Consider the following 90437-nt stretch of genomic DNA (forward strand, 5'->3'; position numbering starts at 1 on the left):
ACCACCGGCACACCCAACCGCTCACGCGCGAACCGCGACGCCACCTCCGACACCTCAACCCCCGACGCGTCGACACCCGCCCGACGCGCAGCCTCCACAAAGAACCCACCCGCCGAACCCGCCTCCAGCAGGGACAGTCGCGCGCCGGAGGGCCGCACCTGCGGCAGCAGCCAGCGCACGCGCCGCCCCGCCTCGAAGCGCCGCGGCCCGGGCAGGAAGTAGTCCTCGTAACCGCCGCCGTGGTAGTACCCGTCGTCGTACAGCTCGGCCGGGGCGGGGAAGGTCCGCTGCGTCCAGGCGAACCCGCAGGACGCACAGCGGCGCACCCCACCGTCGAGCACGGTGGTCTGCCGCGTCCTCGGGCCGCACACGAGGCAGTTCGTCAGGTCCGCGCGGGTCGTCGTCACCGCCCACCCCCGGCCATCTCGGCGGCGGGCGGGAGGCCGGGCGGTGCGATGGGTGGCGCGACAGCGGGCGGCGGGATGGTGGGCGGCGCGATGGTGGGCGGCGCGATGGCCGGCGATGCGACAGTGGGCTGCGCGGCGGCCGGGGCGACGCGGCGCACCAGGCCGCGCAGCCGGCGCCAGTCTCCCCTGCCGACACAGCCCGAGGCCACCAGCAGCGCGCCGGCGACGGCCAGGATGAGCCCGCCCCGGCACAGCACGGCGGCCGCGGCGCCCCACCGGTCCGGCCCGTCGGGCAGGAACCGGGCGGCGACGGCGCCGACCGTACCGGCGATCGCGGCGACCATCACCGGCGGCCACACCACGCGCACCAGCGGCGGAATGGGCCGCCCGCTGGTCCGGTGGAAGTGCAGCATGAAGTACCCGGTGCTGGCGACCACGCCGATCGCGGTGGCCAGCGGTACGCCGAGCGGACCGACCAGCCGTGCCAGCGGGTACGTCAGCGCGAAGTTGATCGCCACGGACAGCAGCACGTACCGGGTTTCCCGCCCCGGGCGTCCCTCGGCCCGGGTGACCACCGTGGCGGCGCCGGCCGCCAGGTTCACCGCGTACGCCGGCACCAGCACGGCCAGGTTCGCCGCGCCCCAGGACACCTGGTGCCCCAGCCACAGCCGCACGAGCGGATCGGCGCACACCATCAGCGCCGCCGCGGCGGGTGCCAGGCACACTGTGAGGTACCGGGTGGCCAGCAGGTGGAACCGGTCCAGCCAGCTGGGCCCGCCCGTGGCGGCGCCGGCCACCGCGGCCGGGAACAGTGCGACGAGCACCAGTCCGGGTGGCAGCCGCAGGAGATTGAGCAGCCGGCACCCGACGTCGAAACCGCCGGCGGTCGCGGGCCCGAACAGCCCGCCGAGGAAGAACCTGTCCATCTCGGTGTTGGCGGCGGCGGAGGCGCTGCTGATCTGGACCCGCATCCCGTAGCCGCGCATCGAGCGCAGGTCGTCGGCCTCGATGCCGCGCACCCTGGGTGCCATGGCGGGCTCGTACCGGCGGGCCAACCCGGCGATCAGGCCGGTGCGCAGCGCGCTGGCCGCCGCCGAGGAGGCCGACAGTTCAACCAGCCCGCCGCCCCGGCGCAGCACGAACACGGCCAGCGCCGCACCGGCCAGCGCGGTGCCGCCGGAGACGCAGGCGAGGGCGCCGTAGCGCTGGGTCCCCTCCAGCACCGCGCGCCAGGGCACCTCGACGCCGTTGAACAGCAGCCCGAGCGCCAGCCACAGGGCCGCGTGCCATGCCTGCGTCGACAGGTCACCGAGGTGCATCAGGCTCACCAGCCACGACCAGCCCAGCGCGATGCCGACCAGGGCGAGCACCCCGGCGCACACCCCCCACACCAGGCCCAGCCCGAGCATGGCGCCGAGCCGGCCGCGCCGCTCGCCGGATGCGGCGCGGGCCACCTCGCGTACCAGGGCGGAGCCGAGCCCGAGGTCGGCCAGCGCCATGATGGCCATCAGCCCGCCGAGCAGCACCCAGACGCCGTACGCCCGTTCGCCGAGCCGCGTGTACGCCACGGGCAGCGAGGCCAGGCTCGCCGCGGCCATGACGACGCGGGCGGCCAGCATGCTCACCGTGTTCTGGGCGACACGGCCACCGGCCGTGATCCGGCTAGCCACGGGGAAACCCGCGCAGCGCGTCGAGCATGGTCATCGCCAGCAGGCTGAGGTCCAGGCGCAGCGACCGGCAGTTGACGTACAGCAGGTCGCAGCGCAGCTTCTCCTCGACTGTGGCGGCGTAGCCGCCGGTCAGCTGAGCGATGCCGGTCAGACCGGGCCGGGTCAGGTGGCGCAGGTCGTAGTGCGGCAGCGCGCGGCGGAACTCGGCGATGAACTCGGGCCGCTCCGGCCTCGGGCCGACCAGGCTCATGTCGCCGCGCAGCACATTCCACAGCTGCGGCAGTTCGTCCATCCGGGAGCGGCGTAGCAGGCGCCCGACGCCGGTCACCCGCGGATCGTCGCGGCCGATCAGTACCGGGCCGGTGTCCCGCTCGGCGTCGACGGGAAGGGTGCGGAACTTGACCAGCCGGAACGGCCGGCCGCCGGCCCCTACCCGGTTCTGTACGAACAGCGGAGGCCCGCCCACGCTGACCGCCGCGGCGATCAGCACCATCAGCGGTACCGACAGCGGCGCGGTCAGCACGGTCAGCGCGATGTCGATGCACCGCTTGACGCGCAACCCCCCGGGGCGCCGGCCCGCGTACCTCAGCCGCAGCCACGGCAGCCCGCCGAAGCGGCGCATGCGTACCGGCCGGACCAGCCCGTAGACCGGCCGGGCCAGCACCATGACCTCCACATTGGACGCTCGGCAAACCGCTATCAGCCGGTCATCGGCCTCGTCCAGGGAGTGTTTGAGCAGCAGCAGCCGGGGACGCACCTGGGCGAGCACCAGGCGCAGCCGCTCGGGCTCGATCGGCGCGGCCAGACGGACGGTCTCGAACTCGTCGGCCAGCCGATCGGCGGGGCCGCCCGCGACCGGCGGCTCGATGACCACGACCCGTACCCTGCCGGGCACGGCCGCCCGCGCCCTCGCGGTAACCCGCGGGTCCTGACCGACCGGCGGCGCCTGACCCGCCGGCTGGATCACTGGCGCCTGGATCACCGGCGCCTGGATCACCGGTCTCTGGATCACCGGCGCCTGGATCACCGGTGCCTGACCGGCCGGCGGCGACGGCACGAACGGCGGCGCCCCTACGGCCGGCAGGGTCTGTCCGAACGGCGGGGTCTGGACGAACGTCTGGGCCGGCGCGAACGCCGGCGCCGGTGCGAACGGCGCGGTCTGTTCGAACGGCGGGGCCGGCGCGAACGGTGGAGTCCGCACGGCCGGTGGTGCCGCGACGGCCGGCGGTGCCTGCACGGCCGGCGAGACGGGCGAGACCGGGCTCGGCGGTCCGTGCGGGGCAGGGGGTGCCTGCGCGCCCGCCGGAACCGGCGGGGCCGGCCGCCTGCGGGTGATCCCGAGGTCGCCGGCCGGCGGCACGGCCGCACGCAACGCAACGGTCGGTAGCCCAACGGTCCGCGACTCGACAGCGCGCGGATCGACGGTGCGCGTGGGAACGGTGCGCGTGGGAACGGTGCGCGTGGGAACGGTGCGCGTGGGAACGGTGCGCGCCGGGACCGTGGGCACCTCGACCGTAGCCGTGTCAATGGTGCGCACCTCGACTGTGGGCGCCTCGACTGTGGGCGCCTCGACTGTGGGCGCCTCGACTGTGGGCGCCTCGACTGTGGGCGCCTCGACTGTGGGCACCTCGACTGTGGGCGCCGCGATCGAGGGCGCACCGCATCGCGCCAGACCGGGCGGGGTCGCGTCCGGCGGTGAGCCGGCCGCCGAGTCCGGCTGGCCGGCCCCGAGGGGCGCGGAATCGGGCAGCACAACGTCCAGCGGCACAACGTCCAGCGGCGGCGCGTCCGGCAGCGCAACGTCCAGCGGCGGCGCGCCGCCATCGACACGCGCCGAGGCCGTGCGGATCTCGGCCGCACCCCCCGGAGTCAGGAACAGCTTCAAGGACGGCCTCCTCTCGACGGGACCTCGCCGTCCACCCCGGACGCCGAGCCATGCCTAAAATGCCCCATGTAGCCTTAAAAGCGGCATAGACGTGTCTCGCACGCATAACCGCCTAAGTGGAGCTATCAGGGCGAGACAGGCTGAGATTAGCCTTTAAATGACGAGTTCGGATATTAATCCCAAACAACAGCATTCTAGGGGCGGGCCTCCGCTTCCCGCCCCGCCCCGACCGCCCGTACCGGCTCAGGCGTCGCGCGCCACGGCCACCCGCTGACCCGCGAGCGCGGCGGCCCGCCGGGAACTTCCCGCCACCCGGGCCCCGCCGAGCGGCGCCGCCGGCACAGCCTCGCCGCGCGGTCCGACCGCCCCGCTATCCGGCACCGCCGCCCCGCCACCGGGCACCGCCGGCACGGCATTCGTCGCCGCCGGCACGCCACCCGGCACCGCCGATCCGGCGGCCGGCGTGGAGCTCGAGAGCGGCGCGGGCCGCTCTGCGCGGCCCAGAATCCAGGCAATGGCCTGCTCCGCGCGGGCCGCGGCCCGCCCGTCCCCGAACGGGTTGGTCCGGCACCCGGTCGCGGCCGGCGAGCCGCCCCGGGCGAGCAACAGGTCGGCGGCGCGCACGATGCGGTCGGTGTCCGTACCGGTCAGCTGCGCGTACCCGGCGTCGATCGCCTCCGCCCGCTCGGTCACGTCGCGCAGCACCAGGGCCGGGGTGTCCAGGGTGACCGCCTCCTCGAGGATGCCACCGGAGTCCGAGAGCACGAGTTCGGCGCGCTCCAGCAGGCGCAGGAGCTCGGGGTAGTCCAGCGGATCGGTGACCCGGACGCGCTCCTGGCCGTCCAGCGCGGCGTGGATGTCGTGGTGCAGCGCCCCGTTGGGGTGCACCGGAAACACCACCTCGACGTCGGCGTGGGTGCGCGCCAGCGTCCGTACCGCGGTCACGATCCGGCGCATCGGCTCACCCCACGACTCGCGCCGGTGCGTGGTGACCAGGATCAGCCGGCGCCGGCCGGCCAGCGGCGCCGGATCGGCACCGGCTGGCGAACGGCGCACGATCAGGTGGACCGCGTCGACGATGGTGTTGCCGGTGACCAGCACTCGCGGGCCGGTGATGCCCTCGGCGGCGAGGTTTGCCGCGGCCAACGGGGTCGGCGCGAGGTGTAGTTGGGCGACCTGGGCGACGAGCCTGCGGTTTGCCTCCTCGGGGAAGGGCCGGGTCAGGTCGCCGGAGCGCAGCCCGGCCTCCAGATGGACGAGCGTGGTCCGGCGCCAGAACGCGACGAGCGCGCCGATCAGTGCGGTGGCGGTGTCCCCCTGCACCACGACGGCGGCCGGCGGCGCGCCGACCAGCTCACCGTCCAGCCGTGGGATCAGTCGGGCGGCCAACTCGGCCTGGCTCCCCTCGGACCGGTCGAGCGCGATCTCGACGTCGGCCGCGAGCCCGAAGGCGGCCAGGGCCTGGCGCACCGGCGTGACGTGCTGCCCCGTGCTCACCACGACCGGGCGCAGCCTGCCCTCCTGGCGCATCCGTACCACCAGTGGCGCCAGTTTGATCGCCTCGGGCCGGGTGCCGAGCACTATCCACACCGCAGGCGCGGACCCGGACGCCATCGCGGTGGCAGTCGTCGCCGTCAGCGTTGACGCCGGAAGGGCTGACGGCGGAAGGGCTGACGGCGGAAGGGTCGTCGCGGTACCGGTCGTGGCCGTGGCAGTCATCGTGGTGCTGTCCCTCGTGTCTCATCCGTGTGCCGGGCCGCCACGCGGCCCGGCACACGGTCGTACGGTTCTTTGGTCGTACGGTCCTTCGGTCGTGCCTATCGCCGGCTCGCCCGCACCGAGGTGAGGCGGGTCAGCAGGAGACCGAGGACGATCAGTGCGATCGCGGCGGCGATCCACAGCGTCGTTCGCGCACCGGTGACCGGGAGCATGCCGCATCCGGCCGCCGCCACGCCGGCTCCCTTAGGGCAGTGGTGGTGGTACACGACGCTCCTCTCAGACCGTCAGGTGAGCCCGGCGACGCCAGAGCCCGATCAGGCCGACGCCGTACAGGCCGACCATGCCCAGGCCGAGCTTGAGGCCAGGACCGGAGGCCATCGGCACCGGTGCCTCCCACGGCCCGCAGGAGGCCGACGAGAGGTAGATGTCGCCGCTGGACAGCGGCAGCGTGAGATGGATGTGAATCGCGTTGACCGTGAGGCTGCCGTCCGGGTTGTTCACCTGCTCGTTGAGCGTGACAGTGATCAGCGGAGTGACGTTGATGACGGTGTTGGCTGACGGGTTGACCGCCAGTTGCGAGCCTGCCAGGAAGGCGTTGACCAGCGTCGTGGTGCCGGTGATGCCCGAGCTGGTGGCCGTGCAGTCGGCCGTGATCGCGTCGGCGGTCAGCGTCGTGGCCAGGCCCAGGTTGAGGCCGGCGATCGAGGCCTCGCTGGCCAGGTCGCCGGTGGTGTTGTCCATGGTGGCCGAGGTGGTGATCACTCCGGTGGACAGCACGCCCGGGATGTTGAGGCTCGCTATGTTGTTCGGCGAGCTGCCGACGGTGGACACCGGCGTGGGACCGACGTTGACCCCTATCCCGGCGACAGTGACGTTCACCAGCGCGCCGTAGGACGATGCCGGTCCCGGGGCCGCCGCGGCCGGATCGGCCACGACGACCAGCATGAGTAGCGACGCGACGCCGGTCAGCAGCGCGCGCCCTCGGAACGTACGAGTTTTCATGTGCTCCCCTCGCAGAATTCGGCTGGCGCCCGGACCCGGCAGGCCCGGTCACGCCAGTTTTGGGCGGTCTCACGCCAACGGCGGCTCACATCCGTTTTTTAGCCATATTGGCGCAACTTTCCGTCTCGCCCGAGCTTAGTATGAGATGACCGTTTTGAGGCAATAGTCGTAAACGAGGCTCACCACATGTCCGAGCATGATCAGGAATGGCTTCACCAGCCGGGATCCCCTGCCGCGTCGGCCGCCTGGCGGATGCCCATGCGCCCCGGTGTGCACCGGCGCGAGGGGCGTCTGCCGCGCGGCCGGACCGCCGTTCTGGTCGCCCTGCTGGTCGCCGCGGCGGCCGGGATGATGTTCGGCTACCGGTACGTCAGCGGCATCGAGGCCGACCTGGCCGGCAGGCTCGTCGCGGCCACGCTGCACCAGCACACGCTCGGGCTGCGGGACCAGGCGGTGGTGGTGCTGCACGCGGGCAACCCGAAGTCGATCGGGCTGCAGATCACCCCGCAGTGCACCTCGGCCTTCCTGATAGCACCGATGGTGCTGACCGGAGCGGCGCTGCTGTGGCTGCGGCCGCGCCAGTACAAGCGGGTACTCATCGGGCTCGCGGTCACCGTGGTTCTGCTGTTCGCCACCAACCAGCTGCGCATCGTGGGGCTGGCCGCGCTCATCGACGGCGTCGGCTTCAAGACCGGCTACTACTGGGGCCACACCATTCTGGGCTCGATGGTCTCCGTGGTCGGTGGCGGCGCGAGCCTGCTGACCTTCGTGTACTGGACGATGGTCCACGGCCAGAAGGCGCCCACGACGCCCGGTCCCGAGTGGACGGACGGTGCGCGGTGAACACCGAGGTACTGCTGGGCGTGACGCAGGGCCTGGCGCTGACCATGAGCATCGGCTTCCTCACCTACGTGGGCTTCATCCTGGTGCCCTACCTGCGTGAGCGCCCGCGGCCGGGGGGCGACCCGGCGGACTTCGACTGGCACTTCCTGATCCCCTGCTGCGATGAGGAGTACGTCATCGCGGACACCATCGCGTACCTGCGCGCCACCTTCCCGAGCACGAACATCTGGGTGATCGACGACGCGTCGCGGGACGGAACCGCCGCCATCGTCGCGCGGGTCGCCCGCAACGATCCGGCCGTGCACCTGGTCCGCCGCAGCGAGCCGAACGCCCGGGTCGGCAAGGGGGAGGCGCTCAACGCCGGGTACCGGGCGCTGACCGGCAGGCTCGGCGACGGAGTCGACGCGACCCGGACCATCGTCGTGGTCGTCGACGCCGACGGCCGGCCGGCACCGGGCTGCCTGGCCACGTGCGCCGCCGACCACCTGTTCGGCGACCCGCAGATGGGCGGCGTGCAGATCGGCGTGTGGATGTCCAACCGCTACGAGGACGAGCCCTTCCCCGGGCGCGGCCGCTGGGCCAACGCCTTCGGGCGCACCCTGGTCCGGCTGCAGGATCTGGAGTTCCGCGCGCCGATCTCGGCGATGCAGATCGGGCGGCGCACGACCGGCACCGTGGGGCTGGGCGGCAACGGCCAGTTCACCCGGCTCTCCGCGCTGCGCAAGGTCGCCGGCGACAGTGGCGCGCCGTGGCGCGGCTCCCTGCTGGAGGACTTCGAGATCGGTCTGCACCTGTTGATGGCCGGTTACCGGGTCGAATACACCCGGGAGGCGTACGTCTTCCAGGAGGGGCTGCCGAACCTGCGCCGGCTGCTCACCCAGCGCACCCGATGGGGGCAGGGCACCATGCAGTGCATCCGGTACCTGCCCCGGATCTGGCGGTCGCCGTACATCTCGACGCTGGGCGCAGCCGAGGTGCTCTACTACCTGGTGCAGCCGTGGCTGCAGCTGCTGGGCAGCCTGGTGTACCCGCTGCCCTGGATACTGCTCGGAGCCGAGACGTTCCGGCAGCCGGCGGTCGTGTCCGACTGGTTCTTCGACGGCCCGGGCTGGATCCTGTTCGCCATCTACGGCACGTTCGGGCTGCTGCCGTTCGTCATGTGGGGGCCGGTCTACCGGATGGTGTGCGAGCCCAACACCAGCCGCCGCGGCGCGGCCGGTCTCGGCCTGGCGTTCGCGTTGTACATCTACATCTTCTACATCACCTCGTGGCGGGCGGTGATCCGTCTCGTGCTGCGCCGCAACAGCTGGTCGAAGACTCGCCGCAACGCGGAGGAGCCCGGCACGGTGGTCCCGGCGGGCGCGCCCGTGCCGCGGCCGGAGCGGCCGGTGCCGACGCCGGCCCACGTCGGCAGGCACCGCCTCGACGCCCGGTCCATGCCAGCCTCCCGATGAGCCGTCCGGCCGGCCGGAGAGAAGACGCGCCTCTCGATGAACGACAGGCAGCATCCGGTACCCGCGGTCGGGGCGCCCGCCGATTCGGCGGCCGGCACGCACTCACCCGCCGAACCCGCGGGCGGCCTTCACCCACCCACCGCCCCGGCGCGCGGCGCCCGCACCGGCCGTCCCGAGCGCACCGGCCGTCCCGAACACACGGCCCGTCCTGAACGCGCCGGCGGCCGGGCCGCGGTCCGGTCGACCCGACCGCCGGTCGACGCGGGCACCTCGACGCCGGGCCGCGACGCGTACCTGGACCTGTGGCGGGCGGTCGCGCTGTCCCGGGTCGTCATGTATCACGTCACCGGCTGGATCTGGCTGGAGGTGCTGTTCCCGGCCATGGGGCTGATGTTCGGTCTGGCCGGCTCGCTGATGGCCGCGTCGGTGGACCGGGCCGGCCCCGTCGCCGTCCGCCACCGGCTGCGCCGGCTGCTGCTGCCGCTGTGGGCGTTCGGCGCGGTGACCATCGCCGTGCTGCTGTCCACCGGCTGGCGAACCCGGCCGCCGGGCGGCCTGGGCTGGGGCGCGCTGGTGTGGTGGCTGGTTCCGGCGCGGGTACCGCCGGTGGGCGGTCCGCCATGGTCCTGGGCCTTCAGCATCGGCCTCTGGTACATCGTCACGTACCTGTGGCTCATGGCGCTGTCCCCCCTGGTGCTGGCCGCCTTCCGCCGGTGGCCCTGGTACAGCCTCGCGGTCGCGACCGCGCTGCCGGTCGTGTTCGTCACCGGCTCGGTACACGTCGGGTACTTCGTCGCCACCTACGCCGCCTGCTGGCTGCTCGGCTTCGCTCACCACGACGGGTTCCTGCGGCGCATACCGGCCAGGGCGTACGCGTGGGGCGTGGCCGCGCTCACGGCCGTCGGCGCGGTGTGGCTGCTGCGCGCCGCGCTGACGGACCGCGCCTTCGACCTCAACCACACGCCAGTCGGCAACACGCTGTGGTCGGTGGCGTTCGTGGCGGTGGCGCTACGCGCGCGTCCGCGCCTGCGCTGGCTCGATCGCCTCCCGCCGCTGGCACGGGCGGTACGCCTGATCAACGCCCGGGCCGTGACCATCTACCTGTGGCACCTGCCGGCCGCCGTGCTCGCCAGCCATCTGATAGTCACCGTGATGCCGCACGGCTCGACCGCGACCGAGGTGCCGCTGCGCCTGATCGGCGCGTGCCTGCTCACCGCCGTACCGATCGTGCTGCTCGGCTGGATCGAGGACATCGCGGCCCGTCGCCCGCCCGCCCTGATCCCCCGGATGGCCCGGCCGGCGCCCGCCACCGTGCGCTGACGCGTGGCCCGGCCGGTCAGAGGTTCATCAACTCCGGATGGTCGGCCATCGCCCGGAACCGCTCACCCGGGTCGGCGACCAGCCGACGCTCGCCGAGGTCGAGCAGGCCACCGACGCCGGAGAGCGAGGCGACCGGGGAGCCGTCGACGCGCCGGAACTCCTGCGCTATCCGGAAGGTCTTACCCTCGCCCCACTCGAACGCGCAGGAGACGTCGACCTCGTCGCCTCCGCGCAGTTCGCGCAAATACCGCAGGGTCACCTCGAGCGCCACCGGCCCGACCCCGCCGGCGATCAGCCGCTGCTGCGAGATGCCCGCCGCGCGCAGGCACTCCCACCGCGCGTGCTCGGCATACTGCAGGTAGACCGCCTGGTTCAGGTGGCCCTGGGTGTCCAGCTCGTACCCGCGAACCCCGATGCGTACCTGGAACGGATCCCCCATGGCCAACAGCGTATTACCCCGCACCGCTCCCCGCCGACCGCCACCGCCGGACGCCGCTGTCGGGCGCCACCGCCGCGACCCGCAAGGTTCACCGCGCCGGGGTTGACCCGCCACCGGCCGCGATGACATAGATAGAGCCAACCTCGCCCCGACCCCGCACCCCGGTTGGAGATGTCATGGAAGCGTTGCGTCCGGTGCGCCGCAGGCGGCTCAGGGCGGCGGCGGTCGCGCTGCTGGCCACCGCGGCCGTGCTGGCCGCCGGCCCGGGCACCGCCCAGGCCGCGACGGCTCACGCCACGACCGCACCCGCCACGACGGCTCGTGCCGGCGCGGCCGATTCCGCGGCGGCGCGGGCGGCGCTTCCCGGCGACAACCTGCCGTTCGCCTCGGCCGTTTTCCGGGCCACGCACAACAGCTACTCCGGAAACCTGGACGGCACCAAGGGCTCCATCGAAAGCCAGCTCGACAGCGGCGTGCGCTTCCTGGAGTTCGACGTCCAGGACAACGGGTACGCCACCAACCACGACTACTCGATCGGCCACGACTCGCCAGGCGACCTGGTCGACCACGCCGGCAATCCGGCCTCCAACCTGCTGCGCGACTGGCTGCGGACCGTGGCCACCTGGTCGGCGGCGCACCCGGACGCCGCTCCGCTGCTGGTGATGCTCGACCTCAAGGACGACCTGACGGACAACACCTCGTTCGCGGCCGGCAACCTGGCGGCCCTGAACCAGGAGCTGACCGACGCGTTCGGGTCGCGGCTGCTGATGGCCAGGGACGTGCCGGGCGCGCTGGGCACCATCGGCTCGCTGCGCGGCCGGGTGCTGACCCTGCTCTCCGGCGACGCGGGCGACCGCACCTCGTACCGGCGGGACATCGGGTACGACCCGGCGGTGGCGATCAACTCGCACGGCCAGGTGGTCGAGGTACACGACTCCGGCTCCGGGGCGCTCTGGTACTGGACCGGCACGTACGGCGCCGACGGCCGGGTCACCTGGCTGCGGCACGGCCAGTACGACACCGGAACCACCCCGGCCGTCGCGCTCAACGACAGCGGCCAGCTGGTGGAGGTGCACAAGTCGGCCAGCGCCGACACCCTCTGGTACCACGTGGGTCAGTTGGGCGCCGACGGCGAGATCACCTGGTCGCCGAGCCGGCAGTACGACAGCGGGGTGACCCCGACGGTCAGCTTCGTCAGCGGTAGCGGCACGGCGGTGCACGAGATCCATCGCAGCCAGAGCAACGCCCAGAACTGGGCCTGGGACGGCACGCTGAACGCCTCCGCGGCCACGGTCTCCTGGAACGCCGCCACGCACGGGAAGACCTCCGATCCGCTGTACGGCAAGACGGTCGGGACGGCCGGCGGCATGCGGGTGGCGGTGCGCACCGGCGCCGACGGCGCCGCGCCCGCGCAGACCCTGCTGTACTCGACCGACCGGGTGGCGGGCGACCGGATCCGGTACCAGCAGACCGCGTTCGACGAGTACCAGGACGGCGACCCGGCGTTCCTGCAGGAGGGCGCGCTGTTCTACGCCGCCACCGCGACCGACACCGGGTTCATCACCTCGGCCCGCCAGGCCGGCCAGATCGTGCGCGGCTGGGACTTCGACAGCGCCGGCGACGCGACCAGCCCGCTGGCCAACTACCCGGCCACGAACAATCCGTCGGCCGCCTGGTACGTGAGCCTGGTGACCCAGGCCGGCGCGGTCAGCTGATCCCTGCCGGTCCGGGGCCCGCCGGAGGGGTCGGGCGGGCACCCCGCCGCCGGTGGGAAAGGGCGCTGTCTCACATTCCCGTCGGAGGTCGTGGGACAGGCGGTAGAGTCGCTCTCGTGGAGAAGTGCGGCCGGCGACCGACCGACCGCGGGGCGGCCGGCGGCGTCCGGACGGGCCGATGACCTCCTTCCTGGACCGGCTGCTGGACCTGCACGGCACCGTCATCTACCTGATCGTCGGGGCGCTGGTCTTCGTGGAAGACGCCTTGTTCGTCGGGTTCGTGATCCCCGGTGAGACCGCCGCCATCCTCGGCGGGGTGGCCGCCAGCCGGGGCAATACCAGCGTCGTGCTCATGTGCGCCATCGTGGTGGTCGCGGCCATCGTCGGGGACACCGTGGGGTATGAGATCGGTGCCCGCTACGGCCACCGGCTGCTGTCCCTGCGGGTGCTGCGCCACCGCGCGGGCGGCATCGAGTCGGCGCGTCGCACGCTGGCCCGCCGGGGCGGCCCGGCCGTCTTCCTCGGCCGGTTCGTGGCCTTCTTCCGCGCGGTGATGCCCTTCCTCGCCGGTACCACCCGGATGCGGTACCGGCGGTTCCTGGCCTACAACGCCGCCGGGGGCCTGGTCTGGGGTACCGCCGCGGTGCTGCTCGGCTTCCTGGCGGGCAACTCCTACGCGGCGGTCGAGAAGACCTTCGGTCGGGTGGCCGCACTGGTGGTCGCCGCGGTCGTGGTCGCCGCGCTGATCGCGTGGAGCATCCGGCGGCGCAGGCGGGAGCACCGCGCCGAGTCGGACGGCGACGCGTAACCCTCGCCGGGCCGCACGGTCCGCCGCACGCTCCGCCCGGGTCCACACTGGACGGACACCCCACCGGGTCGCGGCGCCGGGGCCCGACTCCACCACCGGCGCCCGGGGCCGGTGCGGGCCGGACCGTCTACCACACGCCGTCCACCTGGTTCCGGCGGAGAATGGGACGAAGCATTCCACCTGGGCAGGAACCAGTACCCGATCCGACCGCGCGCAATTCCGTCATGTGTCATGAATGACAGAACGTGGCGGCGCGCTCGCCGCCGGGCCATCCGCGTGTCACCATCGTCAGACCTTTGGCCCCGGATGAACTGACCGTGTCGGACCGAGCGAGGCAACGAAGCCATGTACCAAAGCCTGGCCCCACTGACCGACTATGGCCTGTGGGCTCGCAGCAGCGGGCTGGAGATCGTACTGTTCGTCACCGGCGCCGTGCTGATGACCCGGTTCGTGACCTGGATCGGCAAGCGCGTCACCGGCCGCATCGACGCGCAGGCCACCGGCTCCGGCTCGGGTTCCGGCACGGACAGCGTGGTCAAGTCCGAGGAGGCCAAGCACCGGCACGCGGTGGCCCAGGTGGTCACCTGGGCCTTCCTGGTCCTGGTGTATTCGGTGACCTCGGTACTGGTGATGCAGCGGCTGGGAATCCCGCTGTCGGGCATCGTGGCGCCGGCGACGGTGGTGGGCGTGGCACTCGGCTTCGGCGCCCAGCGCATCGTGCAGGACATCCTCGCCGGGTTCTTCGTGGTGACCGAGCGGCAGTACGGCTTCGGTGACCTGATCCGGCTCAACGTCCCCGGTACGATCGCCCCGCTCACCGGCACGGTGGAAGAGGTCACGCTGCGGATGACCCGGATACGCACCGCCAACGGTGAGGTGGTCACGACGCCGAACGGCCAGATCATCCAGGTGTTCAACCTGTCCCGGGACTGGGCGCGGGCGGTCGTCGACGTACCGATCCCCGCCTCGGCGGACGTGACCTCGGTCAACGCGCTGCTGGTGCGGGTGGGCAACGAGATGTACCGCGAGGATGAGCGGCACAACCTGCTCCTGGATCCGCCAGCCGTGATGGGGGTGGAGAGCCTGGACATCGACCAGTTGAAGGTGCGCGTGGTCGCCCGCACCCTGCCCGGCAAGCAGTTCGACGTCGGGCTGGCGCTGCGCGCCCGGATCACCAGCGCGCTGCGGCACGAGGGGATCAACGTGCCGGCCGACGTGGACACCGTACCGGCGACGGGCACCTCGTGATGCCCGGATTCCGCATGCGCCGATCGACGTTGATCCTCCTGGTGTTCTTCGTGCTGACCCTCGCCCTGTACCTGCTGGTCCGGCCGTCGCCCCCCGCGCCGCGGGCGTCGATCCAGCCGCCACCGTCACCGGCGGCCACCACCGTCGCGCCGCACCGGTCACCCAGTCCGCCGGCCCCGCGGCACACCGCCGCGACCGTGGCACCCAGCCCCACGCCGTCGCCGACGCGGTCGACCGGATCGCCGACCCCGCCGCCGCCGAGCCGTCCACCCGCCTCACCGACCCCGTCCAGGACGACCGCCTCACCGAGCCCGTCGCCCACGCCGTCCGCGTCCGCCTCCCCGTCCCCCGCCAGCGAGGACCTGATCACGCCTTAGCGGGGAAGCCGGGGCCCGGTGGAGGAGACCGGACCCCGGCCGGCACGGTTCAGACCGTGCCTCGCCTGGCCTCGCGCGTCGTGCCGACGGCTTCGCTACGCGACCGAGGCCGACTGTGCGGCGCTACCCGCGTAGGGCCGACAGGACCGCCCCTGACATGCCCTGTTCGCCGACCGCGTTCGGGTGGAACGGCGCGGCCGACGTGCCCGGGATCAGCCCCTCGGTCCACCGGGTGCCGCCGCCCCTGCAGGCGTCGTGGCCGATGGACGGCGTGTACACGTCGACATAGGTCGCGTTGTTGGCGGCGGCGGTGCTCGCCAGCATGGAATTCAACCCCTTCTCGACGCCGCGCAGGTAGCTCACGTCGCCGTACGCGATCGGGACGACGGGCCAGCAGCCGAGCCCGCTGTCGGGCAGGATCGCCGTGTACCCGACGACCAGCACCCTGGCGTCCGGCGCGGCGGCGTGGATCGCGCCCAGTACCGCGGCCACCTTGGGCGCGGTCGCCGCGATCCGGGCGGCCAGTTGGTCGGTCCCGCCGGCCGTGTACTCGTTCTTGCACGGGCTGCCCAGCGGGTTGGACAGGCTGTCCTCGGCGCAGGTGGTGATGATTCCGGTGAATCCGATGTCGTTGCCGCCGATGCCCACGCTGACCAGCGTGGCGTCGGCGGTCACGGCGCTGATCTGGGCCGGCACGCTCTGGCCGAGCTCACCGGTGCCCGGGTTGAGGATGTCTGCGGTCGTGGCGCCGCCGCAGCTGACGTCGGTGAACGACGAGGAGTGGATCGACGCGGTCACCAGCGACGGGTAGTTGTGGTTGGACCGGGTACAGTTGAGATCCACCTGGCTGGGGATGAGCGGCCCCGACGTGTACGAGTCGCCGAGTGCCACGTAGCGACCGGTCGGGGCGGCGGCACCGGCCGGCGCGGCGACGACCAGGGTCGTGGCGAGCGCGGCGGCGACCGCGACGAGACAACTGGCGGTGCGGGGACGGAAGGACCTCCAGTTTTCCATTGCGCTCCCTGGGACACGGGGATCGATAGTGATCAAAATTTTGCGCCGCACCAAGGTCGCTGTCAATGCGGCCGCGCGCCCGGGCGCCCGCGCAGGTACGCCTCGGTGGAGGCGCGCAGCGCGGCGACGCAGGCGGCCACCGCGGGGTGCGTGCCGGAGCCCCGCCGGTACGCGATCCGGGTGCGCCGGCGGGCCGGCAGCGGCAGGAGCCGCACCCCGGACGGGGGCTGCGCGGCGCCCAGCCGCGGCACGATCGCCACCCCCTGCCCGGCCGCGACCAGCGCCAGTACGGCGGTGAAGTCGTCGGCGTGGTGGCGCACCCGGGGCGTGAAGCCGGCCGCCCGGCAGGCCCGTACGGCGACGGTGTGGCACAGCGTGCCGGGGCTGCCCACGATCCACGCGGCGTCTCGGGCACCGCGAATCGGGTCGCCCTCGCCGCCGCCCTCGTCCTCGCCGCCACCGCCGTCGGCGGGCACGGCGAGAAACACCGTCTCCTCCAGCAGCGGCACCGAGTCCACGGCATCCTCCGGCTGGCCGGGCACCACGTCGTAGTCGTGCGTCAGCGCCACGTCGAGCCGCTGGTCGCGCAGGGCGGCGGGCATGGCCACCGGATCGAGTTCGGTGACCATGAGGTCCAGCGCCGGGTGTTCGCGGCCCAGCGCCACCAACGCCGGCGGCAGCAGGGTGCGTACGGCGCTGGGGAACGCGCCGATGCGCACGGTCCCCGACAGCCCGGCGCGCGCGGCGGCCAGCGACGCGTCCGCGGCCTCCAGCGCGGCCAGTACCGCCTCGGCGTGCGCCACCAGGGCCGCCCCGGCACTGGTGAGCCCCACCCGCCGCCCGGTGTGCTCCAGCAGCGGCACGCCCGCCTCCCGCTGCAGCGCGGCGAGTTGTTGGGACACGGCGGACGGGGTGTACGCGTGGGCCCGGGCGACCGCGGCGATGGTGCCGAGGTGCGCCAGGTCCCGCAGCAGTCGCAGGCGCCGGACGTCGAGCATCAGCTCAGCTTACGGTCATGTCAAGGAACGTGAACTGGTGCTTCACAATCCGGCCGGGCAGCCTGGAGTCATGACGCTCACCGGCCTGTACGTTCCGCTGATCACCCCCTTCGACTCCACCGGGGCGGTGGCCCCGACCGCGCTGGAACCCCTCGCCCACCGGCTGCTGGACGACGGGGCCACCGGACTGGTGGCCCTCGGCACCACGGGAGAGCCGGGTGCCCTCGACGGCCCGGAGCGGCGCCTGGTGGTGGACCTGGCGGCGCGGGTCTGCCGCGAGCGCGGCGCACCGCTGCTGGTCGGCGCGAACACCCCGGAGGAGCTGGCGGCGCTGGCCGGGCGGCCCGAGGTGGCGGCGGCACTGTGCGTGGTGCCGCCGTTCACCCGTCCCGGGCAGGACGCGGTGCTCGCCCACTTCGCCCGGCTCGCCTCGGCCAGCCCGGTGCCGCTGGTCGCGTACGACGTCCCGTACCGCACCGGCCAGTACCTGTCCGCCGGTACGCTGCGCCGGCTGGCGGCCGTACCGGGCGTGGTGGGGCTGAAGTACGCGCCGGGCGGGATCAACGCCGACACCGTCGCGCTGTTCGCCGACCCGCCGGCCGGATTCGCCCTGCTCGGCGGCGACGACCCGTTCATCGCGCCGCTGCTCGCCCTGGGCGCCCAGGGCGGCATCCTCGCCTCAGCGCATTTGGCCACCACCGAGTTCGCCGCGCTGATCCGGGCCTGGCACGAGGGTGACGTGGCCACGGCGCGGCCGCTGGGGCGCCGGCTCGCCACCCTGTCGACCGCGCTGTTCGCGGAGCCCAACCCAACGGTGATCAAGGCCGTCCTGCACGCCCGGGGCCACCTCCCGACCGCCGCGGTCCGGCCACCCCTGCTACCGGCCGCGGCCGGCACGGTCGAGGAGGCCCTCCACCGCCTCGACGAGCTGTCCGCCTTGACGAATTGTCCGGCGCGCACCCGCCGGTCGGCGCCGGCGCGGATCGGCGGGCAGGATGAGCTTGACCATGACACGGTGTGAGACGCCAGGGTGGGACCTGCCATGTTCAGTATCGGAGACTTCGCCAGGCTGGGCCGGGTATCGGTCCGCATGCTGCGCCACTACGACGCGATCGGGCTGCTGGTCCCGGTGGTGGTCGATCCCGTCAACGGGTATCGGCGCTACGACGCCGACCAGTTGCGCCGGCTCAACCGCGTCATCGCGCTGAAGGATCTCGGCTTCACGCTGCAGCAGGTCCAGGCGATCCTGGACGACCGGGTCGACGTAGCCGAGCTACGGGGCATGCTGCGGCTGCGCCGGGCTCAGCTCGAGGCCCAGCTGGAGGCCGACGCGGCCAGGCTGGTCGGGGTGGAGGCGAGGCTCCGGATGATCGAGAGAGAGGGGCGCATGAACACCGAGGACGTCGTACTCAAGCAGGTCCCCCCGGTCCGCGTCGCGGAGCTGTCCGCCACCGCCGCCGGGTACGGCCCCGAACACATCGGGCCGGTCATCACGCCGATGTACCCGGAACTGCACCAGCGCCTGGCGGCGGCCGGCGTGGCGCCGACCGGCCCGGCGATCGCCTACTACGAGCCGGCTCCGGGCGGGACCGGGGACGGCGAGCCGGTCACCGTGCACGCCGGGATTCCGGTGACGTCCGGCCCGGGCACCGGCACCGGCTTCACGGTCGTCGACCTGCCGGCGATCCCGGCCGCGGCGACCATCGTGCATCACGGCCCGATGGACGACGTGATGGCCAGCATCCAGACCCTGGCCCGGTGGATCGAGGACAACGGGTACCGCCCGGTCGGCTACCACCGGGAGGTCTACCTGGAGTACTCCCCGGACCAGGCCGACCAGGGCGTGACCGAACTCCAGATCGAGATCGTCAAGGACTGACGCGCCGCCCCCGCGGCGAATAGGTCACCAGCCGCGCCAACGCGGCGAATGGGTCACCGCCGATCAATCGCCGGCGGTGACCCATCCGCGTCCGGCGGGCTGCTCCGTGACGGGGAGGCCGGGCAGCCCCGGCGTCAACGCCGGTGTCCGGTCGAGGATGGCCAGCGTCTGCTTCGCCTGCGGCACCTCGACCCAGTGGACATCAAGCTTGTAGGCGTCGGCCGCGGCCCGCATCGCCAGCGCCAGGCTGCGGCCGCGACGGTTGGCGGTCAGCGCGTCCAGCGCCTCGACGGTGAGCCGGCCGGCCGTGTGGGCGCAGACCGTGCCCCACCCCCGGCCGATCCGCCGCTCCGCGCGGGCCACCCCGAACCCGCCGGCGCGCTCCCCCGGGCCCGTGCAGATCAACCGGCCGCCGGCGGCGAGCAGGCCGGCCAGCCGCATGGCGGCGACCGCCGGCCGGGCCTGGGCGTACACGAAGTTCACCGCGACCACCAGGTCGACGCTGCGCTCCAGCAGCGGCAGGTCCTCGATCTCCCCGCCCAGCCAGGTGATCGCCCGCCGGGCCCCCACCCGGCGGGCCGTCACCGGCCGCGACGCCGCGGGACCCGGCGTCGCGGCCGAAGGCGGCTGCGGACCCAGCGCCACGACCCGATGGCCGGCCTCGGCCAGCGCGTCGGCCAGCGCCGGCAGCGCCGCGCCCGCCAGCAGCACCCGGCGGCCGGCCGGCCCGGAAAGCTCGACGATCTTCTCGGCCAGCCGCGCGCTCAGCGGCTCGGTCCAGAAGCGGTCGTACAGCGGCGCGGAGGCGGCCGCCCACCACCGGCGGTCGCTGCGGCAGGCGACCCGCCGCGACCCACCCTGCCAGACCTCGGAGTGCTCCATGTGGACAAGTCTCGTGGGCGGCGGCGTCCGGGTCATGACCCCCAAACGGTGTCACGTTGACCGGCGCGAATCCGCCGGAGTCGGCTGCCCGACAAAAACGGTGCTGCGCAACGGGTCGCCGGCCCGACGCGGCGGGCCGGGCACGCGCGGATCAGGCCGCGGCCGCCGGTGACGGATCTGGATCGATGCGCACGCTCGCCTGAACCCACAGGCGGTCGCCGTCCCGGAAGGACTCGACCTCGGCCGCCCCGTCCGCGGGTGCCACGGCGCCCGCCTCGGGAATCGCGTCGAATTCCAGCTGAGTGTCGGCCACCACCCCGACCGCCACCAGGCCACCGCCCACGGTCACCGTGATCCGGGCCTCGCTGCGGGCCGCGGCCAGCACCGCGATGGGCGCCTCGGTCAGCGCGCGGCGCACCTGCACCGGCAGCGCCGGCACCCGACCGGCGGTGGCGAGGTCGACGATCACGCCCTTGCGCTCGGCGATGTCCGCGCAGGCGCGCAGCTCGTGGGTGAGCGGGTCGGAGATGTCGTCGGTCTCCACCACCAGCCGGCGCAGCCGGGCCGCCTCCGCCGCGCAGCGGTGCTGCATGCGCAGGTTCGTCGGGTCGGCACCGTAACCGAGTTCGGCCAACACGTCGGCCGCGCCCTGGCGCAGCACCTCGTACCGCTGGCGGCGGGCCAGGTGCAGCTCGTCGGCGGCCGCTCGCCGGGTCACGGTGGCGGCCTGGGCGGCCGAGGCGCGGGCGGCCCACCCGGCGGCGGTGCGCAGCGCCCGTACGGCGCCGGACAGGCCCAGCTGCAGCGCGCCGGTACCGACCACGATCATCATCCACCGGGACACCCCTACCCGGCCGAACTCCCCGTCGGGTACCAGCACCGCCAGCGTCATCGCGGCGTTGAGCGCGAGAAAGCCCGCCATTCCCCGGATCGGGCGCCGCCAGTACACGATGAGCACCAGCCAGCCCACCGCTCCCCACGCCCAGTTGGACTGGACCAGGACCTGGCCGGGGTTGCACAGGTCGACCGCCAGCGAGTCGGCCAGCAGGATGCCCAGCACCAGCCAGCGCAGCGGGATGCGCGCGTCGCGGCGCAGCAGATACCAGGCGCAGACGACGATCAGCGCGGCGAAGACCAGCCAGCAGCCGGCGACCAGGTACGGCCACCGGTAGCTCGACCAGTTGGCCAGGGTGGTGAACAGGTCGTTGCCGCTGTGCCACAGCCCGACGATCACCACCACGGCGATCGCGGTGCCCCGGGTGTAGCCCCGGTCGACGAGTTCCGCGGGTTCGTCAGCCATCCGAGCCACCGTCCGGCTCCGCCATCGAGGGCGCCGTGTGCCACCCCACCGTGTTCCAGGGCGCCGTGGTCCAACTCAACGCCACGCTGGTGCCGCGGCCGGGAGCCGAGACTATCGCCGCGTCCCCGCCCACCGCCCGCATCCGGCCTTGGATCGCCTCCCGCACGCCGTACCGGTGGGCCGGCACCCGGTCCGGGTCGAACCCGCGCCCGGCGTCGGTGACCTCGACCAGGATCTCGTCGCCGCGATAGGACAGTCGCACCGCCGCCGTGCTCACCCCGGCGTGCCGCGCGACGTTGGCCAGCGCCTGACCGGCGGCCCCGGCGAACGCCTCGGCGACGTCTCCGGGCACCACGCAGGGCCGCAGGCTCAGCTCCACGTCGAGCCCGGCCGGCGCCCGCGCGGCGACCTCGCGCAGCCGCTGATCGAGCCGGCCGTGTTCGGCCTCGGCCTGCGCCGCCCGGCCGAGCGCGTCGATCACGGCCAGGTCGGCGATGGCCCGTTCGCGCAGCGTCGCCGAGCCCCGGTCGATGGCGCCCGTGCCCACGATGGTCAGCGTGGCCAGCACGGTGTCGTGCAGCCGGCGGTTCTCCTCGCGCTCGTGGGCACGCCGCGTGGAGGCCACCTCGGCGGCCCGGCGCACCCGCTCGTACCCGGCCAGCGCCCGGTCCGCCTGCCCGGTGGCCCGCCGGATGAGTGCCATCAGCACCCCGGCGAGGGCCACCTGCACCAGCAGGATGGCCGCCTGCACCAGGCCGTGGTCGGGCAGGTTGGCCAGGTCCGCGCCGACCAGGTAGCCGGCCACCACGAACAGGCCCGCGGGGATGGCGGCCGGCAGCGGCCACGCGAAGTTCGTCACCATGACGGTCATCGTGGCGAGCACCGTCACCCAACCGGCGCCGGCCGGCAGCGCCGCCTCGGCGGTCAGCCGGCCGTGCAGCACACACAGCGCCGTGGTCAGCAGCACCTCGATGACGATCAGCCACACCCGCAGCCCGCGGGTCAGCGCGACCCAGGTGAACAGGCCGGCCCAGCAGAGGTTGACCGCCACCGCCGGCACCACCCAGGTCAGCGACCCCGGCCGGGCCACGCCCACCAACGCGGCGACGCCGCCCACCACGGCGACGGCGTCGCGCAGCGCGCAGGCGAACCAGGCCGCGATCCGGCGCATCGCGTAGCTGGCCGGGCTCTCCGCGTCGGGGCCGGGCGCGGGGTCCCCGCCGGTATCCGGCATCCCGGGCACCTGGGCACCGGGCAGCAACGCGGTCGGCAGCAGGCCGCTGGGCAGCACGGAGGTGGGCAGCAGCCCGCTCCCGGGCCACCGGCGCGGTCGGGGAGGACTGGTCCGGGTCGTCGCGCGGCGCCAGACGCGCCGAGCCGGACCGGTCGTGATCGGGGCGGCGGGACTGGCCGAGGTCAACCCGGTCGCCATCGACAGCCTCCTGGTACGCGTCGGCGGTTCGCCCGCACTTGACACTGACACTATGGCCCAAACCGGGGCGTCTCGACAATCGTCAATCCGGTCGAACCGCCCGGACGGATACCGTACGCCATCGGGTCGGTCCAGAATGGACCTGAGGCATGGAAGGGGCGATGAGGTGACCGCGAGTCAGGCGCCAACAGTACGGGTGACGGTAATCGACGACCATCCCGTGGTGCTGGAAGGGATCCAGTCCTGGATCGCCAGCGATCCGCTGGGCCGCGTCGAGGTGATCGCCGCCGGCGGCAGCATCGAGGAGGCGCTCGACGGGCCGGGTGCCTCGTGCGACGTGGTGCTGCTCGACCTCAACCTCGGACAGGGACTGGTCATCGACCGGATCGAGGGGCTGACCGCGGCCGGGCGCCGGATAGTGGTCTTCTCCCAGAACAGCGATCCGGACACCATCCTCGCCGTGCTGGACGCCGGCGCGTGCGCCTATCTGGCCAAGCACGAGGGCCGGGAGCACTGCGTGGAGACGCTGGTGGCGGTCGCCGCGGACCGGCCGTACGTGACCCCCAGCGTGGCCGGCGCCATGGTCACCGACCAGCGGCCGGCCAGCCCCAAGCTGTCCGGCCAGGAGCAGGAGGCGCTGCGCCTGTGGTTCCAGGGCATGTCCAAGGCGTCGGTGGCCCGCCGGATGAGCATCGGGGAGAACACCGTCAAGCAGTACATCGACCGGGCCCGAATGAAATACATCAAGGCCGGCCGGGCGGCACCGACCACGTTCGCGCTGCTCGCCCGGGCCATCGAGGACGGCCTGATCGACTCCCGCGAGGTGGGTGGTTACCGGTCGTTCGCGGCCGCGCCGGAGGAATGAGCTTCTGAAACTCGGCGTGGCCGGCCCGCCGGCTGTGCGAGAATGTGACAGTTCGCTCCCGTTCGCCCGATACCCGGTGCGCTGATCGATGACCGAGACCACCGCGCCGGCCCTCACGCGTACGCCCGGCGGCCCCCAGCGGGCCACCCTGCTGGAGCTGTTCTTCGACCTTGTCTTCGTCGCGGCGCTCGCGCTGACCTCCATCGACCTCGCCCGGAAGCTGTCCTGGGCGGGGGTCGTCGAGGGACTGCTGCCGCTGCTGGCCGTGTGGTGGGTCTGGCAGATCACCACGCTGGTGACGGACTACTACGACCCGGAGCGGTGGCCGATCCAGGCCATTCTCGGCGGCACCATGTTGGGCAGCATCCTGCTGGCCGCCACGCTCCCCGCTGCGTTCGGACCGCACGGGCTGTTCTTCGCCATCGTCTACGTCACCATCCACCTCGGCCGGGGGCTGCCGCTGGTCACGTTCCAGCGCGGTGGCCCGCAGATCCGGGCCGCCCGATTCATGATCTGGTTCGGCGTCTCGACCCCGGCGTGGATCCTCGGCGCGCTGTCGCCGCACCCCACCACCCGCGGCGCACTGTGGGCGCTCGCCCTGGCCCTGGAGTACCTGATCGGCGCGCTCCGGTACCCGGTGCCGCGGCTCGGCCGGGTGCCCCTGTCCCAGTACGAGACGGCCGGCCGGCACCTCGGCGAGCGGTACCAGCAATTCATGATCCTGACCCTCGGCGACCTGATCGTGGTGCCGGCCCTGAAGTTCGGCCAGACCGGCTTCTCCGGGCTCCGCACCGCCGCCCTCCTCGCGGCGTTCGCCGCCACGGCGCTGTTGTGGCAGATCTACGTGTTCCGGATCGGGCTGCGTTTCGAGACGGTGATCGACCAGAACCCGGGACGGGTCGAGCGTTGGGCGCCGTACACACAGGTGCTCACGGTGGCCGGCGTGGTGGCCCTGGGTACCGGCTTCGAGCTCGTGATCGGGCAGCCCGGCGGGACGACGCCGGCCGCCTGGGCGGTGGTGCTGTTCGCCGGGCCGGCCCTGTTCCTGGTCGGCCGGATCACCTTCGAGTACCAGATGTTCCGCCGGTACTCCCGCTCCCGGGTCGCCTGGGCGGTAGTGCTGATCCCGATGGCGGTCGTCGCGTGCGCGGTGCCGCCGCTACTGGCGACGGTCCTGGTCGCCATCAACCTGCTGGGCGTCGCGGTCACCGACGCCATCCGCGGCCGGCGCGGCTCCGGCAGGCTGTCGGGCGACCCCTGAACACGACTCGTCGAGGGTCGCCCGGGACCTCAGCGGCCGGCGGTGGACTGCAGGACTATGCCGTTGCCGTCGGGATCGTCGAAGGTGACGAAGCGTCCCCACGGCGCCTGCTGGATGCCGCCCTCGATGATCACTCCCCGCGCCACGAGGGTCTGGACGTCGCCGTCCAGGTCGTCGGACTCGATGACCAGACCCTTGGCGCTGCCGGCCGACATCGTGTCGAACCAGGTCACCAGCGTGATCGAGGTCTGCCCACCGCTCGGCCGGACCTGAACCCACCGCTGGCCCGGCATCGTGGCGTCGTCGTTGACAAGGTCGAACCCGAGGGTGTCGACGTAGAAGTCCCTGGCCCGATCCTGATCCGTGACCGGGAGGGAGAGCAGTTGGATGTGGGTGAGACTCATGCCGCCGATAATAGGTAGTCCGACCAGTTACCAGTCAACGACGCGCCCGCGTCCCGCCGTGGGTGTCCCCCGGTCGGATGGTTCTCGGCGACCCGGGCCCGCGACGGCAGCGGCACGAAAGTCCACACTGGACATTCGGGCCGCCGGCTCACGCGGATCGGACGCGCTCCCGCTCGGGCGCCCGCCGAACCACGGCGGACGCCCGAAAACGGTAGGTGCGTCTTACGGTTGGCGCGTCCTACGGTTGGTGCGTCCTACGGTTGTGCGTCTTACGGTTGTGCGTCTTCCGCACTGCCCGGTAGCGCCTCAGAACGCCAGCCGCTCGCCGGGAAGGATGAAGTTCGGGTCGCCACCGATGACGCCCTCATTCTTCTGGTACAGCGTCCGCCAGCCGCCCTCGATCCCGTGCTGCTGCGCGATCTCGGACAGCGTGTCGCCGGACTGGACGGTGTAGTCCCCGCCCGCCGACGAACCGCCCGCCGACGAATCCCGGGAGGTCGAACCGCCCGAGGACGAAGAGCCCGACGACGAGTGGTGCGTCGACGAACCACCCGAAGACGAACCACCCGAAGACGAACCACCCGACGACGAAGAGCCCGAGGACGAACCACCCGAGGACGCGGTGGTCGACGAAGCGGAGCTCGACCCCGAACTCGACGAACCGCCCCGCGCGCCGCAGACCGGCCATGCGCCGATCCCCTGTCCGGCCAACACCTTCTCCGCGATGGCGATCTGCTGCTCACGGCTGGCCAGGTCCGCGCGGGCCGCGTACTGCGTGCCGCCGTACCCGGCCCAGGTGCCCTGCGAGAACTGCAGACCCCCGTAGAAGCCGTTTCCGGTGTTGATGCTCCAGTTCCCACCGGACTCGCACTTCGCGATCGCGTCCCAGTTCACGCTCGGCGAGGCGCTGGCCGCCGTACCGGGGCCGAGCAGGGCGAGGGCACCGGCCGCACCGGAAACCGCCAGCGCGGCGATGACGCCGCCACGACGTCCCCGGGGCCCGCGATCGTTGTGCTTGGAAAATGCCATGGCAAACTCCTCCACGCCTCCGAGGTGAGCTGTCGGGTTCGGGCCGAGGTATGCCCGGCCGCCGTGTCCGTTGACTCCGGCACCAGCCCGCTTCACGGGCTCAATAACTACTAGGAGTAACGAGGCGGCTTCACCCCAAGACGCGCGACGCGCGCCGGAGAACCTGGTTCCCCCGCTCCTGCCGTTGGATTCGGTTGCGTCGGCCGGCGGCAGGATTCGGCGTACCGGGCGACGTGGTCCACGGTTGCGGACCGCCCGAAGCTAGGCCGATGGATCGCCGTGCGACAAACCAAACGACGATTATCGTGAGACTGCTCACCGCGAAACCCGGTCGGTTACGGCCGGGACGCGCGAGCCCGTTATTTGCGACATGAGGGAAGCACGAGGTATGGCCGCGCGACCGGCGCACGGGAGCCCGCCCGGTCCAACCGTGACGCTCACATGCCTGCCGGTTACGACTCGTCGAGTACCCGGTCGACGGCCTCCAGATACCGACGGTCACCATCGCGACTCCGAGCGAGCCAGTACTCGGCCCCCCAGAACAGGTACGCCGACAGCACCGCGCCGGCCCCGCGGCTCCAGCGCACGCACTGGTTGAAGTTGGCTATCACGTGCTCGGGCAGGCAGCTGTACATTCCCTCACCGTGCGGGCGGGGCGGCTCGGTCACTGTCTCCCACGGCTCCGCCTGCCCCTCCGCGACCATCAGCCGTTTGCCGGTAGCGGCGGCCCACTCGAACAGTTTCCGCCGCCTGCGCTGCTGCCACGGGGTGCGGCTGCCGTCCAGATACACCGTCCGCCCGGCGGCACCGATCAGGGCGTGCCGGGGGTAGAAGTCGATGCCCACGATGTCGGCCAACCGCTGCGCCACCGACAGCGAGTCGCCCTGGTCGCGAGTGCGCCATCCCTGGTGCAGCGCGACGGGGAGCGAGGTGGGCAGGAAGCCGTTCATCAGGATCGGACGGCCCGGGTCCGCCGCGCGGACGGCATCGACCTCGCTGGCGACGAAGTCCGCCGACAGCCGCCACGAGTGTTCCATGCCGAGCGGGTCCACGGCCTCGTGCTCGACCTGCCACGCGACGATCGCCGACCGGTCGCGGTAGCGCCGCACGATCCGCGTGATGAACTCGGTCGCCGCGTCCAGCAACGCGCGATGCGGTCCGGGCTCGACGAGCCTGCCCTCCCGCAGCGGCTCGTCCAAGCGGTGGTCGGGTACGAAGAATTCGGGGTATCCGAACGCCTTCACCGCTCCGACGCACAGGATGATGTCCTTGCCAGCGCGCTCGGCCGCGTCCAGATGCCGGTCGAGTTCGTCCGGGTGGAATTCACCCGGTGCCGGCTCGATCCGGTTCCAGTACGCCCCGAACCGGATGACCTCGAACGGGCGGGCCAGCAGTTCCCGAAGGCTCGCCTCCGGATCGAGCCCCATCGCCTCGGCCTGCCGGGGCCGGAAACTGAGGCCCAGCCTCGTCTCGGCTCGACGCTCGACCGGCAGCCGCAACCACCGGTCGGTCAGCGGCCGTACGGGCCGGCGGATGCGCACCTGCGCCGCCACCGGCACCACCAACCCGGCCGCGAGCGCCGCCGCCACCGGACCATTCCTCACCGCTCGCCCGACGCGCACGGCTCCTCCTCGCCTCGCTCGCGCGCACCCCGGCGCTGCCTGGTTCCGGTCCGGCTGGTTCCGGTCCGGCTGGTTCCGGTCCGGCCGGCCGCGGCCGGGATTTCGACGTGTGCCAGCCCGGCGAGCAGCGCGGCGATGTCGGCCGCGGCGCCGGGCCGGCCGAGGCCGGCGGCCGCGACCCGCATCGCGTCGATGGCCGCGGGATCCCGGCGCAGCACGTCGAGGTCGCGCACCAGCCGCCGTACCGTCGGCACGTACCGGCCCGCGCCGGCGCCCACCACGACCTCGATGTTTCCGCTCTCCTGACCGGGCAGATGCGAGGTCAGCAGCATCGGCGTGCCGCAACAGGCGGCCTCCGCGATGGTCCCCGGTCCCGCCTTACCGACCACCACGTCGGCGCAGCGCAGCCACTGCGCCATGTTCTCGACGAACCCGCGCACGATCAGCCGCCCCGCCGACCGGGCCGCGAGCGCGGCGAGGTTGTCGCGCAGCCCGCGATTGCGGCCGCACAGCGCGACCACACCCACGTCGTCGCACTGCCGCAGGATCGCGGCCACGCGCCGCCCGATGCCCCCGGCTCCCTCGCCGCCACCGGTGAGCAGGACAAGGAATCTGTGCTCGTCCAGGCCCAGCGCCCGGCGCAGGGCTCGGCGCTCGTGGGGCAGCGGCGGGCCGGCGGCGAACTCGGCCGCCACGGGGAGCCCGATGTCCACGCGCCGGGGCGACGACTTCCCGGGCGGCCACGGTAGCCGGCTCGCGGTCGGCGGCACGACAATCCGGTCGGCGCCCGCGCCCCTATCCGCCATGGCCTCACAACCCAACCCGGTATCGCAACCCGACCCGGCCCCACAACCCAACGCCGCATCGCGACCCAACGTCGCATCGCGACCCGATGCGGGATCGCACCGCGCGGGATGGTCGCCGCTTGTGCCCCGGACCGCGCGGGCGCCGAGTGCGTGCGTCGCGAGCGCGGGTCGCCAGGACGCGTGAATGTTGACCAGATCGGTGACGACCGTGACGACCGGCACGCGCGGCGCCGCGACATCGCGGGCCCGCGCCGCCGCCGGGCCGGTGAGCGGGTGGAACGACACGACGGCCGCCGGCCTGTGCCGGGCGACGGCGTCCACGACCGGACGGTCCGCCAACGCCAGCAGCGTCGCGCGCAGCAACCGGACCGCCGGGCGCGAATCGCAGCCATGGTAGATCACTCCCCACAGCCAGGGCGCGCAGCGGATCGCCGGGCCGTAGAGTCCCGCGACGCGCCGCAGCAGCGCCGGGGCGCGAGGTCCGCCGAGCGGGTCGCACAGCACCGGCGCGAACGCTCCCGGATAGTCGCGATGCAGCGCCTGCGCGACCGCCCGCGCGGCGGCCCGGTGACCGCCGCCCGTGTCGGCGACGAGAAACAACAACGGCACGGGCACCCGGCCGCCGTGGTCGGGCTCGCCGACCGGCCCCGGCTCGCCAGCCGGGTCCGACGCGCAGACAGGATCCGCTGTGCCCGCAGGGCTCGATGCGCCCGCGAAATCCGGCGCGTCGGGGCGAGGGAGCGCGAGCGGCCCGGTGAGGGCGGCGGTCATCGGGTGCGCTCCCGGTACTCGAAGGCCAGTGCCCCGACCACCAGCAGCACCACGAACAGTCCACCGACCACCGCGGCGTCCAGTACCGGATCGCCGGGCACGGCAGCCGCGTACCCCGAACGGCCGGAGTAGAGGGCGGCCCGGTTCAGGTCCACCGCGTACCGCAGCGGCATCGCCCGCGCGAGCGCGTCGAGGTACCCGGACAGCCCGCGCAGCGGCACCAGCACCCCGCCCAGCACGTACTGCGGGATGATGAGGAACTGGAAGACCTGCATCGCCGAGCGCTGGTTGGGCAGCAGCGCGACGGTGGCCAACCCGAACGCGCCGCCGAGCAGGCAGCAGGCGAGGCAGGCCGGTGCCATCCGGGCCACCTGATCGGCGCCGAACCGCACCCCGAACGCGAGGGCGAACGCCACGACGCACCCGCCCTGCACCAACGCCACCGCGGTCTCGCCCACGATCTTTCCGCCGACTAGCGCCAGCCGCGCCACGGGCGCGATGAACAGCTCACGGGAGAAGTCGTTCTCCCGGTCCTCGACTATCGAAATCATGCCGGCCGAGGCGGACTGGAAGAGCGTCGCCGCCAGCACGCCGCTGAACGCGAGCGTCACGGAGTCCAGCCCGGTGACCGTGCCCACGGTGGACTGCAACACGCTGCCGAGCCCGCCGATCAGCAGGATCGGGAAGGCGAGGTTCACGGCCATCCGCGGGCGGTCGCGGATCAGCTTGACGAGATCGCGCTGGGCGATGGCCGCGACCGCGGTCAGCGTGCCACCGACCGGTGCCGGCCTCACGACGCCGCCCGATCGACCAGCAGCAGGTAGGTGTCCTCCAGCGTCGGCGTCACGACGCGCAGCTGGGTCAGCTCGGACTCCAGGCCACGCACGATGCTGGCCGCGCTGCGCCCGACGAGCGGGACCCGCACCGGCTCGTCCGGGCCGGCCGAGCCGACCGGTACGCCCATCCGCATCAGTTCGTGGCGCAGCGCGCCCCGGTCGACCGCGTCGAGCACGAGTTCGGGCCGGGCATGGCGGGCCTTGAGGTCGGCGGGGCGGCCCCGCTCGATGACCCGGCCGGCGCTCAGCACGCACACCGCGTCGGCGGCCTCCGCCTCCTGCAGGTAATGGGTGGTGAGAAAGATGGTCGTACCATCCTGCCGGCGAACCCGCTCGAGGTAGGACCACAGGTCGCGGCGGCCGTCGGGGTCGAGGCCCGCGGTCGGCTCGTCGAGGAACAGCACCCGCGGCCGGTGTGTCAGCGCTCGGGCGATCTCCAGCCTGCGCCGCGTACCGCCGGAGAGGGTGCGCACCCGCCGGCCGAGAACGTCGGCCACGCCAAGGATTCCGGCCAGTTCCTGTACCTGCCGGCGGTAGGCCGCGGGCATCATCCGGTACGCCGGACGCCACGGGTACAGGCCGTAGAGCACGGCGTGCAGCCGGACGTTCTCCTCGGCGGTCAGGTTCAGGTCGAGCGACGGCTGCTGGAACACCACCCCGATGTCCCGGCGCACCGCGGCCTGGCGGGTCGCCAGGTCGTTGCCGGCCACCAGGGCCCGGCCGCCGCTGGCCCGCAGCGTCGTGGTGAGGATCGACACCGTGGTGGTCTTTCCCGCGCCGTTGCGGCCGAGCAGGCAGAAGAACTCGCCGTACGGCACGTCGAACGACACGCCGTCCAGCGCGTTGCCCCGCGCTCCCCGGTACCGCTTCACCAGGTCGCGAACCTCGATCGCGTTCACCGGGGCCGCAGCCGGCGGTAGCGCGAATCCCGGCCGAGCGCCCCGGCCAGCCGGGCGAGCGTGCGCATGACCAGCCGCACCGGCGCGACCGGCAGGTACGGCGCCCGGACCTCGCGCTCGAAGTCACACATGAACAGGGCGAGGTCGAGCACGCGCGGCAGCGCGCGGCCGGCGGCGTGCTGCTCCCGCGCCATCGCCGCCGCCGTCTCCAGCAGCGCCGCCATCTCCAGCGCCGGGTCGGTGGTGACCAGTACCCGGGCCGGGTCGGGGCCGGCGTTGGCGAAGCTGTGCACGGTTCCGGGCGGCACCACCACCGTGGTGCCGGCTCCGGCGACGATTGGCCGGAGGCCCACCCGGAACCGCATCCGGCCCTCGATCACGGTGAAGCGCTCCTCCTGGGCGGGGTGCGCGTGGCTGCTCGGCACCCGGCCGCCGGGGGCGAGCACGAGTTCCCACGCCAGCCGGCCGGGGCCGGACACGTTCTCATGGATCACGATCCGCTCACCGCTGATCGGATTGTCGATGACTTGAGTATCGAGAGATATGACTGCCTCCCGCTGGTGTGGATGCCGCCGCGACCGGCGCGGTGGCCGGTCGCGCACCGCCCGTGACCTGGCCACGGTGTCGTCCGGCGTGGCCAGCGTATTGAGTCGGACGGATCGGCTCATCCCTCGGCGGGCGTAACGTCGTTTACTCCCCCGGTCGACCGCCGGTCCGTCCAGCTACGCCCCCCGGCGTAGCTGGACGTGCGGACCTTCCGCGTCCGCCCAGGAATGACGCGTGTGGGCGGGCCGGGGCGAGTACCAGGCCTGCTCACCACGGCGGCGGCCTCCGGGGACGTACCGACGTTCAGGTGGCGGCGCAGGACACCGTGGCACCGGTGCCGGACCCGCTGCCCTGGAACCGGTTGGCGGCCGACAGCGCGCCCGGGATGGCCGCGTCGAGGAAATCGGTGTCCCAGGCGGCCGTGTTGACGCCCAGGGGCTGCCGCGGACCGGAGAGAGTGGCGCTGGACGAGCCCTGGCTCGGCCCCGAGCAGGTGATGGTCGGGACGGGGTTGGTGGTGCCGTTGTAGGTGGCGTGGAAGCCCCACGTGGTGCTCGCACCGGGCGCCTCGAAGGGCAGGCCGGCACGAAGCTCAGGAGGCACCGGCCGCGGCGGTCAGCGCCGAGGCGAGCTCGGGCAGCCGACCGAAGGCGCGGGCGGCGGCCACGTGGTCGGCGTAGTCGCGGGACTCGACGATGACGCCGTCCCGGACCCGCACGACGAACACGCACGGCAGCGTGAAGTCGCGGCCGTCCGCCGAACCGACGTAGCCGAACTCGAAGACGACCACCTCGGGGTCGTCGGTCTGGTGCAACCCGGTCTCGACCGGCTCGAACCGCTCGACGCCCTGGGTGCCGCCGGGCCCGTGCGCGAAGTGCTGCCGCAGCTCGGCCCGGGTGCGCAGCGGCACGTCCCCGCCCGGCGAGAACGGATGGCGCACGTCGGTCTGTTCGGCGTACAGGTTCGCCAGCCGGTCGAGCTGGACCTGCCTCTCCTGCTCGTCGAGATTGCCGGCGACCAGCCGGCTTACCCCGGCGGCGACGGCACGGACCACCTCGGCCGGCGTGGTTGGTTCGGTCACGGGTCCTCCATCAAACGAAGTGATGACTTCGGTTAGCGTAGCGAAGTCGCGACTTCGGATAAAGTGGCATCGGCATCGGCATCGGCATCGACGCGAGAAACGGGAGGATCGGGTGCGGCAGGACGCGCGGCTCAACCGCGAGCGCATCCTGGTGGCGGCCGAGGCGGTCTTCGGCGAGCACGGGGCCGCCGGGTCGACCGAGGACGTCGCCCGGCGCGCCGGGGTCGGCATCGCCACGGTTTTCCGGCACTTTCCCACCAAGGAGGCGCTGATCGAGGCGGCCCTGCTGCGGCACTTCGCCGAACTCACCACCCAGGCGCGGGCACTGGCCGAGGACCCGGATCCGGCCACGGCACTCGGGACCCTGGTACGCACGATGATCGAGACCGGCAGCACGAAGCTGACCCTGGCCTCGCTGCTCGGCGAGCGCGGCGAGTTCCCGGAAAGCGCCAGCGCGGCCTCCGAGCTGCTGCGCACCGAGGTCAGGCGGGTGCTGCGCCGCGCGCAGGACAGCGGGGTCGCGCGGCGTTCGGTCACGGTCGACGAGGTCTATCTCCTCGTCCGCGGGCTCGCCCAGGCGTCGGCCACGATGCCCACCAAGGCGAGCACGCTGCACCGCGCGGTCGACGTCGTACTCGCCGGCCTGGCCCTACCGGCTGGCCCGGCCCGGCCCTGACGGCGCCGCACCCGTCGTTCGCGGCGCTACAGCGGCGTCGAGCTTGCCGCGCCCGCTGTCACCGGCGCCCCGTCCGATCGTGGCCACAGCGTGATGGCGGCCGGGTCGAGGTGGATGCGGCAGCCGTCGCCGACGGTGAGCGCGAGGTCGGCGGTGCTACGGGCGGTGAGCGCCGGCCCGCCGGCCAGCTCCACGGACAGCACCACGCTGGTACCGACGTCGGCGTGGTCGACGACCGTGGCCGGGTACCCGCCGGAGGCGTTCACCGCGACGTGCTCGGGGCGTACGCACCACAGCACGTCGGTGCCGACCGGCAGCTCGCCGGCGTCGACCTCGATGACGGCCTCCCCCACCGACAGCGTCGACGGCCCGGCGACCGTGCCGCGGTGCAGGTTGGGTATCCCGAGCAGCCGGGCGACCTGTGGCGAGGCCGGCCGGGCGTACACCTCGGCCCGCGGCCCGGCCTGCAGCAGCCGCCCGTCGTCGATGACCAGGATCTCGTCGGCCAGCAGCGCCGCCTCCTCCGGGTCGTGGGTGACCAGCACTGTGGACAGTCCCATGTCGCGCTGCAGCCGCCGCAGCTCCCGGCGCAGCTCCTCGCGCACCGGGGCGTCGAGCGCGGAGAACGGCTCGTCCAGCAGCACCAGCCGGGGTTCCCGGGTCAGCGCCTGCGCCAGGCTCACCCGCTGGCGCTGGCCGCCCGACAGCTGATGCGGCAGCCGGTTGTCCAGGCCGTCCAGGCGCAGGGTACGCAGCCACCACGCGGCCAGCCTCGGGTCGGCGTCGGTGCCGAACAGCAGCTGCTGCCACACCGTGCGGCCGGGCAGCAGGCTGAGACTCTGCGGCACGAACCCGATGTGCCGCGCCTCGGTGGGCACGCCGGTGACCGGCTCGTCGCCGTAGCGCACCGTGCCCGCGCCGGGGCCGAGCAGGCCGGCGGCGGCGCGCAGCGTCATCGACTTGCCCGATCCCGAGGGGCCGAGGATCGCCACGCGGTGGCTGGCGGCGCGGTGGCTCAGCCGCAGCCGGAAGCTGCCGGCGGTGAGGTCGAGGTCGAGGTCGAGGGTGGTGGGGGTGGCCGGGCGCGGGGCCCGCGGCTCCGGCAGTAGGTGCTGGCGGCGCAGCCGCGCCGGCCACCGCACCGCGTTCAGCGCCAGGAGAACCGCGGCGATGCCCAGCGCCAGCGCGGTAGGTGCCTGGGTGTCGGGGATGCCGGTGTCGGAGAAGCGCACGTAGGTGAAGACCGGCAGCGAGTACGGGTGGTAGGCCAGCAGCACGGTCGCCCCGTACTCGCCGATGGCACGCAGCCAGGTCAACAACAGGCCGGCCCGGATGCCGGGGCCGGCGACGCGCAGGCTGATCAGAAAGAACCGGGCGAGCGGCCGGTGTCCCAGGGTGGCCGCGATCTCATCGAGCGCGGGGTCGATGGTGGCGAACGCCTCCCGGGCACCGATGACCAGGAACGGCGCGGAGACGAACGTCTGCGCGATGACCACGCCGGCGACCGAGTCGGTCAGCCGGCCGCCGAAGAACTGGCCCAGGGTGGTGTACGGGCCGACCAGGTAGATGAGCACGATGCCGGCCATCACCGGCGGGATCGCCAACGGCAACTGGACGAGCACGCCGATCGCCTTCGCCACCGGCCCACGCGAGCGGGCCAGCCAGCTCGCCAGCGGTATGCCGAAGGCCGCGATCAGGGCGGCGGAGATGGTGGCGCTCTCCAGCGACACCCGCAGCGCGTCCCACAGCCCGGGCACGTGGAAGCCGCGCTCGTCGGAGCCGGCGAACCGGGCGACGAACGCGACGATCGGGACCAGCAGGTACAGCGCCAGCAGCCCGCCCAACCAGGTGAGCGGGCTGCGCGACGCGCGATGAGTCACTGGCTGGACAGAACGCTGCTCAGGCTGGTGGGCACTCCGCTACCGGTGACGGTCGGCGGGGTGACCAGGTCGAACCCGTCCTGCTTGAGCACGTTGATCCCGTCGGTCCCGAGCAGGTACTGGACGAACGCCTCCGCGCCCGCCTCGTCCGGGGCCTGGTTGAGCACGGTCACCGTGTACGTGGCCTTGAGGTCCTGGCCGGTCACCGGCACCGTCGGGATCTTCGCCGCGACCGCCTCGCTGGAGTAGAAGAACCCGGCGTCGAGCTGGCCGGACTGCAGCCGGCCGACCAGGGTCTCCTCCGGGAAGACGGCCGACTTGTCGGTGGACAGCGCCTTGAGCGCCGGCAGGCTCTGGCTCGTCGCGGTCGCGGTCAGCGCCTGGGCCGCGAGCTTGCCCTTCGGGTCGGTCGCCGGGTCGGTGGTGCCCAGCTTGAACCCGGACTCGGTGATGACCTGGTACCACGGCTTGGACTTCAGGTCAGCGGCGAACTTGCTGTTCGGGTTGTAGCCGATCACCAGCGGGGACGAGGCGTACGTGGCGTACCAGGACACCCAGTTGCCGTTGGACGCGCCCTCCAGCGAATCGTTGACGGCCGGGCTGGCGCTGATGAAGACGTCGCCCGGATGAACCTTGCCCTTGATCTGGGTGGCCAGCGCGGTCGAGCCGGCCGAGAATCCCGTGAACGTGTATCCGGTCGCGCTCTTGAACGCGGGACCGATCTGCTTCTCCATCAGGTCGACCAGCGAGCCCGCGTACAGCACGTTGACCGGCCCCGAACCCTTCGGGATGCCGGCGGACGACGGTGCGCCCGACGGCGTCGATGCCGACGAACTCGATGAGTCCGACGAATTGGACGAGCAGCCGGCGACCGCGACTACCCCCGCCAGCAGCGTCGCCGCCGCGGCACCGCGGAACCGGCCAGAGACAAAAAAGCCCCGATGATTGCGAGACAACGGCGTCATGAGGGGAAGGTACCGTAGTAGTCACATGCTGACTACCGGCCGCGTCGTCGCTGTGAAATGGAGCCCGGTTGGTCAGATCGTTGAACCGATTTCGGCGAGCAGCGTGTAGACGAATTCCAGTGCCGCCCGGCAGGACGCGGCGCGCCACATGGCCAGCGTCCGGTCGAACCCCTCGCTGCGTTCGCGCTGTCCGTCCAGCCACACCAACTGCGGCTCCAGCCGCCGCCGCTGGGCGAGCAGCAGTTCGCGGGCGTCAGTGCCGGCCCGCGCGTGCAGCGCGAGCTTGAGCATGAACAGCGACCGGACGTCGCGCACGTGCTCCACCGGCTCGGCCAGCCATCGCGCGACCGCGCGGCGCCCGGCCGCGCTCGCCTCGACGATGGTGCGGGCCGGGCCGCGACCGCCCCGCTCGGTGGCCCGCTGATCGACCAGTCCCCGCTCGATCAGCTTGCCGAGCTCCCGGTAGACCAGTGGCCGGGGAACTGTCCAGATCCGGCCCAGCGGACCGTCCACGGCCAGCAACTGCGCCACCGCGAACCCGTGGGTCGGCCCCTCGGCGATCGCGCCGAGTACCGCCCAGGCCGTCGGCGACAGGTCAGAGGACTGGCTCTCGGGCTGACCATCGCGCGGGCTCGCCGGTCGGTTGGATGTCACGCGCACCTCCCGGCCGTACGCCCCACCGGCCATGATGGAGAGCCTCGCTGCGCAGCGTACCGTCGGCTCCGCCGGTCGGTGCGGGGTCGGCGTGCTCAGTCCTCGACCAGGTCGGCCCAGTCCACCCCGTTGCGCGTCAGGAAGTACTCGACGGTCCCGATCACCAGCTGGTCCTGATAAATCCGGTTCACATGCCACAGCCGGTACCAGTGCCTGCCCCGGTCCCGGATCGCCTCCACCCGCCACAGGCCGTCGGGAGTGCTGAAGCTCCCCTGGATCCGCTCGGCCACGGCGCCGACGCTACGGTCGTTACCGGCTCCTTGGCGAACCCACCAAACACCCTGTGACCTGCATAAATAGCGATCGGAACGCGGTTTGCCGGTGAGCCGGCACGCTTCGCGGCCCCGGCGACCCACACCGGCGGAGCCGGTCGCGGCGCCCCACCCCGCGCCCCGAGCGTCGCCCGACGCGCAAAAGCCGGCCAGATCAGGGGTGGTGCCGAGGGCCCAGCGATAGTACGCGGTAGTAACCTGAAGGGAGGCTCAACATCAACTGAGGTAGGCGAAACGTGATCATTTGGGATGCCAGCGGTGAGTGACCAGATAGTCATCACCGGGATCGGGGCGCTCACCCCGGTGGGCAACGACCGCGAGAGCACCTGGCAGTCCCTTCTGGCCGGTCGCTCCGGCGTGCGGGAGATCACCGCCTTCGACGCGTCGGACTCGCCGACGCGCATCGCCGCCGAGGTCAAGGACTTCGACCCGGCCACCGTGGTGCAGGGCAAGCGGCTGCGCCGCTCGGCACGCTTCACCCAGCTGGCCATAGCCGCGGCGCGGGAGGCCGTCGCCGACGCCCGCCTGACGCTCGGCGACGGTCCGGGCGAGGCCGCGCCCGACCGTGTCGGCGTCGTGATCAACGCCGCGGTCGCCGGCTTCGACACGGTCGAGCGGGCCACCCGCCAGCTGGTGAGCGGGGACGGGGCCCGGCTCAACCCGTACTTCGTCTCCTCGTCGCTGACCAACATGCCGGCCTGCGAGGTGGCGATCGACCTCGGAGCGCACGGACCGGTCACCGCGAGCGCCCTGGCCTGCGCCAGCGGCATCTACGCCCTGGTCGAGGCGCGCCGGCTGATCCTGTCCGGCGAGGCGGACGTGGTGCTCTGCGGCGGGACCGACGCGGCGATCACACCGGTGATGTTCGCGGGGCTCGCGTCGATGGGCGCGCTGTCCAAGAACAACGACGATCCGACCGGCGCGAGCCGGCCCTTCGACGCCGAGCGGGATGGCTTCGTGTTCGGCGAGGGCGCCGTGGTCGTGGTCCTGGAATCCGCCGCCCACGCGGCCCGCCGGGGCGCGCGGGGCTACGCCGCGCTGCTGGGCGGGGCGCTGACCTCCGACGCGTTCCACGTCAGCGCGCCCGAGCCGCAGGGCGCCTTCGCGTCGGCGGCCATCGCCAAGGCGCTGGACAACGCGGCGATCAAGCCTGCGCAGATCGACTACGTCTGCGCGCACGGCACGGGTACGAAGGCCAACGACCGCACCGAGACCATGGCCATCCGGTCGGTGTTCGGCCGGTCCGCCGAGGACGTCGCCATCAGCAGCCCCAAGTCGATGGTCGGCCACCTGATCGGCGCGGCCGGGGCGCTGGGCGCGATGGTCTGCGCGCTGGCGATCCGCGACGGTATCGTTCCCCCCACCATCAACCTGCGGCACCCGGACCCCGAGTGCGACCTGGACTACGTGCCGAACACGGCGCGCCGCCTGCCGGTGCGGGTCGCGACCACGAACGCCTTCGGGTTCGGCGGCCAGAACTGCGTCGCCGTGTTCTCGGCCATCGACTGAGCGCGGCCGACCGCCGCACCTGACAGCAGCGCAGCCACTGGGCGTTCACCGCCAGGAGGACCAATGAGTTACCGGTACGACCCGACCGCGTTCCGCGACGTGTTCGAGCGCCATTTGACGTTCCTGGGCGGGTTCTGGCGCAACACCCACCGCTACGCCGAGCGCCTGGCGCTGTACGACACGCAGCACGGCCGGGGCTGGACCTACGCCGAACTCGGCGCGGATGTCGCTCGGGCGGCCGAGGGGCTGGCCGCCCGCGGCGTGCGGCCCGGTGACGTAGTGACCTTCCAGCTGTTCAACGGGTATGAGTTCGCCCTGCTCTACCTCGCCGCGCAGCACCTGGGCGCGATCGCCTCCCCGATCAACTTCCGGTTCTCCCCCGGCGAGACGGCGCACGTCCTGAACGACAGCCTGCCCCGGGTCTACGTCTACGACGAGTCGCTGGCCGCGATGGCCGGTGAGGCGCTCACGCTGGCCGGGCACCGGCCCGACGCGGTGGTCGTGGTGCCGGCCGACCCGGCCGCCGGCACCGGCGGCGGCGTCGGCATCGGCGTCGCGGCGGATGCCACGCCGTTCGGCGCGCTGCTTTCGGCCGGTTCGCGGCCCGAGCCGTACCAGGGCGCGACCACCTGGGACGAGACGGTGCGCCTCTACACCTCCGGCACCACGGGCATGCCCAAGGGCGTCTCGCTGCCCAGCCTCGCCGAGGTGCTCACCGCGCACGACGTGATCATGCACTTCCCGCTGGAGCCGCAGGACAAGACGCTGAACATGACGCCCTGGTTCCACCGGGGCGGCATCTCCCCCGGCGGCCCGAACGCCGTGTTCTACGCGGGCGCGGCCGCGGTGACGATGCGCGGCTTCGACGCCGAGCGCTGCCTGGACATGGTCGCCGAGCACGGGCTGACGTTCCTGATCGGCGCGCCCACCAACCTCGCCATGCTCACCGCCGCCCAGGAGCACGCCGGCCGTGATCTGTCCAGCCTGCGCGGCATCGTCACGATGGGCGCCCCGCTGGAGCGCTCGGCGTGCCTGCGGTACCAGAGCGTGCTGACCCCGCGCATCTTCAACGGGTACGGCACGACGGAGGCGTTCTGGAACACCTTCCTGCGCCCCGCCGACCTGCCGGAGCACGCCGGCAGCGCCGGGCGGGCGTGCACCGACGACGACGTCGCGGTGGTGCGCGTGTACGAGGACCGGCTCGCCGACCCGGCCGACACGGTCGCGAAGGACGGCACGGAGACCGGCGAGGTCATCATGCGGTCGGTGAAGTCGGGCTACTCCTACGTCAACGCGGCCGGGGAGCAGGCCGCCCGGTTCAAGGACGGCTGGCTCTACAGCGGCGACCTGGCGACCTGGGACGCGCAGGAGTACGTGACGATCGTCGGCCGCAAGGACGACATGATCATCTCCGGCGGCGAGAACGTGCACCCGGTACAGGTCGAGGAGGTGCTCAACGAGCACCCGCTGGTGGCCGACTCGATAGTCGTCGGGCTGACCGACGAGCGGTGGGGCGAGGTCGTCGTCGCGTACGTGGTGCCCGCGGGCGCCGGCCTGACGGCCGCTGAGTGCGACAAGCACTGCCTGGCCCACCCCATGCTCGCCGACTTCAAGCGCCCCCGCCGGTACCGCTTCGTCGACGAACTGCCGCGCACCGCGACGGGAAAGAAGATGCACTACCGGATCCGCCAGCGGCTGGCCGACCCGGCCGAGGTGGCCCTGCTCGATCGCCCCTGACCCGGGCGGGCAGTTTCAGAGGCCCGCACCGCGGCGGCGCCCGGATCCCGCCGGGCCACGTCCTGCAGGCAGTCCTCGGCCAGCCGCAGCCGCTCGTGGAACACCTGGAACTGTCGCTGGCTGACGTACTCGGCCTGCAAGCGGGTACGCGCCTCCCAGGCCCACGCGATGGCCCGCGCCCCGTGCGGCGACGCGACGGGTGAACAAACGTGCTTAGCGCTACGAGCTGACCTTCGCCCGGGCGTCGTGGCGGGCCAGCCGGTCCAGCAGGTAGTCCACCTCCGCGATCGCGGCGCTCGACAGTCGGGCGGCGGGGGTCCGTTGCGTGTCGGTGGCCAGCACCCCGCGCCGGGCCAACACGTACTTGCGCACCGCGAGCCCGATTCCGGGCTGCTGCTCGTACCGCAGCAGCGGCAGGTGCGCGTCGAACAGGTCGTGCGCCTCGTCCCGCCGCCCGGCCGCCGACGCCTTCACGACGTCGACGAGCATCTCGGGGAAGCAGTACCCCGTCATCGCGCCGTCGGCGCCGCGCTCGGTCTCGAAGTCGAGGAACAGCCCGCCGTTGCCGCACAGTACGGACAGCCGCGGCATCGCCTCACGCTCTTCGAAGGCGCGCAGCGCCGAGATCTTCTCCAGGCCCGGCCAGTCCTCGTGCTTGAGCATCACGCAGTTCGGGTTGTCGGTGGCGATCCGCCGGATCACCTCGGGGGTCATCACGACCGTGAACGTCAGCGGGTAGTCCTGGATGACGAACGGAGTGTCCGCGCCGATCGCGGCCGCGGCACCGGCGTAGTAGTTCACTATCTGGTCGTCGGTGCGCAGCGACGAGGGCGGCGCGATCATCACGCCGGCGGCGCCGAGGTCCATCGCGGCGACCGACAGCGACCGCATGGCCGCGAACCCGGGGGCGGAGACGCCGACCACGACCGGGAACGCCGCCCGGTCCACCACCCGGCGCACCACCGCCAGCGCCTCGGCGTGGTCCAGCTTCGGGGCCTCGCCCAGCTGGCCCAGGACGGTCAGGCCGTCCACGCCCGCCGCCGCGTAGAAATCCACCATCCGGTCCACCGACTCCAGGTCCAGCGCGCCGTCGGCGGCGAACGGCGTGGGCGCGATGGCGTAGACGCCCCGGGCGTGGCGGGACAGCGTCATGGTCTGGCTCCTTCTCGGTGGGCTCGGGTCGCCCCGGCGGCGGGGCCGGTGACCGGGTTGGTCAGCACCAGCATCGCGCCGATCCTGGCCTCGGCCACATCGCCGGGGCGGATGACCCCGGCGCCCGGTGTGCCGGTGGAGATGATGTCGCCGGGGAACAGCGGCATCATCGCGCTGTGGAAGCTGATCAGCCGGCGCAGGCCGTGCGTCATGTTCGCCACGGTGTTGGCGCGGACCGTGGTGCCGTTGACCACGGTCGCGATGTTCAGCCGTTCCAGGTCCGGACCGTACCCGGCCAACTCGTCGAGGGTGACCACCTCGGGGCCGAAGGAGAAGAACGTCGGGAAGTTCTTCGACCGGGTCAGATACCTCGGGTTCTCGGCGAGGATGTCCTCGGCGGTCTGGTCGAGGATCGCGCAGACGCCGAACACGTGGTCGAGCGCCTCCCGTTCCGGCACGTCGCGCGCGGTCCGGCCGATGACGATGCCGACCTCGGCCTCGGCAGTCACCCGCCGGCTCTGCGGCGGAAGCACGATGTCGTCGCCGGGGCCGACGATGGTGTGCTCGGCCTTCAGGAACGAGGCGGGCTGATCGGGGTGCGGCGCGTCGAGGTCGGCGGCGTGCTCGCGGTAGTTCAGGCCGATGCCCCAGATCTTCCGGGGCCGGCGGTACGGCGGCCGGTAGACGGCGGCGTCCGCGCCGATCAGCTCACTGTCGGGCATCTGGGCCGCCCGACGCGCCAGGTCGGCGAGGAATCCGGGGTCGGGGACCCGCTCGATGAGCCCGAGCAGGTCCCCGGCGAGCCCGTCCGCCAGCCGGCACAGCGGCGCCCACCGGCCGCCGGCCACACCGAGGGCGGCCTGCTGGACGCCGTCCACCATCAGGGTCGCAAAGCGCATGGGTGCCCTTTCGCAGGACGGATATCGGGGAACGGGCCGCCACGCGCTTCGCGCGCGCCGCGGCTACGGCAGCGTCGGCACCAGCCCGCCGTCGACCAGGATGGACTGCCCGGTGATGTAGGACGCGGCGGGCGAGGCCAGGTAGGCCACGCACGAGCCCAGCTCCTCCGGGCTGCCGTAGCGCCCCATCGGGATGGTCGCCTCGGAGCCGCGCCGGATCTCCTCGGGGCTCACGCCCTGCCGCTTCGCCGCGCCGGCGTCCAGCTCGCGCACGCGGTCGGTGTCGATCCGGCCAGCGTTGACCATGTTGACGGTGATGCCCATCGGGGCCAGCGTCACGGCGAGGTCCTTGACCAGCCCGTCGAGGGCCGGCCGGAAGACGTTGGACAGCAGGATGCCCGGGATCGGCCGGCGGACGCTGGACGAGCCGATGACGACTATCCGGCCGCGACCGGCGGCGCGCATCTCGGGCACCACCGCCCGCACCGCCCGCACCACGCTCATCAGCGTCAGCTGGTACGCCACGTCCCAGTGCTCGGGCGTCACGCTGAAGAAGTCGCCGGCCGGCGGCCCGCCGGCGTTGGCGACCAGGACACCGACGGGTCCGAGCCGGTCCCGCACCGCCGCCACGGCGTCGGCCAGCGCGGCCGCGTCGCTGACGTCGGCGACCACGCCGAAGGCGGGTCCGTGCCGCTCCAGCAGGGCCACGGCGCTGCGCACGGCCTCCGGCGTCCGGGCGCAGACCGCGACCGGATGTCCCCGCTCGGCGAGCGCCACCGCCGAGGCCAGTCCCAGGCCACGGGTGCCGGCCATGACGAACGCGACGTCGGGCTTGCCTACTGCTTCCACCACTTCGCTGCCTCCAACGATCATGCCGAGCAGTATGCGGATCTTGCACGCCCGGCCGCGACCCCGCGCCAGGGTGGGCGAGGCTCGGTCGGCAGTATGCAATACTACAGTATGCAAACATCGTGGTCGGCCGGAGCGCCCGGCGGGTACGAGGTCGAGGAGCGGGACGTCGAGTTCCTGCGCCACGACACCGGCGCGCTCCTGGCCCGGATGTACGTTCCGCTGGGCGAGGGCCCCTTCCCCGCCGTCCTCAGCGTGCACGGCGGCGCCTGGACCTCGGGCGACCGGTTCAACAACGAGCCGGCCAACCGGGCCCTGGCCGGCACCGGCGCCGTGGTCATGTCGGTGGACTTCCGCATGCCGCCGGTGGCCGGCTACCCCGAGCCCGTCGCGGACGTCCACCTCGCCATCCGGTGGCTGCGCGCGCACGCCGAGCGGTACCGGATCGACCCCGCCCGGATCGGCGGCATCGGCTTCTCCAGCGGCGGCCACCAGCTCACCCTGGCCGTGCTGCGCCCCGAGGACGACCGGTACGCGCGGCTGCCCCTGGAACCGCGGACGCCCGGCGGCTCGCCGCAGGCGCGGCTCGCGTTCCTCATCCTGTGCTACGCCGTGCTCGACCCGGTGACCCGATGGCAGATGGTGCAGGCGGAGCACAGGCAGAAGCTCATCGACAGCCACGTCGCGTACTGGGGCGACGAGGCCACCATGACCGAGGGCAACCCGATGCGCATCCTGGCCTCGGGCGAGGCGGCCACCCTCCCACCCGCGCTGGTCATCCAGGGAGTGGTGGACAACAACCTGACGCCGGACATGGCCGACCGGTTCGGCGCCGCGTACCGCGAGGCCGGCGGCGCCGCCGAGGTGCTGCGCTACGAGGACGCGCCGCACGGCTTCCTCACCAGGGACGTGAGCACCCCGGCGGCGGTGACCGCGATGGAGCGCATCGTGCGCTTCACGCACGAGGCGAGGAGCCACTGATGGTGATTCTGGGCAGCGGACAGTTCCGGTACCGGGTCGAGACGCAGTGGGCTCAACTGCCCGAGGGCTGGACGCTCGGCGACGTGCCCGGCGTCGGGGTGGACAGCCGGGACCGGGTGTACGTGTTCAGCCGCGGCCCGAACCCGGTGGCGGTGTTCGACCGCGACGGCGCCTTCCACGGCTCCTGGGGCGGTGACGTCTTCACCCACCCGCACGGCGTCCACATCACCCCGGACGATCTGCTCTACCTCACCGACGACGGCGACCACACGGTCCGCAGGTGCACCGCGGACGGCCGGGTGCTGCTCCAGATCGGCGACGCCGGCAACCCGGCGCCCTTCATGAGCGGCCGGCCGTTCCGGCGCTGTACCCACACCGCGCTCGCGCCCGATGGCGACATCTGGGTCTCGGACGGCTACCAGAACGCCCGCGTGCACCGCTACTCCCCCGACGGCGAGCTGCGCTGGTCCTTCGGCGACTGCGGCGCCGGACCCGGCGAGTTCAATCTGCCGCACGCGCTGCACTGCGACGCCGACGGCATGGTCTACGTCGCGGACCGCGAGAACCACCGGGTGCAGATCTTCGACGACGCCGGCATGTTCGTCACGGAGTGGCGCAACCTGCACCGGCCGAGTTCCATCGTGCCGCTGCCGGGCGAGCCAAAGGCGTGGCTGATAGGCGAGATCGGGCCGGTGATGCGCTTCAACCGGGGCGCGCACAACCTCGGCCCACGCCTATCCATTGTGGACGAACATGGGCGGCTCATCACCCGGTTGTGCATCTCGCCCTCGGCCGGGCTGGAACCGGGCCAGTTCCTCTCACCGCACGGCATCGCGGTGGACTCGCACGGTGACATCTACGTGGCCCAGGTGGGCGCGACCGCGTGGCCGCAGCTGTTCCCGGGTCAGGACGCACCCGCGCACTTCCCCAGCCTGCAGAAGCTGGTCCGGATCGATTGAGACCCGGGGCGCGGGTTCCGCTCACGAACCCCCGAAGGTGGCGGTCGTCCAGGTCCGCCCGCCGTCGGTCGTGGTGAGCACCTGCGCCCCGCCGGGCACCCACCGGCCCGTGCCGGCGTTCTGGAACCCGAACACGCCCGGCTGGACCTCCCCTTCGGACGGGAACGGCGCCCGGGCCACCTGGGTCCACGAGACGCCGGAGTCGGTGCTGCGGTAGGCGTTTCCGCCGGACGACACCAGCAGCACCGTCGCGCTCGCGGCACCGACCGCCTGGACCGGCCCGTCCGGGAACCGGTGCGCCGGCCCGAAGCTGGCGCCGCCGTCGGTGGACGTGGCCACGAATCCGACGCCGGTCTGGCGCACCCGGCACAGCACGGTCAGCGAACCGTCCGGTCCGGCGGCCAGTTGCGTGGTGTCCGCCTCCTGGCCGCCCTGGCTGCCGCACGGGTCGGAGTGCAGGGTCCAGTGGCCGCCGTCGTCGGCGGAGGTGACCAGGGTGCTGTGGGCGTCCTCGGCGCCACCGGCGGTGTTGCGGTACACCGCCAGGAACGCGCGGTGCCCGACCCGCAGCAACTGCACCGCGTTGCCGGTCAGCGTGCCGGGCAGGCTGACCGTCTGCCACTGGGTGCCGCCCACCGGCGCGGTGGACACCTGGTACCCGCAGCCCGGCGGGCAGCCCTCGGTGCCGTGACCGACCCGTAGCGCGGTGCCGTCACCCACCTCGACGGCGTCGGCCTGCCCCGGCTGCCGGGACCAGGTGGCCCCACCGTCCCGGGTCAGGTACAGCCCCGTGGAGCCGTACGCGTAGCCGGTGCGGGTGTCGGCGAACCGCAGGCCGCGTACGCACGCCTGATCCGCGTCGCAGCCGTTCTGCCCGTTGAACTCGAGGTCGGCGCGCGGGGCCGGGATTCCCACCCAGCTCCGGCCGCCATCGGTGGTCCGCACGATCGAGGTGCACGGCGCCGACGAGCACGGCGCGGTACCCAGCAACCAGCCCTGATCCGGGCTGACGAAGGTGAAGTCCCGGGCGAGGAACCCGGCCGGTACCGGGCCGCCGGGCGGGCGCGCACCGGCCCCGGTACCGCCCGCCGGCGCGGACCCGTGCGGCCCGGACGTCGACGAGCCGGAGGTCGACGCCACCGGCGGCGCCGAGCCGGGCTGTGCCGATCCGGCCGGGGCGGTACCGGTCCGGGACGAGCAGCCGGCCAGGGCCGCGACCAGCGCGGCGCTCACCAGCCACCCGAGCGTTATCCGCCGCTCACTGATCCGCATGGCGTCTGCTCCTCCCCGGCGCGTACCTGACGGCAGTTTCTCCGTTCCCGGGGGCGTTCGCGACCAAACGGACGTCACTGTCCAGTTTCCGGCTGTCCGACCGGCGCCATCCGACCCTCGCCATCCGACCGGCGCCATCCGACCGGGCGTAGGCGAGTCGGGCCGGGTCGCGGCTGTCCGACCGGCGCCCATTCGGGGGCAGACCCCACCCCCCATGCTGATGCCCGCCGGATCGATTCCCGCCCCCGGCGGCCACACCATCGATCCATGGATATCGACCACACGGATGCCGCCGCAGCCGGGCGCACCGCTGTCCTCCGGACCGGCACGCGGCTCCTCGGCGGATCCGACCGCACGCACCGCACGCGGGCGCTCACCGCCGCCACCGCCCTGCTGCTCACCGGCGCACTGACCGCCACACTGACCGCCACACTGATCCCGGCACCGTCCCCGGCGTCGGCCGCGAGCCCCGCCAACGCCGCGAGCCCCGCCAACGCCGCGAGCCCCGCCAACGCCGCGAGCCAGGGCAACGCCGCGGGGCCCGGCAACGCCGCGCGCGCCGGCGCCGCGGCGATCGGGGTCGCCGGCCCGGCCACCGAGGCCACTCGGGGCACGCTGCTGTCCGTCACCCCGCTCGAGCACCTGTCCGTGCCCGAACTCGTCGCGATCCTCGCCTCGGTGCCGATCGACACCAGCCACGTGCGGTACGGGGTGACCGCGTACCGCCTGACGTACCGCACCATCGACCCCGACGGCCGGCCGACAACCGCCAGCGGACTGGCCGTCCTTCCGGACGGGGGGCCGCGCCGCCTACCGTCCATCATGTGGGGGCACGGCACCAGGCCCGACCGGAACGGGGTCGGATCCATCACCGCCGGCAACGGGGACCGGGAGGTGACCGAGCTGTTCGCCGCCGCCGGGTACGCCGGGGTCGCGCCCGACTACCTCGGCCTGGGTACCGGGCCCGGCGACCATCCGTACCTGGACGTCGCGACCGAGGTCAGTGCCAGCCTCGACCTGCTGCGCGCGGCGGCGACCCTGGCGGCCGCGCAGGGGCGCGACCTCGACCGGTCGGTCCGGGTCACCGGCCTGTCGCAGGGGGGCCAGGCCACCATGGCGGTCGGGCGCGCGCTGCAGGACGGCCAGTCCCCCGGCTGGCGGCTCGTCGCGCTCGCGCCGATCAGCGGCCCCTACGACCTGCGGAACACGGAGCTGCCGGCGCTGCTCGACCACCCCGGGGACGGCCCCGGCCAGATCGATCCGGCCCACGGCACGTTCTACATCGCGTACTGGACCGTGGCGATGAACCGGCTCCACCACCTGTACGACCGGCCGTCGGAGGTGTTCCTGGCGCCGTACGACGCGACGGTCGAGGGACTGTTCGACGGGTACCACGACGAGGAGACCATCGCCGCGAACCTGCCCGCCACCCCGACCGAACTGCTCACGCCGGAGTACCTGCGCCGGCTGCGCCAGCCGCGCGGCGGGCTGCTGCGGGCGATCCGCGCCGACGACGGTACCTGCCAGTGGCAGCCGCGCGTGCCGGTGCGCCTGTACGCGGCCGACGGCGACCGTGACGTGACGATCGCCAACTCCGAGGTGTGCCAGGCCCAGTTGCGCACCCGGGGTGTCAACGCGCCGCTGATCGACGTCGGGCCGGTCGATCACAGCGGGTCGGGCATCCTCGCCGTCCCCCAGGTCCTCGACTGGTTCACCGCCCTGAGTTGAGCCTCACCGCCCCGGGCCGAGCGCCCCGTTGGCCTCCGGCCCGCGGGACCACCACGCGCTGCGCCGCCGCACCGTCACCCCTACGGTGCGGCGGCGCCGCGGTCCCGTTGCCCGCCGGCTGACGGGCTCACCGGGAGTCGCCGCCCGAAGGCAGCACGAGATACGTCACGGTGTGCGCGGCCCCGCCCCGGTGGCGCATCCGCGCGACCACCGCGTTCAGGTCGGCCAGGCTGGCACAGGACAGCCGCACGACGGCGTCGATGTCGGCCGCGACCCGCCACACCTCGGCCACCGCGAGCTCGGTGCGAAGGTACGCGGCGAACTGCTCGGGGTCGGTGGTGTCGGCGGTCCGCACGCACACCAGCGCCTCGATCGCCGGGGCGAGCACCCGCCCGTTCCCCGCCGTGGTCGCCGGGCCCGAGGTCGCCGGGCCCGAACGCACCGGGAGCACCGTCCGCAGCAGCCGCGCCTCGTCGTCCTCGCTGTGTCGTCGCCCCCGGTGGACGGCGGATTTCCCGCCAGTTCCAGGAGTCACCTCGCCATGCTGATACCCCGGCGATCCACCCGCCAAGGTACGTTGACACGATAACCACGCCCCGGCCCAGAATTCTGACGCCGTCTTGACGCCGCGCCCGCTGTCTTGACGCCGCGCCCGCACGCGCGTCGACCCGCCTCGCCGCGGCCGCCCTGTCGCGGCGGGCGGCAGGCACCAGTCGGCACATAAAATCCGTATAGCGATTGCCCGCGCGGGGTTGTGCGCCCGCCCGCCACCTCGTTCACTTGGTCCATGACAGGCCCCGCCTGCCCGGTCCGCGACCACGGCACCGATGCCCGGCCGGCGACCCGGTCGCCTGGCGCCACCCGATTCCTCGTGGACTGAACATGCTCAGCACCGAACACACCGACCAGGTGGCCCTGATCACCGGCGCCACCCACGGGATCGGCTTCCGGATCGCCCAGGCGCTGACCGCCTCGGGCGCGACGGTGATCGTGCATGCCCGCACCTCCGAGGAGGGAGCCCGGGCGGTGACCGCCCTGCTCGACGAGGGCGCCGACCCGCTGGCGCTGCACACCGTCGTCGCCGACTTCAGCCGGCTCGACGAGGTGCGGGCGCTGGCCGGGCGGGTCGCCGCCGAGCACGGGCGGCTCGACCTGCTGGTGAACAACGCGGCCACCGTCGGCGGTGTCCGCCGGCACATCACCGCCGACGGGCACGAGCTGACCTTCCAGGTCAATTACCTGGCCCACTACCTGCTCACCAGGCTGCTGTGGGAGCCGCTGTCCGGCGCCTCGCACGGACGGGTGGTGAACCTGTCCTCGGCGACGCACCGCGGCGCCCACCTGAGCTGGAGCGACATGGACCGAACCACCCGCTACGCCCCGGTCGCGGCGTACGCGCAGTCCAAGCTGGCGCTCACCATGCTGTCGCAGGCGCTGGCGGTCCGACGCGGCGACGACACCGGCACCGTCAGCGCGGTCAGCGTGCACCCCGGCGTCGTGGCCACCGGCACCATGTGCAGCGTCTACGGGAGGTACGGCGCTCCGGTGGACCGGGGCGCCGAGGCGGTGCTGCGCCTGTGCGACGCCCGCAACGGCGTCCGCAACGGCGGGTACTACGAGGGCCAGGTGCCCGCGATACCGGCCGCCCTCGTTCACGATCAGGGCTCCGTGGACCGCCTGTGGCGCCTGTCCGCCCGGCTGACCGGCATGGCCCTGGACGCGGACGGGCTCGTCGCGAGCTAGGAATTGGATGCCTCATGGTTGCCGAACAACCACCACAACGCGGCGGCGGAACGCCCCGGGCGGATGAGCCGGGCGAGGCCCTGCTGTCGCTCATCCGCGAGCCCTACGTGTCCGAGATCCTGGCCGTCCTCGACGATCAGCCACACAGCCTGACCGGCCTGCGCCGGGCCACGGGATCGCCACGCCGGCTGGCCATCGCCGCGCTGCGCGCGCTGGCCGCACATCGGGCGGTCGCCCAGGAGCCGGCCGGCGGCAGTTGGGACACGATCGACGACGAACGGGTGCGGTTCCGGCTCACCCCCACCGGCCGCAAGCTCATCGAGCACGTGTTCCAGCTCGACTCGTGGTGGTCCACCTACGCGATGTACCCGCCGTTCTTCGAATGAATTCCGCCCTGCGAGAGCGGTGACGCCCTGCGAGAGCGGTGACGGCTCACCGGCTCCGGCCGCATCCCCGGACAAACGTGGGGAGTGCTCGCCCGCGCCACAGATCGGCTCCGGCCGCACTCCCTGAACACAAACTTTCGCGCCCTCGCGGGACCGCCAACCCGCTGGCGGGCCCCGGGCCGGTCGATCCGACCGCCCGGGGCCGCGCGCCGGTCAGCTGGCCAGGCGCTTCACCGGGCGGACCCGCCCGGCGTTGCTACGTGGCACAGCGGGGATAATCGCGCGGTCCATCGACCGCTCCGAGCGCCGCTCCGCCCGCCGGCCCATCGGCCGGCCCTGGGCCTCGCCGGCGATGCGCACCGCGGCGAGGTCCGGGTCCCGGGCCAGCAGGTCGTCGATCGTTTCGCGACGGATCATGACCCGGGTCTGCCCGTCCCGCACGGACACCACCGGCGGCCGCGTCACCAGGTTGTAGTTCGACGCCATCGAGTGGTGGTACGCGCCGCAGTCGGCGACCGCCAGCAGGTCCCCGGGGTGCAGGTCCCCCGGCAGCGGCACGTCACGGGCGATCACGTCGCCGGATTCGCCGTGCCGCCCCACGACTGTGGTCGGTCGGTCCGCGACGGTCGGGTACCGGCCGATCAGGGCGGGCGTGTACCGCGCCCCGTACAGCGCCGGCCGGGGGTTGTCGGACAGCCCGCCGTCGACCGCGACCAGTTGGTGCCCTGCCGTGTCGTGCCTGATGCCCAGCACCCGGTACAGCGCCACGCCCGCGCGGGCGACGAGGGCCCGGCCCGGCGTCGCGGTCAGCCGGGGCATCGGGATGCCGAGCCGCTCGCACTCCACCCGCACGACGCCCGGCCAGCGGGAGGCGAACGCCTCGACCGCGAACCCGTCCTCGCCGTACCGGTACGGCACGGCGAACCCGCCGCCCAGGTTCAGCTCGGACAGCGTGCACCCGAACCGGTGCGACAGGTCGGCCATCACCGCCAGCATGCGGCGCAGCGCCTGCTCGTAGCCGCCGAAGCGGGCCGCCTGGGAACCCAGGAAGTAGTCCAGGCCGACCAGCTCCAGGCCCGGCTGCGCGGTCACCCGCCGCACCGCCTCGTCGAGTTCCTCGGTACCGGCGGACAGGCCGAACCGCTCCTCGTCGGGGGCGGCGGGCAGCCCGGTCGCGCCGGGCATGGCCGGGCCGAGCAGCACCCGCAGCAGCACCTTCTGCCGCCGGCCGCGCCCCTCGGTCGCCAGCCGGGAGATCTCCTGCAGGGACGTCACCACCACCCGGCCGACGCGGCACTCCGTCGCCGCCCGCAGGTCCACCGGCGTCTTCGCGTCACCGTGCATCGTCAGGCGCTCGGCCGGGAACCCGACCCCGCGCGCCACCGCCAACTCGCCCGCCGAGCACACGCTCAGGCCCAGGCCCTCCTCGGCCATCCACCGCACCAGGCGGCCGCTGGTGAAGGCTCGCGCGGCATAGGACACCGCACCCTCACCGAAGGCGGCGCGGTACTCGCCGCAGCGCCGCCGCACGTCCTTTTCGTCCAATACGTAACACGGGGTGCCATACCGCTGGGCGAGGGCGCTCAGCGACACCTCGCCCACGTACAGCTCTGGCCCTACCCGCCGAGCGGTGTAGGGCCACAGATCCGGCTCGAGCCGCTGCGGCAGCGATGTTCGCAGCGACGGGAGCACATCCACCAAGGTCACGTCTTCCTCCAGACCCGACACTTCCCGGCTTCCGGGCACGCGTGCCCGCGCCGGGCCCCTTGCGTGTCGGGGCTTTCTGCCATCTCCGGGACTCACGAGACCAATGCTGGAAGCGGTCAGGGCGGTTGCCAAGGTTCACAGACGAAATAACCACGCCCCACGCACGGATCATGACGTTTCCCTGACGATGCTTCACGTACGTTCGAAGATGGGTGTTTGCGCTCCACCGGCGGGAGTGCCGCCTCGGACGGTGCCGAAGGCCCGGCGGGTGCCCCGGTGGGTACCCGGGCGGTCGGCGCACCGGCCGACCGCGAGGTGACCGCCGCCGTGATGGCGGCGACCCAGAGTCTGCCACGCCGCGGCCGGCCCACCGGGGGTCCATCCCCCGCCCCGGCCGGCCCGGGGGCCGTGGCGGAGGGCCGTGGCGGCCCTGACGGGGAGCCCTTGGACGGGCCCGGATCGGGATCAGCCGCCGGACGCCTGGCCGCCGTCGGTCGCCCGCCGGGCGTTCACCGAGTGGACCGTCATCGGTACGCCGGACCGGGGGCGCAGGGTCACCAACGGTTGGGGCGACACCGGCGCGTCCGACGCGGGCGTGAAGCGCCAGTGCCGGCACAGCGTGGCCAGGGCCAGCGCCCCCTCCGCCTCGGCGAAGGCGTTGCCGATGCACTGGCGGGGGCCACCGCCGAACGGGAAGTAGGCGTAGCGCGGCCGGCCGGAGGGCCCTTCGAGCCAGCGCTCCGGCCGGAAGCGCTCCGGCTCCGGCCACCACCGCGCGTCGCGGTGCATCACCCAGGAACTGAACACGAGCACGGAGCCGGCCCGCAGCCGGTGCCCGCAGACCTCCTGGGCGGTGAGCAACCGGCGGGCGACCACCCAGGCGGGCGGGTACAGGCGCATCGCCTCGCGGAGCACGGCCGTGGCGTACGGCAGCCGGGGCAGGTCGGCCGCCCCGGGCCGCCGGCCGGCGAGCACCTCGTCGAGTTCGGCGCGCAGCCGCTCCTGCGCGGGCGGGTGCGTACCCAGCAGGTGCAGGCTCCAGGCCAGCGCGTTGGCGGTGGTCTCGTGCCCGGCCAGCAGCAGGGTCACCGCCTCGTCCCGGACCTGGCCGTCCGGCATCGCCTCGCCGGTATCCGCGTCCCTGGCCTCGAGTAGCAGCCCGAGCAGGTCGTTTCCCGACCCGGCGGCGGCCCTGCGGTTGGCGATCAGCTCATGGATCATCGCGTCGAGCGCGCGGCGGTCGGCGTTCCAGCGCCGGGTGGACGGCAGCGGCAGCAGGTCGAGGTAGCGCATCAGCGGCAGGTTGGCGCCCCGCCGGGCGGTGGCCATGTTGGCGCCCAGCCACTGCTGGATCTGCGCCACGATGGCGGCATCGAGGTCGATGTCGAAGACGGTGCGCGCGACGATCGCGAGGGTCAGCTCGGTCATGTCGGCATGTACGTCGCGCACCTCGCCGTCGCGCCACCCCGCGCCGGTGCGCTCGGCGAGGTCGGCGAACACCTCGCAGTACTGCGCGATGCGCGCGTGGTGGAACATCGGCTGGATGAGCCGGCGCTGGCGACGCCACAGCGGGCCGGCGCTGGTCAGCAGCCCCTGGCCGAGGATGCGCTGCAGCGGCTGGAAGCCGGCGCGGTCCGGGTCCCTGGAGCGGCCCTGTCCCTTGGCGTAGTCGCGGCCCGTGGCGGTCAGCCCCCGGTGGATGGCGTCCGGGTCGCTGACCAGGTAGAGCCGGCCGGGCACCGGCAGCCGGGCGATCACGCCGCACTCCCGCCGGGCCCTGGTGAAGAACCCCAACGGGTCGCCTCGCATCTGGCGCAGCGCGGCCAGCCGCCCGCCCTGGACCCGAGGTACCGTCATCCCCTCATGATGCCGCTACCAGCCGCCTCCGGCCCATCGAGCCGCGCCGAAATCTCCTCGCGCGTCCGCGCGTCCGCGCGACGGGGCGCGTTCGCCGGATCGACACCCGTCGGCCCGGCGCGGGTCGATGTCGCGCCACCGGGAGCCGGTACGGTCCGCTGCCGCGGCTGACCTCCTCGCCGAACGTGAACGGCGGGCGCCGCTTCCTCTGTGGACGGTCGGCGGGATCCGCGCCGTTGATCCGCGCGTCGACTGATAGGCCGGGCTAAATCACCTATGTCCACTCTGGACGTAATTACTGACCCGTGGTGAATCAGTTCGGGGAGGTCACCCGGGGTGGGGCATCCCCTCGCGGGGGTGCCGTAATCGCTCGCGTACTGTGCCGAACGCATAAATTCCCATACCCCCGAAATGGACAGCAAAGAGAATGTCGAGCGACCCGCACAACCCGATGCCTGCCGAGCCCGCTCCCCCGGCCGGCTGGGTTCCCCCGCCGGCTCCGGCCGAACTCGGCACGCCGGGCATGCCCGCACCGGGCATGCCCATTCCCCCGGGCGCACCGTTCCCCCCGGGCGCACCGTTCCCTCCGGGCGCACCCGTCCCGCCGAACGCACCGTTCCCCCCGGGCGCACCGTTCTCCCCGAACGCGTCGTTCCCCCCTGGCGCGCCCATCCCGCCGGGCATGCCCCTCCCTCCCGCTCCACCCCTCGCGCCGGGCATGACGGTGCCGCAGGGCACGAATGGTCTGGCCATCGCGGGTTTCGTCCTCGCCTTCCTCGTGGCGCCGCTCGGCCTCATCCTGAGCATCGTCGCGATGGTCAAGGTCGGCCGTAGCCGCCAGAAGGGCAAGGGCCTGGCCATCGCGGGCCTGGTCATCTCGTTGGTTCTCACGGGTGTCGGCGTCTCGAGCACCATCGCGGTCGCTACCAGGGTGAAGACCCTGGTGGACCCCGGGTGCACCGTCGGCAAGTCCGCGATCTTCGACAATCAGGACGCGGTATCGTCCAGCGACCCGGACACCTTCGAGGCCGGGGTACTGAAGATGGTCGACGGGCTGAACGACGCGGCCAGCCAGGCCAAGGACGACAAGGTGCGAGCCGCGGACAAGGACCTCGCCGCCGACTACAGCGCCCTGGTCGCCGACGTCAAGGCCGGCAGGGGCCCGACGCAGCAGGAGAAGGACAAGCTGACCGCCGACAGCGACACGTTCGACTCGTACTGCTCGGTCTCCACCAAGTGACCCTACCGAGGCGCTGACCTCGCGGACCCGTGCCCGATCGAACGACCGGGCACGGGTCCACCAAACGGCACCCGCCACCCGGCGCGGGTGCCGTTTCCCTAGTGGACATGTATATGCATGCTCGCACCGGTGACGCATTCAACCCGCGCGAATAACGTCCGCCCATGCCTGGATGTGACTTCACCCGCCGAGACTTCCTGCGCTGGACGGCCTACGCGACCGCCGCCGCCGCGCCGTTGACGATGCTCGACCCCGGCCGCGCCAACGCCAGCACCGGGTCCGGCACGACCGACGTGACCGCGGTAAACCTGGAACTGGTCACGCTCGCCGAGGACCACGCGGTCATCACCTGGTACACGGGCCAGACCGGCACCGATGACGGGCTGGGCCGGATGATCCCCGCCCCGGCCGACGGCGAGGTGCGCTACGGCACCCACCCGTCGAAGCTGAACAAGGTCGCCCACGGGATCTCGAACCACACGCCCTACCACTACGTGGAGCTGGACCATCTCGAGCCCGGTCAGACCTATTACTATCAGGCCTGGTCCAACGGTAAGACCGCCGCCGCCACGCCGTTCACTCTCATCACCGGCAACGCGGTCGGCACCTCGACCTACGGGCTCGACACCGGCGGCGGCCCCTACTCCTTCACCACCCCGCAGCCGCCGCGTGGCAGCTACCTGTTCTCCGTGGTGCTGTGCAACGACCTGCACATGGGCGAGACCCAGGCCGGGCTGGTCGGCGGACAGCCGCAGTACATCGGCATCTCCCAGGTGCCGGGCCTGCCGCCGTACCCCGAGGTCATGCTCGAATCGCTGGTGCGGGACGTCGCCCGGTTCGACCCGACCTACCTACTGGCCGCGGGTGACATCTCGGCGGAGGCCGTACCGACCGACCTGAGCCGCGCCGGTCAGCTGCTCAACGGCTTCGGCAAGTACCGCGACGACTACTTCGTCGCCCGTGGCAACCACGACCGCGCGCACATCGGGGACGCGTACGCCTCCTGCCGCGTCGGGCAGTGGCAGGGCAACGACTGCTTCCACGACGCCTACTTCCCGGGCAACGAGCTGACCTACTTCTCCCGGGACCTGTCCGGCCTGCACGTCATCGGGCTGGACACCTACGACAAGGCCGGTGGCGGCGGGGACGCGGGCGGCATGTCACCGACCCAGCTGGACTGGTTCCGGGCCGATCTCAAGGCGCACCGGGAGCAGCCGACGCTGGTGTTCGGCCACCACCCGCTGATGGTGGAGCAGTCGGCCTTCCCGGCCAGCTCGGGCAATGCCCTGGACGCCACCCAGGCCGCGTCGGTCCTCGACTGGTACTCGCAGACTCCCGGGGTGTTCCTGCACCACGCCGGCCACACCCACCGCAACCACCGCTCGGTCAGCCCGACCGCGCCGCGCGTCACGCACCAGGAGGTCGCGGCGGCCAAGGAGTACCCGGGCGGCTTCTCGATCCTGCGCCTGCACACGGAGGGCTACGCGCTGAACTTCTACAAGTCGCGCAGCGACCTGGCGCGCGAGTGGAGCGAGCGCAGCCGCCAGGAGATCCTGGGCTTCTGGCCGCAGTTCGCCTTCGGCAACACGGTGGCCGACCGCAACAGCGTCGCACGGGTGGACCTGACCGGCCTGAAGCGCCCGCAGCACGACAAGCCCGGACACAACAACGGGAACAACGGCAACGGGCACCACCACGGGGACGGCAACGCGCAACACTGACCTGACTCGACGCGTCCCGGCCGGGCCGCACCACCTCCGGCCGGGACCACCGCCGCCCCCGGACCGGGCCGCGCAGACCGGGCCACCGCCCGCACTGGGCCACCGCTCAGACCGGGCCATCGCTCAGACCGGGCCATCGCTCAGACCGGGCCATCGCCCGCATCGTGGCCTGCGACACCGGTCCCTCCCGTGCGCCAGTGGATGTGGCAAGCTTGCCGGGCAGCGTCAGGGAGGGTACGAGCGATGACAGAACCGGCACGGCCGGTCCCGGGGGGCGTGCCGCAGGCCGTGCTGGCGCCGCTGACCTCCGCCGCGATTTTCCTGGTGGTGACCGTCCGGCCGGGTGGCGAGGAGGCGGTCCGGGACCTACTGTCCGAGGTGAGCGGATTGCGGCGCTCGGTCGGGTTCCGCGCCGCCGAGGGTGAGCTGTCCTGCGTCGTGGGCATCGGCTCGGCGCTCTGGGACCGGCTGTTCGACGGGCCACGCCCGGCCGGACTGCACCCGTTCCGGGAGCTTCGCGGCGACCGGCACACGGCCGTATCCACCCCCGGTGACCTGCTGTTCCACCTGCGCTCCAGCCGGCTGGACCTGTGCTTCGAGCTGGCCGCCCTGATCGCGTCCCGGCTGGGCGACGCGGCCACCGTGGTGGACGAGGTGCACGGGTTCCGCTACTTCGACCAGCGCGACCTACTCGGGTTCGTGGACGGCACGGAGAACCCGACCGGGTCGGCCGCGTACGACGCCGTCACCGTGGGCGACGAGGATCCCGACTTCGCCGGCGCCAGCTACGTCATCGTGCAGAAGTACCTGCACGACCTGGCGGCCTGGGACGCGCTGCCGGTCGAGGCGCAGGAGCGGGTCGTCGGGCGCAGCAAGCTGTCCGACATCGAGATGCCCGACGCCGTGAAGCCCGACAACTCCCATGTGGCGGTGAACACCATCACCGATCCGGACGGGACGAAGCGGGAGATTCTGCGCGACAACATGCCGTTCGGCAGCGTGGGGCGGGCAGAGTTCGGCACCTACTTCATCGGGTACTCGGCCACCCCCGAGGTCACCGAGCGGATGCTGGAGCGGATGTTCCTGGGCGAGCCGCGCGGCAACACCGACCGCATCCTCGACTTCTCCACCGCCGTGACCGGCACCCTGTTCTTCGTGCCGACCGGGGATTTCCTCGACGACCCGCCGGCGGCCGCCCCGGCCCCGCCCGAGGAGCCGGCCCCGGTACCGGCACAGCGAACGGTCGCCGACGGCTCCCTCGGCATCGGCGACCTGAAGGCCCGCAACCTGGAAGGACGTACCCCCCGATGAACAACCTGCACCGCGAACTCGCTCCCGTCTCGGCCGCCGCGTGGGCGGACATCGAGGACGAGGCCCGGCGCACCTTCAGCCGGCACCTGGCCGGTCGCCGGGTGGTCGACGTGCAAGGGCCGGCGGGCAGCGAGCTGTCCGCGATCGGCACCGGGCACCTGCGCGACATCGACGCCCCCGCGCCGGGTGTGCTGGCCCGGGCCCGGCAGGTGCAGCCGCTGGTCGAACTGCGCGTCCCGTTCACCGTGTCGCGGCAGGCCGTCGACGACGTGGAGCGCGGCGCCAAGGACGCGGACTGGCAGCCGGTCAAGGACGCCGCACGGCAGATCGCGTTCGCCGAGGACCGGGCCGTCTTCGAGGGGTACGCGGCGGCCGGGATCGGCGGCCTGCGCGCCTGCGCCGCGAACCCGGCGCTGGCCCTGCCCGCCGAGGTGCGCGCCTACCCCGACGCCGTGAGCCAGGCGGTCAGCGCCCTGCGCCTGGCCGGCGTGGCCGGCCCGTACTCGCTGGTGCTCTGCGCCGACGCGTACACGGCCGTCAACGAGACCTCCGACCACGGGTACCCGATCCGCGAGCACCTGTCCCGGGTGCTTGACGGCGACATCATCTGGGCGCCGGCCATCGACGGGGCGTTCCTGCTGTCCACCCGGGGCGGCGACTTCGCACTGCACCTCGGCCAGGACCTGTCGATCGGGTACCTGTCCCACGACGCCAGCAGCATCGAGCTGTACTTCCAGGAGTCGTTGACCTTCCTGGTCTACACCGATGAGGCGGTCGTGCCGATCACCGCGGGCTGACCGTCGCCCGACGTTCAGGCGGGCGGCCAGTTCGTCGGGCAGCTCGAGGTCGAGCGCGTCGAGGCCGTCCCGCAGTTGGTCGGCCGTGCGCGGGCCGAGGATGACCGACGTGACATCCGGCCGGCGCCACAGCCAGGCCAGGGCCACCGCCGCCGGGGTGGTGCCCAGCTCGGCGGCCACCCTCGGACCCGGACCCTGGGCATGCTGTTCGACGGGCTGCGTCCGCACCACTGACGGGCTCGGTAAGGTGGGTCCGTGAGCGCCGGCCGCCAAATCGCTTCGAGCTGCTGATGGACGAGTACGACGTGGTCATCGTCGGCGCCGGCCCGGCCGGGTCGAGCGCCGCGATCGCGGCCCGGCGAGCGGGCGCGAGCGTCCTGCTGCTGGATCGCGCCGACTTCCCCCGCGACAAGACGTGCGGTGACGGCATCGCCTCACACACCCTGGAGGTGCTGCGCGACCTCGGCGTCGACGGCGTGCACGAGGGGTATGCTCCGGTGCCCGCGCTGAGCTTCGTCGCGCCGTCCGGCGCCGCGGTGGCGCGTCGCATGGCACGGCCGAACTACACGATCCCGCGCACGGTCTTCGACGCCCGGCTGGTCGAGGCGGCGGTCGCCGCCGGCGCGAAACTGTGCCGGCACACCGTACGCGACATCGACCATCGCCCCGGCTCGGTGGTGCTCGACGGGGTGATCTCGGCGCGCACCGTGATCGGTGCCGACGGCGCCTATTCGCGGGTACGCCGCGCCCTCGGCCAGCCCGCCAACCCGCCGGGCCGGGTGGCGCTGGCGATCCGCGGGTACGCACCCGCCCTGGCCGCCGGCCAGCAGTACATCGTCGCCGCCCCGGCGACCCAGTGGCCCGCGTACGCCTGGAGCTTCCCGATCGGCGACGGCCTGGCCAACATCGGGTACGGCGAGGTGCTGCACGGCCCCGCGCTGTCCCGGGAGCACCTGCTCGACCGGTTGGCCGCGCTGCTGCCGCAGGTCGACATCGCCGGCGCCACGCAACTGCGCGCGCACCACCTCCCCCTGTCGACGTACCGGCCGGTGCCGGGCCAGGGACGGCTGCTGCTGGCCGGGGACGCGTACTCACTCATCAACCCGTTCACCGGCGAGGGCATCTTCTACGCCGTGCTGTCCGGCTCGCTCGCCGGGGCCGCGGCCGCCCGCGGCGTCGGGCAGGGTCGGGCCGCCGCGGCGCTCTACCGTGCGACGCTGCGCCGCAGGCTGGGTCGGCACCTGCGGCACAGCCGGCTGGCCGCCGCGCTGACCGGCCGGGCCCGGGTGGTCGACGCCGCCATCCGCGCGGCGGGCCGGGATCAGCGGGTCTTCCAGTCGATAGCCGAACTCGGACTGGGCGACGGGCTGCTGTCCGCGCGCACCCTCGCGGGCATCGCCCGCGCCCTGCGCTGACCCTCTCGCGATCTTTCCAGCGGGCGTCGAGTGCGCCATGATGTTGTCCGGATATTCGCACCACACTGAGGGACAACAACTATGACCCGACCCCGTAACGCGACGCCGCGCACCGCGTCGACCCGTCGCCGGCGGACGGCCGCTACCGCGGCCACGGCCGCGATCCTCGCCGCGGTCGTCGCGGTGCCCTCCGGCGCCTACGCCTCCGGCGGCTTCGTCGCCGGATCGTCCGGTACCGGCGACCCGTTCTTCCCGCTCGCCGGCAACGGCGGCTACGACGTGTCGCACTACTCGCTGAACCTGAACTACCAGCCGTCCAGCAAGCGACTGACCGGCACGACGACGATCAGCGCCACGGCCACGGAGAACCTGTACCGGTTCGACCTTGACCTGCGCGGCTTCGACATCTCCCGGCTCACGGTCGACGGCCGTGCCGCGTCGTGGCGCCACGAGGGCCAGGAACTCATCATCACCCCGCACAACAAGCTGCACCGGGGGCAGCACTTCACCGTCACGGTCGGGTACGCCGGCGTGCCGCAGGCGGTCACCGACCCCGACGGCTCCACCGAGGGCTGGGTGGCGACCGACGACGGTGCCGTGGTGGCCGACGAGCCCCAGGGCGCGCCGTCCTGGTACCCGGTCAACGACAACCCGGCCGACAAGGCGACCTTCGACTTCAGCGTGAGCGTGCCGTCCGGGCTGACCGCGATGGCCAACGGCGTGCTGACCGGCGAGCACACCAGCCACGGCACGAGCACCTTCACGTGGCGGGAGAACCTCCCGATGGCGCCGTACCTGGCGACCGCGACGGTGGGCAAGTTCGACCTCACCACGTCCAAGGTGGACGGCCGGCTTCCGTCCTATGTGGCGGTGGACCCCTCCCTGACCGCCAGCCGCGCGGTGCTGGACAAGATCCCGTCGATCATCAACTACTTCTCGTCCATCTACGGCCCGTACCCGTTCGACGCGGTCGGCGCCATCGTCGACAACGCGCCGGACCTCGGGTATTCGCTGGAGACCCAGACCAAGCCGGTGTTCGCGGGGATGCCCGGCGAGTCCACCCTGGCTCACGAGCTGGCCCACCAGTGGTACGGCGACACCGTCACCGTGAAGACCTGGCCGGACATCTGGCTGCACGAGGGCTTCGCCACCTGGTCGGAGTGGATCTGGAGCGAGCACGAGGGCGGCACCACCGCGGCCCAGCAGTTCGCGAGCCTGTACAGCCGGCCCGCCACCTCCAGCCTGTGGGCGTTCCCGGTGGCGAACCCGGGCGAGGCTCCCAACCTGTTCGGTACCCCGGTCTACGACCGCGGTGCCATGGTGCTGGAGGCGCTCCGGGAGAAGATCGGCGACACCGCCTTCTTCCGCATCATGCGCGACTGGATCGTTCAGCACCGGTACGGCAACGCGACCACCGCGGACTTCACCAAGCTGGCCGAGCGTGACAGCCACCAGAACCTGAAGAACTTCTTCAACGTCTGGCTCTACCAGGCGGGCAAGCCAACCTCCTGGTAAGACGAGCGGTCGAGTCATCGCGCAACCGATCGGCACCATGGGCGACCATGGTGCCGATCGGCGTTTCCGGCCCCGCGCTCACCGCCAGGGAGGCTCACCGCCAGGCAGGTCACCCCCATGGCGGGCTCACCCCCAGGGCAGGCTCGCGATCAGGGTCTCGAACTGGTCGAGGGTGATGGCCCCGGTCCCCTCGAGTCGTTCGGCCGAGAGGGTGATCCACCAACCGCCGGCGGCCCAGCTGGCGTTGTACCGGCCGGTCAGCCCGACGTCGAGCGTGTGACCGGGAACGGTCATCGTCTGATCGCCGGCGTCCGGCACGAGGCGGTTCTGCGTCGGTACGGCGTAGAGGACCAGGCCGAGACCGCTTGAGCGGGTGTAGTCGAGGGTCCACCCCGCGCCGTCGGGGTCGGCCGTGGGGATCAGCTGCCTGAGGCCCGCCGGCACCGGAAGGTCCCCCATCCGCAGGACCGGGCGGGACCTGCCGTCCGCGCCATCGATGAGCACACGGTCCCCGAGGGCGGAACCGAGCCGCACGGTCGCCACGGCGCCGCCGGAGTCATCGCACGTGCCCGGCCTGGCACTCCGGTAGGCGGTGAGCACGATCTCGGACGCGTCCCCGCCGGTCCTGATCGCGGTCACCGTCCGGCACGCTCCCGCATCCGACCGGGACGTGTCGAGCCCGAGCGTCACGGTCGTCCCCGCCGCGTCGACGCTAGCGGTACGCCAGGCGACCGCCACCCCGGCGCCGGAGGTCGGCGGCGCGACCGGGCCCGTACCGGCCGGAGACGGGGCGGTGGACCCGGCGGCGGACGGCCCGGACGACGGTCGGACCGCGGGAGCGACCGCACCGTCGTGCGGCCCGGCCAGCCACGCCACCGATCCGGCGGCGACGACGGCGACCACAGCCGCGACGGCGGCCACGGCGGTGCGCCGGCGCCGGCGGCGGATGCGCCGGCCGATCGCGGACAGCGGCGGCCGCGACAGCTGCTCGGGCGGCACCGGGATCGCGTTCTCCAGCGCGGAGTGCAGGTGCTCGGGGCCGATCATTCGCTCATCTCCTCGATCCCCAGCCCGCGCAGGGTCGGATCGGCGCGCAGGGTGGCCAGTGCCCGCGCCGTGTACGACTTCACGGTGCCGACGCCGATGTTGAGCGCCTCGGCCGTGCGCGCCTCGGTGAGGTCGGCGTGGAAGCGCAGCATCAGCACGGTGCGCTGCTGGCGGGGCAGCCGGGCCAGCGCGGCGGCCAGGCTCAGGCGCAGGTCGACCCGCCCGTACGGGTTGTCGCCGCCGGGCTCGGGAAGGGTCGAGGCCGGGATCTCGCCGCGCCAGCGCCGCCGCCACCAGTTCAGGTAGGTGGTCGCGAGCATGCTGCGCAGGTAGGCGTCCGGGGATCCGCCGCTGATCCGCGACCACCGCCCGTGCGCCTTGGCCAGTACCGTCTGCAACAGGTCCTCGGCACGGTGCCAGTCGCAGGTCAGCAACCACGCCGAGCGCAACAGTCTTGGCCAGGCCGCCGAGACGTACGCCACGAAGTCCTCGTCCACGCTGCCTCCTCCACCGGCACTAACAACCTGTGCCCGGTGGATGGTTGCCAGGCTGGCCGATCCGCCCGCCCGCCCCTGTCCCGGCCCGGCCCGCAGCCGACCCGCGATGGTGGAGGTGCCGCCGGGGCGGGGTCACCCGGTCCGGTCGTGGCCGCACCGGTAGGCGATGATCCCGGGGTGGCCATTCCCTCACCCCTGCGCGAGTCACTGCACGATCCGGCATTCTGGGCGCGGTACACCTTCGCGCACGAGGACGGCCCCGGCGCCGACCGGCTGGGCGACCTCGAGGACCTGCTCGACGAGGAATCCGACGAAGATGACGCTGACGACGACGCGCTCGAGGTGGAGTTCGAGGTCGGCGGCGGCTACCGGGTGCTGCTGAGCGTCGATCCCGAGGCCGACAGCCACAGCCTGGGGATCGCCGAGCCCCTGGCGGCCGACGCCGCCGAGCTGGGCTGGGACGACCTGGCCCACTGGCACCCGTACGCGCTGCGCTGGTCGGAGCTGGACGTGATCTGCCGAGCGATCACCGCCCTCGACCCCGAACTGCCTCACCCCGGAGCGACGCTGGCGCTGCTGTGCCGGTTCGCCGCGGTGTTCGAGGACGACGATGTCCCGGGCGCCGTCGCCGCCGTGGACGCGGCCTACGCCTCGCTACGGCCGCGGGAGTGGGACGGCTACTGGCCGCGCGGCACTGACTGGCTGGAGCGCGCGGACTTCCGTGGCCAGAACGTGGTCTGGCAGCGCGACCCGACCGGCAACCTGTGGGCCCGTCAGGACGACGACCACGAGACGGACTTCTACAGCACCCGGGTGGATTCCGCCGGAGGCGCCTTTCCCCACGCCGGGTTCAACGCCCTGCTGGCCGCCGCCGCTGCCACGCTCGATCCTCCAGGGGTCTGAGGCGTTCCGTTGATCGGGTGAGCCGGATCGGCGTCGCCGGTGGCCGTCGGCTAGGGTCTCGGATAGCAAAGGGCCGCAAGGGGCATGTCGGTTGGGCGGGACGGCATGCGTTCTCCTCGTCAAGGAGCCCACGCATGGCCACCTACCGCACGCTCGTGCGCGCCGCCAGCCCAGGATTCCTGCTCACCGCCTTCCTCGCCCGGCTGCCGGCCGCCATGGCTCCGCTCGGCATCATCACGCTGGTCGCCACCGTCAGTCCCAGCCTCGCGACCGCGGGCGCGGCGGCGGCCGGGTATGGCGCCGGTGCCGCGATCGGCGGCCCCGTTGTGGGTGCCCTCGCGGACCGGCTCGGCCAGCGCCTCATCGGCCTGATCGCGGCCGCGGTGGACGCCGTGGCGCTGGCCGGGGTCGTGCTCGGGGTCCACACCGCCCTGGTCGCCGTGGCGGTCACGGTCGCCGGCTTCGCGACACCACAGATAGGCCCGTTCGCACGCGTCAGGTGGGCGGTCCTGCTCCGTGACCGAGGACGGCACGACGTGCTGCCCACCGCGTTCTCCTACGAGGGCGCGGCGGACGAACTGTCATTCATGACCGGTCCCGCGCTCGTCGGCGTGCTGTCGGTGGCCGGCCCGCCGGGACTGCCGCTGCTGGTCGCCGCCGCGCTGACGCTGTTCTTCGCGATCCCGTTCGCGCTGCACCGCACGGCTCCGCCGGCGGTACGCGTACCCGGTGCGGGCGCGGCCCGCTCCCGGCTGCCGATCGGGCCCCTGGCGATCCTGATACCCGCGATGCTGGCGATAGGGATGATCTTCGGTGGCACGCAGACGGGCGTGACCGCGTTCGCCGAGGCGTCCGGCCACCCGGGCTCGGCCGGGCTCATCTACGCCGTTCTCGGGATCGGCAGCACGATCGCCGGCCTGGCCACGGCGTGGCTGCCCGCCCGGATGGGTCCGGTCACCCGGTACCGCTGGTCGTCCGCGGCGCTCACGGTGGGCGGATGCGTTCTCCTGGTGGTGCCCGGATCGTTGGGTGCGCTGTGCGTAGCGATGGCGGTGGTGGGTGCGACGAGCGCGCCCTACCTGATCTCGGCCGGCACGCTGGCGATCGCGGTCGGGCCGCGGGATCGCGCGGGTTCCTTCATGACCCTGGTCGCCTCCGGCGTTGTCGCCGGCGTGGCGGTCGGCGCCGCCGTGGCGGGGCGTCTCGCCGACGCCTATGGCGCCTCCGGCGCCTTCATCGTTCCGGCCGCGGCCAGCCTCTTCGCCGTCGCCCTCGCCACGGCCTCCGGCCGCGTGCTGGGTGCTCGCGCCTCCACTCGCCCCACCGCTCGCCAGACCGCCGACGCGCAACCGGCGGTCCTTACCTCGCCGCGCGCACCGGATCCCGCGGGAGCGGGTCCCGCCGCCGGCTCCGAGGGCCGGAACCCCAACCAGGACCAGCGCTTCGCGCGTCCGCGCTCGTAGGCGAGGCCGCGGCGGCGTGGCAACGGGTGCCTAGTCGCCGGTCTCGTCGGCTCGCCCGGCGCCGCCGAGCAGGCCGATCGGGATCGGCACGGCCAGCGGACGGGTCGCCAGATCGCCCACGTCGCCCGGTGCCCGGCCCAGGCGCCGCGCCACCGCCAGCTGCGCCGCCGGCCCGCACACCCGGCCCTGGCACCAGCCCATCCCGCAACGGGTCTGGCCCTTGACCGTACGCACGTCCTCGCCGCCCTCGTCGAGCGCGTCGACCATCCGCTGCCAGGTGACCTCCTCGCAACGGCAGAACACGGTCTCCGGCGTCAACCAGTCCGTCCAGTCCGGGTATGGCGGGAACGCGCGCTCCAGCAGCCGGGCGGCGTGCCGGGCATCGCCGCACCGGCGCCGGGCGACGCGGGTCCGCTCGGCGAACCCCTGCCGCGGCAGCGCACCGAGCGCGTGGGCCGCCGCCGCCCCGGCGATCATCCCCTCCCACCAGGACACCACGGCACCACCGATGCCGGTCACCTCGCCCGCGGCGAACACCCCGGGCGCGGTGGTGGCCTGGTCGGCATCCACGGTCACGGCGCTGCCCGGCCGGTTCGGGTGGACGGTCTCGGCGCACCCGAGCGATCGGGCCAGCTCGACCGAGGGCACGAATCCCCAGCCGACGCAGAGCGCGTCGACCGCGTACTCGCGGCGGCCCTCCGACGCGATCCGTCCCCGGCCGTCGAGCCGGGCCACGGTCACCGACTCGACCGCGTCGCGGCCGTGCGCAGCGACCACGACCCGCCCGCCGAGCACCGGTACCCGGCCGGCGGCCAGCGCACGCAGGAACCCGGCGGCCTGGCCGACCAGGGCCGGGTGCCGGGCCAGCCCGGCCAGCCGGAGCCCGGTCGAGCCCTGGCGCGCCCCGTCGACCAGCGCCACGATCCGCGCGCCGGCCCGGCGCAGCCCGGCAGCCACCGGCCACAGGAACGGGCCGGTGCCGGCCACCAGGATCCGCCGGCCGGCCAGCACGCCGTGCGCCTTCAGCATGGCCTGGGCGGCGCCCGGAGTGAGCACCCCGGGCAGGTCCCAGCCGGGGAACGGCAGGGACAGCTCGGTCGCGCCGGTGGCCAGTACCAGAGCCCGGGCGCGGATCGTCTCGCCGCCGTCCGGCCCCTGAACGAACAGCACGCCACCGCTGCCGGCATCGGGCTCGGCGAGGCTCACCGTGCGGTCGCTGAGCACCTCGACGCGCGGGTGCGCGGCCACGGCCGACAGCGCCCGGGCGGCCCGGCCCGCGGGCGGGTGTCCGGCCGCGCCACTGGCCGGTTGGCGCCAGATCTGCCCGCCGGGGGCGGCATTCGAGTCCAGCACCGTCACGTCGACGCCGGCGCCGGCCGCGGCCAGCGCGGCGGACAGGCCGGCCGGCCCGGCGCCGACGATGACCAGATCACTTCGGGTGGTCACGGCTCAAGATCTCCTCGGCTCACCTCGTCGCCGTCGCGCACCGTGGTCAGGCAGGCCCGCACCGGCGGCCCGTCACCGACCCGGACCAGGCAATCGAAGCACTGGCCGATGCCGCAGTACAGGGCGCGCGGGCGGCCCAGCACCCTGGTGGTACGCCAGTGCCGCACGCCCGCCGCCCACAGCGCGGCGCCGATGGACGCGCCGGTCGGGGCGGACAGCGCCCGGCCCTCGAACCGGAAGGTCACCGTCGCGGTACCGGTCCGCTCAGGCATCGGCGTGCTCCCGGTCGGTCGGATCACCGGCGGCGTCACCCGCGGCGGGATCGGCGATGGTCCCATCGACCGCCGAATCACCGGCGGTGGCTTCTCTGGCCGCCGGATCGTCAGCGGTGGCGCGCAGGCCCGGGCGGGACGGCGCGAACGGCGCCGGGTCCACCGGCGGCGCCGCGCCCACGATGAGCGCGCGCAGCAGGTCGGCGGTGCCCAGCGCCAGCCCGACTCCGGCGCCCTCGTGGCCGGTGGCGTGCCACAGGCCGGGGACGTCGGGATCGGCCCCGATGATGGGCAGGTGGTCCGGGGACGCCGGCCGCAGCCCCAGGTACGCCCGGATCGCGCGCACCTCGCTCAGGAACGGGAACAGCCGCGCGGCCCGCCGGCAGATCGCCGCCACGGCCTGGGTGCTCATCCGGCGGTCGAAGCCGACCAGTTCCCGGGTGGAGCCCAGCAGCACCGGCCCGCTCACGGTGCCCTCGATCACCGAGGAGCACAGCAGCGTGCCGTCGTCGCTGCCCACGTCGGAGACGTACCCGGCCTCGTACACCTTGTGCCGGATCACCGGCGGCAGCGGCTCGGTCACCACTATGTGGCCCCGGCGGGGCAGCACCGGAGCGCGGCCACCCAGGCGCCGGGCCACCTCCGGGCTCGCCACCCCGGCCGCCACGACGACCCGGGATGTCCGGACCGTACCCCGGCTGGTGTGTACCCGTAGCGCGCCGTCGCTCTCCCGGACCGCGCCGAGCACCTCCGCCCCGCCGACCACGCGCGCCCCGTGCCGTACCGCGCCGGCCAGTAGCGCCCGCACCGCCAGCATCGGCTGCACCTGGCAGTCCTGCGGGTAGTAGGCACCGCCGGCCAGGTCGCTGGCGAGCAGCGGTTCGATGTCGCGCAGCCGGTCGGCGTCCACCTCGGTGACCTCGACCCCGGCGGCGCGCTGCCCGGCCATGACCCCTGCCAGCCCGGCCAGCGACTCGGGCGAGTCGGCCACCACGAGCCCACCCTTGGCCTCGAACTCGAACCCGAAGCGCGGGCCGGCAGAGCCTCCGCCACCGGCCTCCTCGGCGAACCGCGCCCACAGGCGCAGGCTGTGCTGCGCCAGGGTCAGCTCGGGGCCGGGCAGCTTGTCCGACACCAGCAGGTTGCCCTCACCGGACGAACTGGTGCCGGCGGCCGGCGCCAACCGTTCCAGCACGCACACCGACAGCCCCTCGGCCGCCAGTTCCCGGGCGCAGGCCGCACCCACCACCCCGGCCCCGATCACCACCGCGTCGGCCGCGGCCGGCGGCTCGTCGTCGATCAGGCGCATCGGAAACGCCGGTACGCGGAGGCCACCGTCGCGGAGGCCACCGTCGCGAGGGCCTTGGTCGCGAGGGCCAACGTCGCGGAGGCCACCGTCGCGATGGCCGAAGCCGCGATGGTCACGACTGCTGGCCGATCAGGAAGCCGGACGGGAACGGGTCGTCGGGGTCGAGCAGGTAGCTGGCCAGGCCGGTGATCCAGGCCCGGCCGGTGATGGTCGGCACGAAGGCCGGGTACGGCCCGACCGAGGTCCGCTCGACCAGCCGCCCGGTGAACCGCGACCCGATCAGCGACTGGTGCACGAAATTGGTGTCCAGCGCGAGCTCCCCGCGGGTGGCCAGCTGCGCCATCCTGGCCGAGGTACCGGTGCCGCACGGCGAGCGGTCGATCCAGCCGGGGTGGATCGCCACCGCCGAGCGGGAGTCGGCGCCGGAGTCACCCGGCGCGGTCAGGATCACGTGCCGGCAGTCGGCCACGTCCGGCTGCTCCGGGTGGGCGAAGTTCAGCTGCTCCTCGACCGCGCGCATGACGCGCAGGCCGGCGGCCACCAGCTCGTCGTGCTGCTCCGGCCGCACCTCGAGGCCGAGGTCGGCGGCCGGCAGGATGGCGTAGAAGTTGCCACCCCAGGCCAGGTCCACCCGCACCGTGCCGAAGCCGTCGACCTGTACCTCGGCGTCGCGCAGGTGCAGGTAGGCCGGCACGTTGCGGATGGTCACCGAGCGGGCTTTCCCGTCCCGCACCTCCACCGAGGCCACCACCAGCCCGGCGGGGGTGTCGATGCGGATGGTGGTGACGGGCTCCTTCACCGGCACCATGCCGGTCTCGACCAGCACCGTGGCGGTACCGATGGTGCCGTGCCCGCACATCGGCAGGCACCCGGAGACCTCGATGAACACCACACCCACGTCGGCGTCGGGCCGGGAGGGCGGCTGCAGGATCGCGCCGGACATCGCCGAGTGCCCGCGCGGCTCGTTCATCAGCAGCGTGCGCAGGTCGTCGCGCTCGTCCATGAGGTACCGACGCCGCTGGGCCATGGTGGCGCCCGGCAGGGTGCCGACGCCGGAGGTGATGACCCTGGTGGGCATCCCCTCCGTGTGGCTGTCCACCGCGCTGAACATCGCCGTGGCCCTCATCGCGCGGCGGCCTCGATCGCTTCCCGCGCGTCGCGACGCACCGCGGCCTCCTCGGCCTCGGACAGCGGCAGCCGTGGCGGCCGCACCGGGCCGCCGTACCGGCCGGCCTCCTCCTGGCCGAGCTTGATGGCCTGGACGAACGTCGGGTCGGCGTCGTAGCGCAGCACCGGCAGCAGGGCCCGGTACAGCGCCAGCCCCTCGTCCCACTTGCCCTGGGCGCACAGGTCGAACAGGCGCACCGACGGCTCCGGGATGGCGTTGACGAACCCGGCTATCCAGCCGGTGGCGCCCATCAGCACGCCCTCGGCGAGCAGGTCGTCGCAGCCGACGATGACCTCCAGCGAGGGGGCCAGTTCGCGGATGAGCGCCACCCGCCGCACGTCCTGGGAGAACTCCTTGACCCCGACGACGTTCTCGATCTCGGCCAGCCGGGCCAGCAGCGACGGGGTCAGGTCCACCCGGGTCGAGAACGGGTTGTTGTACGCGATGACCGGCAACCCCACGCCGGCCACGGCGGCGAAGTGCGCCACCACCTCGTCCGGCGTGGGCGCGTGCGAGGTCGGCGGCAGGCACATCACCGCCGCGGCGCCCGCCTCGGCCGCCTGCTCGGTCCAGCGCACCGCCTCGCCCGCGCCGCGTCCGGAGACGCCGGGCACGACCGGCGCCCGACCGGCGACCGCCGAGATGGCGGTGGTCACCGTCAGTCGCCGCTCGTCCTCGGTCAGCGTCTCGTACTCGCCGAGCGAACCGTTGGGCACGATGCCCCGCACGCCGGAGTCAACCAGCCAGGAGCAGTGCTCCGCGAACCGGTCGGGGTCCAACCGTCCGTCGGCCGTGAACGGCGTCGTTGTCGCCGCGTACACCCCGGCAAACCGGCTCGAAGTTCCGACATTGTCCACCCGACGACCCCTTCCACGATCCCATCGACGATTGGACAGTAGATTTACCGGGGCGCCTGGCGATACCGACATTCACCGCAGAGTCGGGCCGGTCCCTACGACACCTGTTGAACCGCGGACCGGTCGAACCGGGGGTCGAACAAATGGCAGGCGACCCGGGCGCCACCGGTGTCGAGCAGACCGGGGTCGATGGCCGGTTCGAAGTCCACGACCGCCTGCCCGCCCTCCTCCCGCATGGCCCGTACGCCCCGCCACAGCGGCTCGTCCGGGCCGTCATCCCGGGCACGGGTCAGTACCCGCAGCACGTCCGCCGCGTGGTGGCCGTGGGCCGGCCGGATCGGGAGGTGTTCGCCCGCGGCGTCCAGGTCGCCGAGGCGCACGACGCGGGCAGGATCCTCCCGCTCGAGGCCGACGCCGGGCCCGGCCGGGTCGCCGGCGCCGCGTTCGGTCACCTCGCCCGGCCCGGCCCACCGCGCCTCCAGCAACGCCCGCAGGTCGCGCCCCTCGGAGCCGCACGGCGCGAACGCGTGCGGGCAACGCGGGTGGTACGAGCAGCCGGCCGGCGGTCGGGCCGCGTCCGGGATCTCCCCGGCCACCACCTCCGATTCGTCCTCCCGGCGGCTGCCCAGATCGGGCACCGCCCGCAGCAACGCCTGGGTGTACGGGTGCCGCGGATTCGCGAAGACCTCCTCGGTCCGACCGATCTCCACGATCCGGCCGAGGTACATGATGGCGATCCGGTCACAGAACAGCTTCGCGGTGGCCAGATCGTGGGTGATGTACAGGTAGGTGAGGTTGAGCTGGCGGCGCAGGTCCAGCAGCAGCTGGAGGATCTTCGCGCGCACGCTCATGTCCAACATGGACACCGGCTCGTCGGCGACCATCAGCTCGGGGTCGAGGATCGCGGCACGGGCGATCACCACGCGCTGCTTCTGCCCGCCGGACAGGTCGGCCGGGCGCATGTTCAGGTACCGGCGGGCCGGGGCCAGGCCCACCATCTCCAGCGCCCGCTCCACCTGCTTCTGCAGGTCCGCACCGCCCAGCCCGTGAATCTTCAGCGGATGCCCGACCGCCGTACCCACGTCCATGGCGGGGTTCAGCGAGGCGTGCGGGTCCTGGAAGACCATCTGCAGCCGCCGGCGCAGCGGCCGCAGCCGCCGCTCGGGCAGCCCGACCAGTTCGGTGCCGTCGAAGCGGATGCTGCCCGAGGAGGCCGGTACCAGGCCGAGCAGTGCCCGGCCGAGCGTGCTCTTGCCGCTGCCGGACTCACCCACCAGCCCGAGCACCTCGCCCCGGCGCAGGGAGAACGAGACGCCGTCGACCGCCCGGACCGCCCCGTCACCGCCCTTGCGCGAGCGGGACAGCCGGGCCAGCGGCCCGCGCCGCATCGAGTAGTGCACATACAGATCGGAGACCTCGATCAGCGGCGCGGCCTCGTCGGTGGCGACACCGGCGGTGCTGGCCGGGCCACCGACCTCCCGGTCGGCGCCGGGGCCGGGTTGGTGCTCAGGCTTCGTCGGCAACGCTGATCTCCCTGTCCGGCAACGGTTCCCGGTCGGCCGGCTCAAGTTCGTCGAGCCGGTGCAGCCAGCAGCTGACCCGCCCGCCGCCGGCCGTGGCGGTCTGCCCCGGGTCGCGGCTCTGACACACCCGCATCGCGTCGGGGCAACGCGGGTGGAACAGGCAGCCCGAAAGCGGGGCGGAGAGGTCCGGCGGTGAGCCGGGGATGTAGTGCAGGTCGGACGTGTCCAGCGAGATCGTCGAGCGCAACAGTTCCCGGGTGTACGGGTGGGCCGGCTCCGAGAAGACCCGGTCCACCTCGCCCTCCTCGACGATGTGCCCGGCGTACATCACCGCCACCCGGTCCGCCGCCTTGGCGACGATGCCGAGGTTGTGCGTGATCAGCAGCAGCCCACAGTCCGCGTTGCGGCGCAGTTCGGCCAGGATCTCCACGATCTGCGCCTCGACGAGCACGTCCAGCGCGGTGGTCGGCTCGTCCGCCACGATCACGGCGGGGCGCAGCACCAGGGCCAGACCGATCATGATGCGCTGGCGCATGCCGCCGGAGAACTCGTGCGGGTACTGGCGGATCCGCGAGGGCGGGATGCCCAGCGAGCGCAGCATCGCCACCGACTCCCGCTCCCGCTCGGCCCGGGACATCTTGGGCCGGTGGGTGCGCAGCACCTCGTCGAAGTGGTCGCCGATGCGCATCAGCGGGTCCAGGCGGGTCATCGGCTCCTGGAACACCAGCCCGATGCGCAGCCCGCGCATCGCCCGCAGCCGCCGGGGCGGCAGATGCGCCAGGTCGACACCGTCGACCACCACCTCGCCGTCCACCGCCGCGCTGGGCGGGAGCATGCCGAGGATGCCCCGGCCCAGGGTGGTCTTCCCGCAGCCGGACTCGCCCACCAGCGCGACGGTCTGGCCGGCGTTGATGGTCAGGTCGACGCCGTCGACCGCCCGCACCGGCGCGCCGCCGGTGCCGTACCAGATGCGCAGGTCGCGCACTGCGATGCGGGGCGCACCGGGCGCCGTGGCCTGCTGGGGTACCGCGCTCACTGGGCGCCCCTCCCCCGGCCGGGCCGCGCCGGCAGCCGCACCGGTCTGGTGCGTGCTCGCCGCAGCGACGGATTGACCACTTCGTTCAGCCCCTCCCCGACCAGGGTCAGCGCGATGACCAGCACGGTGATGGCCAACCCCGGATAGAGCGCGGTCCACCAGATCCCGGCGCCGGCATCGGCGATGGCGCGCTGCAGGTCGTACCCCCATTCCGCGGCCTCGGTCGGCTGGATGCCGTACCCGAGGAAGCCCAACCCGGCCAGGGTGAGGATGGCGTCCGCCGCGTTGAGCGTGGCGATCACCGGCACGCTGTGCACCACGTTGACGAACAGGTACTTGCTGATCACCGTGCGGGCCGGCGCGCCCATCGCCCGGGCCGCCTCGACATAGGTCGCTTCCCGGGCAGACAGCGTGCTCGCTCTGACCACTCTGAAATATTGCGGAACATAGATGACGGTAATCGCCAGTGCGGTGGTCACCACGCCGCCCCCGATGACCACATCGGAGAGCAGGAACGCGATGACGATGGCCAGCAGCAGGTACGGGAAGGCGAACAGGGCGTCCATCACCAGTACCAGGATGCGGTCCAGCAGCCCGCCGAAGTACCCGGACAGCAGCCCGAGCGGCACCCCGATGATGATCGAGAACACCACGGCGAGGACCACCACCTCCAGGGCGGTGCGCGCGCCGAACACGACCCGGGACAGCACGTCGACCGACTGGACGGTGGTACCGAACCAGTGGTGCGCCGACGGACCGGCCAGCTTGGCGAAGCGCTGCCCGTTCGCCGAGTACTGGTCGAAGCCGTACGGGGCGATCAGCGGTGCGAACACCGCCAGCAGCACGAAGAACAGGGTGATCCCCGAGCCGGTCAGCAGCAGCGCCCGGGGTACTCCGCGGGCCGAGCGCAGCGCCGCGAACCGCCGTCCGGGACGCGCGGCGCTCGACGGCGCCGGGCCGGTCGGGGTGGGTGTGGCCTCGGCGGCCGGAATGGCGGACATCAGTACCGGATCCTCGGGTCGACCAGTGCGTTGATGATGTCGATGAGCAGGCTGACCACTACCACCACGAGCGCGAACACCGTGATGATGCCCTGCACCGCCGTGTAGTCGCGACTGTTCAGGTAGCCGACCAGTTGGTTGCCGACTCCCGGCCAGTTGAACGTCTGCTCGGTCAGTACCGCGCCGCCCAGCAGCAACGCCACCTGCAGGCCGGTCACGGTGATGACCGGCACCATGGCGTTGCGCAGCGCGTGGCGCAGCACCACCGCACCCTCCCGGATGCCGCGTGCCCGGGCCGCCTCGACGTAGTCGCTGCGCAGGGTCTGGATGACGTTGACCCGGGATAGTCGTATCAGCACGCCGGTGACGAGCAGCCCGAGGCTGACCGCCGGCAGGATGAGATGTCGGAAGACGTCATCGAAGGCCGACCAGTCGCCGGACAGCGCGGCATCCAGGATCAGGATGTGCGTCTTCTCGGGCACGGTCGGCGCCACGATCGGCGAGGCGGCCCCGGAGGTGGGCAGCCAGTCCAGCGTCTTGCCGAACAGCAGCTGCAGCAGCAGCCCCACGAAGAACACCGGCGCGGCGAACGTGGCGATGCCGAAGAGCCGGATCACCACGTCGTCCCACTTGTCCCGGCGCCGCGCGGCCCACATGCCCAGCGGCAGCCCAATGATCAGGGCCACCAGCAGGGCTGCCACCGTCAGCGTCAGGGTGGCCCCGCCGTTGTCCACCAGCACCTGCGTGATGGAGCGGTTGTCGGTGATGGTGCGGCCGAAGTTGCCGGTCACCACGCCGCCGAGGTAGTCGCCGTACTGGACGATCAGGGGACGATCGAAGCCTGCGGCGGCGCGCCGCTGCGCCAGCTGCCCGGCTGAAAGCCGAGCACCCAGCGCAGCGGACACCGGGTCACCGGGTGCCACCCGCATCAGCAGGAACACCACGGTCAGCAGGATGAACACCATGGGTATCGCCAGGATGACCCGGGCGAGGATGAACATCCCCAACGAACGAGAGGAACGGGCCACGATCAGCCGTTCTTCCCGATGAGCCAGAACCGGAAGGTGAACGAGGGGTCGAAGGTGTCCTGCACTCCGGTCACCCCGTCACGTACCGCCGCGACCTGCTTGCCCTGCCACAGCGGCAGCATCGGCACGTCCTGTGCGGTGATCTGCTGGATGCTGGCCAGGGCCTTGTCCCGCACGGAGGCGTCGGTGGAGCCCTCCTCCTGGCCGACCAGGGTGGTCAGCTGCGGGTTGATGTACCCGTTGTGGAAGTAGCCACCCTTACCGTCCAGGAACGGGGCCGAGTAGTCGTCCGGGTCCGGGTAGTCCGGGAACCAGCCGAGCTGCCAGGCCGGGTAGATCCCGGACTTGAAGTCGGACTGGTACTGGTCCCACTCGGTGCTCTTGACCGTGACCTTGAACAGGCCGCTGGCCTCGAGCTGCCGCTTGATCTCGTCGTACTCGTCGGCCGAGTTGGGACCGTAGTGGCTCGGGGTCCACCACAGCGTGATGTCCAACGGCGTGGTCACCCCGGCCTGCTGGAGCAGGGTCTTGGCCTTGTTCACGTCCGGTGCGCCGTAGGCGTCCTTGAACGCGTCAGTGTGCCCTTCCAGGCCGACCGGGATCATCGAGTACAGCGGCTGGACCTGGCCGTTGTAGACGTTCTTGGCGATCGCGTCCCGGTCAATGACCTGGGCGATGGCCTTGCGGACCGCCGGGTTGTCGAACGGCTTGTCCTTGAGCTGGAAGACCATGTACCGGATCTCGCTGCCGGCGCCCTCAACGACCTTCACGCCGCGGTTGGACTCCTGGCCCAGCGCGGTCAGGTCGGTCGGGCTCAGGTTGCGGTACGCCACGTCCACGTCGCCCTGCTCGATGGCGAGCTTGAGCGCGGACGCCTGGTCGTAGTACTGGACGATGAAGCCCTTGTTGGCCAGCTTGTCGTCGCCGACGTAGCTGTCGTTCTTGGCGAGTACCGCCTGCTGCCCGGAGGTGTACTTGGTCAGCTTGTACGGCCCGGAGCCGATGACCTTCTCGCTGGGCAGCTTGCTGTCCGCCGGGAACAGCTTGGAGTCGACGATCGCGCCCGCGCCGGTGGTCAGCACGAACGGGAACGTGGCGTCCGGCTTGTTGAGGGTCATCACCACGGTCTTGGCGTCCGGTGCGGTGATGTCCTTCATGCTCGCGAACAGCGAGGCCGGGCCGGCCGGGTCGTTGATCTTGATGACCCGCTGGAACGACGCCACGACGTCCTGCGAGGTCAACGGGTCGCCGTTGGAGAACTTCAACCCGTCTTTCAGCGTGCATTTATAGGTAGTCGGGTCGGTGAAGTCGCACTGCGTGGCCGCGTCGGGGATCGGCGTGGTCTGGCCGGGAGCGATCTTCAGGAGGTTTTGGTACAGGTTGTAGATGAGCGTCCAAGAGGGTAGGTCGTATGCGCCTGCAGGGTCGAGGCTGGTCGGCTTGTCAGTCGTGCCTAGCACGACAGTGCCGGACTCCCCGCCCGTGCCTGACCCGTTGGAGCTGCCGCTGCAAGCGGCGAGCGTCGCCGTGGTGGCGAGGCAGAGTGCGAGTATGGCGGTGCGAGGGATGCGTCGCATGCGAAGGAACGTTATGAATGATCGGCGAATGCGTCATCATACAGATGTCGATACGTAGCGGCTGTTGTTTCCGACATTCGCATGAGGCGTACCGCCCTCGCCGGGACCACGTTACGCCAACGCCGAGCCGCCGGTTCCGCACCACTGTGGCGCGGAACCGGCGGTTGAGCAGCCCTACGGCTCAGCCGTTGGTGTCGCTCGCGTGCACCGTGCAGGTCGAGGTGGCCTTCTTGCTCGTGTCGCTGACCGAGGTGGCGGTCAGGGTGACCGTGGCCGAGCCACTCGCCCCCGTCGAGGTCACGTAGACCGGGACGTTGGCGCTCTGCCCGAACGGGGCGGTGGTGAGGTTGTTGTACAGCTGAGCCTTCCAGCCGCTGCCCTGCACCGAGACGGACATCCGGTAGATGTCGTTGTGCAGGTACGCCCGCTCGTCCTGCGGGTGCAGCCGCGGGTCGGTCGGCGCGTCCACCCCGGTGTTGGTCACCGGGAAGGTGCAGGTGGTGGCGCCCGCCGGGGCCCCGCCGGTCACCGCACCCTGGCCGACCGCCACGCCGTGCCGCTGCGGCCCGGAGCCGGTCGGGTTCTGGATGCCCAGGACGTAGTGCAGCAGACCGTTGGCGTCGTTGTACTTGTCAAGGATGTAGAAGTGCAGGTTGTTAGCCGTGTCGACGTACTCGTTGCTGGAGCCCGAGTCGGTACCGGCGTGGAACAGGGCGTCGTTGAGCTGCCGGTAGTCGCCGATCGTGCGCATCACCTGGTTGCCGTCGGGCTGGGTGTAGTCCACCTGGTTGATGTCCTCCGGGTGGGCGTCCTCGACCCAGCTGAAGCAGTTGTAGCCGCAGGTGGAGCCCTCGACCGAACGGCCGCCCGGCGCGTACGGCTTGTTCTTGGCGATCAGCACGCCGTTGTCCGGCTCGAACGAGCCGTACCCGACCCGCTGCACCGTCTCCAGCGTGTAGTTCGTCCAGCCGCCGCTCGGGCCACCACCGTCGCACAGCGGGTTGGTGTTCACGTCACAGGCGGGCTCGCGATCGACCTGCCCGTTGCCGTCGAGGCTCACCTGCACGCCCGCCAGCGTGCCGTTGGGCAGCGGGTCGGCGTTGACCGCCCGGGCGATGACGTCCGCCACGGCCAGGCCGGAGGCGGCCAGACCGTTGCGGTTCAGGCGCAGCACCGAGGCGTACGGCACGAAGCCCATGCCTATCTTGTTGCGCAGCATGTGCTCGGCACCCATGGACGCGCCGTCCTGCGCCGGCACCTCCCAGCGGTTGTGCGGCCCACCGGGCCCGTTGAACGAGCCGCGGTCCATCATGTCCCACGGCCCCGACGCGGCTCTATGGTACGGAGCCACGTATGGATTATTATTATTGTCACCTATAGAAAAGAAGAAGTGGCTGAGTTCGTGGGTGATGGTGCCCGAACTCTCCCCTTGCCGAACGGTCGACTGACCCCACAGCTGCGAGCCCGCCAGCCACGATGTCCAGTCCACATACCGGCTCGGCACCGTGCTGGGCAGCGCCGGGTTCGGGTTGCCCCACACCGCCTGAGGCACGTCCTGGGGGCTGTTGAACTTCATCGGGCCGAACTCCTGCCACACCGACGTCTCGTCGTACCCGGCGTAGATGCGCAGCACCACGTCGTAGCCGCAGTTGCCGGTGCACCCGGCGGCCGCGTGCCACGCCGCGTCGGTGTCGGTCTCCAGCCGGGTGCCGGAGCAGTCGTTGATGGCGGAACCGGCCTTCACCGTCACCGCCGTGCTGATGGTGAGGTGAGTCGAGTCCGGCACGGCCGTGACCGTCTTGGTACCCGACGGCGAAACGCCGGTGATGGTGATGACGTCACCGGGGTAGAAGTCCGTCGTCGAGCCGACCGTGATGGTGGTGGTCGAGGTCTGCGCCGTGGTCACCGTGGTCTGGGCCGGGCACCCGTTGGGCGGGGTCTGCCCGATGTCGTTGAGCCCGTACTGGTAGGAGTTCTTCGACATCTTGTACGGACCGAACGCCGTCACGGAGGAGATGCCGACCTTCCCACCGCTCTGCTCCATCCAGTACCCGTTGATGGTCTGGTTGTGGTTGACAGCGCTGGGCTTGTTGAAGAAGTCGGCGTAGAACTGCGGTACCTGGTCCCGGGTGATCGGGTCGATCTGCGGGTTTCCGAACGGATCGGACTGCTTCGGCTCCGTGATCACAAATGGCTGGTTGGGGAAGTCCACCGCCACCAGTGCCACGCGCAGCGCCCGCTGAGTCGGCTTGGCCCCGCTGGTCGACCAGTTGTAGCCCGGGACCGGCTTGTAGTCCGACCACGTCATGTCCTGCTGGTCCTGGACCTGCTGAGGATCGATCGGCGTCATCGCCGGCGCGACGGGTGCGGGCGCCGCTGCCGCGTGCACGGCGGCCGTGCCCGTCAGACCAAAGCCCACCGCGGCGGCGGCGCTGAGTACTATCAGTGTTCGAAACCGGCGCATTCGGCGACGCCATGGCGTGCTCCTGTGGGTCCAGGGCATCGTGACCACCACCTTCTTGACGGGCAGATACGGTGCCCGACCATAGGGTTACCAGCCAGTGACGGTCATCGTTCAGGTGCAGGAATCCCCCCGGCCGTCGTCGGGACTTCTGTCGAGACTCGTGACGAGGGGCTTGCGCTACGGCTACCATCCGACAAACAGTTAACGGACCAGACCGAACGTCTCTACAGCTGTCGAAGGCGGAGGGCATGGTTTCCGAGCTGCAACGGATCGTGGACTCGGCGGCGAGCCGAGCGGGCCGACCCGCGCTGATCGAGGACCGTAGGCAACGAGTGGTGGTGTACAGCGAGCAGATCGAGCCGATGGACGAGGTCCGCAAGCTGTCGATCCTGCGCCGCCAGACGACACCGGAGGTTATCGCGTTCTTCCGGGAGGCCGGCGTGATGCGGGCCAAGGAGCCGATCCGCACCCCGGCCTGCGCCAAGCTGCACATGCTGCCCAGGGTCTGCGTGCCGATCTGGCACAACGACCTGCTGCTCGGCTTCATGTGGTTCGTCGATTCCGACCAGTCGATGAGCGACGAGCAGATCGCCTCGGTGTCGGCCACCACCACCGAGCTGGCCCTCGCGCTGTACCGGGAGAACCTGGCCGGCGAGCTGGCCTCGCAGCGGGAGACCGAGGCGGTCCGGCTGCTGCTGGCCGAGGAGTCCGAGGCCCGGGCGCACGGGGCACTGACGCTCATCGAGGACGGAGTGCTGGGCGAGGAGGGGCCGACCACGGCGGTGGTCGCCCGGCTGGTGCCGCGCGCCGGCGCCCGCCTGGACGACCTGTCCCGCATCGCGCTGGAGCAGGGGCTGCTGGCCAGCCGCCGGTGGGTGGGCCCGCGCCAGGCGGTGCACCTGGTCCGGTACGACCACGGGGTGCTGCTGGTCCACGGCAAGCAGCGCCGGGGCCGGCAGGGGCCCCGGGCGGTGGCCGACCACCTGCACGAGGCTCTGATCGGCGCAGTGCGCGGGCTGTCCGCGGTGGCGGGCGTGGTGGTCGGGGTGGGGCAGCCGCGACTGGCGCTGCCGGAGGCCCGCGAGTCCTACGACGAGGCGGCGCTGGCCGCCCGGGTGGCCGTGCAACTGCCCGCGGTGGGCCCGGTGGCGTGCTGGTCTCAGCTGGGCATCTACCGGGTGCTGTCCCAGCTGTCCGGTGACGCGATGCGCAGCTGCAGCGTGCACCCGGGCCTGGAGCGGTTGCTCGACGACCCGGCCAACACTCCCCTGCTGGACACCCTGGAGGTCTACCTCGACCTCGCCGGCAACGCGCACGCCACGGCGGACCGGATGAACCTGCACCGCACCTCGCTGTACTACCGCCTGCAGCGGGTGGAGCAGCTGGCCGGCACCGACCTCAAGGACGGCAACGAGCGGCTGTCGCTGCACGTGGCGCTGAAGATGGCCAGGCTGACCGGGAGGCACCACCTGGCCGGCCCGTCCCGCCCGGCACCCGACACGGTGATACCCGCTGCGCTGCCCGAGCCCGCGCTGGCCCGGCCGGCGTCCGGGGCCGGCAAGCGCAGCGCCTGAGCACCGGGCTCGCCGCGCGCCCGGGCTCGTCACGTGCCCGGGTGCCGGAAAACCGGTGTACCGCAACGCCTCCGGCGTCCACCATGGACTCGTGCGTACCTCACGGCAGTTCCCGCTCGAGCTCGGCGCGCCCGGCGCCGCGCCGGAGTCGCTACTGCCCATCGTCCTGACCGTCGATGACAGCGACTCCCCGCGTGACCTCATCGACGCGCTGGCGCTGACCGCGTTCGCGGCCGGCCAGCAGCCGTTCGCCACCACCAAGGACCTGGACAACGTGCGCGACGACGCCACGCTGCTGCCCGCCGGGGTGCGGACGCTGCGCGAGGCCGCGACCGATCGCGAGCGCGCCCGCCTCGCGGTCGGCGACGGCTGGACGCTGCGGGCCGTGCACTGGCCGCGCACCAAGACCGCCGAGGTCTCGGTGACCGCCCGCACCGAGAAGCTCGGCGCGGACGTGCTGGCGCGGGCGATCGGTGGGATGACCGAGCCGCCACCGGCGGCGGACGAAGGGGTCCTGGTCGGCTTCTGGTACCGGACCAAGCACGGCGCCCAGCGCAACCCCCGGCTGATCGCCACCGGCTCCTGGGGCGAGATCCGTGGCAACTACGCGCGCAGCGTGGCCGCGCAGGTCGACCGGCTGCTGCTGACCGGCGGCGACTCGGTGCCCGGCCGGCTGATCCTGCTGCACGGGCCGCCGGGCACCGGCAAGACCACCGCCCTGCGGGCGCTCGCCCTCGAATGGCGCTCCTGGTGCCAGGTCGACTGCGTGCTCGACCCGGAGTCCCTGTTCAACGACCCGTCCTACCTGATGCAGGTCGCGCTCAGCGATGCCGACGACTGCTCGTGCCCGGATCGCCGGCACGAGAAGTGGAGGCTGCTGCTCCTGGAGGACTGCGACGAGCTGATCCGGGGCGAGGCCAAGCAGCACGCCGGCCAGGCCCTGTCCCGGCTGCTCAACCTGACCGACGGCCTGCTCGGCCAGGGTCGCAAGATCCTCGTAGCGATCACCACCAACGAGGACCTGGCCCGGCTGCACCCGGCCGTGGTCCGGCCGGGCCGCTGCCTGGCCCGCATCGAGGTGCCAGCGCTGCCGCCGAACGAGGCCGCGGCCTGGCTGGGCGCCTCCGCCGGCATCCCCTCCGGTGGCGCCACCCTCGCCGAGTTGTACGCGCTGCGCGAGGGGCACAAGGAGTCCGTCGACCGGGAGCCCGTGCTCAGCGGCCAGTACCTGTGACCGAGCCGCCCTGTGACCGAGCGCCCTGTCAGTGCGCCACCCTGTCGCCAAGCCGCGAAACGCTCAACCCGCCCGGCGAGTCGCTCATCGCGGCCCGCCGGGTTCGGGCAACTGACCCGGTGGCCGGCGCCCGGCCACCGGGGCGGCTCACCAGTGGCCGCGGTGCAGCACCTCGTCGAAGGGGCGCCGGTCCGGCCTGGCGATCGGCCGCAGCGGCCGGTCCGCCGGGTAGCCGATGCCCATCAGGTATGCGACCTGGTGATCGGCGGGAACGCCCAGGATCTCGCGGGCCAGATCCTGGTCCCCGACCCCGGAGTGCCCGGTGCCGATGCCCAGGTCGGCCGCTGCCATCATGATCGCGAAGGTGGCCTGTCCCAGGTCGTACCGGTCGGTCAGCGCGGTCCGGTCGTCGTCGGGTTGCGGCAGCACCAGGGCGATCGCCGCCGCCGCGCCGGCGATGTGCCGGGCGCCCTGCCACACGGTCGACAGCCGGGTCAGCTGGTCGCGGTCGGTGACCAGGACGAAGTCCCAGTGCTGCCGGTTACTCGCGGACGGTGCCCGCCAGCCCGCCTCGACGATGCGCTCCAGGTCGGCGTCGGGCACCGGCCGGGGGCTGTACTCACGGACATTGCGGCGGGATCGGATCGCGTCCCAGGTCTCCACGCGGCCTCCAACGAAGCTGACCAGTAACGAGCTGACCAATACGGTGTCATTCCATTGTCCCCCGCCGCGTTGGTACGCGTGGCCGGACGAGGTGGCCTCCGCCCCGGGCGGTGGAGCCGCTCTCACCGGAGGCTGGTCCCCGCTCCCCGCCTTGAGGCGGTCCCCGCGTTGGGGGCGGTCCCCGCGTTGAGGGCGGAGGCGGGCACCCGGATCAGGAGACGGTGGACGGGATGCAGCCGTTGGCGTCCTTGTGCTGCGCATAGTTGATGGTGTAGTTGTCCAACCAGTTGGACACCGCGTTGAAGAGGCTGGCCGCCCCGACGTGCAGGTCGGTGTCGTGACCGGAGTTCGGCAGCACGAACGCCCGCAGGCACGCCTGGGCCCCGAAGTTGCCGGACTCCCGGTTCAGCACCGCCGTCGCGTTCGCGCAGGACAGCCCGGCCGCGGCGTTGCAGTCCAGCAGGTCGTACTGGCCGACGGCGAGCAGGATCGGCACGTGGATCCCGTGGGTCACCGCGCCGGTCCGCGCCGCGCTGAACGCGGTGGTCTCGGCGGCCGACGAGGTCTGCTTGGTGGACTCGTCCAACGAGATCATCGCCGTATCGGCGCCCGCCGAGTAGTAGAAGTCGCCGCCACGGGTGCCGGGCTGGGTCGTCAGGTACCCGGCCGGCAGGCCGGCGGATGCGAACTTCGCGTCCTGCGCGGCCGGGTACAGCGAGGCGTTGACCGACGTGATGCCGGGCGTGTTCAGCGCGGTGAGGAAGTCGGCCAGCACCAGGTAGTCGGGGGTGTTGCCGGCGCCGGTGACCGTGCCGGCCTCGTACTGCAGGATGCCCGCGCCCAACGAGTGCCCGACGCCGACCACGGTGGTGAACCTGATCCCCCCGACCGTCCCCGCGCGCAGCGCCTGGATGATCTGCTCGACCTCCAGCGCCTCGTTCTGCACGGTCAGCTCGGCGGCCGGCGGGTGGTCGGACAGCCCGACGCCGAGCCGGTCGATGTCGAAGGTCGAGTACCCGGCGCTGGTCTCGGCGTAGACCCACGAATAGGTGGTCGGCTGGTAGGCGGGGTTCCAGTAGTTGTGGTCGTAGGTGAGCCCGGAGACCAGCAGCTGTACGGTCTTCGCGCCGCGCAACTGGTCGCCACGGGTACACAACCGGCCCACCACGTGGTATGTCGTGGCGTCACCGGCCAGCGTGACCGGGACCGTGTACTGGGCACACGTCGCCCACGACGGATCGGTGCCGTCCGCCCGCGCGGGCGAGGACACCGGCAGCACCGCCAGGCCCGACGCGAGTATCGCGAGGCCCGACGTCAGCACAACTGTAAGCATGTTTATGATGTATTTCTTCACGGAGAACCCTTGGGGTGTAACGCTCGGCGCGCACCGGGCGATGAGTTGAGTTGCGGGTGCCCGTGAGGATGGCACGACCGACCGTCCACTATGGTCAGCCGGTCGGTCGGTGATGCCGGTCACCGGGCCCGCGACCGGACACCCGGACGGCTCGCCCGCCGCCCACCCGGCGGCTCGGGGGCTCCTTACCCGCTCCGTCCACTAACTGCTCCGTTCACTAACTGATCCGCCAACTACCCGCTCGGCCAGTTACCCGTCGGCCAGCTACCCTCGCGGCTGGCTAGCCGCTCGGCGAGCCGGCCCCGCGAGCCGGCCCCGCGAGCCAGCCGCGCGAATCGGCCCGGGGACCACTTCCCGAATCCGCACCGCGAGCCTCGGGCCGGCGGGACCGGATGTGGCCCACGATGGAGGGCATGACGCCAGCCAGCTTCAGAGACATGTGCATGGACGCCAACGACGCGCTCGCCCTGGGGCGGTTCTGGGCGGCCGTGCTCGGCGAGCGGCTCGACAAGCAGGAAGACGGCACGGCCCTACTCGTCCCCGACTCCGGACGGCGGGCCGAGCGGATGTGGATGTGCCCGGTGCCGGAGCCGCGCGGCGCGAAGACCCGAGTGCATTTCGACGTGCGGCTGCCCGGTGCCCAGCCGTCGGACGTCATCGAGGCCGGCGCGACGGTCATCCGCGCCCCCGGCGAGCACCACTGGTGGGTGCTCGCCGACCCGGAGGGCAACGAATTCTGCGCGTTCCCGGCGAAGCCAGCGGACGCCGCCTCCGCGGCCGAGCCAGAAGACGCCGCCCCCGCGGCCGAACCAGAAGACGCCGCCCCCGCGGCCGAACCGGAGGGTGCTCAGCCGGCCGGGGTGTTTGAGCTGGTCGTGGACAGCCGCGACTGCCTGGCGCAGGCCACCTGGTGGTCGGGGATCGTCGGGGGCGAGGTGCGCCGCGCCGACGGCGGGCAGTTCGCCTGGATCGAGGGCGCGTCCGAGTTTCCGTGGCAGTACTGGGTGTTCGTCGACGTACCGGAGCCGAAGACGGTCAAGAACCGGCTGCACTGGGACGTGAACCTCGCCGGGGACCGGCCGGACGCGCTGCTCGACGCGGGCGCCTCACTGCTGCGCTCACCCGGTGGCGACATCGGCTGGTGGGTGCTGGCCGACCCGGAGGGCAACGAGTTCTGCGCGTTCCCGGCGAAGCCCTGACCGTCCCGCGGCACGGGCCCGCGCGAACCGGCTTTCGTCCACAGTGGACTCGACCGGCCCGGGCGGGTCAACGGACCCGACGGGTCACCCGACCGGGCGGGCGCGGGTGAGCTCGTCCACCGCGGCGACCACCGCGCCCGCGCCGTCCTCGGCCGCCAGCAGCGCCGCGATCCGGCCGGCCCGCTGCCGGTACGCGGGCGCGCCGACCGCCGCGGCGATCGCCGCCGCGAGCCGGCCCTCGGTCAACCGGGCGACTGGAATGGCGGTCGGGGCGACGCCCAGGCCGGTCAGCCGGCCGGCCCAGAACGCCTGGTCGGCGATCATCGGTACCGGTACGGCCGGCACGCCGGCACGCAGCCCGGCCGCCGTGGTGCCCGCCCCGGCGTGGTGAACCACCGCGGCCACCCGGGGGAACAGCCAGTCATGCGGCACCGGGCCGATCGTCATCACGTCCCCGCCGGTGACGGTCAGGCCCGCCCAGCCGGACTGCACCAGGCCCCGGACCCCGGCCCGGCGCAGCGCACCGGCGACCACCCCGGCCAGCCACGACGAGTACCCGCCGGCCATGCTGCCGAACCCGATGAACACCGGCGGCGGGCCGGCGGCGAGGAAGTCCACGAGGTCGGCCGGTGGCCGCCAGCCGAGCGGCCGGGCCGGCCACCAGTACCCGACCACGTCCAGCCCCGGGCGCCAGTCGTCCGGTCGGGGCACCACGGCCGGGCTGTACCCGTGCAGGATCGGCCACCGCTGCCGGCGCTGCCGGACGTCCAGCGCGGCCAGGGACTCGGGCGGCAGGCCCAGCCGGGCGCGCAGCAGCCGCACGGGCCGGTCGAACACCCGCCGGGCCACGGTGCGGGTAAGCGCCCCAGCGGCCCGGTTGGCCAGCCGGCCGCCCAGCCGGTAGGCGCCGGCGGTCACCGGCGGGAAGTCGCCGGTGGGGTCGACCGGCTGGAGGAACAGCCCGGCGCTCGGCACGCCCAGGGCCTGCGCCACCTGGTACCCGAGCGGGGCCGTGGTCGTGGCCAGCAGCAGCACGTCGGGGCGGCGTTCGGCGATCGACATCATCCCGTCGACCAGCCCCCAGACCTGCTGGCGGGCCAGCCGTGCCAGCTCGAACGCGCCGCGTGGGCCGGCACCGCGCCGGAACAGCGCGCGCCCCCGCGCGGACGCCTGGATCTCCCGGACGTCACCGGACAGGGGCAGCAGGTCCAGGCCCGCGCCGGCGACCACCTCGGCGAAGGACTCGTGGGCCGCGATCGTCACCTGGTGACCGGCGTCGCGCAGCCGCGCACCCACCCCCGTGTACGGCGCGACGTCGCCCATGGAGCCGGCCGTGGCGATCAGTACCCGCATCGGTCCATGCTGCCTCAGGGCGCCCGACCGGCCGCGGCGAACCGGCGGACCAGTGAGCCTGGCGACTCGGGCGGACCGTTTGAGCCTGGCGGCCCGGCGCGCCGCCCGAACGGGCGGTTCCGCTCAACGCCGCCCCAACCGCGCGGCACGGCCCGCTCAGCGCCACCCTACCCGGGCGGCACGGCCCGCTCAGCGCATCGGCGCGACCCCGGCCTCGGCGGAGCGGGCGAGGCGCATCAGGAGTTCGGCGTTGCTTCCGGTCTTGCGCAGTTGGTCGAGGAGGTGCTCAATACCGTGCTGCGGGTCCACGCCCAACGCCTTGCGCAGCTTGGTCAGCACCGCCAGCTCACCGGCGCGCACCAGGACCTCTTCCCGGCGAGTACCGGAGGAATCGATGTCGATGGCCGGAAAGACCCGCCGCTCGGCCAGCCGCCGGTCGAGTCGCAGCTCGGCGTTGCCGGTGCTCTTGAATTCCTCGAAGATGAGCGTGTCGCCGGCGGACCCGGTGTCGACCAGGGCGGTGGCGATGATGGTCAGCGAGCCGCCGTTCTCGATGTTGCGGGCCGAGCCCAGCAGCCGCTTCGGCGCGTTGAGGGCGGTGGAGTCGATGCCGCCGGACAGGGTGCGACCACCACCGGGCGAGGCGTTGTTGTACGCCCGGCCCAGCCGGGTGATCGAGTCCAGCAGTACGACCACGTCCTGGCCCGACTCGACCAGGCGCTTGGCCCGCTCGATGGACAGCTCGGCGGTCGCGGTGTGGTCCGACGGCGGCCGGTCGAAGGTCGAGGCGATCACCTCACCCTTCACCGAGCGCTGCATGTCGGTGACCTCTTCGGGCCGCTCGTCCACCAGCACGACCATCAGGTGGCACTCCGGGTTGTTGCGCGTGATCGCGTTCGCGATCGATTGGAGCACCATCGTCTTGCCGGCCTTCGGCGGCGACACGATCAGCGCCCGCTGCCCCTTGCCGATCGGCATCACCAGGTCCATGACCCGGGTGGTCAGCACGCGCGGCTCGGTCTCCAACCGCAGCCGCTCCTGCGGGTACAGCGGAGTCAGCCGGTAGAACTCCGGCCGGTGCCGGGCCTGCTCGGGGTCCGTGCCGTTGACGGTGTCCAGCCGGGTCAGCGGGTGGTGCCGGTCCCGCCGGCCACCCTGCCGCGGCTGGTCCTCGCCGGCCGGCCGCACGGCCCCGGTGATCAGGTCGCCGGGGCGCAGCCCGTACCGGCGGATCTGGGTGGTGGACACGTAGACGTCGTCGGGTCCCGCCCCGTAGCCGGAGACGCGCAGCAGCCCGTAACCGTCAAAACGACTGCTGTCAAACCATTGGCTGTCTCGGATGTCCAGGATCCCGCTGACGGGGATCAGGGCCTCCTCGGCGGAGTCCCTCGCCGGCTTGCCGGCACCGCCGTTGCCGGCGGTAGTGGTACGTGCGCCGGACGGCTGCCGGCGCCGGGTGCGCCGCGCATCGGCGGTGCGTTCCGGAACTTGTGTCGCTGTCATGGTTTCCCTTCGATGAGAAGGCGACGTGAAAATCGGGCGGTGGCCTTCGCCGGTTGCCGGCGCACGCTGGCCGCTGGGACACGCTGGCCGCTGAAACACGTTGGCCACCGGCGCACGCTGGCCACCGGCGCACGCTGGCCGCTGGCGCACGCTGGCCGCTGGCGCACATTGATCACGGCCTACGTTGATCACCGCTTGTATTGATCACCGCGTGCGTTGTTCACCGACGTGCGTGGCGGCCGACGCACGTAGCGTCGCCGACTGGCAACATTCCCAAACCCACGCCGGAAGCAGATCCGGCGGACAAACAGAACATTTTGGGCGATCCCCGTCAGGATCCGATCCGCAACGGATCAATCCTGGAACGGATCGCGCATGCCAGCCCCGTTGGCTATGAGGTCTGGCTATCAGCAGGGCCCGATTGATCATCAATAACGGGTGCTGCCGTCACACACAGACAACCCATGGGGCCACCTTTACGGTACATCACCGGGCCACCGGCGGCAACTCGGTACCCCATTCACCGATCCCCCGCCCCGCCGGAACGGAGGCCCCAGGTCGGGGGCTGCGTGGGCGGGGGACTACGGGGCGGAGGCTACGGGGCAGACGGCCGCGAGGGGGCCGCGCCCAGCCACGGCAGGTACGTGGTGAGCCAGGCGTCCACGCTCGGCAGCGCCAGTATCCGCGTGATCGCGCCGGTCACCGCGAGCACCTGAGCCACGGTCGGCACGGTGCCGATGTGCGCGTCGGCGGCGATCTCGGGCAGCAGCGTCAGGCCGCCGATGATGCCGGCGAACACCGTACGGGCGACCGCCCGCCACGGGTACTTGGTCTGGGTGGGCGTGGTCGGCACGGGTGTGGGTGAGTACTGGGACATGAGGCTGCTCCTTCGGCTGTGCGCGGCCGGGTCGGGCAGCTGCGCGGCGTGTGCCAGCGCCGGATCGCCCACCGGCCGATGGCGCCATTACCCGCCATCCGGGACGCCGCCGCAGTCGCGTACCCGACGGCCCCGGCGCCGGCCGCCGTGCCCAGTCGCGAATCCGTCAAAACCGGATCAGCCAGCCCCGAAGCACACGAAGCTGGCGGTGCTGGCCCGCACCGACTCGTCGGCCGCCGCCTGGGCGCGGGCCAGCGCGTCGGCCGGCGACCGGCCCGCCTCCAGGTGCGCGTACACGTCGGTCATCAGCGCCCGGGTGGCGCCGTCCAGGACCGTGCCGGTGCTCGCGATGACCGCGCGGGTACCCATGCCGAGCAGCGCGGCCACCAGTCCCATCAGCTCGTCGCCCGGCCGCACGGCGGGCTGGCCGGTATCGCAGCCGGACAGCACCAGCAGCGCCGGCGGCCGGCGCATCGCCGACAGGTCGTACACGGTCAGCGGCCCGTCGGCGAGCATCAGGAACGAGAACAGCGGATTGTCGGTCCGGAACTCACCATGGGCGGCGATGTGCCCGGTACCCGCGCCGTCCAGCGCCGCCAGCGCGTCGGGAACCCGCGCCCGCTCCCCCGCCAGTACCCTCGCCCCCGGTACCCGCGCGGCGATCTCCCGCGCCTCGTCCTGCGCCTGCAGGGCGGACGGGGCGGCGACCAGCACCAGCCGGTCGCCGAGCACCAGCCGGTCGCCAAGCACCAGCCGGTCGCCGTCCGGCCGCCCCGGCCGAGACCCATCCGCCCCGGCCGCCTGGGCCCGCCACCACAGGGTCGCCGACGGGGTGACGCACACCGGCCGGCCGTGCAACCGGGGCAGCATCGGCCAGGGCAGCGCGTGCAGGGCGCCGGTGGGCACCAGTACCAGCCGCCGGTCCCCGATCAGGTCGGCCACCGGAGCCAGCAGCGCGGCATCCAGCGCCGCCAGGCCGTGCGCCGCGCTCGCGGTGGCCGCCGCGTCGTTGCCCCGCCGCAGCAGCAGCCGGCGCAGCGCGAACCGCAGCGCGTCCAGCTCCCCGACGACCGGCGCCAGCGGCCCGAGCCGGCGGTGGCGCACGCGCCCACGGTCGACGACCAGCGCGTGCAGGGCGCCGTCGACCGCCAGCAGTTCGAGCAGCACCCGGTCGCCGAGCGCGTCGGACAGCGCCCGGACCGACGGGTCTCGGCGCTGCCCATCCGGGCCGCTGCCCGGGGCGCGCCAGGTCCGGCGGCGCACCTGCGTCTCGACCGCGCGCGCCCGGCGCA

Annotated in this window: 80 protein-coding genes, 2 pseudogenes and 1 riboswitch; of the genes and pseudogenes, 30 read left to right on the forward strand and 52 right to left on the reverse strand. The window is 72.8% G+C overall.

The genetic code is table 11. The features are described from left to right. From ABEA87_RS36035 to ABEA87_RS36060, 6 genes are all read right to left on the reverse strand, one after another. On the reverse strand, nucleotides 1-407 hold a 407-nt coding region (locus ABEA87_RS36035; RefSeq protein ID WP_345637482.1), incomplete at its 3' end, for a methyltransferase domain-containing protein. Next, on the reverse strand, nucleotides 404-2077 hold the full coding sequence (locus ABEA87_RS36040) for a lipopolysaccharide biosynthesis protein (protein ID WP_345637483.1): 1674 nt from the start codon (nucleotides 2075-2077) through the stop codon (nucleotides 404-406). The genes ABEA87_RS36035 and ABEA87_RS36040, both read right to left, overlap by 4 nt. Next, complete coding sequence (locus ABEA87_RS36045; protein ID WP_345637485.1) at nucleotides 2070-3962, reverse strand: sugar transferase; 1893 nt, start codon at nucleotides 3960-3962, stop codon at nucleotides 2070-2072. Before ABEA87_RS36045 ends, ABEA87_RS36040 begins: the two co-directional genes overlap by 8 nt. A gap of 243 nt (nucleotides 3963-4205) precedes the next feature. Further along, a complete protein-coding gene (gene wecB, locus ABEA87_RS36050) occupies nucleotides 4206-5576 on the reverse strand; it encodes a non-hydrolyzing UDP-N-acetylglucosamine 2-epimerase (protein WP_345637487.1) in 1371 nt (456 codons plus the stop codon). Nucleotides 5577-5779: 203 nt separating this feature from the next. Continuing rightward, nucleotides 5780-5914, reverse strand: coding sequence for a hypothetical protein (locus ABEA87_RS36055; protein ID WP_345637489.1), 135 nt, complete (start codon nucleotides 5912-5914; stop codon nucleotides 5780-5782). 43 nt (nucleotides 5915-5957) lie between these two features. Then, complete coding sequence (locus tag ABEA87_RS36060) at nucleotides 5958-6683, reverse strand: choice-of-anchor P family protein (RefSeq protein ID WP_345637491.1); 726 nt, start codon at nucleotides 6681-6683, stop codon at nucleotides 5958-5960. Nucleotides 6684-6869: 186 nt separating this feature from the next. On the opposite strand from ABEA87_RS36060, the gene ABEA87_RS36065 reads away from it, so the two are divergent. Genes ABEA87_RS36065 through ABEA87_RS36075 form a run of 3 tightly spaced genes read left to right on the forward strand, consistent with a single transcriptional unit; the run spans nucleotide 6870 to nucleotide 10300 of the window. Next, nucleotides 6870-7526, forward strand: a complete 657-nt coding sequence (locus tag ABEA87_RS36065) for a hypothetical protein (RefSeq protein WP_345637493.1) — start codon at nucleotides 6870-6872, stop codon at nucleotides 7524-7526. Beyond that, nucleotides 7523-8980 carry a glycosyltransferase family 2 protein gene (locus tag ABEA87_RS36070; RefSeq protein ID WP_345637495.1) on the forward strand — a complete coding sequence of 486 codons (1458 nt, stop codon included), beginning with the start codon at nucleotides 7523-7525 and terminating at the stop codon, nucleotides 8978-8980. Before ABEA87_RS36065 ends, ABEA87_RS36070 begins: the two co-directional genes overlap by 4 nt. A gap of 36 nt (nucleotides 8981-9016) precedes the next feature. Beyond that, nucleotides 9017-10300 carry an acyltransferase family protein gene (locus ABEA87_RS36075; RefSeq protein ID WP_345637497.1) on the forward strand — a complete coding sequence of 428 codons (1284 nt, stop codon included), beginning with the start codon at nucleotides 9017-9019 and terminating at the stop codon, nucleotides 10298-10300. Between the two features lie 16 nt (nucleotides 10301-10316). Here ABEA87_RS36075 and ABEA87_RS36080 read toward each other — a convergent pair whose 3' ends face one another. Beyond that, nucleotides 10317-10739, reverse strand: coding sequence for an acyl-CoA thioesterase (locus ABEA87_RS36080; protein WP_345637499.1), 423 nt, complete (start codon nucleotides 10737-10739; stop codon nucleotides 10317-10319). 176 nt (nucleotides 10740-10915) lie between these two features. On the opposite strand from ABEA87_RS36080, the gene ABEA87_RS36085 reads away from it, so the two are divergent. The 4 genes from ABEA87_RS36085 (at nucleotide 10916) to ABEA87_RS36100 (ending at nucleotide 14887) form a co-directional block, all read left to right on the forward strand. After that, a complete protein-coding gene (locus ABEA87_RS36085) occupies nucleotides 10916-12454 on the forward strand; it encodes a PI-PLC domain-containing protein (RefSeq protein WP_345637501.1) in 1539 nt (512 codons plus the stop codon). A gap of 178 nt (nucleotides 12455-12632) precedes the next feature. Beyond that, on the forward strand, nucleotides 12633-13262 hold the full coding sequence (locus ABEA87_RS36090; protein WP_345637503.1) for a DedA family protein: 630 nt from the start codon (nucleotides 12633-12635) through the stop codon (nucleotides 13260-13262). 345 nt (nucleotides 13263-13607) lie between these two features. Continuing rightward, nucleotides 13608-14510 (forward strand): mechanosensitive ion channel family protein, encoded by a 903-nt coding sequence (locus ABEA87_RS36095; protein WP_345637505.1) that lies wholly within the window; start codon nucleotides 13608-13610, stop codon nucleotides 14508-14510. A gap of 14 nt (nucleotides 14511-14524) precedes the next feature. Beyond that, nucleotides 14525-14887: a hypothetical protein gene (locus ABEA87_RS36100; RefSeq protein WP_345637507.1), complete on the forward strand. Its 363-nt coding sequence runs from the start codon at nucleotides 14525-14527 to the stop codon at nucleotides 14885-14887. A 123-nt stretch (nucleotides 14888-15010) separates the two neighbouring features. Here ABEA87_RS36100 and ABEA87_RS36105 read toward each other — a convergent pair whose 3' ends face one another. Both ABEA87_RS36105 and ABEA87_RS36110 read right to left on the reverse strand, forming a co-directional pair. Continuing rightward, nucleotides 15011-15901, reverse strand: a complete 891-nt coding sequence (locus ABEA87_RS36105; RefSeq protein WP_345637508.1) for an SGNH/GDSL hydrolase family protein — start codon at nucleotides 15899-15901, stop codon at nucleotides 15011-15013. Nucleotides 15902-15963: 62 nt separating this feature from the next. After that, nucleotides 15964-16899 (reverse strand): LysR family transcriptional regulator, encoded by a 936-nt coding sequence (locus tag ABEA87_RS36110; protein ID WP_345637510.1) that lies wholly within the window; start codon nucleotides 16897-16899, stop codon nucleotides 15964-15966. A gap of 70 nt (nucleotides 16900-16969) precedes the next feature. On the opposite strand from ABEA87_RS36110, the gene ABEA87_RS36115 reads away from it, so the two are divergent. Continuing rightward, nucleotides 16970-17920 (forward strand): dihydrodipicolinate synthase family protein, encoded by a 951-nt coding sequence (locus tag ABEA87_RS36115; RefSeq protein WP_345637512.1) that lies wholly within the window; start codon nucleotides 16970-16972, stop codon nucleotides 17918-17920. 21 nt (nucleotides 17921-17941) lie between these two features. After that, nucleotides 17942-18778, forward strand: a complete 837-nt coding sequence (locus tag ABEA87_RS36120) for a MerR family transcriptional regulator (protein WP_345637514.1) — start codon at nucleotides 17942-17944, stop codon at nucleotides 18776-18778. 63 nt (nucleotides 18779-18841) lie between these two features. Here the strand turns inward: ABEA87_RS36120 and ABEA87_RS36125 are convergent, their stop codons facing one another. The 3 genes from ABEA87_RS36125 to ABEA87_RS36135 all read right to left on the reverse strand — a co-directional run bounded on the left by ABEA87_RS36125 (nucleotide 18842) and on the right by ABEA87_RS36135 (nucleotide 22392). Then, nucleotides 18842-19660, reverse strand: coding sequence for a methyltransferase domain-containing protein (locus tag ABEA87_RS36125; protein ID WP_345637516.1), 819 nt, complete (start codon nucleotides 19658-19660; stop codon nucleotides 18842-18844). 151 nt (nucleotides 19661-19811) lie between these two features. Further along, entirely contained in the window at nucleotides 19812-20960 is a 1149-nt protein-coding gene (locus ABEA87_RS36130; RefSeq protein WP_345637518.1) for a hypothetical protein, read from the reverse strand. Then, nucleotides 20953-22392 carry an ATP-binding protein gene (locus ABEA87_RS36135; protein ID WP_345637521.1) on the reverse strand — a complete coding sequence of 480 codons (1440 nt, stop codon included), beginning with the start codon at nucleotides 22390-22392 and terminating at the stop codon, nucleotides 20953-20955. The genes ABEA87_RS36130 and ABEA87_RS36135 overlap by 8 nt, the downstream gene beginning before the upstream one ends. A 136-nt stretch (nucleotides 22393-22528) precedes the next feature. On the opposite strand from ABEA87_RS36135, the gene ABEA87_RS36140 reads away from it, so the two are divergent. After that, nucleotides 22529-23257: a response regulator transcription factor gene (locus ABEA87_RS36140; protein WP_345637524.1), complete on the forward strand. Its 729-nt coding sequence runs from the start codon at nucleotides 22529-22531 to the stop codon at nucleotides 23255-23257. 88 nt (nucleotides 23258-23345) lie between these two features. Next, nucleotides 23346-24518, forward strand: a complete 1173-nt coding sequence (locus ABEA87_RS36145) for a low temperature requirement protein A (RefSeq protein ID WP_345637526.1) — start codon at nucleotides 23346-23348, stop codon at nucleotides 24516-24518. Nucleotides 24519-24547: 29 nt separating this feature from the next. Here the strand turns inward: ABEA87_RS36145 and ABEA87_RS36150 are convergent, their stop codons facing one another. From ABEA87_RS36150 to ABEA87_RS36190, 9 genes are all read right to left on the reverse strand, one after another. Beyond that, complete coding sequence (locus tag ABEA87_RS36150) at nucleotides 24548-24922, reverse strand: VOC family protein (RefSeq protein WP_345637528.1); 375 nt, start codon at nucleotides 24920-24922, stop codon at nucleotides 24548-24550. Between the two features lie 306 nt (nucleotides 24923-25228). Then, nucleotides 25229-25951, reverse strand: coding sequence for a LysM peptidoglycan-binding domain-containing protein (locus ABEA87_RS36155; RefSeq protein WP_345637530.1), 723 nt, complete (start codon nucleotides 25949-25951; stop codon nucleotides 25229-25231). Then, nucleotides 25951-26157: riboswitch (cyclic di-AMP (ydaO/yuaA leader) on the reverse strand. Its footprint overlaps the gene before it by 1 nt. 246 nt (nucleotides 26158-26403) lie before the next feature. Next, nucleotides 26404-27573 carry a beta-galactosidase gene (locus tag ABEA87_RS36160; protein ID WP_345637532.1) on the reverse strand — a complete coding sequence of 390 codons (1170 nt, stop codon included), beginning with the start codon at nucleotides 27571-27573 and terminating at the stop codon, nucleotides 26404-26406. Then, nucleotides 27552-28994: a glycosyltransferase gene (locus ABEA87_RS36165; RefSeq protein ID WP_345637534.1), complete on the reverse strand. Its 1443-nt coding sequence runs from the start codon at nucleotides 28992-28994 to the stop codon at nucleotides 27552-27554. Before ABEA87_RS36165 ends, ABEA87_RS36160 begins: the two co-directional genes overlap by 22 nt. 152 nt (nucleotides 28995-29146) lie before the next feature. Continuing rightward, a complete protein-coding gene (locus ABEA87_RS36170; RefSeq protein WP_345637536.1) occupies nucleotides 29147-29944 on the reverse strand; it encodes an ABC transporter permease in 798 nt (265 codons plus the stop codon). Further along, a complete protein-coding gene (locus ABEA87_RS36175; protein WP_345637538.1) occupies nucleotides 29941-30885 on the reverse strand; it encodes an ABC transporter ATP-binding protein in 945 nt (314 codons plus the stop codon). The genes ABEA87_RS36170 and ABEA87_RS36175 overlap by 4 nt, the downstream gene beginning before the upstream one ends. Then, the gene (locus tag ABEA87_RS36180; RefSeq protein ID WP_345637540.1) at nucleotides 30882-31379 is read right to left on the reverse strand and encodes a cupin domain-containing protein; all 498 of its coding nucleotides are present in this window, start codon (nucleotides 31377-31379) and stop codon (nucleotides 30882-30884) included. Before ABEA87_RS36180 ends, ABEA87_RS36175 begins: the two co-directional genes overlap by 4 nt. A 355-nt stretch (nucleotides 31380-31734) precedes the next feature. Next, nucleotides 31735-32034, reverse strand: coding sequence for a hypothetical protein (locus ABEA87_RS36185; RefSeq protein WP_345637542.1), 300 nt, complete (start codon nucleotides 32032-32034; stop codon nucleotides 31735-31737). Continuing rightward, nucleotides 32024-32512 (reverse strand): nuclear transport factor 2 family protein, encoded by a 489-nt coding sequence (locus ABEA87_RS36190; protein ID WP_345637544.1) that lies wholly within the window; start codon nucleotides 32510-32512, stop codon nucleotides 32024-32026. The genes ABEA87_RS36185 and ABEA87_RS36190 overlap by 11 nt, the downstream gene beginning before the upstream one ends. Before the next feature lie 112 nt (nucleotides 32513-32624). On the opposite strand from ABEA87_RS36190, the gene ABEA87_RS36195 reads away from it, so the two are divergent. Further along, nucleotides 32625-33188 (forward strand): TetR/AcrR family transcriptional regulator, encoded by a 564-nt coding sequence (locus ABEA87_RS36195; protein WP_345637546.1) that lies wholly within the window; start codon nucleotides 32625-32627, stop codon nucleotides 33186-33188. A gap of 26 nt (nucleotides 33189-33214) precedes the next feature. Here the strand turns inward: ABEA87_RS36195 and ABEA87_RS36200 are convergent, their stop codons facing one another. From ABEA87_RS36200 to ABEA87_RS36215, 4 genes are all read right to left on the reverse strand, one after another. Beyond that, nucleotides 33215-35068, reverse strand: coding sequence for an ATP-binding cassette domain-containing protein (locus ABEA87_RS36200; RefSeq protein WP_345637548.1), 1854 nt, complete (start codon nucleotides 35066-35068; stop codon nucleotides 33215-33217). Beyond that, nucleotides 35065-36033 (reverse strand): extracellular solute-binding protein, encoded by a 969-nt coding sequence (locus ABEA87_RS36205; protein ID WP_345637550.1) that lies wholly within the window; start codon nucleotides 36031-36033, stop codon nucleotides 35065-35067. The genes ABEA87_RS36200 and ABEA87_RS36205 overlap by 4 nt, the downstream gene beginning before the upstream one ends. A gap of 72 nt (nucleotides 36034-36105) precedes the next feature. After that, nucleotides 36106-36687, reverse strand: a complete 582-nt coding sequence (locus tag ABEA87_RS36210; RefSeq protein ID WP_345637551.1) for a PadR family transcriptional regulator — start codon at nucleotides 36685-36687, stop codon at nucleotides 36106-36108. Nucleotides 36688-36782: 95 nt separating this feature from the next. After that, nucleotides 36783-36977 (reverse strand): hypothetical protein, encoded by a 195-nt coding sequence (locus tag ABEA87_RS36215; RefSeq protein ID WP_345637553.1) that lies wholly within the window; start codon nucleotides 36975-36977, stop codon nucleotides 36783-36785. 300 nt (nucleotides 36978-37277) lie between these two features. Here ABEA87_RS36215 and fabF point away from each other — a divergent pair, with 300 nt between their 5' ends. Together fabF and ABEA87_RS36225 are read left to right on the forward strand one after the other, a co-directional pair. Next, nucleotides 37278-38528 carry a beta-ketoacyl-ACP synthase II gene (gene fabF, locus ABEA87_RS36220; RefSeq protein ID WP_345637555.1) on the forward strand — a complete coding sequence of 417 codons (1251 nt, stop codon included), beginning with the start codon at nucleotides 37278-37280 and terminating at the stop codon, nucleotides 38526-38528. Nucleotides 38529-38591: 63 nt separating this feature from the next. Beyond that, entirely contained in the window at nucleotides 38592-40265 is a 1674-nt protein-coding gene (locus tag ABEA87_RS36225) for a class I adenylate-forming enzyme family protein (RefSeq protein ID WP_345637557.1), read from the forward strand. 219 nt (nucleotides 40266-40484) lie between these two features. Here the strand turns inward: ABEA87_RS36225 and ABEA87_RS36230 are convergent, their stop codons facing one another. From ABEA87_RS36230 to ABEA87_RS36240, 3 genes are all read right to left on the reverse strand, one after another. Continuing rightward, a complete protein-coding gene (locus tag ABEA87_RS36230; protein ID WP_345637559.1) occupies nucleotides 40485-41417 on the reverse strand; it encodes a dihydrodipicolinate synthase family protein in 933 nt (310 codons plus the stop codon). Beyond that, complete coding sequence (locus ABEA87_RS36235; protein WP_345637560.1) at nucleotides 41414-42316, reverse strand: fumarylacetoacetate hydrolase family protein; 903 nt, start codon at nucleotides 42314-42316, stop codon at nucleotides 41414-41416. The genes ABEA87_RS36230 and ABEA87_RS36235 overlap by 4 nt, the downstream gene beginning before the upstream one ends. A gap of 63 nt (nucleotides 42317-42379) precedes the next feature. Further along, complete coding sequence (locus ABEA87_RS36240) at nucleotides 42380-43168, reverse strand: SDR family oxidoreductase (RefSeq protein WP_345637562.1); 789 nt, start codon at nucleotides 43166-43168, stop codon at nucleotides 42380-42382. Between the two features lie 108 nt (nucleotides 43169-43276). Between ABEA87_RS36240 and ABEA87_RS36245 the strand changes: the two genes are divergently transcribed. Next, nucleotides 43277-44146: an alpha/beta hydrolase gene (locus ABEA87_RS36245; protein ID WP_345637564.1), complete on the forward strand. Its 870-nt coding sequence runs from the start codon at nucleotides 43277-43279 to the stop codon at nucleotides 44144-44146. Further along, nucleotides 44146-45105, forward strand: coding sequence for a peptidyl-alpha-hydroxyglycine alpha-amidating lyase family protein (locus ABEA87_RS36250; RefSeq protein WP_345637566.1), 960 nt, complete (start codon nucleotides 44146-44148; stop codon nucleotides 45103-45105). Before ABEA87_RS36245 ends, ABEA87_RS36250 begins: the two co-directional genes overlap by 1 nt. 21 nt (nucleotides 45106-45126) lie before the next feature. On the opposite strand, the gene ABEA87_RS36255 is transcribed toward ABEA87_RS36250, so the two are convergent. Then, nucleotides 45127-46377: a hypothetical protein gene (locus ABEA87_RS36255; RefSeq protein WP_345637568.1), complete on the reverse strand. Its 1251-nt coding sequence runs from the start codon at nucleotides 46375-46377 to the stop codon at nucleotides 45127-45129. A 267-nt stretch (nucleotides 46378-46644) separates the two neighbouring features. On the opposite strand from ABEA87_RS36255, the gene ABEA87_RS36260 reads away from it, so the two are divergent. Beyond that, nucleotides 46645-48105, forward strand: a complete 1461-nt coding sequence (locus tag ABEA87_RS36260) for an alpha/beta hydrolase (protein WP_345637570.1) — start codon at nucleotides 46645-46647, stop codon at nucleotides 48103-48105. A 127-nt stretch (nucleotides 48106-48232) separates the two neighbouring features. Here the strand turns inward: ABEA87_RS36260 and ABEA87_RS36265 are convergent, their stop codons facing one another. Beyond that, nucleotides 48233-48640, reverse strand: coding sequence for an Lrp/AsnC ligand binding domain-containing protein (locus ABEA87_RS36265; RefSeq protein WP_345637572.1), 408 nt, complete (start codon nucleotides 48638-48640; stop codon nucleotides 48233-48235). A 347-nt stretch (nucleotides 48641-48987) separates the two neighbouring features. Here ABEA87_RS36265 and ABEA87_RS36270 point away from each other — a divergent pair, with 347 nt between their 5' ends. Continuing rightward, complete coding sequence (locus ABEA87_RS36270; protein WP_345637574.1) at nucleotides 48988-49848, forward strand: SDR family NAD(P)-dependent oxidoreductase; 861 nt, start codon at nucleotides 48988-48990, stop codon at nucleotides 49846-49848. A gap of 14 nt (nucleotides 49849-49862) precedes the next feature. Next, nucleotides 49863-50234 (forward strand): hypothetical protein, encoded by a 372-nt coding sequence (locus ABEA87_RS36275; protein ID WP_345637576.1) that lies wholly within the window; start codon nucleotides 49863-49865, stop codon nucleotides 50232-50234. A gap of 213 nt (nucleotides 50235-50447) precedes the next feature. On the opposite strand, the gene lysA is transcribed toward ABEA87_RS36275, so the two are convergent. After that, nucleotides 50448-51941 carry a diaminopimelate decarboxylase gene (gene lysA, locus ABEA87_RS36280; protein WP_345637578.1) on the reverse strand — a complete coding sequence of 498 codons (1494 nt, stop codon included), beginning with the start codon at nucleotides 51939-51941 and terminating at the stop codon, nucleotides 50448-50450. Nucleotides 51942-52406: 465 nt separating this feature from the next. Next, entirely contained in the window at nucleotides 52407-53798 is a 1392-nt protein-coding gene (locus tag ABEA87_RS36285) for a cytochrome P450 (protein ID WP_345637580.1), read from the reverse strand. A gap of 682 nt (nucleotides 53799-54480) precedes the next feature. Here ABEA87_RS36285 and ABEA87_RS36290 point away from each other — a divergent pair. From ABEA87_RS36290 to ABEA87_RS36305, 4 genes are all read left to right on the forward strand, one after another. Beyond that, nucleotides 54481-55038 carry a DUF4190 domain-containing protein gene (locus tag ABEA87_RS36290; protein ID WP_345637581.1) on the forward strand — a complete coding sequence of 186 codons (558 nt, stop codon included), beginning with the start codon at nucleotides 54481-54483 and terminating at the stop codon, nucleotides 55036-55038. Nucleotides 55039-55202: 164 nt separating this feature from the next. Continuing rightward, on the forward strand, nucleotides 55203-56759 hold the full coding sequence (locus ABEA87_RS36295) for a purple acid phosphatase family protein (protein ID WP_345637583.1): 1557 nt from the start codon (nucleotides 55203-55205) through the stop codon (nucleotides 56757-56759). Between the two features lie 243 nt (nucleotides 56760-57002). Then, nucleotides 57003-58070, forward strand: a complete 1068-nt coding sequence (locus tag ABEA87_RS36300; protein WP_345637585.1) for a Dyp-type peroxidase — start codon at nucleotides 57003-57005, stop codon at nucleotides 58068-58070. Next, on the forward strand, nucleotides 58067-58867 hold the full coding sequence (locus ABEA87_RS36305; RefSeq protein ID WP_345637586.1) for a family 1 encapsulin nanocompartment shell protein: 801 nt from the start codon (nucleotides 58067-58069) through the stop codon (nucleotides 58865-58867). The genes ABEA87_RS36300 and ABEA87_RS36305 overlap by 4 nt, the downstream gene beginning before the upstream one ends. A 27-nt stretch (nucleotides 58868-58894) precedes the next feature. On the opposite strand, the pseudogene ABEA87_RS36310 reads toward ABEA87_RS36305, so the two are convergent. Further along, nucleotides 58895-59098: pseudogene (locus ABEA87_RS36310) on the reverse strand (aldo/keto reductase); the annotation flags it as partial. Between the two features lie 59 nt (nucleotides 59099-59157). On the opposite strand from ABEA87_RS36310, the gene ABEA87_RS36315 reads away from it, so the two are divergent. Further along, on the forward strand, nucleotides 59158-60282 hold the full coding sequence (locus ABEA87_RS36315) for a geranylgeranyl reductase family protein (RefSeq protein ID WP_345637588.1): 1125 nt from the start codon (nucleotides 59158-59160) through the stop codon (nucleotides 60280-60282). A gap of 81 nt (nucleotides 60283-60363) precedes the next feature. Next, nucleotides 60364-61797: a M1 family metallopeptidase gene (locus tag ABEA87_RS36320; protein WP_345637590.1), complete on the forward strand. Its 1434-nt coding sequence runs from the start codon at nucleotides 60364-60366 to the stop codon at nucleotides 61795-61797. A 126-nt stretch (nucleotides 61798-61923) separates the two neighbouring features. Here ABEA87_RS36320 and ABEA87_RS36325 read toward each other — a convergent pair whose 3' ends face one another. Together ABEA87_RS36325 and ABEA87_RS36330 are read right to left on the reverse strand one after the other, a co-directional pair. Then, nucleotides 61924-62844: a hypothetical protein gene (locus tag ABEA87_RS36325; RefSeq protein WP_345637592.1), complete on the reverse strand. Its 921-nt coding sequence runs from the start codon at nucleotides 62842-62844 to the stop codon at nucleotides 61924-61926. Then, complete coding sequence (locus ABEA87_RS36330; protein ID WP_345637594.1) at nucleotides 62841-63341, reverse strand: SigE family RNA polymerase sigma factor; 501 nt, start codon at nucleotides 63339-63341, stop codon at nucleotides 62841-62843. Before ABEA87_RS36330 ends, ABEA87_RS36325 begins: the two co-directional genes overlap by 4 nt. 177 nt (nucleotides 63342-63518) lie before the next feature. On the opposite strand from ABEA87_RS36330, the gene ABEA87_RS36335 reads away from it, so the two are divergent. Both ABEA87_RS36335 and ABEA87_RS36340 read left to right on the forward strand, forming a co-directional pair. Beyond that, nucleotides 63519-64244 (forward strand): hypothetical protein, encoded by a 726-nt coding sequence (locus ABEA87_RS36335; protein WP_345637596.1) that lies wholly within the window; start codon nucleotides 63519-63521, stop codon nucleotides 64242-64244. 134 nt (nucleotides 64245-64378) lie between these two features. Next, nucleotides 64379-65707, forward strand: coding sequence for an MFS transporter (locus ABEA87_RS36340; protein ID WP_345637598.1), 1329 nt, complete (start codon nucleotides 64379-64381; stop codon nucleotides 65705-65707). Nucleotides 65708-65737: 30 nt separating this feature from the next. Here the strand turns inward: ABEA87_RS36340 and ABEA87_RS36345 are convergent, their stop codons facing one another. The 11 genes from ABEA87_RS36345 to ABEA87_RS36395 all read right to left on the reverse strand — a co-directional run bounded on the left by ABEA87_RS36345 (nucleotide 65738) and on the right by ABEA87_RS36395 (nucleotide 79388). After that, nucleotides 65738-67153: an FAD/NAD(P)-dependent oxidoreductase gene (locus tag ABEA87_RS36345; RefSeq protein ID WP_345637599.1), complete on the reverse strand. Its 1416-nt coding sequence runs from the start codon at nucleotides 67151-67153 to the stop codon at nucleotides 65738-65740. Beyond that, complete coding sequence (locus tag ABEA87_RS36350) at nucleotides 67150-67425, reverse strand: (2Fe-2S)-binding protein (protein ID WP_345637601.1); 276 nt, start codon at nucleotides 67423-67425, stop codon at nucleotides 67150-67152. Before ABEA87_RS36350 ends, ABEA87_RS36345 begins: the two co-directional genes overlap by 4 nt. Further along, nucleotides 67418-68734, reverse strand: coding sequence for an NAD(P)/FAD-dependent oxidoreductase (locus ABEA87_RS36355; RefSeq protein ID WP_345637603.1), 1317 nt, complete (start codon nucleotides 68732-68734; stop codon nucleotides 67418-67420). Before ABEA87_RS36355 ends, ABEA87_RS36350 begins: the two co-directional genes overlap by 8 nt. Nucleotides 68735-68846: 112 nt before the next feature. After that, the gene (locus tag ABEA87_RS36360) at nucleotides 68847-69860 is read right to left on the reverse strand and encodes a proline racemase family protein (protein WP_345637605.1); all 1014 of its coding nucleotides are present in this window, start codon (nucleotides 69858-69860) and stop codon (nucleotides 68847-68849) included. Next, the gene (locus ABEA87_RS36365) at nucleotides 69857-70759 is read right to left on the reverse strand and encodes a dihydrodipicolinate synthase family protein (protein ID WP_345637606.1); all 903 of its coding nucleotides are present in this window, start codon (nucleotides 70757-70759) and stop codon (nucleotides 69857-69859) included. Before ABEA87_RS36365 ends, ABEA87_RS36360 begins: the two co-directional genes overlap by 4 nt. Nucleotides 70760-70854: 95 nt before the next feature. Then, nucleotides 70855-72282 carry an ABC transporter ATP-binding protein gene (locus ABEA87_RS36370; RefSeq protein ID WP_345637608.1) on the reverse strand — a complete coding sequence of 476 codons (1428 nt, stop codon included), beginning with the start codon at nucleotides 72280-72282 and terminating at the stop codon, nucleotides 70855-70857. Continuing rightward, nucleotides 72266-73318: an ABC transporter ATP-binding protein gene (locus tag ABEA87_RS36375; protein WP_345637610.1), complete on the reverse strand. Its 1053-nt coding sequence runs from the start codon at nucleotides 73316-73318 to the stop codon at nucleotides 72266-72268. Before ABEA87_RS36375 ends, ABEA87_RS36370 begins: the two co-directional genes overlap by 17 nt. Beyond that, complete coding sequence (locus ABEA87_RS36380; protein WP_345637612.1) at nucleotides 73315-74319, reverse strand: ABC transporter permease; 1005 nt, start codon at nucleotides 74317-74319, stop codon at nucleotides 73315-73317. Before ABEA87_RS36380 ends, ABEA87_RS36375 begins: the two co-directional genes overlap by 4 nt. After that, the gene (locus tag ABEA87_RS36385) at nucleotides 74319-75320 is read right to left on the reverse strand and encodes an ABC transporter permease (RefSeq protein WP_345637632.1); all 1002 of its coding nucleotides are present in this window, start codon (nucleotides 75318-75320) and stop codon (nucleotides 74319-74321) included. Before ABEA87_RS36385 ends, ABEA87_RS36380 begins: the two co-directional genes overlap by 1 nt. A 29-nt stretch (nucleotides 75321-75349) precedes the next feature. Beyond that, nucleotides 75350-76807 carry an ABC transporter substrate-binding protein gene (locus ABEA87_RS36390; RefSeq protein WP_345637615.1) on the reverse strand — a complete coding sequence of 486 codons (1458 nt, stop codon included), beginning with the start codon at nucleotides 76805-76807 and terminating at the stop codon, nucleotides 75350-75352. 298 nt (nucleotides 76808-77105) lie between these two features. Beyond that, nucleotides 77106-79388, reverse strand: coding sequence for a metallopeptidase domain-containing protein (locus tag ABEA87_RS36395; protein ID WP_345637617.1), 2283 nt, complete (start codon nucleotides 79386-79388; stop codon nucleotides 77106-77108). A 248-nt stretch (nucleotides 79389-79636) separates the two neighbouring features. Here ABEA87_RS36395 and ABEA87_RS36400 point away from each other — a divergent pair, with 248 nt between their 5' ends. Both ABEA87_RS36400 and ABEA87_RS36405 read left to right on the forward strand, forming a co-directional pair. Next, nucleotides 79637-80962: a PucR family transcriptional regulator gene (locus tag ABEA87_RS36400; protein WP_345637619.1), complete on the forward strand. Its 1326-nt coding sequence runs from the start codon at nucleotides 79637-79639 to the stop codon at nucleotides 80960-80962. Between the two features lie 91 nt (nucleotides 80963-81053). Beyond that, a complete protein-coding gene (locus ABEA87_RS36405; RefSeq protein WP_345637621.1) occupies nucleotides 81054-82196 on the forward strand; it encodes a DUF5925 domain-containing protein in 1143 nt (380 codons plus the stop codon). Nucleotides 82197-82343: 147 nt separating this feature from the next. Here ABEA87_RS36405 and ABEA87_RS36410 read toward each other — a convergent pair whose 3' ends face one another. Together ABEA87_RS36410 and ABEA87_RS36415 are read right to left on the reverse strand one after the other, a co-directional pair. Next, nucleotides 82344-82859 (reverse strand): nitroreductase family protein, encoded by a 516-nt coding sequence (locus tag ABEA87_RS36410; protein WP_345637622.1) that lies wholly within the window; start codon nucleotides 82857-82859, stop codon nucleotides 82344-82346. A gap of 211 nt (nucleotides 82860-83070) precedes the next feature. Continuing rightward, nucleotides 83071-84192, reverse strand: coding sequence for an alpha/beta hydrolase (locus tag ABEA87_RS36415; RefSeq protein WP_345637624.1), 1122 nt, complete (start codon nucleotides 84190-84192; stop codon nucleotides 83071-83073). A 434-nt stretch (nucleotides 84193-84626) separates the two neighbouring features. Here ABEA87_RS36415 and ABEA87_RS36420 point away from each other — a divergent pair, with 434 nt between their 5' ends. Then, nucleotides 84627-85412, forward strand: a complete 786-nt coding sequence (locus ABEA87_RS36420) for a VOC family protein (RefSeq protein WP_345637626.1) — start codon at nucleotides 84627-84629, stop codon at nucleotides 85410-85412. An 84-nt stretch (nucleotides 85413-85496) separates the two neighbouring features. Here the strand turns inward: ABEA87_RS36420 and ABEA87_RS36425 are convergent, their stop codons facing one another. The 4 genes and pseudogenes from ABEA87_RS36425 to ABEA87_RS36440 all read right to left on the reverse strand — a co-directional run. Next, nucleotides 85497-86765 carry a glycosyltransferase gene (locus ABEA87_RS36425; protein ID WP_345637628.1) on the reverse strand — a complete coding sequence of 423 codons (1269 nt, stop codon included), beginning with the start codon at nucleotides 86763-86765 and terminating at the stop codon, nucleotides 85497-85499. A gap of 189 nt (nucleotides 86766-86954) precedes the next feature. Continuing rightward, nucleotides 86955-88229: pseudogene (gene rho / locus ABEA87_RS36430) on the reverse strand (transcription termination factor Rho); the annotation flags it as partial. Between the two features lie 634 nt (nucleotides 88230-88863). Further along, nucleotides 88864-89217: a hypothetical protein gene (locus ABEA87_RS36435; protein ID WP_345637630.1), complete on the reverse strand. Its 354-nt coding sequence runs from the start codon at nucleotides 89215-89217 to the stop codon at nucleotides 88864-88866. Between the two features lie 105 nt (nucleotides 89218-89322). Continuing rightward, on the reverse strand, nucleotides 89323-90437 hold a 1115-nt coding region (locus tag ABEA87_RS36440; protein ID WP_345637631.1), incomplete at its 5' end, for a CHAT domain-containing protein.

The sequence above is a fragment of the Rugosimonospora acidiphila genome (genome assembly GCF_039543385.1).
GTDB classification, from domain to species: Bacteria; Actinomycetota; Actinomycetes; order Mycobacteriales; family Micromonosporaceae; genus Rugosimonospora; species Rugosimonospora acidiphila.

Bases quoted from the DNA above. Each gene is read 5' to 3' on its own strand.
- wecB (WP_345637487.1), bottom strand. From the start codon at position 5,576: ATGGCGTCCGGGTCCGCGCCTGCGGTGTGGATAGTGCTCGGCACCCGG.
- ABEA87_RS36060 (WP_345637491.1), bottom strand. From the start codon at position 6,683: ATGAAAACTCGTACGTTCCGAGGGCGCGCGCTGCTGACCGGCGTCGCG.
- ABEA87_RS36065 (WP_345637493.1), top strand. From the start codon at position 6,870: ATGTCCGAGCATGATCAGGAATGGCTTCACCAGCCGGGATCCCCTGCC.
- ABEA87_RS36075 (WP_345637497.1), top strand. From the start codon at position 9,017: ATGAACGACAGGCAGCATCCGGTACCCGCGGTCGGGGCGCCCGCCGAT.
- ABEA87_RS36080 (WP_345637499.1), bottom strand. From the start codon at position 10,739: ATGGGGGATCCGTTCCAGGTACGCATCGGGGTTCGCGGGTACGAGCTG.
- ABEA87_RS36085 (WP_345637501.1), top strand. From the start codon at position 10,916: ATGGAAGCGTTGCGTCCGGTGCGCCGCAGGCGGCTCAGGGCGGCGGCG.
- ABEA87_RS36090 (WP_345637503.1), top strand. From the start codon at position 12,633: ATGACCTCCTTCCTGGACCGGCTGCTGGACCTGCACGGCACCGTCATC.
- ABEA87_RS36095 (WP_345637505.1), top strand. From the start codon at position 13,608: ATGTACCAAAGCCTGGCCCCACTGACCGACTATGGCCTGTGGGCTCGC.
- ABEA87_RS36100 (WP_345637507.1), top strand. From the start codon at position 14,525: ATGCGCCGATCGACGTTGATCCTCCTGGTGTTCTTCGTGCTGACCCTC.
- ABEA87_RS36105 (WP_345637508.1), bottom strand. From the start codon at position 15,901: ATGGAAAACTGGAGGTCCTTCCGTCCCCGCACCGCCAGTTGTCTCGTC.
- ABEA87_RS36110 (WP_345637510.1), bottom strand. From the start codon at position 16,899: ATGCTCGACGTCCGGCGCCTGCGACTGCTGCGGGACCTGGCGCACCTC.
- ABEA87_RS36115 (WP_345637512.1), top strand. From the start codon at position 16,970: ATGACGCTCACCGGCCTGTACGTTCCGCTGATCACCCCCTTCGACTCC.
- ABEA87_RS36120 (WP_345637514.1), top strand. From the start codon at position 17,942: ATGTTCAGTATCGGAGACTTCGCCAGGCTGGGCCGGGTATCGGTCCGC.
- ABEA87_RS36125 (WP_345637516.1), bottom strand. From the start codon at position 19,660: ATGGAGCACTCCGAGGTCTGGCAGGGTGGGTCGCGGCGGGTCGCCTGC.
- ABEA87_RS36130 (WP_345637518.1), bottom strand. From the start codon at position 20,960: ATGGCTGACGAACCCGCGGAACTCGTCGACCGGGGCTACACCCGGGGC.
- ABEA87_RS36135 (WP_345637521.1), bottom strand. From the start codon at position 22,392: ATGGCGACCGGGTTGACCTCGGCCAGTCCCGCCGCCCCGATCACGACC.
- ABEA87_RS36140 (WP_345637524.1), top strand. From the start codon at position 22,529: ATGGACCTGAGGCATGGAAGGGGCGATGAGGTGACCGCGAGTCAGGCG.
- ABEA87_RS36145 (WP_345637526.1), top strand. From the start codon at position 23,346: ATGACCGAGACCACCGCGCCGGCCCTCACGCGTACGCCCGGCGGCCCC.
- ABEA87_RS36150 (WP_345637528.1), bottom strand. From the start codon at position 24,922: ATGAGTCTCACCCACATCCAACTGCTCTCCCTCCCGGTCACGGATCAG.
- ABEA87_RS36155 (WP_345637530.1), bottom strand. From the start codon at position 25,951: ATGGCATTTTCCAAGCACAACGATCGCGGGCCCCGGGGACGTCGTGGC.
- ABEA87_RS36205 (WP_345637550.1), bottom strand. From the start codon at position 36,033: ATGACGCCGTTGTCTCGCAATCATCGGGGCTTTTTTGTCTCTGGCCGG.
- ABEA87_RS36225 (WP_345637557.1), top strand. From the start codon at position 38,592: ATGAGTTACCGGTACGACCCGACCGCGTTCCGCGACGTGTTCGAGCGC.
- ABEA87_RS36230 (WP_345637559.1), bottom strand. From the start codon at position 41,417: ATGACGCTGTCCCGCCACGCCCGGGGCGTCTACGCCATCGCGCCCACG.
- ABEA87_RS36235 (WP_345637560.1), bottom strand. From the start codon at position 42,316: ATGCGCTTTGCGACCCTGATGGTGGACGGCGTCCAGCAGGCCGCCCTC.
- ABEA87_RS36245 (WP_345637564.1), top strand. From the start codon at position 43,277: ATGCAAACATCGTGGTCGGCCGGAGCGCCCGGCGGGTACGAGGTCGAG.
- ABEA87_RS36250 (WP_345637566.1), top strand. From the start codon at position 44,146: ATGGTGATTCTGGGCAGCGGACAGTTCCGGTACCGGGTCGAGACGCAG.
- ABEA87_RS36255 (WP_345637568.1), bottom strand. From the start codon at position 46,377: ATGCGGATCAGTGAGCGGCGGATAACGCTCGGGTGGCTGGTGAGCGCC.
- ABEA87_RS36260 (WP_345637570.1), top strand. From the start codon at position 46,645: ATGGATATCGACCACACGGATGCCGCCGCAGCCGGGCGCACCGCTGTC.
- ABEA87_RS36270 (WP_345637574.1), top strand. From the start codon at position 48,988: ATGCTCAGCACCGAACACACCGACCAGGTGGCCCTGATCACCGGCGCC.
- ABEA87_RS36275 (WP_345637576.1), top strand. From the start codon at position 49,863: ATGGTTGCCGAACAACCACCACAACGCGGCGGCGGAACGCCCCGGGCG.
- ABEA87_RS36285 (WP_345637580.1), bottom strand. From the start codon at position 53,798: ATGACGGTACCTCGGGTCCAGGGCGGGCGGCTGGCCGCGCTGCGCCAG.
- ABEA87_RS36290 (WP_345637581.1), top strand. From the start codon at position 54,481: ATGCCCCTCCCTCCCGCTCCACCCCTCGCGCCGGGCATGACGGTGCCG.
- ABEA87_RS36295 (WP_345637583.1), top strand. From the start codon at position 55,203: ATGCCTGGATGTGACTTCACCCGCCGAGACTTCCTGCGCTGGACGGCC.
- ABEA87_RS36300 (WP_345637585.1), top strand. From the start codon at position 57,003: ATGACAGAACCGGCACGGCCGGTCCCGGGGGGCGTGCCGCAGGCCGTG.
- ABEA87_RS36305 (WP_345637586.1), top strand. From the start codon at position 58,067: ATGAACAACCTGCACCGCGAACTCGCTCCCGTCTCGGCCGCCGCGTGG.
- ABEA87_RS36315 (WP_345637588.1), top strand. From the start codon at position 59,158: ATGGACGAGTACGACGTGGTCATCGTCGGCGCCGGCCCGGCCGGGTCG.
- ABEA87_RS36320 (WP_345637590.1), top strand. From the start codon at position 60,364: ATGACCCGACCCCGTAACGCGACGCCGCGCACCGCGTCGACCCGTCGC.
- ABEA87_RS36325 (WP_345637592.1), bottom strand. From the start codon at position 62,844: ATGATCGGCCCCGAGCACCTGCACTCCGCGCTGGAGAACGCGATCCCG.
- ABEA87_RS36340 (WP_345637598.1), top strand. From the start codon at position 64,379: ATGGCCACCTACCGCACGCTCGTGCGCGCCGCCAGCCCAGGATTCCTG.
- ABEA87_RS36350 (WP_345637601.1), bottom strand. From the start codon at position 67,425: ATGCCTGAGCGGACCGGTACCGCGACGGTGACCTTCCGGTTCGAGGGC.
- ABEA87_RS36355 (WP_345637603.1), bottom strand. From the start codon at position 68,734: ATGCGCCTGATCGACGACGAGCCGCCGGCCGCGGCCGACGCGGTGGTG.
- ABEA87_RS36360 (WP_345637605.1), bottom strand. From the start codon at position 69,860: ATGAGGGCCACGGCGATGTTCAGCGCGGTGGACAGCCACACGGAGGGG.
- ABEA87_RS36380 (WP_345637612.1), bottom strand. From the start codon at position 74,319: ATGTCCGCCATTCCGGCCGCCGAGGCCACACCCACCCCGACCGGCCCG.
- ABEA87_RS36385 (WP_345637632.1), bottom strand. From the start codon at position 75,320: ATGTTCATCCTCGCCCGGGTCATCCTGGCGATACCCATGGTGTTCATC.
- ABEA87_RS36395 (WP_345637617.1), bottom strand. From the start codon at position 79,388: ATGCGCCGGTTTCGAACACTGATAGTACTCAGCGCCGCCGCCGCGGTG.
- ABEA87_RS36400 (WP_345637619.1), top strand. From the start codon at position 79,637: ATGGTTTCCGAGCTGCAACGGATCGTGGACTCGGCGGCGAGCCGAGCG.
- ABEA87_RS36415 (WP_345637624.1), bottom strand. From the start codon at position 84,192: ATGCTTACAGTTGTGCTGACGTCGGGCCTCGCGATACTCGCGTCGGGC.
- ABEA87_RS36420 (WP_345637626.1), top strand. From the start codon at position 84,627: ATGACGCCAGCCAGCTTCAGAGACATGTGCATGGACGCCAACGACGCG.
- ABEA87_RS36425 (WP_345637628.1), bottom strand. From the start codon at position 86,765: ATGCGGGTACTGATCGCCACGGCCGGCTCCATGGGCGACGTCGCGCCG.